Source organism: Kitasatospora sp. NPDC048662 (assembly GCF_055587065.1).
Genome location: NZ_JBVJHA010000003.1, coordinates 525510 through 634738 on the forward strand (window position 1 = coordinate 525510; position 109229 = coordinate 634738).

Consider the following 109229-nt stretch of genomic DNA (forward strand, 5'->3'; position numbering starts at 1 on the left):
CTTCGCCGGGTACAGCACCGTCACCGCGCGGGCGTCGTCGACCAGTTGGAACAGGTCGCGGTCGCCGGTGACGATCTCGACCGGGCCGGTGGCGCGGGTGGCCAGGGTGCCGATCACGTCGTCCGCCTCGTAACCGGGGACGCCGACCCGGGCCAGGCCGATGGCGTCCAGCACCTGCTCGATCACCGGGACCTGCGGGGCGAGGGTGTCCGGCACCTCCTCCTCGCCGTCGGTCGCGGCCTCCGCGACCCGGTGGGTCTTGTAGGTGGGGATCAGATCGACCCGCCACTGCGGGCGCCAGTCCGCGTCCATGCAGGCCACCAGGTGGTCCGGACCGTGGTCCTGCACCAGACGGGCGATGAAGTCCAGCAGCCCGCGCACCGCGTTCACCGGCTCGCCCTGCGGCGAACGCAGCGAATCCGGTACGCCGAAGTAGGCGCGGAAGTAGAGGCTGGCGGTGTCGAGCAGCATCAGGCGCGGTGCGGTGGGTGCGGTCACCCCCCGATCATGCCGCATGCCGGTGACAACCCGGCCCTCAGCGCGGGTGCGGCCCGGCTCTCACGTGCGGGTGCTCAGTGCGGGTGCGGTCCGGCTCTCACACGCGAGTGCTCAGCGCGGATGCGGCCCGGCCCTCAGCGCGGGTGCTCAGTGCGGGTGCGGTCCGGCACGGTGCACCGGTCCGTGCGCGTCCGCGCAGTGCTCGCGGGCCTCCTCCTCGGCAGCCGCGCTGCTGGACGAGATCTGCAGCAGCCCGTCCGTGCCGCTCTCGCCGACGTGGTCGACCTGGAGGGTGGCGTGGGTGATCCGGTACTCCTCGCGCAGCCGCCGCTGCAACTCGCGCTGCACCGCGTGGCAGTCGCCGCCCGGGGTGACCAGGATGTGCGCCGACAGCGCGGGCTGGTTGGAGGTGATCTCCCAGATGTGCAGGTCGTGGATCTCCTCCACCTGCTCGGTGGCCACCAGCCGGTCCGCCACCTGGTCCGGGTCGATCCCGGCGGGCGCCGCCTCCAGGAAGATCCGCGCCGAGTCCCGCACCAGTCCGATCCCGGCCCGTAGCATCAGCGCCACCACCACCAGCGAGGCGATCGCGTCCGCCCGGACGAAACCGGTGAGCAGCACCACCGCACCCGCCACCGCCGTCGCGATGAACGCGTACAGATCGGTCAGGACGTGCTGGAAAGCGCCTTCCACGTTCAGCGAGGACCGGTTCGCCTTCGACATGCACCAGGTCGCCGCGACGTTCACCACCACGCCCACCAGCGCCGTCACCAGCACCAGCGACCCCGTTACCGTCGGCGGCGCGATCAGCCGGGCGACCGCCTCGTAGCCCAGCCACGCCGACAGCACCAGCAGCGTCACCCCGTTCGCCTGCGCGGACAGGATCTCCGCACGCTTCAACCCGTACGTGTAGCCGCCGCGCGCCGGACGCGCCGCCAGCCGCATCGCCACCAACGCGAGCGCGATCGACGCCGCATCGGTCAGCATGTGCGCCGCGTCCGAGATCAGCGCCAGCGACTGCGCGGCGAAACCGACCACCACCTCGCCGGCCATGAACACCACCAGCAGGATCAGCGCGCTCCACAGCCAGCGGCGGTCCGCGTCCGCCGAAACGGCGTGGCTGTGGCCGGCGTGCCCACCGTGCCCGTGATCGCCCTGGTGATCGTGATCGTGCTCGCGGTCCTGCTCGTGCGCGTGCGCGTGGTTGGCCATCGAGGTCCCTCCGCATCCGGTCTCCGCACCGGAAGTGAACCCCAATCCGGAGGAAGATCCAAAGGCTGTACTGGTGACCGTTGTCGTTCTCTTGTAGGCCATTCGGGTCAGGTAAGGTGCGGCCCGCATCCGCCCAGGTCGCGCGGGTGTTCGGGCTGCTGAACAGAAGTGCCGCCGGACGGGAATGGGGAGCGATGACGGAGCAGGTGCCGCTGACGGTGATCGCCAAGGAGTGGGGCCGGATCGGCGTGCTCGGGTTCGGCGGGCCGCCCGCCCACATCCTGCTGCTGCGCCGGCTGTGCGTGGAGCAGCGCGGCTGGCTCGCGGCGAGCGAGTTCGAGGACGGCATCGCCGCCACCAACCTGCTGCCCGGCCCGGCCTCCACCCAGCTGGCGATCTTCACCGCCTGGCGGGTGCGCGGCACGGCCGGTGCGCTGGTCGGCGGCGCGGCTTTCATCCTGCCCGGGCTGGCGCTGATCCTGCTGCTGGCCGCCCTGTTCCTGGCCGGCAACCCGCCGCGCTGGGTGCTCGGTGCCGCCGCCGGGGCGGGTGCGGCGGTCGCCGCCGTCGCCGTACAGGCCGCGACCGCGCTGCTCCCGGCCAGCCTGCAGCGCTCCGGCGCCGGCCCGGCCCGGGTTCGCTGGGCCTGCTACCTGCTGCTCGGCGCCGCCGCGGCGATCCTCACCGGACCGTGGCTGGTGCTGGTCCTGCTGGCCACCGGCGCCGCCGAGATCGCCTTCCGGCGTGGCACCCGCCGAACCAGCCGAACGGGTGACACCCCCGACACCGCGGCGCGCCGACCGGAGGGTGAGCCCCCGCGCCCGGCGCTCCCGCTGCTGGTCCCCGGACTGGCCGCGACCGGCGGACTCGGCGCGCTCGCCTGGGTCGCCTTCAAGGTCGGCGCGCTCTCCTACGGCGGCGGATTCGTGATCATCCCGCTGATGCAGCAGGACGCCGTGCACCGCTACCACTGGATGACGGACGGCCAGTTCCTGAACGCCGTCGCCCTCGGCCAGATCACCCCCGGCCCGGTCGTCCAGACCGTCGCCGTGGTCGGCTACGCCGCTGCGGGCATCCTCGGCGGACTGCTCGCCGCGACGGTGGCCTTCGCCCCGTCCTTCCTTCTCGTGCTGCTCGGCGCCGCCCACTTCGACCGCCTGCGCGCCAACACCGCCGTCCAGGACTTCCTCACCGGCGCCGGCCCCGCCGTCATCGGCGCGATCGCCGGCTCCGCACTCCCGCTGGCACTGGCCCTGCACCGCCCCTGGCAGTACGCGATCCTGGCCCTCGCCGCGCTCTGGCTGCTCGCCCTCCGCCGGGGCGTCGTCCCCTGCCTGCTGGCCGCCGGCGCGCTCGGCACCGTCGCCGCGCTGGTCGGCCTCCCGCTCCCATAACGGGGGCGTGCGGACCGGCAGGGGGCGCGTCGGGCGGCGAACGAGCCGGGTCCGATGGCGTGGTGCCCGGGAATGGGTGCCGCAGGTGCGTACCGTGACCGCCGAACGACGGAACCTCGGAGAAGGAGCGCCACGGATGGCCGCCACGCCTCGCACACTCGCTGTCGCCGTGCTCGCCGCCCTGCCGCTGGCCGCCCTGGCCTGGACGGCGCCCGCCGTCGCCCGGCCCGCAAGCATGTGCGGCGACGCCGTCACGCAGACCCGGCAGGACCTGGCCAACGCCGGCGCCCCCACCGACGACACCGGCTGGCAGGACGTCCGCGACGACGCCCAGCAGTTCATCGACGACCACCCCCGGAACGGCGGGGCCACCGAGGCGCTCAAACGTGACATCAACGAACTGAACACCTACTGCGCGCCCTGAAGGAGCCCGACACTCCCTGCCGCGCACCGGCGGCATCGCGGCGGCCGGTGCGCCCGCCGCCGTGCCCGCCGTCAGGCGGTAGCTCTTGCAGGTGCTCGTCGGCAGGCCGATCAGCACCACGTGGGTGATGCGTGCTGCCGGAGCGGAACGAACACCGGCTGAACGCCGGCCCGGCGGGCGGCGGTTGCGGTCACCACGGAGCGCAGGGTGTCGAGCAGGCCCACCCCCTCGGCCACCGGCTCCCGGCGCGGCCACACCTTGCCGCCTTCGGAGAGGAGGTCGTTGTACGGGGCGGCGGGCAGGACGGCGGTGCGACGGGGGCGTACACCGCGGACATGGGCTCCTCGACTCCGTCTCCGCGCTCCGGGCCATGGTCGGAGCCATGCCGATGGCCCACCCGAAGGCCGCGTCAGACGGCCGGGACGGGGACGGGGGCGCGGTAGAGGCGGGTGGCGTGGATGAGGGCGCGGGCCACCCGGAGGTCCTCGCCCTGTTCGGGGTGCCACTGGACGCCGAGGGTGAAGCCGGAGCCCTCGACGGCCTCGATGGTGCCGTCGGAGGCGTGGGCACAGACGGTGAGGCCCTCGCCGAGTCGGGCGACGGCCTGGTGGTGGTAGGTGGGGACGACGACGGACGGCTCGGGGAGCAGGTCGGCGAGCAGGGTGCCGGCGACGGGGTGGATCGGGTGGCGGCCGTACTCGCTCGGGTCGCCGAGGTGGTTGATGCCGTCGCCGACCACGTCCGGCAGGTGCTGGATCAGTGAGCCGCCGCAGACCACGTTGAGCAGCTGCATGCCGCGGCAGATGCCCAGCAGCGGGGTGCCGGAGGCGAGCGCGGAGCGGATCAGGGCGGCTTCCCAGAGGTCGCGTTCGGGGGCGTTGGCGACGGTGAGCGGGTGGGCGGGTTCGCCGTACAGGGCGGGGGAGACGTCCTCGCCGCCCGCGATCACCAGGCCGTCCAGGCGGGCCACCGCGTCCGCCGCGTGCTCGGGTGCGTCGGGCGGCAGCATGACGGCGATCCCGCCGACCTCCCGGACGAGGGCCGGGTAGCGCTCGGGGAGCAGCACCGACCGCATGGCGTCCCACCGCCCCCATCCGGCGTTGGTGAGGAAAGTACTGATGCCGATCACGGGGCGAGAGGTCATGGCGCGGATTCTGTCGCGCGGGCGCGCCCCCGGTAGTGCGACGCACCACCGGCGTGCGCCTGTCAGGCGCGTGGAGCACAGAACACGCCCCGGCTGGCGCATCCGGACCACCCGAACGGCGGTTGCGCGCGATTCTCACCCGAATCTCATCGCCGAACCCCCGATTGTGGCCGCACGCTGATTTCCCGCTTATCCGCAGCCGCTTAGGGTCTTCGATGTGAGCGAGCAGCAGATTCCGGCCGGGTGGTACCCGGACCCCGTCGACACCGACAGCGACCCCCGCCCCGAGCGCTGGTGGGACGGCAAGGGCTGGACCGCCAGCACCCGCCCGGCCTCGGCCGCCCCGACCGGCACCCCTGCCGAGGCCCCCGCCGAGACCCCCGCCGACGGGGCCACCGGTGCGCCCGCCGGCCCGCCCGCCGAGGCCGCGCCGCCCGCCTCCGGCGCCAAGGACACCTCCGGCGCCGAGGACACCTCCGTCCTGGAGGGCACCGTGCTGGCCACCCCCGGGCAGTCCGTCCACTACCCGCCGCTGCCGCCGTACGCCGAGCAGCCACCGGCCAAGCCGCGCCGCCGCCCGTCCAAGCCGGTGCTGGTCGCGGCCTCGGTGGCCGCGCTGCTCGGCCTGGCGGTGGGCTCCGGTGTCACCTACCTGGTGATGGACGGGCACGAGGGCAGGTCCGCCTCCGCCGCGCCGTCGCAGGACGGCCGGTTCGGGCACAAGGGCCACGGCGACGGCGAGAGCGATGGCCAGGACGACGGCCAGAAGAGCCCGGGCGACATCCTGCCGGGCCTGCCCGGCCAGGGCGACGGCAAGGGCGGGAACGGCAAGGGCAAGGGCGGCGCGAACGCGAACCTCGCCGTGGACCTCGTCAACGGCATCTCGCTGCCGATCCCCACCGGCTGGACGGGCGGCACCACCAAGAGCGGATTCGCCAGTACGTACGTCGGCGAGTACACCTGCGTCGGCGGTTCGGACACCTGCACGCTGGGTGGCGTCAACACCAGCCGGATCACCGGCACCGACGCCAAGCAGGCCGCGCAGCAGGACATCGAGGCCGCCGCGAAGGACTCGTACGGCGACATCAAGGGCCACAAGGAGCTGAAGAGCGAGGCGGTCACGGTGGCCGGCCGCTCCGGCTACCTGGTGCGCTGGCAGGTGGACGCGGCCAAGGGCAACAACGGGTACGTGGAGACGGTGGTCTTCCCGACCGCAGACGGCAAGGCGCTGACCGCCGTCCACCTGGGCTTCGACATCGCCGACAAGGCGCCGGGCCTCGACCAGATGGACTCGATCGTCAAGGGCATCGCCGCCTTCCAGGGCGGCCTGCAGCTCCCCGGCACCACCACCTGAGCATCACCACCTGAGCAGCGCCGCCGCACCCGCGCCGCCGCGCGGCTCAACCCCCTTCGCGCAGAAGGGTGTTGAGCCGCGCGGCCTGCCGCACCAGGTGGTCCCGCTCGGCGACCGCCCCGGCCTTCGCCGCGGCCTCGGCGTACAGCCGGGCCGCCGTCCGCAGGTCGCCGGAGCGCTCGTGCAGATACGCGGACGCGGCGGTGTGCCGGGGCAGCGCGTCGTCCAGCTCGGCGAGCGCGGCCAGGCCCGCCCGCGGCCCGTCCGCCTCGCCGAGGGCGACGGCCCGGTTGAGGCGCACCACCGGGCTGCCCGTCAGGGCGGCCAACTCGTCGTACCACTCCACGATCTGCACCCAGTCCGTCTCCTCGGCCCTCGGCGCGTCCGCGTGCAGCGCCGCGATCGCCGCCTGTGCCTGGAACTCGCCCAGCCGGTCGCGGGACAGCGCCAGTTGCAGGATCGCCACCCCCTCGGCGATCAGCGCGGTGTCCCAGCGGGTGCGGTCCTGCTCGGCCAGCGGGACGAGGCTGCCGTCCGGCGCGGTGCGTCCGGCCCGGCGGGCGTGGTGCAGCAGCATCAACGCCAGCAGACCGGACACCTCCGGGTGGTCGATCCGGGCGGCCAACTGCCGGGTCAGCCGGATCGCCTCGGCCGCCAGGTCCACGTCTCCCGAATAGCCCTCGTTGAACACCAGGTACAGCACCCGCAGCACCGTCGCCAGATCGCCCGGCCGGTCCAGCCGCGCCCCACTCACCGTCCGCTTGGCGCGGCTGATCCGCTGCGCCATGGTCGCCTCCGGCACCAGGTACGCCTGCGCGATCTGACGCGTGGTCAGTCCGCCGACGGCGCGCAGCGTCAGAGCCACCGCCGAGGCCGGCGTCAACGACGGGTGAGCGCACAGGAAATACAGCTGGAGCGAGTCGTCCACGGCCGGCACCGGGCCGGGCTCCGGCTGCTCGTCCACCAGGTCCTCGCGGCGGCGGCGCGAGGCGTCCGAACGGGCCGCGTCCAGGAACCGCCGCCAGCCGACGGTGATCAGCCAGCCCTTCGGGTCCCGCGGCGGATCGTCCGGCCAGGTCCGCACCGCCTCCAGCAGCGCCTCCTGAACAGCGTCCTCCGCCGCCGCGAAGTCCGCGCCCCGGCGGACCAGCACGGCCAGCACCTCGGGCGTCAGGACGCGCAGCAGCGCCTCGTCCATCGCGCTCACCCGGCCGTCCCGGCCGTTCACTCGGTGACGGTGTTCGGCATCTCGGTCAGGAACGGGCGCAGCTCCAGCCACTCGTGGATCGGCTCCCCGTTCGCGCCGGGCGCCGCGGACAGCTCGGCGGCCAGCTCCAGCGCACGCTCGTAGGAGTCCACGTCGATCGCCATCCAGCCGGCGATCAGGTCCTTGGTCTCGGCGAACGGCCCGTCGGTGACCGGCGGGCGGCCCTCGCCGTCCGACCGCACCCAGACGCCCTGCGGGGCGAGCGCCTGCGCGTCGACGAATTCGCCGGTCCCCCGCAGCTTGTCGGCGAAGGCGTTCATGTAGTCGATGTGCGCGGTGACCTCCTCGGGCGTCCACTGGTCCATCGGCACGCAGTTCACCGCCAGCGGGTTGCCGCGGTAGTGCTTCAGCAGCAGGTACTTCGCCATCGTTCTCACTCCTCAGTGGTGACGCGACCCATTGTGGTCGCCTTCACCCCGGGGACGGAGCCGCGACGGGGTTCTCGACACGGCCGCCGAAACTTTCTTTCCGGCCCGCTACAGGAAGGTGTGGCCCTCGCCGCGGTAGGTCGGCACCGTCTCCACCACCGCGTCGCCCTCGACCAGATGCAGCTGCGCGAAACGCTCGCACAGCTCGCCGGCCTTCGCGTGCCGGAACCACACCCGGTCGCCGACCAGCAGGTCGTCCGCCGCCGAACCCAGCAACGGCGTCTGCACCTCGCCCGCGCCCTCCTGCGGGTCGTAGCGCAGACCGGCCGGCAGGTACGGGACGGGGGAACGGTCGGCCCCGGCCGGCCCCGACGCGGGGTAACCGCCGCCGAGCACCGTCACCACGCCCACCCCGGGGCGGCGCACCACCGGCTGCGCGAACAGCGCCGCCGGACGGCCCCGGAAGGAGCGGTAATTGTCGAACAGCCGGGGCGCGAACAGCCCCGACCCGGCCGCCACCTCCGTCACCGCGCGCTCCGCCACCGTGGACTCCACGCTGCCGGTCCCACCGCCGTTCACGAACTCCAGATCCGCGACCTGCCGCACCCGCCGCACCACCTCGGCCCGGCGCCGCGCCAACTCCGCCCGCGCCTTGGACTGCATCAGCCGGATCGCCGCCGAACGCACCGCACGGCCCGGTATCGCGTCCCCGACACCCGCCACATGGCCCTCGTACGCCATCAGCCCGACCACCTCGAAGCCGCGCCGCCCGTTCACCAACTCGGCGAAACGGCCCAGCTGTTCGGGCGTGCGCAGCGGCGAACGCCGCGCCCCGACCCGGACCCGGCCGCCCAGCAGGTGCAGCGAGGTGTCCAGTTCCAGGCAGACCCGCACCGTCGCCGAACCCTCCCGGGCCGCGTCGATCAGATCCAGCTGCGCCACGTCGTCCACCAGCACGGTCACCTGCCGGGCCAGCTCCGGATCCGCCGTCAGCCGCCCGAACCCGGCCCGGTCCGCCGACGGGTACGCCAGCAGCACGTCCGTGAACCCGCCGCGCACCAGCCACAGCGACTCCGCGAGCGTGAAACTCATGACCCCCGCGAAGCCCTCCCGCGCCAACACCCGTTCCAGCAGCGTCCGGCAGCGCACCGACTTCGACGCCACCCGGATCGGTTTCCCGCCCGCCCGCCGCACCAGATCCGCCGCATTGGCGTCGAACGCGGCCAGATCGACGATCGCCAGCGGCGCGTCCAGGTGCGCGGTCGCCCGGTCGTACCGGGCACGGTCGGAGACGGTGCCGCGAGTCGCGGTGGTGTCAGCGAGAGCCATGGCCGCAGACTGCCACATCGCCCTACCCGGCGGTAGGTCTCGGTTCCAGGTAGTTCATCGGACTGATTCCCGGAGCCGTCGGCGGTCGCCTGCCGGGCGGACACACGCAGACGGGTGAGCGCGAGGCCGCTGTGCGCACCGACCGATCGACGTTCCAGGGGCCCCCGTCCGATCGGCCGACACCGAGGGCTGGTTCGACCTGGTCGAGGCGTGGTCGGCCACGCGGCGCTGAGGCTGCCGGCCGGAACGGTCCTGGTCCTGTCGGTGCGCGGGTGCCCCGGCTGACCACCGCCCGCCCCCGCCCGGGAGGTGGGCACCGTCGTGCCCGGGGCACGGACTCGGCTCAGCCCGTGTGCAGCACCCGCCACCGCACCGGGTCGGCCGGGTCGCGGTCGGTGACCTGGACGGGCGCCCACGCCCACTGCCGCACGCCGATCCCCGGCACCCGCTCGAACCGGATCGGCCCCCGGCTGCCCGTCACCCGCACGCGTGACCAGTCCGCCGCACCCGACCCCACCACGGCCGTCAGCACGGCGACGGTGTCCCAGCCCTCGAACGCGACGAACGACGGCTCCCCGCCGAGGTGTTGGCGCAGCGCCTGCGCGACCCGCGCGCCCAGCGGGTCGAGCCGCTCCGGCAGGTAGCGCAGGAACGGCACTCCGGCGCCGTCCGCGCCCAGCAGTGACGCCCATTCGGTGAACTCGGGCTGTCCGGCCGGGGCGCCGATCAGGACGTCGGCGAGCCGCCGGTCCCGGCGGACGGCCCGGACGATCGGGACCGCCGGGTCCGGGAAGCCCGTCAGCAGCAGGACGGCGCTCACCCCGGACGCGGCCAGCGCGTCGGGTACGCCGACCGGGTCGAGTGCCAGGACGCTGCCGCCGTGTGCCGCGAAGTGCTCGCGCAGGATGCGGGTGCCGGACTCCCAGTACGCGCCGCCCTGGGTCACCACCGCGATCCGGCGGTGCCCGGCGCCGAGCAGGAAGTCCGCGTACACCCGCCAGCCGTGCGACTGGGCGGGTGCCAGCCGCGCCACCAGCTCCGTCGGGTGCTCGGTCAGGGCGTCCAGCACCGCCGAGGAACAGAGGAACGGCACCCCGAGCCGGTCCGCCCGCGCCGCGGCCGCCCGGGCCACCACGCTGTGGAACTCGCCTGCCAGCGCCGCCACTTCGAGCCCGGCCAGCTCGGTCACCGCCGCCTTTGCGCGCTGCGGATCCGCCGCCGTGTCCCGCACCAGCAGCTCCACCGGCCGCCCGGCCACGCCGCCCGCCGCGTTGACCTCCCGGACGGCCAACTCCATTCCGCCCAGCAGCTGTTGACCCGCCTCGACCCACCCCGGCCGACTCAACGGAACCAGCACACCGATTCGCACCGCGCCCATGCCCGCGCCACTCCCGCCCGACGACCCGCCCACTCCCACGGAGTCGATCATCGCGACGGCACGGAGCGGCAGGCAAGGACCGGCGGGAAATGGTCGGCGGGCAGGAGTCAGCGGACGGCGCGCGTGGTGGCCGCGGCCTTCCGGATCTGCTCGCCCAGCTTCGCGGCGGTCGCGGCCGCCTCGGCGACCAGCTTGGCCGCGTCCACCGCCTGCGGATCGCCGGTCAGGCCCGGCAGCGCCTCGGCCTGCTGCCGCAGCAGGTCCGCCAGGGCGGTGACCAGGGCGTCCATCCGCTCCAGCGAGTTGGTCGCGTCCGCCGGCCGGCCCCACGCGGCGCGCCCACCGGCCACGTCCCTCGCCGCCACGGCCACCGCCTCGGCCGCGCCGCGCACCGCGAACATCGGGTCGTACGTTCCCACGATCTCCCCTTCCACCGGCACCATCCAGCCCAGCGTGCCGCACCCGCGCCACGCACGCGGGGAAATCCGAGCCCTGACGGCGCGCGCCCACCGCCGACCGCCCCGAGGTAAACGTGGCATACGCTCAACGGGTGGAGCGCAAGAACATCCCCAACCCCGGGTTCGCCGAGGACGACGGCAGTGCCGACCCCGTCCTCGCCGCGGCCCTCGCCGCCTGGCAGCAGAACCCGTCCACCGAGGGCGAGTTGCTGACCGTGCTGACGCGAAGCCGCCTGATGGTGCCGATCGTGGCCGTACTCGGGGAGGTGGAGTACGACGAGAACGGGCACAAGCGCGAGAAGACCAGCGACATGGCGGTGCCGGTACTGGAGGCCGCCGACGGACGGCGCGCGCTGCCCGCGTTCACCTCGATGGAGACCATGGCCCGCTGGCGCGCCGACGCCCGCCCGGCACCGGTGGCCGCCCCGCAGGCCGCGATGGTCGCGTTCTCCGAGCGCGCCGACATCCTCCTCGTTGACCCGGCCGGCCCCGTGACGTACCAGCTGTCCGGCGCCCGCCTGCGCGCCGTCGCCGAGAACCGGCCCTACCTGCCGCCGCGCACCGACCCCGAGGTGCACCGGGCGCTGCGCGACCTGCTGGCCGCCGAACCCGAGATCGCCGCCGCGCACCTCGCCCCGGCCGCCGACGCCGACGCCACCCTGGCCCTCGTCCTCGCCGACCCCACCGCCGACCCCCGCCCGCTCGCCACCCGCCTCGCCCAGGCCCTGGCCGCCGACGACACGCTGCGCCTGCGCCTGGACAACGGACTCCAGCTGGCGTTCCTGCCCCAACAACTCGACCAGAAACCGTTCTTCACTCGCGCCTGAGAACCGCTCCTCACACGAATGGGTGAACTCATGCAAGGGCGGTTCGCGTTCGGAGTGTTGCGTCCGAACGGGGGACCGCCCTCGCTACGTTGAGGGCTCCCGGACCAGGCGGCAGCAGGCCGTCCGGCGGTCGGCTTCGCGCGAAGGGGAATCCCGTGTTCTCGAGGACCAAGAGGGTCGTCTGTTCGCTGGCCACGGCGTTCGCGGCGGCGGTCGCGTTCACCATCACCGTGCCGAGCGGTCACGCCTTCGCCATCGACCACGTCCAGTGCGTCGGCGGCGAGAACTTCCTGAAGATCTGGTCGCACCTGGACGGCCGGGACAGCGTGGACTGCTACGCCAACGGCGGCACCACCGACTTCGGCAGCTGGTGGGTGGACCGCATCTCCACCGGCAACAACGACCTGATCTACTACGACGTCAACGGCGACTCGGTGCGGATCGACCGCTGGACGGACATCACCTTCCCCAACCACCCGCCGCAGGTCCGGGCCATCCAGATCCTCTGAACTGCCTTACGGAGCCTGTCTGCTGATGTTCCGCCGGCAAACAGGCCCCGTCCGACAACAGGCTCAGCAGGTGATCGGACGGGTGTCCGGCCGGATCATTACTGGCGCCCGCCGTACGTTCAGCCCCTTATCGCACCACGGCTCCGACTTGCAGCAGATCGACAGGGGATCACTCGAACTGCTGATTGCAGTTGTACGGGGTGATCGCCACGGGAAAGGCTCGGCTCGGCACTGACCCACACGAAACGGAGCTCGACATGGCCGAGGACGACGACGAGGTGACCTACCAGGTCACGGTCAATCAGGAAGAGCAGTACTCGCTCTGGCCTGCGGACCGGGAGCTTCCGGCCGGCTGGAAGGCCGAGGGCAAGACCGGCACCAAGGACGAGTGCATGACCTACATCAGGAACGTGTGGACGGACATGCGCCCCCGTTCGCTGCGGGAGGCGATGGGCAACGCGTAGTTGCTCCTGGAACGCCCGGGCCACCAACCCGACACTCGCCCCGGTCAGGCCCGTTGGAGCCTAGCCGGGGCGAAGTGCCGCCCGGGCCGGAGGCGCCGTCAGCTCCCCGATGCCTCCCGCCGGGCGCGCTGCTCCAGCAGCCGGACGACGCCTGCGGAGACGTACTCACCGGTCGTGAACGGCGACTTCATGTCGTGGGCCCACAGTTCGCGGGCGACGGCGTGCGGGACTTCGGAATCCAAACCCGCCTCGTGGCGGACGATCACCGGGCAGCCGGCGTGAAGGCCGGCAGGCCCGGGCCACCGCCGGGCGACCTCGTTCCGGCGTGAAGATCACCACGTGCTGGATCTCCTCCGGCTTGCCCGGGCGGGCGGGGGCGGCCAGCGCCTGACGGACACTCGGCGGCGCCGCGGACAGCATCGCCCCGGCGGCAGCGCCGTCCAGCAGGCTGCGGCGCGACAGTTCGGGACTCATCGGGGCTCCTCGGGCATGGTGACGCGCTCCGCAAGCTGTACGGACATCTTGCCTGGAAGGAAACTCCGGGGACGGCTCGCATCCTCAGCAGGTAATATCCCTTTGCCTCGTGAGACCCTTACCGCAGGAGTGTGTGGCCATGCCCGACGACCCGACCGTCCCCGCCCTCGTCCGGGCCTGGATCAGCGGCTGGACGGTTTCCCGGGGCGCCGCCGACCCCCGGCCCGAGCCCTGGGGCTGGAGCATCGACGTCGGCCAGCCCCGCCACCCCTGGCGGCACGTCCTGCCCGCCCCCGCCGAGCCGGACGTCCGCAAACTCACCGAGGGCACCACCGTCCCGTGGACCTGGCTCAAGCTGTTCGACGTGGACGAACGCGCCCTGCCCTGGATCGGCGCCGGCTGGCACGTGGACGCTCCCGGCCACCTGATGACCTGTCGGCTGGGCCCGGAGAGCCCGACCGTCCCGGCCGGCTACCGGATCACCACCTGGAGCCGCGGCGGCGTGATCCGCGCCCTGGTGCGCACCACGGACGGCGAGTACGCCGCGGGTGGGCAGATCGGCATCGGGCCCGGCTCCGACGGCTCGCCGCTCGCCGTCGCCGACCAGATCGAGACCGCCCCCGAGCACCGCCGCCGCGGCCTCGGTTCCCTGCTGATGCGCACCCTGCAGAGCGAGGCGCACGCGGCAGGCGCGCGCACCGGTCTGCTGGTCGGCACCACCGAGGGGCGCGCCCTCTACTCCGCCCTCGGCTGGCGCTGGCATGCCCCGATGCTCAGCTTCTGGTACGACCCGTCCACGCCCACCGACCACCCGCTCGGCGGCTCCTGAGGCCGCGCCCAGGTGCCGCTCCGAGGGGCCGCGCGTAACGGCCCGGGAACGCCGACGCCCGCCGGGAGGGCGCACTCCGGGCGGGCGGTGATCGGTGCGGTGGAGCGGAACGGCGTTCAGGCGGCGATCAGCAAGGTTCGGCGCGGGGCGATCACGCGGCCGTCCGGCAGCAGCTCGCCGGTGTCGTCGAACAGCAGGACCCCGTTGCAGAGCAGGCTCCAGCCCTGCTCGGGGTGGCGGGCGACCGGTTCGGCCGCTTCACGGTCCGAGGACTCGGCGGACGGACAGTCGGTTCGGTGCTGGCACATCGTTGTACCTCGCTTCGCTCGGGATTCGCGCCGCCGCACGGCCACCCCCCGGGGCGCCCGCCCTGCCGACGGAAGTTTTCTCACCGCATCAGGTGTGAAACGGCGTCAGCCGGGTAGGACGAGTGGTCCTCCCCGACCGACACCAGTGTCCGACTCCGCGGGCCCTCGCGCAGGCATTTGGTGACATGCGCCACAGAAGATCCGGCGAGATCACCCTACCGGGCGGCGGGCGGTTCGATCCGCGCACGGACGGGCCATCCCGGAGCGATCCGATCGGACCAGTCCGGCATGGCCCACCCGGGTGGTGCAAGCGGAAGAAGGGCGTCAGCCGACTGCCGCGCCGGCCGGGCCGAACGGCGTCAGCCGATCAGTGCGGTCGGCCGGGCCGCCGGGGCGTTGGCCAGCCGGGCGAGCAGTTCCGCGGCGGGCAGCACCTGATGGGCCGCCACCCCGAGCGGGGCGGGCGCCAGCGGGATCAGCAGATCCTCCCCGGGCAGCGCGCTGTGCAGCCACAGCGCGGAGGCGTAGTGCTCGGGCAGCGACAGCAGCCGCGGCTCGTAGCGGGCGGGGGAGGGGTGCACCAGCTGCCAGGCCTGGCGCAGCGCCCGCACCGTGGAGTCCAGGTAGGGCCCGGCGGTCAGGTGCGAGAAGGCCGGCCCGTCCGCGCCGGCGGCCACCTCGGCGGCGGCCGTCACCTGCTCCAGCCCCTCCACGGTGAACTCGCCGACGGCCAGCGGCCGGTGCTCCGGCCCCGCGCCCGCCGCGCCGCCCGTGCCGCCCGCCGCGCCGCCCGCGCCGCCCGCCGCGCCGCCCGCCGTGTCGCTCGCTCCCGCCGCGCCGCCCGCGCCGTCGCAGTCCCCGTGCGGGCAGTGCGGGGCCGCCGCCGCGTCCGGACGGGCGGCGCGCAGCAGGAAGCGCCAGCCGATGCAGTCCGCCCCGGCCAGTTGCGGCGTGGGCCCGCGCAGGGCGTGCACGGGCAGCGCGAGCAGCGGCTCCGGGCGCCCCACGCTATGGCGGAGCACGGCGGCCGCCGACGGCGGCAGCGCCACCCCGGGCGCGAGGGCCGAACGGACGGCGTGCAGGGCGCCGGCCGGGGGCTGGGACAGGTGCAACGTCATGGTGAGTCGCCTCTCCGTTCGAGATCGGCGTGCTGCGGCATACCGGCATGGCATCGACATTGAGGGGTCTGGCCGTGTCCGGTTGGGCATGATCGCCGAGGGGGTGGGCGGGTCGTCGACGAGTCCCTCGACAGTGGGGGTTTCTCGGACGGCCCTGACCTGGCCTGAGCGGCGTGCGAATTCTACTCGAACAAGTGCGCAGGGTGACCTTCATATCACGGTCCGTGTCATTGCGCAAGTGGGTTTGAGCTGACCGGCCGTCAGAAACAGTGCTCCGTTCGGCTGTTCGTACCGTGGGCTATAAATCTTCGCCGTGGGCATGATGCACAGGCACTGTCGACCGAGGGGAGGGAAGGCACCCGTGGGCGAGAAGGTCGTGGCGACCCGGGCGGAGCTGGCCGACCGGCAGCTGTACCGCCGCAAGCTCCAGTCCTGTCTGGACGTACTGGGGCGAATGCTCAGGGAGGAACGGTTCGACCGCCCGAAAGCCATGATGGGCCTGGAGATCGAACTCAACCTGGCCGACGAGCAGGGGCTCCCCATGCTCGGCAACGAGGAGGTACTGGACGCGATCGCCTCGGCCGACTTCCAGACGGAGCTCGGCCGCTTCAACATCGAGCTCAACATCGCCCCCCGCCGCCTGGGCGGACACGTCTTCGAGGACCTGCGCGAGGAACTCGGCACCGCCCTGCGCTACGCCGACCGGCGGGCCGAGCAGGCCGGCGGGCGCCTCGTCATGGTCGGCATCCTGCCCACCCTCGACCTGGAGCACGCCGGGCTGGAGGCGATGAGCAGCAACGATCGCTACACCCTGCTCAGCGACCAGATCCTGGCCGCCCGCGGCGAGGACATCGCGCTCGACATCGACGGCGTGGAGCGGCTCACCATCGACTCGGTGTCGATGGTCGCCGAGGCCGCCGCCACCTCCCTGCAACTGCACCTGCAGGTCACCCCCGACCGGTTCGCCTCGGTGTGGAACGCCGCCCAGTCCATCTGTGGCGTCCAACTCGCCCTCGGCGCCAACTCGCCGTTCCTGTTCGGCCGCGAACTGTGGCGCGAGACCCGCCCGGTGCTGTTCCAGCAGGCCTGCGACACCCGCACGGCCGAACTCAAGGCCCAGGGCGTGCGCCCGATCACCTGGTTCGGGGAGCGCTGGGTCGACTCCGCCCACGACCTGTTCGAGGAGAACCTGCGGTACTTCCCCGCCCTGCTGCCGATCTGCGACGACGAGGACCCGGTCAAGGTGCTGGCCTCCGGCGGTGCCCCCCGGCTCGGCGAGATGCGGCTGCACAACGGCACCATCTACCGCTGGAACCGCCCCGTCTACGACGTCGCCGACGGCGTCGCGCACCTGCGGGTGGAGAACCGCTGTCTGCCCGCGGGCCCCACCGTCGCCGACGTCCTCGCCAACGCCGCCTTCTACTACGGCCTGGTCCGGGTGCTGGCCGAACAGCCCCGCCCGATCTGGACCAGGCTGCCGTACGAGAAGGCCGACCAGAACTTCCTGAACGGCGCCCGGTACGGCATCGACGCCGTCCAGTGGTGGCCCCGCTCCGGGCGCGGCGCCCGCGGCCTGGTCGAACTGCCCGCCACCGACCTGGTGCTGAACGAACTGCTGCCGCTCGCCCACCAGGGCCTCGACCGCTGGGGCATCGCCGCCCGCGACCGCGACCACTACCTCGGCATCATCGAACAGCGCTGCCTGCGCCGCACCAACGGCGCCGCCTGGCAGGCCGCCACCGTGCACCGCCTGCGCGAACGCCACAACCTCGACCCGCACGCCGCGATCGCCGCCATGACCCGGCGCTACATCGAGGGCATGCGCAGCGGCGAACCCGTGCACACCTGGCCGGTGGACTGACCACTGACACCCCAGCACAGGGTTCAGGAACGTCTCATCGTCCTGTGAAAGGATGATCGGCCCGGAGCCGCCGTGCGCTCCGGGCCGCATCCGCCCTCGGGGAGACCAGTGACAACCGCCTCGGCCGAGCCCGCCACCACCAAGACCCCCTCCCGCCGGCTGCTCGCCGCCGAACTGCTCATCGTCCTCGGGCTCTCCCTCGGCGCGAGCGGCGTCACCGCGCTGATCAGCTTCATCGGCTCGCTCACCGAATCGGCCGACCTCGGCCAACAGGTCGCCACCCTCAACGCCTCCCGCGCCCCCGGCCGCCCCTGGCTCGACCTCGCCTGGCAGCTGTACTACATCGCCCGCGGCCTGATGCCCGTCGTCCTGGTCGGCTACCTGCTGGTCCGCGAAGGCGCCTCGCTGCGCACCCTCGGCTTCGACCTGCGCCACAAGCTCTCCGACCTCGGCCGCGGCACACTGCTCGCCGCGGTCATCGGCGGCTCCGGACTGGCCCTCTACCTCGGCGCGCAGGCGGCCGGCTTCAACCTGACCGTCGCCCCCTCCGGCCTGCCCGACGTGTGGTGGCGCATCCCCGTGCTGGTCGCCGCCGCCTGGCAGAACGCCATCCTGGAGGAGGTCGTGGTGGTCGGCTACCTGGTGCGCCGACTGCACCAGATCGGCTGGTCCTGGCCCGCGATCATCACCGCCAGCGCCGTCCTGCGCGGCTCGTACCACCTGTACCAGGGCATCGGCGGGCTGGTGGGCAACATGGTGATGGGCGTGGTGTTCTGCCTGCTCTACCGCCGCTGGCGCCGGGTCGGCCCGCTGGTCGCCGCGCACGCCCTGATCGACACCGTCGCCTTCGTCGGCTACGCGCTGCTGGCCGGGCACGTCAGCTGGCTGCCCTCCTGAACGAATCCCGCCTGACGGGTGGTCGGCTGCGGGTAGGGTGACGCCCGGTGGGCGGCGCGCGGCGCGCCGTCGAGCAGGGGAGCAGGGGAGCGGGGGCGGCCATGGGCGGGCAGCAGGGGTGGCACGGCGACCGGGAGCGCACCCGCCGCATCACGGAGGCCCTGCACAAGCTGACCGGCCGCCGGCCGCTGGTGGAGCGCGGCCGCAAGAAGGGCACCACCAAGGTCAGCGTGAAGGTCGCCGAACGCCCGGACAGCACCCAGACCTTGGCGCTGCTGCGGGTGCTGCGCCACGGCGACCGCTTCGGGCACAACCGCACCGCCCGCTGGGAGCACGTCTGGGTCGAGGTCGCCGAACCACTCCCCACGCCCGAGGTCAGCCCGTCCGACGGCTGAACCAGGCCTGCGAGGGAGGACGGCGCAACAGCCGGTCCACGTGCGCGCGTTGCAGGCCCTGCGCAGGGTCGATCGGCATCAGCAGCCGGTCCGCGCGCAGCAGGCTGCGGCGCACCAGCCGCGCCGGGATGCAGTCGTCCACCCAGGCGAACGGGCGGCCCTGGGCGTAGCGCAGCAGCGGCGCCCACTTGAACGCCGAGAACAGCTCCATCAGCGGCACCTGCGGATCGCCCGGCTGCGGCACGTAGCCGGTGAACTTCACCACCGGGAGCTCGGGCAGGCCCAGCAGCGGCGCGATGTACTCATTGGCCTGGAACTCCCAGGTGGTCGCCCACACCAGCTCGTAGCGGTCGGCCAGTTCGCGCAGCCACTCGCCGTGGCGTGGTGACAGCAGCACCGAATAACCCAGCAGCGTATGGGAGTCGAAGTCGTCCTCGGGGTAGGGGAACACCGGGTTCAGCACCCCGTCGACGTCAAGGTACAGCAGCGGTTTGCCCATGCGGGTCCCTTCCCCGGGTCAAGGCCAGTTATCGGGACTGGACGAGATCCTGGCCCCGGGGGTTGCAGACCGGGCCCGGTGTCACCCGGACGTGGCTGGCTCCGGCTGCGGGGCCCGGCCGCGCGCCTCGGGCACCGTGCGCTCCAACTGCCGTACCTCCGGCACCAGCAGCACCGCCGCGGCCAGGCCCAGGCAGGTCAACGCGCAGGCCCACAGCGCACCGGACTGGCCCAGCAGGTTCGCCACCGGGCCGGCCAGCGCGGTGCCCGCCGGCATCAACGCGAAGGAACCGAAGGCGTCGTACGCGGAGATCCGCGACAGCAACTCCTCCGGGATCTCCTGACGGAGCGCCACCAGCCAGCCCACCACGAACACCGTGACGCCGGCACCCGACAGGAACATCGCCACCACGACGGGCACCAGCGGCAGACCGAGCGCCAACGCCAGCGCGGGCAGGCCGAACAGGAACACCCCGCCGTTGCCGACCAGCAGCACCCGGCGCGGCTGCCAGCGGGCCATCAGCACCGCGCTCGCCACCATGCCGACACTGAGCGCGGCCATCGCGGTGCCCCATGCACCGGCGCCGCCCATCCGCCGATCGGCGATCACCGGCCCGTACACCGTCTCCACGGCGAGCACGCAGGCGTTCATCAGGGAGAACTGCACGACGATCGCCCACAGCCAGCGGCGCGAAACGAACTCCCGCCAGCCGACCCGCAGTTCGTGCACCAGGCTGGGCCCCGTCCCGCGCTTCCCGCCGACCTGCTTCAGACCGGAGCGCATCAGCGCCGCCACCGCGAAACAGAGCGCGTCCGCCGCCAGCACCCAGCCAGGGCCGGCCACCGCGGCCAGCATGCCACCGAGCGCGGCGCCCGCGATCTGCGCGCCGTTGACGCCCATCTTGAACACCGAGATCGCCTTCGACGCGTGCTCGGCCGGCACCGCCTGAAGGATCACCCCCTCCGCCGCCGGGGTGTAGAACGCCTGCCCCGCGCCACCCGCCGCCGACAGCACCAGCAGCGCCCACAGCGGCGGATGCCCGATCAGCACCAGCGCCGCCAGCACCGCCTGCGAGAGCGCGTTGAACACATTGGCGCTCACCATCACCACGTGCCGCGGCCACCGGTCGGCCACCGCCCCGCCGAGCAGCATCAGCACCACCAGCGGCACCGTCCGCGCCGCCGTCACATACCCCACCTCGGTGGTGTGCCAGCCCGCGCCCAGCACGGCGAACGCGGTGGCGATCGGCGCGGCGGCATTGCCCAGCCCGCTCACCACCGTGGCGGCGGTCTGGATCCGATAGTTTCGGCCGGCCCACGCCGGAAAACTGATGCGCACGGCCAGACGATGGACCGCCAACCCCGGCCCTGTCCAACGAATTTCAGGGCGACCAGTGCGCCGCGAGCAGCCCCAGCAGCACCTCGTCGACGAACCGCCCCGAAACCCAGGCGGCCCCGCGCAGCGTCCCCTCGACGCGGAACCCGGCCCGCTCGGCGGCGCCGATCATCGCCGCGTTGTCCGCCAGTGTGTCCACCTGCAGGCGGTGCAGGCCGCGCACGCCGAAGCCGTACCGGCACAGCACCCGCACCACGTCCGTCCCCAGGCCGCGCCCGCGGGCCGGAACGGCGACGCCTCGACGGGCAGCGGCCGTCAGGACCATCCGTCCGGGCGCGCGTGCAGGACGGCGACATCGCCCTCGTGCCGGGCCCGCAGCAGGATCTTCTCCCCGATCAGCATCCCCCAGAGCTACCACCGGCCGCACCGTCCGGACCAGCGGTTTTCCGTCAGCCGAGGTGCGCCCGGAGGAAGGTGAGGGTGCGGCGCCAGGCGATGGCGGCCTGGAGGGGGTCGTAGCTGCTGGGGGTCTTCTCGTCGTTCATGAAGGCGTGGCCGGCCGGGTAGAAGTGGATCTCGGGGCGGCGGCCGGTGGCCTCGCCGATCCGGATGGCGGCCTCGTCGACCACCGCGACGGGCAGCGAGGCGTCCTGTTCGCCGAAGTGGCCGAGGACGTGGGCGGTCAGGCCGCGGTAGTCGTAGTCGAGGTCGCCGGGCAGGCCGTAGAACGGGACGACGGCGGCGACCCGGTCGCCCTCGTGGGCGGCCAGGCGCAGGGCGAGGCCGCCGCCCATGCAGAAGCCGACCACGCCGATCGCGTCGCCGACCGAGGACGGGTGGGCGAGCAGGTGGGAGACGGCCGCGGCGAGTTCCTCCGCGACCCGGGCGGGAGGCAGTTCGTGCTTCATCCGGGCGGCGGTCTCCCGGTCGTGGGTGACGGTGCCGCCGTACAGGTCGGGGGCGAGCGCGAGGAAGCCCTCGGCGGCCAGCCGGTCGGTGAGTTCGGCGATGTGCCGGGTCAGCCCCCACCATTCCTGGATCACCAGGACTCCGGGGCCGACCCCGGCGGGCGGCACCGCCAGGTAGCCGTGCACGGTCCGGCCGGAGCGGCCGGTGAAGCTGACGTTCTGGCGAGCAGCGCCCATGGCTCTCCGTCAAGGTGGCCGCGCGCGGCAGCTCGCGGCGGCGGGCAGGAAGTCTCGTCTGGCACTCTAGGCCCCAACTCGCTTCCCCCGGCGGCGCACTGAGGGTGTGTCAGAGAGAGTTCAGCCCATCTCTTCCAGCGCTTTGCCCTTGGTCTCCTTGATGCAGAAGGCCACGAACGGGATCGACAACAGGGCGAAGCAGGCGTAGATCACGTACGTCGCGGACAGGTTCCAGTCCGAGAGGTCGGGGAAGGTGACGGTGATCGCCCAGTTGGCGATCCACTGTGCGGACGCGGCGACCGACAGGGCCAGTGCCCGGATCGCGTTCGGGAACATCTCACCGAGCAGCACCCACACCACCACGCCCCAGGAGAACGCGAAGCAGAATACGAACACGTGCGCGGCGACCAGTGCGACCGTCGCGTACGTGTTCTCCAGGGTGGCCGTGCTGCCGGTGCCGTGCCGGTAGGAGAACGCCCAGGCGGCCAGTCCGAGCGAGAGCGCCATGCCGGTGGAGCCGGCCAGCGCCAGCGGCTTGCGGCCGATCCGGTCGACCAGCGCCATCGCGACCACCGTGCCGATGACGTTGACGATCGAGGTGGACAGCGAGATCAGCAGCGAGTTGGACTCGTTGATGCCGACCGACTGCCACAGGAACGACGAGTAGTAGAAGATCACGTTGATGCCGACGAACTGCTGGAACACCGAGGCGCCGATGCCGACCCAGACGATCGGCAGCAGCCCAAAGCGCCCGCCCAGCAGGTCCTTCAGCCGGGGCTTGCGGCGGGTTTCCAGCACCCGCCGGATCTCCGCCACCCGGGCGTCCAGGTCTACGCCCGCGCCCTCCACCTCCACCAGCACCTTGCGGGCCTGCTCCTCGCGCCGGTCGGCGATCAGATAGCGCGGCGACTCGGGGATGGCCAGCGCCATCAGCCCGTACACCAGGGCGGGCACCGCCTCCACGCCGAGCATCCACTGCCAGGCCTGGATGCCCGCCAGGTGGTTGGTGGACTCGCCTCCCGCGGCCTGGTTGAGCGCCCAGTTGGCGAGCTGCGAGACGGTGATGCCGAGCACGATCGCCATCTGCTGGAACGAGGCCAGCCGGCCCCGGTACGCGGTCGGCGCGACCTCCGCGATGTAGGTCGGGGCGATCACCGAGGCGATGCCGATCGCGATACCGCCGAGCACGCGCCACATCGCCAGCACCTGGATGCTGGGCGGGAACATCGACCCGATGCCGCTGATCGCGAACAGCGTGGCGGCCAGCAGCATGGTCCGCACCCGGCCCATGTGGTCGGCCAGCCACCCCGCGACCACCGCACCGGCCGCCGAGCCCAGCAGCGCGATCGCCACCACGAACGCGGTCTCGCCGTTGCCGACGCCGAAGTGCTTCTGAATACCGGTGACCGCGCCGTTGATCACCGCACTGTCGTAGCCGAACAGGAAGCCGCCCATCGCGGCGGCAGCGGAGATGAACACGACATGGCCGAGGTGCTCGTCCCGGACGGCGGAGGAGTGGGTAGCCAGTGCTCTTCTCCCTACGTGACGATCCGTCCGGTGAGGGGCGGACATATCCGGAGGTCATTCGACCAGCGGCCGCGCCGCCACGCGCTCCGACACGCCCGCAGTCGGCGAGCCGTCAGCCCGATGAACCGCCGAGCGCCGGGCGGCGGGTGCGCCGCCGCAGCAGCTGCGCCCGGGCTGCCGCGTCCTGCGGGTTGCCGGTCGCCGCGTACCGCTCGGCCAGCCGTTCGGTGATCTCCAGCTGGAGCTCCACCGGCTTCTTGTCGTCGTACTTGAACTTCGCCCGCACCCGGCGCACCGTCAGCCGCAGCCCGCGCACGCCGGTCAGCAGCGGCCCGTACGGCGCCGCCCCGACCGTCACCCGGTCCTCGGGCCACTCGGGCTGGAAGTGCGCCAGCTGCCGGTTGAGGATCTCCGCCTTGCCCGCCGGGTCGTCCACGATCTCGGCGGTGCAGGAGAACTGCACCGAGGCGTAGTAACTGGTCGGCGTGTACGGCGCGTCGCGCCAGCGCCCCGGAGCGAACGCGTAGTCGTCGGTGACCGCGAGCGTCACGTGCGGGTCGGCCCGCACCGCCGCCAGCAGCGGGTTGGGGGCGGCCAGGTGCAGCAGGATCTCGCCCGCCCCGACGTCCAGCAGGAAATGCGTGGGCACCATGACGGGGCCCTCGGGCCCGTTGGCGGCCAGCGTGCCGAAGTCCCGCCCGGCGGCCAGCCACTGCTGCCACTCCGGCTCGGTGCCCCGGTCCCAACCGCGGATCAGCATGCCGGGCCCGCCAGGTAGCCGGGCAGCTCGGCGGTCGAGTGCGGGGAGGCCTCCGGCGCGCCGTACACGGGGGCGACGGGCACCACGCCCGCCCAGTACGGCAGGTCGAGGTCCTCCTCCTCGTCGATCACGTCGCCGGTGCGGGTCTTCGCCGACACCTGGTCCAGCTCCAGCCGGATCACCGCCGTGGCCGCCAGCTCCTTCGGGTTGCCCGGCCGGCAGTCCGCGGCGCGGCCCGGCACGGCCTGCTCGACTATCGCGTCCAGCGCCACCCGCAGCTCCTCGGGGTCGGTGACCTGGTGCGCGGTGCCGTGGGCCACCACCGAGCGGTAGTTGACGGAGTGGTTGAACGCCGACTTCGCCAGCACCAGGCCGTCCAGGTGCGTCACCGTCACGCACACCGCGAGGCCCTGCTCGCCGCGCGCGCCGCGCAGCGGGCGGCTGCCGGTCGAGCCGTGGATGTACAGCCGCTCGCCGACCCGCGCGTACAGCGTGGGCAGCACCACCGGCGCGCCGTCCCGGACGAAGCCCAGGTGGCACAGGTATCCGGCGTCCAGGATCGCGTGCACCGCGTCCCGGTCCCAGTCGGCCTGCTCCCGGTCCCGGGTGGGGGTGGTGAGATCGTTGCGGGTGTACGTGTCCTTCGGCGCGTCCGACATGACAGTCCCTCTGTACTAGTGCATAATTCCGTTTGTGCTAGGAGAGTATCGGATCACGGGTCGGCGGGCCAGCGAGATCGCCGCCGATATCGAACGCGCCGTCGCCGACGGGCAGTTGGAGCCCGGAACCGCCCTGCCACCACTGCGCGACCTGGCCGCGGAGCTCGGCGTCAACCCCAACACGGTCGCCGCCGCCTACCGCCTGCTGCGCGAACGCGGCGTCATCGAGACCGCCGGCCGACGCGGCAGCCGGATCCGTCCCCGCCCCGCCACCACCCCCCGCGACGAGGCCCGGCTGCCCGTCCCGCCCGGCGCCCGCGACCTGTCGGCCGGCAACCCCGACCCCACGCTGCTGCCCCCGCTCGGTCCCGCCCTCGCCGCCGCCGCGGCCGGCCCCACCGTCCTGTACGGCCACCCCGTCGCCGAACCCGAACTCCTCGACGGCTTCCGCGCCGAGTTCCGCGCAGACGGCGCCCCCGAGGGCGAACTCGCCGTCTGCTCCGGCGCGTTGGACACCATCGGCCGCGTCCTGGCCGCCACCCTGCGCACCGGCGACACCGTCGCCGTCGAGGACCCGGGCTGGGGCAGCGTCCTCGACCTCCTCCCCGCCCTCGGCCTGCGCACCGCGCCCGTCCCGCTCGACGACGAAGGCCCGCTCCCGGAGGCCGTCGCCGCCGCCCTCGACGCCGGCGCCCGCGCCCTGATCGTCACCAGCCGCGCCCAGAACCCCACCGGTGCCGCCCTCACCCCCGCCCGCGCCGCCGCGCTGCGCACCGTCCTCGCCGCCCGCCCGCGCACCGTGCTGATCGAGGACGACCACGGCCACGGCATGGTCGACCAGCCCTTCCGGTCGCTCGCCGCCGACGGCCACGGCGGCACCACCGTCACCCACTGGGCGCTGGTGCGCTCCGCCGCCAAGGCCCTCGGCCCCGACCTGCGGGTCGCCGTCCTCACTGGCGACGCCGACACCGTCGCCCGGGTCCTCGGCCGCCAGCGCCTGGACAGCGGCTGGGTCAGTCACCTGCTGCAACGCGCCGTCGTCGAACTGCGCCGCACCGACGCCGCGCCCGCCGCCGCGATCGCCGCCGCCTACCGGGCCCGGCGCGAGGCGCTGCTCACCGCACTCGCCGCGCACGGCGTGCGGGCCCACGGCGAGAGCGGCGTCAACGTCTGGGTGCCCGTGCCCGACGAGACCGCCGTCGCCGCCGCCCTGCTGCACCGCGGCTGGGTGGTCGCCCCCGGCTCCCGCTTCCGCCTCGCCTCCCCGCCCGCGATCCGGATCGGCATCGGCACCCTCCACCCCACCGAGGCCCCCGTCCTGGCCGCCGCCGTCGCCGCCGCCCTGCACGGCCCCGCCCACGGCTCCCGGGTCACCTGAGACGCACCGGGGTGACCGTCCCCTGTGAGCACGCCGAGCTGTACCCGTACGTCCTGTGACGAGGCCCCCGCCCGGTGCGGGCGGGGGACGGGCGGGCGGGGCGTCAGCCCTTGGCCAGCAGGGACTGGGCGTGTTCGCGGACCTGGTCGCGGGAGAGGTAGGCGTCGGTGTACTCGAAGTCGCGCAGGCGGGCGGGCTGGCGGGCCAGGAAGCCGGTGCGGACGAAGTCGTCGCCGGCGGTGGCGTTCAGCAGCCAGTTCGCGCTGGTGCGGTACTTCGCGCTGTTGGTGCGCATGGCCATCACGTGGTAGCTGCGTGCCACCAACTGGGCGGGCAGGCCGTGCAGTTCGACGCCCAGCGGCTTGGACACCGCGTCCTTGCCGCCGAGGTCGACCACCAGGCCCAGGTCCTTGTGGAAGTACGGCTGCAGCGGCTGGTTGCGCAGCGCCGCCACCAGGTTGTCCGCGAGCTGCCGGCCCTGGCGCGCCGAGTGCTGGGCGGTCGGCGGGCACACCGCGCCGTCGCCCTTGGCGAGGTCCGGTACCGCGGCGGCGTCGCCGAGCGCGAACACGCCCTCGAACTGCGGCACCCGCATCTCCGCCGTCACCGCCAGGCGCCCGCGCACCGTCTCCGCGTCCAGGGTGCCGATCAGCGGCGACGCGGCCACGCCCGCCGTCCAGATCAGCGTCCGGCACGGCAGCGTGCGGCCGTCGGTGAACTTGACCGTCTCCGCGCCCACTTCCGCGACCGACACGCCCAGCGAGACGTCCACGCCGCGCTTGCTGAGGATCTCCATCGCGGTCCGGCCGAGCTTGTCGCCCAGCTCCGGCATCAACTTCGGTGCGATGTCGATCAGATGCCACTTGATCAGGTCCGGGTCCAGCCGCGGGTAGCGCTTGATGGCCGCCGTGGTCAGCCGCTGAAGGCAGGCCGCCGTCTCGGTGCCCGCGTACCCGCCGCCGACCACCACGAACTGCAGCCGCGAGGCCCGCTCCTTCTCGTCCATCGACGCGGAGGCCAGGTCGAGTTGGGCGATCACGTGGTCGCGGATGTAGGTCGCCTCGGCGAGCGTCTTCATGCCGCGCGCGTAGTCCGGCAGGCCCGGGATGTCGAAGGTGCGGGTGACGCTGCCCGGCGCCAGCACCAGGTAGTCGTACTTCTCCGCCACCACCTCGTCGGTGATCTTGCGGACCACCGCGACCCTGGAGCGCGGATCGATGCCGATCGCCCCGCCCGGCACTATGTGGGTGCGCCGCAGCGAGCGCCGCAGCGAGACCGCCACCGACTGCGGGGTCAGCACCCCGGCCGCGACATGCGGCAGCAGCGGCAGGTACAGCTGGTAACTGAACGGCGTGACCAGCGAGATCTCCGCCTCGGAAGGGGCGAGCTTGCGCTCCAGACGACGCGCGCACTCCAGCCCGGCGAAGCCGCCGCCGACGATCAGGATCCGAGGTCGTTCCATCGTTCATCCCCTACGTTTGCGGGTCCGTGACTGACTAAGGACGACTGTTGGCCACATTCGCACGGGCCCACGGCGGGTGCATCTCCAACCGGCCGCGGCCGCTGCCCGGCCCGAGCCGCCGGTGAGGGCCGCTAGGCTGTCGGGATGCTCTCCGAGGTGACGGCCGTCCGCTACGCGACGCCGCTGCGCGAAGGCGGTTCGATGCCCGGCCTGATCGAGGCCGACGACCGCCGGATGTACGTGCTGAAATGGGTCGGCGCGGCCCAGGGCCGCAAGGCGCTGGTCGCCGAGGTGCTGGCCGGTGAACTGGGCCGCGGGCTCGGCCTGCCGGTGCCCGAACTCGCCCTGATCGACCTCGACCCGGTGCTCGCCCGCAGCGAGCCCGAGGTGCAGATCCAGGACCAGATGCGGGCCAGCGGCGGCACCAACCTCGGCATGGCGTACGTGTCCGGGGCGCTCAACTTCGACCCGCTGTGCTTCGAGACCGACACCGACACCGCCGCCCGGGTGCTCTGGTTCGACGCCCTGATCGGCAACGTCGACCGGTCCTGGCGCAACCCCAACCTGCTGGTCGCCACCGGCGGCCTGCGGCTCATCGACCACGGCGCCAGCCTGATCTTCCACCACAGCTGGTCGCGCGCCGACGCCTGGCGCCGCAAGCCCTACGACGCCTCCGACCACGCCCTGCGGCACGCCGCCGGCCACCTGCCCCAGGTAGACGCCGAACTCGCCGCCCTCGCCGAGGCCGCGCTGCCCGCCGCCGTCGCCGCGATCCCCGACGTGTGGCTCACCGACGAGCCCGGCTTCGACACCCCCGAGGCCGTCCGCGCCGCCTACCGTGCGCAGCTCACCGCCCGCCTCGCCGGGCCCCGCGACTGGCTCCCGGAGGTGGACGCCTGATGGATCAGCACCCCAAGGACTACGAGTACGCGCTGATCCGCGCCGTCCCCCGGGTCGAGCGCGGCGAGTGCGTCAACATCGGCGTCCTGCTGTACTGCCGGGACTCCGGCTACCTCGGCGCCCGCACCCACCTCGACCAGGGCCGGCTGCTGGCCCTCGACGCCGTCGCCGACGTGGCCGGCGTGCGGCGCGCGCTGCGCGGCATCCAAGCGGTCTGCGAGGGCGGCGAAGCCGCCGGGCCGGCCGCCGCCGACAGCCCCGGACAGCGCTTCCGCTGGCTCACCGCCCCGCGCAGCGCCGTCGTCCAGCCCGGCCCCGTGCACACCGGCCTGACCGCCGATCCGGACGCGGAACTCCACCACCTGTTCGACCGTCTGGTGCTGTGAGACCCATCCACCACCGCGACCTGCCAACTGCTTGCCTCACTCAATACTTGAGGCACTGAAACGATGGGCGTACCCTGACCGCCATGGGCAGCACCACAGGCACCGGCACCGCCGCACCCACCACCACCGAACTCATGGAACAGGTCGCGGCCGTCGGCGCCGCCTACTTCCAGGACTTCGCCGCCGCCGCGGCCCGCCACGGCCTGAACTCCTCGCAGGCCAAAGCACTCAAAGCCGTCCTCGAACCCGTCCCCATGCGCGCCCTCGCCGGACGCCTCGGCTGCGACGCCTCCAACGTCACCGGCATCGTCGACCGCCTCGAAGCACTCGGCCTGGCCCGCCGCGAAGCCGCCGCCGCCGACCGCCGCGTCAAGATCGTCACCATCACCGAGGACGGCCGCGCCGTCCTCGACCGGATCCGCGACGACATGACCCGCGCCCGCCAGGCCTTCGACAGCCTCGACGACGGACAACGCACCGCCCTGTCCCGGCTCTGCCAACAGGTCCTGCCGCTGCTGCGCCCCTGACTGTCCGTCGCATGACCTACGCTCAGCCGATGCACCAGGCGAACGGATGGACCTCCACCGGGCTGCGCTGGCAGGACGGCGCACCCCGCCTCACCGCCACCGACGGCCGCACCAGCCACACCCGGCCGCTCACCGACGGCCTCCCCGTCGCCTGGCGGATCGCCGGCCCCCGCCGCTGCACCGGCGCCGCCACCGCCCGCGGCCACCGCCCCTGCCCGCGCCACGCGCACCTCGAACCCGACGGCACCACCACCCAGTGCCCCACCTGCCAGAACGCCGACCGCGGCCTGCAACTCGCCCGCGACCGCATCCTCGACGACGGCCGCACCTACCGCCTCTACCTCGCCTGGTTCGGCCCCGGGCTGCTCAAGGTCGGCCTCACCGCCGAAGAACGCGGCACCGTCCGCCTGCTCGAACAGGCCGCCCTCACCTGGACGTTCCTCGCCCACGGCCCGCTGCCCGCCGTCCGCCGCGCCGAACTCACCGTCGCCCACGCCAAACTGGCCCGCGAACGGATCCCCGCCGCCGCCAAGTACCCCGCCTGGTGGACGCTGCCCACCCCCGCCGACCGGCACGCCGAACTCACCGCCGGCCGCACCCGCGCCCACCAACTCCTCGCAGGACACCCGCTCACGCTGCTGCCCGACCACCCCGTCACCGACCAGGTCGAGCTCTACGGCCTCACCGCGGGCGCCCCCGAGCAGTACCAGCAGGTCAAAGCACTGAGCGACGGCGCCCGCCTGACCGGACGACTGCGCCGCCCGATCGGCGGCCACCTCTTCCTCGACCCGCCGGCCGGACCCCCGCTGCTCCTCGACACCCGCCTGCTCACCGGCTGGACCCTGCACGCCGAGGCCGCCGACACCTGCGACGGCCTCACCCTGCTGCCCCGGGCCCGCCCCGCCGCCGAGCAGGACACGCTGTTCTGACCGGTCGTCAGGCCTTCCTGCGGGCCTCCTGCTTGCCCCGGGCACCGACCGCCGCCAGCGACATGTCCTGCGCCTGCGACTTCAGGTTCTTGTAGCCGTACCCCCGGTCCGTCAGCCACAGCTCCGCCGCCGTCTCCGCGCGTACCGACGCCGCCACGATGTCCTCCTCCGCCTCCCCGTACTCCAGGAACCGGAAGGTGAAGAACGGGCGCGCCGACAGGTCGTACGTCAGATGCCCCTCGTCGGTGAACTTCGCCTGCAGCACGTCGTGTTCGGCCGCCGCGGCGGTCAGTTCGGCGTGCTGCTCGGGCGTGAGGGCGTCGAAGGAACCGCGCACCATGATCCGGAACGTACGAGTCGTCATGGCGGGACCCTAGCCCGTTCCGGCTGTCCCGATCACCCCATTTTCGGCGACCCTGTCCGTTCGGGCTCCGCCCGCTCGGGCCCCGTCCGCTCGATGGCCGCCCGCAGCGGCTCCGGCAGCGGGTCGTGGTGGGCGACGGTCAGCCGCCGGGTGGCCCGGGTCAGCGCCACGTACAGGTCGTGGCCGCCGCGCGGGGACTGCGCCAGGATCGCCGCCGGGTCGGCCACCACCACCGCGTCGAACTCAAGTCCCTTGCACTGTGCGGCAGTCAGCGCTCCCAGGTGCGCCAGCTCGGCCAGCCGCCGGTCCGGCACCACCAGGCCCGTGGTGCCCGGCCCGTCCTGGGCCAGCAGGGCCGGCAGCTGCGCCGGGTAGTCCGTGACGACGACCGCCCGCGGCGCTTCCCCCTCCGCCCGCACCGACTCCGGGGCCCGCGCCGCCGGATCGACCGCCGCCAGCACCGCCGCGGCCACCGCCATGATCGGCGCCGGCGTGCGGTAGTTGACGCTCAACCGTTCCTCCCGCCAGCGGGTGCCCAGGTAGCGGCCCAGCATCTCCTGCCAGTCCTGCGCGCCCGCCGCCGAAGAGGTCTGCGCCAGATCGCCGACCACCGTCAGCGAACGGGTCGGAATCCGCCGCATCACCATCCGCCAGGCCAGCGCCGACAACTCCTGCGCCTCGTCCACCACCACATGCCCGAACGTCCACTCCCGGTCCGCCGCGGCCCGCTCCGCCGTCGAGCGGTACGGCCCGGCGTCGGCGTGCCGGTCCGCCAGCGCGGCCGCGTCCAACTCGCCCTCCTGGTCGGTCACTTGGAGCACCCCTCGGGCGTACGCCTCGGCATTCGCCCGGGCCCGGCGCCCTTCGGCGGCGGCCCGGCGCTGCTCCGCGCCGTCGCTGCCGAGCAGTTCGGCGGCCTCGTCCAGCAACGGGACGTCCTCCACCGTCCACGGCGCACCGGGTGCGCGGTGCAGGGCGGCGCGTTCGGCGGGGGAGAGGGACGGGGCCAGGCGCTCCGGGTCGGCGAACAGCGACTCGACCAGCCGGTGCGGCGTCAGCAGCGGCCACAGTGCGTCCAGGGCGGCCCGGACCGCCGGCTCGGCCCACAGTTCGCCGGGCGCGTACCGGGCCTCCTCCTCGTCCCACGGGCGGCCGATCGCGTCCGCGCGGGCGCGGGCCAGGCCGCGCAGGGCGGTGCGCAGGAACTCGGCGCGGGCCGCGTTGTGCGGCAGCCGCAGGCCGCGGGCGCGCTCCCGGGCCACGGCCAGCAGCCGGTGGGGGAGCGGCAGGTCGAGTGCCTCGATCAGGCCGTCCCCGGCGGGCAGCCGCTGGTGCAGGCGCACCGCCTCCGCGAGGACGTCCGCCATCCTCGGCGAACCCTTCAGGAAAGCGGTTTCCGGTTGGTCCGCGTCAACCGCGCGCACGCCCGGGAACAGTTCGCCGAGGGTGCGCAGCAGCACCTCCGTCTCGCCCAGCGAGGGCAGCACCTCCTCGATGTAGTGCAGGAACGCCCGGTTCGGGCCGATCACCAGCACGCCGCGCCGCTCCAGCACCTCCCGGTGGGTGTACAGCAGGTACGCGGCCCGGTGCAGCGCGGCCACCGTCTTGCCGGTGCCGGGCCCGCCGTGCACCACCACCGTGCCGTGCAGCCCCGAGCGGATCACCCGGTCCTGTTCGGCCTGGATGGTCGCCACCACCTCGCGCATCCGCCCCGTTCGGGCCCGGCGCAGTTCGGCCAGCAGCGCCGCCTCGCCGACCAGGGTGCGCCGGCCGTCGGCGCCCAGCGCGTCCAGGTCGAACGCCTCGTCGTCCAGACCGACCACCTCCCGCCGGCGGGTGCGCAGGTGGCGGCGGCGCAGCAGGCCGGCCGGGTCGGCGGCGCTCGCCGTGTAGAACGGGCGGGCGGCCGGGGCCCGCCAGTCCAGCAGCAGTGGTTCGAACTCCTCGTCCAGCAGGCCGATCCGGCCGAGGTGGCGGACCGTGCCGTCGCGGCCGTCGATCCGGCCGAAGCACAGGCCGCGCTCGACGGCCGTCAGCCGGGCCAGCCGGCGGGTGCGTTCGGCGAGCACCACCTCCCGCTCCAGCCGGGCCTGCTGGGTGCCGCCCGGCCCGGTGTGCTCGGCGCCGGCCTGCTCCAGGTCGGTGCGGGCCTGCTCGCGCAGGGTGTCCAGGCGGGCGTACAGCTCCGTCAACCGGCGCTGCTCGGTACGGAGTTCGGCCGCGAGGACGGCGTCGCTTGCCATCTGTTCGGTCAACGTGATATCCTAGCCCTGAGGAAGTTGTGAAGTGGCATGTGAAACTGGATGCAACCGGCCATGCTACCCGTCCGCCTGCCCGCCCGCACGGTGGATGCGCTGCACGAGCTCCTGACCTCGACTGTTAGGCTTGCGAAGCGTGAGCGCGAAGCCCAAGATCCCCAATGTCCTGGCCTCCCGGTACGCCTCGGCGACCCTGGCCCAGCTGTGGTCCCCCGAGCACAAGGTGGTCCTCGAGCGCCACCTGTGGCTGGCCGTCCTGAAGGCCCAGCAGGACCTCGGCATCGAGGTGCCGCCCACCGCGATCGCCGACTACGAGCGCGTCGTCGACCAGGTCGACCTGGCGTCCATCGCCGCCCGCGAGAAGGTCACCCGGCACGACGTGAAGGCCCGCATCGAGGAGTTCTCCGAACTCGCCGGGCACGAGCAGATCCACAAGGGCATGACCTCGCGCGACCTCACCGAGAACGTCGAGCAGCTGCAGATCCGCCAGTCGCTGGAGCACGTCCGCGACCGCACGGTGGCCGTCCTGGTCCGCCTCGGCCGGCTCTCCGCCCAGTACGGCGAGCTCGTGATGGCCGGCCGCTCGCACAACGTCGCCGCCCAGGCCACCACCCTCGGCAAGCGCTTCGCCACCGCCGCCGACGAGGTCCTGGTCGCCTTCGCCCGCCTGGAAGAGCTGATCGCCCGCTACCCGCTGCGCGGCGTCAAGGGCCCCGTCGGCACCTCGCAGGACATGCTCGACCTGCTGGGCGGCGACGCCGAGAAGCTGGCCGAGCTGGAGCGCCGGGTGGCCGGCCACCTCGGCTTCGACAACGTCTTCACCTCGGTCGGCCAGGTCTACCCGCGCTCGCTCGACTACGACGTGGTCTCCACCCTGGTCCAGCTCTCCGCCGGCCCGTCCAGCATCGCCAAGACGATCCGCCTGATGGCCGGCCACGAGCTGGTCACCGAGGGCTTCAAGGCCGGCCAGGTCGGCTCCTCGGCGATGCCGCACAAGATGAACACCCGCTCCTGCGAGCGCGTCAACGGCCTCGCCGTCATCCTGCGCGGCTACGCCTCGATGACCGCCGAGCTCGGCGGCGACCAGTGGAACGAGGGCGACGTCTCCTGCTCCGTGGTCCGCCGGGTCGCGCTGCCGGACGCGTTCTTCGCCTTCGACGGCCTGCTGGAGACCTTCCTCACCGTCCTCGACGAGTTCGGCGCCTTCCCCGCCGTCATCGAGGCCGAACTCGACCGCTACTTGCCGTTCCTGGCCACCACCAAGGTCCTGATGGCGGCCGTCCGGGCCGGTGTCGGCCGGGAGACCGCGCACGAGGTCATCAAGGAGCACGCCGTCGCCGCCGCGCTGGCGATGCGCGAGGGCGCCCGCGAGAACACCCTCGTCCCGGCGCTCGCCGCCGACGCCCGGATCCCGCTCGACCGCGAGGCGATCGACGCCCTGCTGGCCGACCGCCTCTCCTTCACCGGCGCCGCCGCCGCCCAGGTCGGCGAACTCGTCCGCCGCATCGAGGCCGTCGCCGCCGCCCACCCCGAGGCCGCCACGTACGCGCCGGGCGACATTCTCTGACGCTCCGCCCCCTTCGCGAAGCCCCGGAAGGCCCTGCACCCGCAGGAGCTCTCCGGGGCTTCCGTGCATGCGACGACCGGGCGGCACGCCGCTGAACAGGCCCGCGCACGTCGAACGTGAGTCAGGCGTGAGCGGGGGCTGCGAGCGTAGGGTCTGCCGGCGCCGGTTGGCGCGGGCAGGCAGAGAAAGAGGAGTTCATGAGGGCACGAATGGCGAAGACCGGAGCGGCTGCGCTGCTGCTCGCCGGCGGCCTCACGCTGGTGACGGCCTCGCCCAGCGCGGCCTACACGGGACGGGCGACGTACTACCCCGTGGGTCTCGGCGCCTGCGGCGTGACGTCCGCACCGGGCGACCTGGTGGTGGCACTGAGCCCCACCGAGTACGGCAACGGATACTCGACGCCGCACTGCTTCCAGTCGGTCTGGATCCAGCACGGAGGGACGTCGATCGTCGCGACCGTCGTCGACCGCGGGCCCGCCGGCATGCCGCTGCACGACCTCGATCTGTCGCGCGGGGCTTTCCTGGCGCTCGGCGGTGACCCCAACGGCGGTCCCATCGACGTCAGCTGGGGGTACGTCGACAACTCACCGGGCCCGGGAGCGACGACGACGCCTCCGGCGCCGGGACCCAGCGGCACGAGCATGCCGGCCCCCAGCGGCACCACGAAGGCGCCCACGCCCACCGGGACACCGGTCACGCAGAAGCCCGCGCCCACCGGGGTACCGATCAAACCTCCCGCGCCGGTCTACCCCGCACCGACGACGACGGCGCCGCAGCAGCCGACCGGGGCGCCCACCCCCGGCCCGACGACGACGGCGCCGCAGCAGCCGACCGGGGCGCCCACCCCCGGCCCGACGGGGCCCCACACGATGCCGATTCCCACCGTGACCGCCGTCCTGAAGTAACGGCCTCGGGAGACGCGCCCTCAGGCCTCCTCGCTGTTCGGATGGATCGGCGGGGAGGTCGGGGCGCAGTACCAGTCGCAGTCCGGTTCGGCGATCGGGTGAGGCGGGGTGAGGGCGTCCGCGCGGATGGTGGCGAAGGCCAGCAGGGCACCGGCGGCGAGCAGGCCGGCGCAGATCAGCATCGCGGTACGGAAAGCGCTGTCCACCTCCGCCGGGATCCGGTACGCCTCGCCGCTCAGGCCCGCCAACGGCGGGATCGCGGCGACGGCGAACAGACCCGCGGCGCGCGCGGCCGCGTTGTTCACCCCCGACGCGATGCCCGCGCGACGCACATCCACCGCGGCGAGGACGGTCGCCGTCAGCGGCGCCACCAGCAGCGTCATACCCGCGCCCTGGACGGTCACCGCGGGCAGCACGTCCAGCCAGTAGTTCGCGTCCGGGCCGATCCGCAGCATCAGCAGCACCCCCGCCGCCACCAGCAACGGCCCCGCCGTCAGCGGCAACCGGGGCCCGACCGCGCGGCCGAACTGCCCCGCCCGCCCCGAGAACAGCAGCATCAGCACCGTGATCGGGACCAGTGCCACCCCCGACAGCAGCGGCGTGAACCCGGCGACGATCTGCAACTGCACCGTCAACAGCAGGAACACCCCGCTGAACGCCGCGTACACGCACAACGTGACCAGATTGACCGCCGTGAACAGCCGGGACCGGAACAGCGACAGCGGCAGCATCGGATTCGGCGAACGGTGCTCGACGAAGATGAACGCGGCGGTCAGCACGACACCCGCCAGCCCCGCGACGACCGCCCCCGGGGTCAGGCCGGAACCCGCCTCCGTCAGCGCATATGTGATCCCCGCCAGGGCGAGCGCCGCGAGCAGCGCACCCAGCACGTCGAACCGGCCCTCCTCGTCCGGGTCGCGGCTCTCCGGGACATGACGCGCCGTCACCGCCACCAGGACAGCCGCCAGCGGCACATTGAGCAGGAAGATCCACCGCCAGCCCGGGCCGTCCACCAGCCAGCCGCCGAGAAACGGCCCGACCGCCGCCGCGACGCCACCGAAACCCGACCACGCGCCCACCGCACCCGCCCGGTCGTCCTCGTGGAACACCGCCTGAAGGATCGCCAGCGAACCCGGCGTCAGCAACGCCCCGCCGATGCCCTGAAGCGCCCGGGCCAGGATCAGCACCTCGACGGTCGGCGCCGCGGCGCACCCCGCAGAGGCCAGCGCGAACCAGCACACCCCGATCAGGAACACCCGGCGGCGGCCGTAGCGGTCACCGAGCGAACCGCCCAGCAGGATCAGCGCGGCGAGAGTCAGCATGTAGGCGTTGATCGTCCACTGCAACGAGGCGAGACTCGCCCCCAAGTCCTCGCCGATCCGTGGCAACGCGACATTCACCACCGTGCCGTCCAGCAACGCCATCCCGGACCCGAGCGCCGTCGCCGCGACGACCCACCGCCCACGCCCCGTCCCCAGCCGAATCCCGCCGGCCACACCCGCCGCATCGCTCACGCAACGAATCCTCCGTCAGAACCCGCCCCCGACACCACCCCGCTACGCCCTCCGGGCGGCAGCGCGACGCGGGCGGCCGGGGAGGTTGAGGTTGCCCTGCGGGCGGCTGGGGGCGGAGGAGGAGAGAGTGCCCTGCGGTGCGATGGGGACGGTGGGCTCGGTAGGGGTGGCCGGGGGTGATGGTCCGTGGGTGGCTGGAGGGGAGGAGGGGAGTGCTTTGCGGGCGGCTGAGGAGGGAGGGGTGAGGTGGCCTCCGGGCCGCCGACGGGGAGGACGGGAGGGGCGGGCGGTGCTGCGGGGAGTTGCCCTGGGGCGGCTGGGGCGGCTGGGGCGGCTGGGGTGGTTCGGGCGGCTGGGGCGGGGTGTCCTTCGGGTCGTCGGTGCGGAGGACGGGAGGGGCGGGGGAGTTGCCCTGTGGGCGGCTCGCGCAGGGTGGCCTCCGGGGTGTCAGTGCGGAGCCTGGGAGGGCGGGTGGTGCTGTGGGGGAGTTGCCCTGGGGCGGCTGGGGCGGCTGGGGTGGCTGGGGCGGCTCTCGGGCAGGGTGGCCTCCGGGGTGTCGGTGCGGAGTCCGGGAGGGGCGGGCGGTGCTGCGGGGAGTTGCCCTGCGGGTGGCTCGGGTGGCTCGGGTGGCGGGGGCGGTTGGGCGAGCGGGAGTGTTGCGCAGGCGGTCGGGACCGGTATGTGGGGCGGATGCACGTTCGGGTGGCGGGGCCCGTGTGCGGGTGTCGGTCGGCGGGCGCGCGGAGAGCGGTGCCCCAGCAGTCGGCAGCGGCGTGCCGGGGGCGGCACGGGGCGAAGCGGACGGGACCGGCCTGTGGCTCGGTGGCGCGGAGCTCCCGGGAGACGGCCCCGGCCGCCCGCAGGCAGCGGGGCCCGCGGTGGGCCCAGGCTGCTTTTCCCGTGTTGCGGCCCGGCGTGCCGCCCGCAGGGCGACTGTTGGGCGGTGGGGTGCCGGGTGGGTGGGTGGGCGGGTGGGCGGGCAGGGCGAGGTCAGGAAAAGAGCGCGGCGCGGCGCCAGTGGCGGGTGGTGGCCGGGGTGATGATGCCGAGGTCGGTGAAGAAGTCGAGGGCCTTGCGCGACCAGTCGATGCGAGCCTGGCGCCAGTGCGGGTTGGTGGCGGCGGCGCGGCGGGCCTCGGTGGGGTCGAGGCCGGCGAGGGTGTAGACGCGGGGGTGGACGATCTCGGCGACGGACTGGCGGGCCAGGGTCGCGAGGGCGCGGCGGAAGAGGACGCGGCGGGCGGGGTGCATTCGGGCCCAGCGGCGTTCGAGTTCCGGCTTGGCGTAGCCGATGTGCCGGGCTTCCTCGACGACGTGTATCCGGGCGACCGAGCGGGCCAGCGGCTGCAGGCTCTCGTCGCGGATCATCTCCCGCTGCATCGCGTCCGTGAACTCCTCCACGAAGATCGCCCCGGCGAAGGTCATCGTGGTGTCGTTGAGCAGGAAGTGCAGCCGCCCGAGCCGGTCCGCGCGCTTGGTGGGGCGGGCGGACGGGTAGCCGGTGGCGGTGATGTAGCGGGCGAACATGGTGGAGTGCCGGCACTCGTCCGCGACCTCGGTCAGCGCGTACTGGGCGTGCCCGGTGGTGAGGTCGTTCGCGTAGACGTGTCGGATCAGGCCCTCCATCAGGACCAGTTCGAACCAGATGCCGGCCGCCGTGGTGGAGGCGAACTGATGGACGCTCAGCTGCGCCCGCTGCCGTTCGTCGAGGCGTTCCCAGAGCGGGGTGCCGTACAGGGCGACGCGGTGGGCGGGCAACGCGTACAGGTCGGGGTCGACGGGGGCGGTCCAGTCGATCTCGGTGAGCGGGTCGAAGGAGTGCTTGGCGGAGGCGCGCAGCAGGCGGGCGGCGTTGAGTTCGCGGTCGGCGTTGCGCTGCTGGGCGATCGTCCCGGTGGGGGCTGCGGTGTCGGGCATGGGCGGGCTCCGGAGGTGGCGGGGGCAGGGGCTCCAGGAGGAGTAAACCAATGAGACAGAGTGTCAACAAGGGTTTGGCGCAGATCACCGGCCCCGCAGTCGTTCGGCCCGCGCCCCACGGCCGTCCGGCTGCGGCCCGCATGCGACCCCCTGCGGCCCCGCGCAGACTGGCCGCATGGATCCGGTCACCGCCCTGGAACGCATCGCCTTCCTGCTGGAGCGTGAACTTGCCTCCCCGTACCGGGTCAAGGCGTTCCGCACCGCCGCCGAAGCCGCCACTCGGCTGCCCGCGGGGCCGGTCGACGTCGCCACCGCCGAACGCCTCCCGGGCGTCGGACCCGTCACCGCCCGGGTGATCGCCGACGCCACGGCGGGCCGCACCCCGCAGTACCTGCTGGAGGCCGAGGCCCGGGCCGCCGCCGGGACCGCGCCGTCCACCGCCGCGCTCCGGCTGCGCGAGAAGCTCCAGGGGGACTGTCACCTGCACTCGGACTGGTCCGACGGCGGCGCCCCGATCGAACTGATGGCGCGCACCGCCCGCGGCCTCGGGCACCGCTGGGCCGTGCTCACCGACCACTCGCCGCGCCTGACGGTCGCGGGCGGCCTGAGCGCGGAGCGGCTGCGCGAACAGCTCGACGTGATCGAGGATCTGAACGGCCGGCTCACCCCGTTCCGGCTGCTCACCGGCATCGAGTGCGACATCCTCGACGACGGCTCGCTCGACCAGGACGAGGAACTGCTCGGCCGGCTGGACGTGGTGGTCGCCTCGGTGCACTCCAAGCTGCGGATGGACCGCGCCGCGATGACCCGCCGTATGCTCTCCGCCGTCCGCAACCCGCTGGTCGACGTGCTCGGCCACTGCACCGGGCGGCGACTGGGCGGAAAGCCGCGCCCGCAGTCCGAGTTCGACGCGGAGGCGGTCTTCACCGCCTGCCGGGAGCACGACACCGCCGTCGAGATCAACTGCCGCCCCGACCGCCAGGATCCGCCCGACGACCTGCTCACCCTCGCCACCGACCTCGGCTGCCTGTTCTCCATCGACACCGACGCGCACGCCCCCGGCCAGCTCGACTGGCAGATCACCGGCTGCGAACGCGCCGCCGCGCTGGGCCTGGACGCCGAGCGGATCATCACCGCCTGGTCGGTCGATCACCTACTGGCCTGGACCGCAGCGGGGTGATCGCATTCACGGTGATCACAATCGCGGTGATCACATTGTCGGAGTGCGGCGCTACGCTGCTCGGATGAATGATCATCAGCTTCAGGCGGCGACCGACAGTAGGATCCGGCCGCTGGCCTTCCATGCCGCGCCCGGCACGGAGGACTGGCGGGTCCTGGGCGAGGGGGCGTGCACGTTCTTCCGCACCGCGTCCTTCGCCGACGGGACCCGGCTGGTGGCCGCCATCGCCACCGCAGTGGACGGCCTCGGCGCGCCGGACGTGGACCTGCGTCCCGAGGGCGTCACCGTCCGCCTGATCGCGGCAGGCGAGGACTACTACGGGCTGACGGAGCACCACATCGAGCTGGCCCGCCGGATCTCCGCCGCCGCCCGCGAACTCGGCGCCGCCGCCGAGCCGCACGCCGTGCAGACCGTGCAGGTCACCGTGGACGCCCTGGACATGCCCACCGTGGTCGCCTTCTGGCGGGCCGTGCTCGGCTACCGCGACCGGGCCGGGAGCCCCGAGGACCTGATCGACCCGGCCCGCCGCGGCGCGCCGTTCTACTTTCAGCAGATGGACGAGCCCCGGCCGCAGCGCAACCGGGTGCACGTGGACGTATGGGTGCCGTACGACGTCGCGGAGCAGCGGGTCGCCGCCGCGCTCGCCGCCGGCGGGCGCCTGGTGACGGACGAGCACGCCCCCGGCCTCTGGGTGCTGGCCGACCCCGAGGGCAACGAGGTCTGCGTCGGCGCGGCCGGCGCGGCGGGCTGACGCCGGCCCGGGTCAGGCTGTCCGGGTCAGGCTGTCCGGGTCAGGCTGTCCGGATCAGGCGGTTGCGGAGGCTCTCCAGGGTCTCGTCCTTGAGCCCGAGGCCGGCCCGGGCGTAGCTCTCCGGGTCGCCCCAGTGGTCGGTGAGGGTGTCCAGGGAGGCGGCCAGGTACTCGGCGCGGACCGAGAGGATCGCGTCGGCGATCTCCGGGTCGCCGCCCCCCGCGAGGAAACGTTCCAGCAAGGGCGCGTACCGGACGTGCACCGCCGGATCGACGGACAGGTACTCGGTGCGCACGGTCTCCTCGTCCGCGCCGAGCAGCAGCAGGATCAAGGTGGCGGCCCAGCCGGTGCGGTCCTTGCCCGCCGTGCAGTGGAACAGCACCGGGCCGCCGCCCTGGTGCGCGAGGGCGGTGAGCAGCTGCTTGTAGGCGTGCCGGGCGGCGGCGGAGGTGACGAAGGCGCGGTAGTCCTCGCGCAGGGCGAGCGCGGCGCGGCCGCCGCGGAGGGTGCGGTTGGCGGTGGCCGGGTCGGCGAGCGCGGCCGTCAGCGCGGTGGCCACGCCGTTGCCCGCCCGGTCGGCGAGCACGTCCGCGACCAGCAGGTGCGCCCCGCCGGGCACCCGGTCCGGGTAGGCGGCGCGTTCGGCGCCGCTGCGCAGATCGATCACGGTGCGCACGCCGAGCGCCTCGAACATCGGGTCACCGGTCGGGTCGAGCCGGTCCAACTGGCCGGAGCGCAAGGCCAGTCCGGAGCGCACCCGGGCGCCGCCGGGCAGGTCGATGCCGCCGAGATCGCGCAGGTTGGCGACGGTGGCGGAGTCAATGATGTGCGAGTGCTGCATGACGACCTCCCTGCCGGCGGACTTGCCAGCACGCTAGGCGCGCCCCGGGCGGGTCGCCCCCGGAGTACCCCCGGCCGGGCGGGATGCTGCACCGAGCGGCGGAGCGCACGCCGGGCGGCGCGCCGTGCTGCGCGCGCCCCATTGATTGACGGCGCGTCAGCGGGCAGGGTGGGCAGCGCGGGCCCCGCCGGGGTGGGCGGTGTGCCGAACGCGCGGAAGGAACGGGAGCCCCGAATGGCAGCGAAGATCCTGATCATCACCGGCGACGCCGCCGAGTCGCTGGAGGTGTTCTACCCCTACCAGCGGCTGCTGGAGGAGGGCTACGAGGTGCACATCGCCGCGCCCACCCGGAAGACCCTGCAGTTCGTGGTGCACGACTTCGTCGACGGCTTCGACACCTACACCGAGAAGGCCGGCTACACCTGGCCCGCCGACCTGGCGTTCGACGAGGTGGACCCGGCGCAGTACGTGGCGCTGGTGCTGCCCGGCGGCCGGGCGCCCGAGTACCTGCGCAACAACCCGGAGGTGCAGCGGATCGTCGCGCACTTCGTCGCCGACGACAAGCCGCTCGCGCAGATCTGCCACGGCCCGCTGATCACCCTGCGGACGGGTTCGATGGCCGGCCGCCGCACCGCCGCGTACCCGGCGCTGGAACCGGACGTGGCCGCCGGCGGGGCGAGCTTCGTGGACGGGGACGCGGTGGTGGACGGCACAGTGGTCTCCGCCCGCGCCTGGCCGGACCACCCGGGCTGGATGCGCGCGTTCGTGGAGCTGCTGCGCGAGAAGGCCCCGGTCAACGAGTAGTCCGTCCGGAGCGCGGGGTGTCGCCTTGCCCGGAAGTCGCGGGCGGGCAAGCGTGGGGCCCATGGCGACACACCTCGACGACCAGGCCCTGCTTGCGTTGCACGCCCAGGCCCTGGACCACTTCGGCCGGCTGGTCCGCGCCGTGCCCGACGACCGCTGGCAGGCTCCCACGCCGTGCACCGACTGGACGGTCCGCCAACTGGTCGGGCACCTGACCTACGAACAGCTGTGGGTGCCGGACCTGCTCAACGGCGCCACCATCGCCGAGGTCGGCGACCGCTACGACGGGGAGGTGCTCGGCGACGACCCGGTGGCGGCGTGGACGGCCGCCGCCGACGCCGCCCGGGCCGCGTTCGCCGTCCCCGGCGCGCTGCGGCGCACCGTGCACCTCTCCTACGGACGGCGGCGGGCGGCCGGGTACGCCCGGGAGATGACGGTGGACGCGATCGTGCACAGCTGGGACCTGGCCACCGGGATCGGCGCCGACGCCCGGATGGACCCGGCGGCCGCGAGCTTCGCCCTGGACGAACTCGCCCCGCAGGCAGGCATGTTGGCAGCCTCGGGCCTGTTCGCGGATGCGGTGCCGGTGCCGGACGACGCCGATCCGCAGACCCGGCTGCTGGGCCTGGTGGGACGCGACGCGGCGCACCCGTTCCGCGACAACTGAGGCAGCGCCGGGGAGAGGGGGCGTCAGGGCGAGGGGGCGCCAGGGAAGGGACGGGTCAGGCGCGGGGGCGGATGCCGTCCAGGGCGATGGCGAGGACGCGGGCGCGCTGCTTGTCGTCCGGGAAGGCGACCGAGGCGATGCCGGAGACCAGGCGGAGCAGGTCGTCCATGTCCATGTCGGTGCGGACGGTGCCGTCCTGCTGGGCACGCAGGAGGAGGGGGGTGCCGGCGTCGTACATGGACTGGCGGCAGGCGAAGAAGACGCCGGACTCCTCGCCCTGGAGGGCCTCGCGGATGGCGCGCTTGGTCATGGCGTAGTCGACGAAGCGGTGCAGCCAGGTGATCAGGGCGTCCCAGGAGGGTTGGCCGGCCAGGCCGGCGGCGACCCGGCCGAGGTCCTCGACCTCGTTGGCGTAGACGGCCTCGAAGAGGTGCCGGCGGGTGGGGAAGTTGCGGTACAGGGTGCCGATGCCGACGCCGGCCCGGCGGGCGATGTCCTCCAGGGAGGCTTCGGCACCGTGTTCGGCGAAGGCCTCGCGGGCGGCGGCGAGCAGCGCGTCGAAGTTGCGCGCGGCGTCGGCGCGGCGCGGGCGCTGGGCGGCGAGGAACTCGCCGACGGAGATCGGCTCGGACACGGTGACCTCGTTTCGACACATCCGGATTGAACCGGAGGCTCACCTCCGCTAATCTGGAGGCATGCCTCGACTTTAGCATCGGGGCCCGGGTTTCGGCCTGCCGTCCGGTCGGCGACGGGCTGTTCATGTCGGCTTGGGTCGGCGCATGTCGGCTTGGGTCGGCGCGCCGTGTCGGCATCGCTGTCGTCAACCGGGGTTGACCGAGCCTGCACCGCAGTCGTCAATCAGGGCTGACGGAACCTGCACCACTGTCGTCAATTCGCGTTGACCGTACGGGCATTGATCGTTCGCCCGATGGATCACTGCTCCTTCTCCGCACCACCGCCCGCTCGTCCGGGTGTCTGCCTGCCAGTTGTGCGCCGTGGCGTGCCGTTGTTCCCGTGCGCCGCGACCCGAGTCCCGAGAGGGTTCGATGAATCGCCAGTCCCACCGCCTCACCTTCGGCGTGCTCGCCGTCGGGGCGGGCGTGTTCGCGTTGCTCCAGTCGCTGATCACGCCGGCCCTGCCGATCGTCCAGGAGGCGATGCACACCTCGCAGTCCACCGTCACCTGGGTGATGACCGCCTACCTGCTGTCCGCGTCCGTGTTCACCCCGATCCTCGGCCGGGTCGGCGACCTGGTGGGCAAGAAGCGCACCCTGGTCGCGGCGCTGGTCGCGCTGCTGACCGGCTGCCTGGTGGCCGCGCTCGCCCCCAACATCGCGGTGCTGCTGATCGCGCGCGTTCTCCAGGGCATCGCGGGTGCGGTGTTCCCGCTGTCCTTCGGCATCATCCGTGACGAGTTCCCGGCCGGGCGGGTGCCCACCGGCATCAGCAACCTGTCCGCCGTGATCGCCGTCGGCAGTGGCCTCGGCATGGTGCTGGCCGGGCCGATCGTCGGCGCGCTGGACTACCGCTGGCTGTTCTGGATCCCCGTCATCGTGGTGGCCGCCACCGTGCTGCTCGCCTGGCGCTACGTCCCCGAGTCGCCGACCCGCGGTGAGGGCGGCGTCGACTGGATCTCCTCCGTACTGCTCTCCGGCTGGTTGGTCGCTCTGCTGCTGCCGGTCAGTCAGACCGCTCAGTGGGGCTGGGGATCGGCCCGGGTGCTGGGTCTGCTGGCCGCCGCCGTGGTGCTGTTCGCGCTCTGGGTGGTGAACGAGGCCCGCTCGCGCAACCCGCTGATCGACCTGCGGGTGATGCGGCTGCCCGCCGTGTGGACCACCAACACCGCGGCCCTGCTGTTCGGCGGCGGCATGTATGCCGTGTGGGCGTTCCTGCCCGGCTTCGTCCAGACCCCCGCCAGTGCGGGCTACGGCTTCGGCTCCACCGTCACCGGCGCCGGCCTGCTGATGCTGCCGATGGTCGGTGCGATGTTCGTCTCCGGCATCCTCGGCGGACGCCTGGCCGGCCGCTTCCCCGCCAAGGCGCAGCTGGTCACCGGTGCGTTGCTGTGCGCCGTGGCCTGCGCGCTGTTCGCCGCCCGGCACGACACGCCGGCGGACATCGCTGTCGCGGCCGGCGTGTTCGGGCTCGGCGTCGGCCTGGCGTTCGCCTCGATGAGCAACCTGATCGTGCAGAGTGTCTCGCCCGCGCAGACCGGCGCCGCCACCGGCATGAACGCCAACATCCGCACCATCGGCGGTTCGATGGGCGCCGCGCTGATGACCGGCCTGGTCACCGGCCACCTCCAGCCCTCCGGCCGCCCGATGGAGTCCGGCTACACCCACGGCTTCGCGCTGCTCGCGGCGTTCTGCCTGGCCGCGGCGCTCGCCGCGCTGCTGGTGCCGACCCGGGGCGCCCGGCCGGTACCCGCGCCCGTGGAGCCCGCCGCGGCCCAGCGGGACAACGAAGTCACCCTCGGATGAGCCGAGTTGGACGTGCGGGTGCCGCCGCCCCGGTGCAAGCGCAGGGCGGCGGCCTTGTGCCGTGATGGTCAGCAGTCCCGCAACTCCGGTGACTGGTTCAGCAGTTGGGCCCGCACGGAGGTGAACCCCCGGTAGGCGGCGGTGTTTTCGGCGTTCGGGTGGAAGACCGCCAGGCGGTGGCAGTTCTGGAAGGCCAGTTTCACCGAGAAGTGCCGCTCCAGCGCCCCGCGGATCGAGTCGCTGGCCAGCGCGCGCAGCAGCTGGGCGCGTTCGGTGTCGGTCGGGGCGACCGTGTTGTCCGCGAACTCGGCGTCGCTGGTGGCGAGTTCCGCCGTCAGGTCGTTGACCAGCCGGTACGCGTAGGGCAGTGAGGTGCGGACGGTGGCGAGGAAGTCGGCGTCGGCGACCTCGTCGCGTTCGGCCAGCGAGAGCAGGGAGGGGGAGACGTCCAGCGACATGGGGGTGGGCCCTTCGGAGGTGAATGGAAGTGGAAGTCGTTTTCAATAAGTGATCCTGGCAAGCCCTCCGACGCCCTGTCAATTACGCTCCCCCGTTCGGACCAAGGCGCCACGCCACGGCAGGGGAGCCATCCCCGATCCGCCCTGGTGGCGGCCCACATCGCGGCTTCCTAGAGTGAGGAACAGGCGGACCGTGAGGAGGCCCCCGATGGACGAGCAGGGCAAGGCCGGCGGCACCGACCGCCGCATCCTGGACCGGATCAGCGCCATGGTCGACGAGGAACGGAAACTGCGCGCCGCGCTCTCCGAAGGACGCATCGACCAGTCCACCGAACAGCGCGAACTCAAAGACCTGGAAGAACAACTCGACCAGTGCTGGGACCTGCTGCGCCAACGCCGCGCCCGCACCGACGCCGGCGAGGACCCGAACCAGGCCGGCGTGCGCAGCGTCGAGGAGGTCGAGCGCTACGAGTCCTAGGCCGGTCTTCAAACCGGCTGCCCTGCGACGCGGGCCTGGAGACCGGCCCCAGCCGCGCCGCAGACGTTCGTGGCCGGGCCGGGGTGGTGTCAGACCGACGCGAGGCGGGTGAGCGGACCGGACGGGTCGGGGCGGCCGCAGGCGGCGCGGACGGCGGCGTCGTGGGCGGCGGCGAGGGCGTCGAGGCGGGTCAGGCGGGTGCGGCCCTGGCGGGAGAGGTGGGCGGTGATCCGGCGGCGGTCCCGCTCGTCCTGGCGCCGGTAGACCAGCCCGGCATCCGCGAGGGCATCGACCAGGCGGCTCAGACTGGCCTGCGGAATCAGCAGCGCCTGCGCCAACTCGCCCATCGCCCGGCCCTCGCCGTCCGCGAGCGCCCGCAGCACCCGCCACTGGTCGACCGTGCAGTCCTCTTCGGCGAGCGCCGTCGCCAGGCCGGAGGTGAGACGGCGGTGGGCGAGCGCCACGAGCTCCACCAGCAGCGGCGGCGAACCCGCCGGACCCGGCGCGGCGATCGTGTGCGCGGCCGCCCCGCGCGCGGCCGCCCCGGGCACGCCCGCGGCGGCTGCGTTCGCGGCGGCGGCAGTTGCGTTCGCGGCGGCGCCCTGCGTGGCCATCCGGCCCTCCCGTTCCCAGGTCCCCCGAGCCTCGCGGGCTTTCCCGGGGCCGACATCCCGACCATACTCGCACTGGTGATGCTGGATGCCAGGCTGGTCGACCCGCTCGACGCGCTCCACCTCCCCAGACCGGACGGCGCGTTCCGGGTCGGCCTCGTCGTACCGCAGTCCGGCCCGCTCGGACTGACCGGCCCCTCCGCACTCGACGGCGCACTGCTCGCCGCGCACGAGATCAACGCCCGCGGCGGCATCCTCGGCCGCCCACTCGACCTGGTCCTGATCGACGGCGGCGGCGCACCCCGCCCCGTCGCCACCGAAGTCCGCCGACTGCTCGACGCCGGAGCCCTCGACGCCCTGGCCGGCTGCCACACCAGCGACGTCCACCGTGCCGTCGAGACCGTCGCCGCCGGACGCACCGCCTACATCTACACCCCGCCGCACGAGGGCGGCACCCGCCGCCCCGGCGTGCTGTGCACCGGCACCGACCCATCAGGACAACTCGCCGCTGGAATAAGCGTGCTGACGGAGCGTCACCAGCTGCGCCGCTGGGCGCTCATCGGCAACGACTACATCTGGCCGCGCTCCGTCCACCGCGCCGCCGCCACCCACGCCAGCCGTGCCGGAGCCCGGATCGTACTGGAGCGCCGCGTCCCGTTCGGGGCCGTCCAACCGGCCGTCGAACCGCTGCTCGAAGCGCTGCGCACGGCCCGCGCCGACGCCCTGCTGCTCAGCCTGATCGGCCGCGACCTGGTCCACTTCAACCGCGCGCTGCGCCGCAGCGGACTCGACCGCCGGCTCGTCAGGCTGTCCGGGGCGCTGGAGGAGAACGGTCTGCTCGCGCTCGGCGGCGACGACACCGGAACGCTGTACGCCGCCATGCCGTCCTTCGCCACCCTGGCCGAGGAGCCCCGGCAGCTGCTCGGTGAGCGGCATCGGGCGCTGTGCGGGCCGTGGGCGCCCGTTCTGGACGCGTACGCGGTCGGACTGTACGACGGACTGCAGCTGCTCGCGGCGCTCGCCCACCGTCACGCGCTGGAGCCGCACGGCCTGGCGCGGGCGGCCGGCCGACTGCTGGGCGGAGCGCGGCGCACCGTGCATCTGGCCCGGGCCGAGGGCGCCGGATTCGCCGTCCTGCCGCCGCTGGGTGCCTGCTGACCTGCGGGTACGGTCGCACGCTCACGTTCTCGGCCGGTGGAACGCCGTCCCAAAACTCTTCCATATGGAAATACTTCGCTCTACAGTCTCCCCACACACCCGCAGGGTCGTCACGGAGAGAGAGCACCATGGCCGACACACCCGCGCACCAGGGCATCGAGAACTACGGCTACCAACAGGAGTTGCGCCGGTCCCTGACCTTCACCGACCTGCTCGTCTACGGGCTGGTCTTCATGGTGCCGATCGCCCCCTTCGGCATCTTCGGCGGCGTCTTCCAGGGCTCCCGCGGCATGGTCGCCCTGGCCTACATCCTCGGCATGGTGGCGATGATGTTCACCGCCCTGTCGTACGCCCAGATGAGCCGGGCGTTCCCGATGGCCGGCTCGGTCTACACCTACGCCGGACGCGGCATCGGCGCACCGGTCGGCTTCCTGTCCGGCTGGATGATCCTGCTGGACTACGTGCTGGTGCCCGGCCTGCTCTACCTGATCGCCGGCGTCGCGATGAACTCGCTGGTGCCGTCCGTCCCGGTCTGGCTGTGGCTGATCGGCTTCGTGCTGCTCAACACCGTCGTCAACTACCTGGGCATCGAGACCACCGCGAAGGTCAACAAGGCCGTGCTGATCGGCGAACTCGTCGTGCTCGCCCTGTTCCTGGTGGTCGGCGTGATCGCGCTGGCGAACGGCAAGGGCCGGGGCTTCGACTTCACGCCGCTGTACGACTCGCACACCTTCTCGTGGAGCGTGGCGTTCGGCGCGGTCTCGATCGCCGTGCTCAGCTTCCTCGGCTTCGACGGCATCTCCACCCTCTCGGAGGAGAACCGCGACTCCACCAAAGCGATCGGCCGGTCGATGGTGGCCGCGCTGCTGCTCGCGGGCACGCTGTTCATCGTGCAGACCTGGGTGGCCTCGCTGCTGGTCGCCGACCCGGACGCGCTGATCGCCGACGGCGACCCGAACGGCACCGCCTTCTACGACGCCGCCCGCACCGCCGGCGGCGGCTGGCTGGCCACCCTGACCGCCGCGTCCACCGCCGTGGCCTGGGGCTTCGCCAACTCCCTGGTCGCCCAGGCCGCCACCTCGCGGCTGCTGTTCGCGATGGCCCGCGACCGCCAACTGCCGCGATTCCTCGCCAGGATCCACCCCACCCGCCGGGTGCCCGTCAACGCCACCCTGCTGACCGCCGGCATCTCGCTGGTGCTCGGCCTGTACATGGCCTCGCGCGCCGACGGCATCACCCTGCTCAGCACCCTGGTCAACTTCGGCGCGCTGACCACCTTCCTGGTGCTGCACGTCGCCGTCGTCGTCCACTACCTGATCCGTCGGCGCAGCAAGGACTACTGGCGCCACCTGATCGCGCCGCTGCTCGGCTTCGCGATCCTCGGCTACGTGGTCGTCAACGCCAACATCGCGGCCCAACGGCTCGGATTTGTCTGGCTGTTGATCGGCGGGATCGTGCTGGCCGGTCTGATGCTGACCGGCCGCAAGCCCCGACTGGCCGTCACCACCACTTCCGAGGAGACCGACAAGTGACCCTGCCCGAGATCGTCCAGCTGACCCCCGCGCCGGAGGACTGGGCCTACACCTTCGGTGGACGCGCCCCGCTGACCACCGTTCAGCCCGGCAGCATCGTCGAGTTGACCACCGAGGACTGCTTCGGCGGCAAGGTGCGCGGCGTCGGCGACCTGCCCAGCCAGGTCTGCGTCTTCCCGTACCTCAACCCCGTCACCGGCCCGATCGCCGTGGCCGGGGCCCAGCCCGGGGACGTCCTCGCGGTGCACTTCGTGGAGATCACCCCCGCCCGGGACCACGGCATCTCCAGCACCTTCCCGCACTTCGGCGCGCTGACCGCCACCCACCGGACCGCGATGCTGCACCCCGCGCTGGAGGAACGGGTCTGGGTCTACGACCTGGACGTCGCCGCCGGCCTGTGCCACTTCCGGGCCCGCAACGGCGACTTCACCGTCGCGCTGCCGCTGGACCCGATGCACGGCACCGTCGGCGTCGCCCCCGCCGCCGGCGAGGTGCTGGCCTCGATCACGCCCGGCGCGCACGGCGGCAACCTGGACACCCCCGAGATGCGGGCCGGCACCACCGCCTACTTCGGCGTCAACGTCGAGGGCGGCCTGCTGGCCATCGGCGACGGCCACGCCCGCCAGGGCGAGGGCGAGGTGTGCGGCACCGCCGTCGAGGCGGCGATGCGCACCACCGTGATCGTCGACCTGATCAAGGGCGGCGGACCGGCCTGGCCCCGGCTGGAGAGCGACGACCACCTGATCAGCACCGGCTCCGCCCGACCGCTGGAGGACGCGTTCCGGATCAGCCAGCACGACCTGGTCGGCTGGGCCGGCGAACTCCTCGGCCTGGACCAGCTCGACGCGTACCAGCTGGTCAGCCAGGCCGGACTGGCGCCGGCCGCGAACGTCTGCGACACCAGCTACACGATGGTCGCCAAGCTGCCGAAGTCCGTCCTCGGCCGGGTCCGCGCGTACGACGGTCTGCACGAGCGGTTGCGCGCGACGGCGGCGGCGTACTTGCGGCAGCGGTAGGCGCCGGTAGGTGCCGGTGGGCGCCGGTCGTTCATGCGGCAGCGGTAGGTGTGCCAGTGGGCGCCGGTCGTTCCTGCGGCAGCGGTAGGTGTGCCGGTAGGTGCCGGTCGTTCCTGCGGTGTGGCTCCGGCGCCCGGGTGGCGGGGATCCTCGACGCTCAGGCGCCGGCCGCGTCCAGGTTCGCGGTCAGCCGGGTGAGCAGTTCGCGCAGGGTGCGCAGGTCGGAGAGGGGCAGTCCGGCCGCGGCGCCGATGTGGCGCGGGACGGCGCGGGCGGGCTCGCGCAGGTCGCGGCCGGCCGGAGTGAGCGAGACGATCACCGACCGTTCGTCCTGCGGGCTGCGCTCGCGCACGATCAGTCCCGTCGCCTCCAGCCGCTTGAGCAACGGGGAGAGCGTGCCGGAGTCCAGCCGCAGGCGCTCGCCGAGCTGCTTGACGGGCAGTTCGTCGTGCTCCCAGAGCACCAGCATCACGAGGTACTGGGGGTACGTCAGGCCGAGATCCTTCAGCGCCGTCCGGTAGATGCTGCCGAACGCGCGGGAGGCGGCGCTCAGCGAGAAGCAGATCTGCTGGTCGAGCAGGAGCATGTCGGAGCCCGCGGCCGCGAGTTCGTCCAGCGTCGTGGGCGTCGTGGGCGTCGCGAGTGTTGTGGGCGTCGCGGTTGTCACGGGCGTCGCGGCCTCGGCGGCCTCGTGGGGTCCCGTCGGGGCTCGGTTCTCCTCGTGCCTGGTCATGGTTCAAGGGTAGCAAGTGGGCGATTTGGTTGTGCGCAATTGAATTGTGTGCTGTAGTTATGGGGCAGGGCAGGCCGGGGACGGCGCCGGCGGACACGCTTGCCGGACCTGGACACCGGTCTGGGATCACACAAGGACGACAGGAGAGCTCGGAATGGAACCGCTCTACACCGCAGTTGCCACCTCGAACGGCCGCGAGGGGCGCTCCGTCACCTCGGACGGCAAGCTCGACCTCAAGCTCTCCCCGCCGCCCGCGCTCGGTGGCAGCGGCGAGGGCACCAACCCCGAGCAGCTGTTCGCCGCCGGGTACGCGGCGTGCTTCTCGGGTGCGCTCGGCCTGGTCGCCCGTCAGTCGAAGATCGACATCTCGGAGGTCTCGGTGACCGCCGAGGTCACCATCGGCAAGGACGACAGCGGCTTCGGCCTCGCCGTCGTCATGCGGGTGGAACTGCCGGAGGAGCTGGCCGGCGAGACCGGTGAGCTGCTGGTCAAGCAGGCGCACCAGGTCTGCCCGTACTCCAAGGCGATCAGCGGGAACGTTCCGGTGGAGCTGGTCGTCGAGTAAGGCGAGGCAAGGGGTCTCACCTGGGGACTGCGGGCCGCTTTACCGCGTGGGGGCGGGGCGGCCCGCAGTGGTGCCCAGGGACTTTCGGCGCACGGCCGGGCCGAAGTCGGGCCTGGCGGGGCCGGGTTGGGCCGGGTTGGGTCTCGCGCGCGGCCCGGTTGGGTCTCGCGCTGGGCCGGTTGGGTCTCGCGCTGGGCCGGTTGGGTCTCGCGCTGGGCCGGGCTGGGCCTTGGGCGGGGCCGGGTTGGGGTCAGGTTTGACTGGGCCGGGTCAGAGCGGGAGCAGGTCCGGGCGCTTCGCCTCGATGTGGTCGCCGGACGACTCGCCGCGCAGGCGGCGGCCCACCCACGGCAGCAGGTAGGTGCGTGCCCACTGGAGGTTCTCGCGGCGCTGCTCGGCCGGGGTGGTGACCGGCACCGGCGGCCAGGCGGCCTCGGGGTCGTCGATCTCGGTCAGGCCGAGGGCGCGCGCCGCCAGCAGCGCCACCCGCTGGTGGCCCTCCGGCGACAGGTGCAGCCGGTCCTCCGACCAGGCCCGGCGGTCGTGCACCGCGCGCAGCGACCACAGGTCCGCGACGGCGAGACCGTTGCGGTCGGCGATCGCCCACAGGTGCGAGTTGTAGGTGGCGACCTTGCCGCGCAGGTGGCGCAGCACCGGCACGTTGCGGGTGTCGAAGCCGGTGCAGATCAGCACCGTCCCGGCGTTCTCGCGCAGCTCCAGGACAGCCGACTCGAAGTGCTCGGCGATCAGGTCCGGGTCGCTGCCCGGGCGCAGGATGTCGTTGCCGCCGGCGCACAAGGTCACCAGATCGGGCTGGAGTTGGCGGACCTTGGGGACCTGCTCCGTGACGATCTGGTCCAGCAGGCGGCCGCGCACGGCAAGGTTGGCGTAGCGGAGATCGGGATCCGGGCGCCGCTCGGCCAGCATTCCGGCCAGCCGGTCGGCCCACCCGGCGAACTTTCCGTCGGGGCCGGGGTCGTTCAAGCCCTCGGTGAAACTGTCACCGAGCGCGGCGTAGGAACTGATGTCGAGGGTCTCCTGGTAGTCGGCCATGGAAGAGATAGTTCACTGTGTGAAGTGACCTACGCCACCGTAGGTGGCCCTAAGTTCCCCGTGATCTCCGCCACGGGCCCGCGCGGCGCTACCCTGCATAGGTCAGAACGATGGACGGGACCGGACTACAGGAGGACCGCGTGGCCAGCGACGCTGTGCGCGAGGAGAAGGCGCGGCGCAAGCAGATGCTGATCCGCGCGCTGATCTACATCGTGGGCACCCACGTGTTTGCCGGATTCGTGCTCCTGCTGTTCGCCGTCGGGAAGCACTGACGGGCTGCGTTCCTTCTCGGTGCGGGGCTTCGGCGCGGGGCTTCGGCGCAGGGTTTCGGCGCAGGGTTTCGGCGCAGGGTTTCGGCGCGTGGCTTCAGCGCAGGGCAGTGTCGGTGTCGGCCTCCGGTGCGGGCAGCGCCCGGGCGGCGACCTTGGCCAGGTGCGCGTCGAAGGCGGCGGCCGGGTCCGGGTGCACCCGGACCAGCGCGACCATCGCGGTGATCACGACGTCGCACAGTTCGCCCGCCACGTCGTCCCAGGTGTGCGAGAAGCCCTTGCGCGGGTTCTGGCCGAGCGCGCCGATCACCGCCTCGGCCACCTCGCCCGCCTCCTCGCTGATCTTCAGGCACTGCAACACCCGCTGCATTTCCGGGGGTTGAGTACTGCCCTCGGCCAGCCACGCCGCCAGCCGCCGCACCGTCTCCCACTGCTGCGCGTCCACGTTCCCGCCCCTCCGCCGTCGTCCGTGCGCTCGGTGTGTGCGGGCAGCTGCGCTTGCCTGCTTGCCTGCCTGCCTGCCTCGCACCGCAACCGACCGTACCCGGCGCGGACGGTGGCGCGGGTACGGTCGGTTGCGGTGGGGCGGGGAGTCAGCGCAGGCGCTGCTGCCAGTCGAACGGGACGCGGCCGGCCGGGCCCGGGGTGGGCTGGGTGACCGGGTGCGCGGACGGGCCGGCCAACGGCGGGCCCTCGTAGAACTGTTCGGTCTCGGTGTTCCAGAACCAGTCCTCGCCCGGCTCGAAACTGGTCAGGAACGGGTGGCCGGCCGACCGGGCGTGTGCGGTGGCGTGCTGGGACGGTGAGGAGTCGCAGCATCCGATGTGTCCGCACGCCGCGCACCTGCGCAGGTGGAACCACCAGCCCTGGCCTTCGCCGGCCAGGCACTCCATGCAACCGTCGCCGCTGGGCGGTACCGTCGGGTCGATACCGGGGATCGTCGTGTCTTCACTCATCTCGGGCACCTCCGCGGAAAGGGTATGCCGGGGGTGGCGGGCGATGCCCGTTAGTCGGTCCCGGCGCGGCGCGGCGGGGGTGCCGGGGCTCGGGTCCGCGATTACCGATCCGATGATCGGGCGGGGCGGTGTGGTGTCGGCCGGTATGTCGCGTGCGGTGCGTCGGGTGTGGTGGCGTGCCGTCAGCTCCGGTGGCGGGTGGTGGCCTTTTGGGGTGTGGCCGGTGCGAAGGTGGATTCCGTCCTGTTCTACAGTGCTGTAGATTCAACTTCGGGGCCTGCGCCCGCGTCACGCGGCCGGGTGCCGGCCGCCGGGCCGAACTGCCGGGCCCGGTACGGGGATACCACAGGAGGGCAACATGGGAGTCTCGCTCGCCAAGGGCGGAAACGTCTCGCTGACGAAGGAGGCCCCGGGGCTCACCTCCGTCATCGTCGGCCTCGGTTGGGACGTCCGGGCCACCACGGGCGCGGACTTCGACCTCGACGCCAGCGCGCTGCTGTGCAGCGAGGCCGGGCGGGTCCTCAGCGACCAGCACTTCGTCTTCTACAACAACCTTCGCAGCCCTGAGGGTTCGGTCGAGCACAGTGGCGACAACCTGACCGGTGGCGGCGACGGCGACGACGAGCAGATCCAGGTTGATCTGGCGGCCGTTCCGCCGCAGGTCGCGAAGGTCGTTTTCCCGGTGTCGATCTACGATGCGGAGCAGCGCCGCCAGAGCTTCGGCCAGGTCCGCAACGCTTTCATCCGGGTCGTCAACCAGGCAGACGGCAGCGAGGTCGCGCGCTACGACCTGAGCGAGGACGCGTCCACCGAGACCGCGATGGTCTTCGGCGAGCTCTACCGTTACGGCGTCGAGTGGAAGTTCCGTGCCATCGGCCAGGGTTACGCCTCCGGCCTGCGGGGCATCGCGCTGGACTACGGCGTCAACGTCTGACACTTCTCACAGGTCACTCGTTCCGATGATCGGATGACCCGCTCGACTGAGGGCAAGGCCGGATTCCAGGATCCGGCCCTGTCAGCGTTTCCCTCTGCTGAAGCCCTCAACCGGTGCGGAGCGGGCCCAGGAGTCGGGAGCGGGGCCGTTCGGATCCTCGCCTTCGGTGGACAGGCCGACGTAGGCGCGCAGGGCGGTGGCGCGGGTGCCGGGAAGGCCGAGCGCGTTGAACGAATCGTGCAGGCCCGAGCCGAACGGCAGCTCCAGGTAGTCGTGGGTGGTCAGCAACTCGGCGCGAGTGCGCAGGAGTTCGTGGCGGCCGGGGGGAGAAGTTGGCGAACCGCGCGGTGGCGCCGCCGGGTTCGAACACGGTCTCCAAGAGCTGCCCGGCACAGACCGCGAGGGGGCGGGGTACGACTCCGGTGCACTCGAGACGGTGCAGGCTGCGGGCCATCTTGCCGAGGACTGCGTCCGGCTCCTCGGCGATGCCCATCAGGCATAGGGCCTGTCTTCGAACGCGCGCCGGGGCCCCCGCGGCGTCTGGTGTGTGCTCTCGGCGTGCCGGGTGGAAGGCCTCGTACTTGGTGTGTACTTGGCCTTTCGCCCGGTGCGTCGTGGGCCCCCTCCTGCCCGAAGGCTGGGGGCGCGTCGTGGGGCAGACGGCGGTTTGAAGGCAGGCCCTTGCAGGCTACGGGCGGTGTAGCTGTGCAGGTCGCCCCCCGTGGTGGGCGGTGATGGGTTCGGGCAGGGGCTGGGTGCGGAAATCGGCGAGCTCGGCGACGACGCGCTCCACGGGCGGGAGGCCGGGCGCCACGCCGGAGCGCACGATCAGCAGGCGGGCGAGCGCGGTGGCGGCCGTCCACCGCAACAGCGGGTTCTCGTCGTCGAGGCGGCCGAGGAGCCGGCCGGCCGGGTCGTGGTCGGCGAGGAACCCTACCGCGATGAGCAGGGTGGCGGCGGTGACCGGGTCCTGTTCGTCGTCGAGGCATTCCAGCAGCGCGGGCAGGGCGGTACCGGCCTCCTCGGGGGTACTAGCCGAGGCGGTAGGCGGTCGGGGTGCGGAACTTCGGGTCCGGTTCATCGAACAGGGTCAGCAGGCAGGGGAGTTGGGCGCGGACGGCGTCGTAGGAACGCAGCGCGCCTTCGCGGCTGTCGGTGGGGTGTCCCGGCCGCGCAGTACGCCCGGCCCGCGCGCAGGAGCCGCAGCCAGCTCTCGTCGGTCTCGGCGGCGATTTCCTCGTCGTACCAACGCAGGCTCTCCTCGGGGCTGATGGTCGCGGCGCGCCGGGCGGTGGTGTCGATGCCGAGCGGGAGGCCGTACGTGTCATGCCGGTCGATGGCCAGGCGGGTCAGCAGCATCAGCGTGGCGGCCCGGCGCCGGGTGGGCCGGCGACGGCGATCCGCGCGAGGAACGGCACCGCCTACGCGGAGCCCGAGTACCGGCTCCCGCGCTCTCTGGCTGCCTCGTCCGGCGCGCACACGGCCCGGAGATCGGCGGGCACGTCCTCGGCACTTCCGTAGGCGTGCCCCAGCGCGGACCAGTCGATGTCGTTCAGGCCTGCCCGCAGGTCATCGGGTTCTTGCATGATCGGCACGCTCGCATGCGCCGCTGATACCGGCCCCGGGTCCGCCGTGCGGTGGAGCTGCGGTGCGCAGGGTGTCGGGGGTTGGGTGGCGTCGGGCAGTGTGACAGGCTCGGCGCATGGAACAGCGTGTACTTGGCCGGACCGGGCGTCCGGTGTCAGTGGTGGGTCTGGGGACGTGGCAGCTGGGCGCCGACTGGGGCGTGGTGCTGGAGGACGACGCGCTGGCCGTGCTGGACGCCGCCGCCGACGCCGGGGTGACGTTCTTCGACACCGCCGATGTTTACGGGGACGGTCGCAGCGAGCAGTTGATCGGCCGCTTCCTGAAGTCCCGCCAGGGCGACGGCCTGATGGTCGCCACCAAGCTCGGCCGCCGGATGCCGCAGCTGCCGGAGAACTACACCCTCGCCAACTTCCGTGAGTGGACCGACCGTTCGCGCCGCAACCTGGGCGTGGACCGGCTCGACCTGGTGCAGCTGCACTGCCCGCCGACGGCGGTGTACTCCAGCGACGAGGTGTTCGACGCACTCGACACCCTGGTCGAGGAGGGCCGCACCGCCGCGTACGGCGTCAGCGTGGAGACCTGCGCGGAGGCGCTGACCGCGATCGCCCGACCCGGCGTCGCCAGCGTGCAGATCATCCTCAACCCGTTCCGGCTGAAGCCGCTGGACGAGGTGCTGCCCGCCGCCGAGAAGGCTGGCGTCGGCATCATCGCCCGCGTCCCGCTGGCGTCGGGCCTGCTGTCCGGCAAGTACACCAAGGACACCCTGTTCGGTAGGGACGACCACCGCACCTACAACCGGGACGGCTCCGCGTTCGACCAGGGCGAGACCTTCTCCGGCGTCGACTTCGCGACCGGCGTGGAGGCCGCCGACGAGTTCGCCCGCCTCGCCCCGCCCGGCGCCACCTCCGCGCAGACCGCGCTGCGCTGGATCGTCCAGCAGCCCGGCGTCACCACCGTCATCCCCGGCGCCCGCAACCCCGCGCAGGCCCGGGCGAACGCCGAGACGGCGGCTCTGCCGCCGCTGTCGCCGCAGACGCTGGACGCCGTCCAGGACCTGTACGACCGCCGTCTGCGGGCGCAGGTGCACTCGCGCTGGTGATCCGGCTTCCGATCGCGGCGGCGGTGCGGGGCTGTTGACCGGCGGAGGACGCCGGGAAGCGGCGGGAAGGGGCGGGAAGGGGCGGGAAGGGGCGCAGGACGTCGGAAGGCAACGGGAAAGCGTTTACCGGGTGTATTCGGTAAGCGCTTTCCCGTTGCAGATGGACGAGCCCGGGTTCAGGGCAACGGCTCGGCGTGCATCGGCGTTCGGGGAGCCTGATGGCCGCCGCTGGCCATCATCCGGACCTCGCCGGCGTCGCTGATCTCGGCCTGCACGATGCCGGACGGGTCCGCGTACACCGGGTGCCCGCCGGGCCCTCGGGTGCCGGTCGCCTCGACCACCACCACGTCCTGTTCGGCGTGGCCTCCGGTCTCGCCGGGGAAGGTGAGAGCGAATCGTCGAGCCATGGCCGGACCTCCTTCCCGTCGTTCCATCCATCCTAGGCAGGGCCCTCGCGCCGGTCGCTCCCGGACGGCGGGTGCGGCCCTTCGGCCAGCCCTCCGGCCTGCTGCGACGTCCCCCGGTGGCGCGGTCGGACGGCGCGAGGTGGCGGGTGGGCTCAGGCGAGCAGGTGGAGGCGCTGCGCGGCCGGGCCGATGCGGACGCTCTGGCCCCAGGTGAGGTGCAGGGCGTCGGACTCGATGCCGTCGCCGAAGGCCACCAGCCGCTCGGACTCGACGGTGAGGGTCAGCTGCTGCTCCGCGGTCAGCAGCCCCTCGACGCGGGAGGTGCCGGTGACCGGGGACGGCCACGCCTCCCGGACGAACCAGGACAGCTGCGCCACCGTCGGTGCGGGCAGCGCCAGCCGACTGGACCGCTCCAGCCACGCCGAGCGGCACCACCCGGTCGCGCCCGTGCCGGTGCCGACCAGCACGCCCGAGGACGCCTGTGACTCCGCGTCCCCACCGGGCGCGGCCAGCCGGTAGCGGGCGGTCTGGTGGCCGGGCTGTCCGAGATAGATCTCGTTCAGCGCCAGCAGGCGCTGGGTGTCGTCCGCCACCGCCTCCACCATGGTGCGCAGCTCCAACCTGCGCTCCACGCCCGGCCCGACGGCCGCCCGCAGCAGCGCCCCGGCCTGCCCCGGGCGGTGCCGTACCAGGACGCCCGGGTTGCGGCCCGGCTCCGCGTCGATGCCGATCACCGGCTGCCCCGACAGATACTTGGCGGTATTGGCGACCAGTCCGTCCTGGCCGACCACCACCACCAGGTCCTCGGGTCCGAACAGGAACCGGTCCAGGTCCGACCGCTCCACCCGGGTCTGCCGCCAGTCCAGCGGCACCGCCGCCGACACCTCGGCCAGCGCGCCCCGGGCCAGGTCGTGCCGCTGCTCCGCCTCGGCGAGCGAACGTCCACGGCCGGTGAGGAAGAACTCCGCCTGCCCGTGCGTCCCGTGGTGGGCGACCAACTCCTCGTACTCGGTGCGCCGGTGGACCAGCACCACGCGCGGGGCGAGACTCACCGGACCGGCCGATCCGTGCTGTCGGCCTCGGTGGCGGGGATGGCTGCCGGGGCGGAGAGCCGGGTGAGCAGGCCGGTCAGCACGTCCGGGGTGAGGGTGACGCTGTCGATCCGCGGCAGGTGTTCGGCCAGCCGGATCAGCGCCAGCGCCTGCAGGATCTCCGGCCCGACCTGCTGGTGCGCCGTCAGCCACGCCGCCTCTGCAGCGGCCTTCGCCTCGCCCAATGACCTTGCCGCCTCGGCCTGTTGAGCGGCCAGAATGCCGGCCGCCTCGGCCTCCGCCACCGCCAGGCGGGTGCGCCGGGCGGCCTCGGAGTCGGTGCGCACCGCGTCCGCGGCCGCCTTCTGCTCCGCCTCGCGACGCGCGTTCGCGCCCTGCTGCGCCACCAACTCCTCTTCGCGGCGGGCCAGTTCGATCTGGCTGGCGAGTTCGTTCTCGGCGATGGCGCGTTCCCGTTCGACCGCGACCGCGCGACGCTCGTAGGTCGCCCGGTCCGCCTCCTGCTGGACCTGCTCCCGGGCCGGGGTGCGCAGCGCCCGCTCCAGTTCGGCCTCGGGCCGGACGGCGGTGACCCGCACCGCGAGCACTGTCAGCCCGATCTCGCCCAGCCGGGGCTCGGCGCCCAGGCCCTCGGCGATCCGTTCGCGGACCGCGGTCACGCCGTCAACCAGCGTGTCCGCCAATGGAGTTCGGGCGATCAGCTGGAGGGCGTGCTGCTGGGCGGTCTCGGTGAGCAGGGTGGCGAGCTGGGCGAGCGGTTCGGCGCGCCACGCGCCGGTGTCGGGGTCGATGCCGAAGTCCAGGCGGGTGGCGGCGACCGTCGGATCGCTGATTCGGTAGGTGACGGTGGCCTGCACCGCGAGATCCTGGAAGTCGGCCGTGCGGGCGTGGAACATCATCGCCAACTCGCGGTCGTCCACCGGTACTTCGGATATGGCGGCGGTGAGCGGCCGGAACCAGAAGGCGAGGCCGGTGCCTTCGTGGGCGAGCTGCCCGCCCCGCAGGTGGCGGACGTGGCTGGTCGGCGCGGAGCGCAGGTGGCGGAAGCCGAAGCGGCGGGTGATGTCGGCCATGGGAGTCGCGGCGTCCTCTCTTTTCGTCCCTATGACGATAATCCGGGCTACCGGTTGTCGTCAATACGACGAAAAGAGGGACTGTGCACGTAACGGTGCGCTGCGGGCGGCCGTTGATCGATTCTGTCGACCCCGTGGGGCTTGCGGCTGGTGGCGTCAGAGCGCGGCCCGGGTGCGGGACGTGGTGGAGATCGCGGCGAGGTCGCGTTCGCCATGACCGTGGGCGATGGCCTGCAGCAGCGAGTCACGCAGCAGAGAGGCGAGGGGGAGGGGCACGTTGGCGCCGGCGGCGGTGTCCAGGGCGAGGTTGACGTCCTTAAGTCCGAGCGCGAGACGGAACCCGGCCGGATCGAAGGACTGCTCGGTGATCATCGCGCCATAACCGGCGTAAACGGGCCCCGGGAAAAGGGAGTTGGTGATGACGTCGAGCAGCGCGGACGGCGCGAGACCGTTCGCCTCGGCGAGTGCGGCAGCCTCCGAGAACGCCTCGATCGCCGACACCAGAAGGAAGTTGGCGCTGACCTTCGCCACATTCGCCGCCGCCGGGTCCTCGCCGAGATGCCAGGTGCGCCGACCCATCGCATCGAACAGCGGTGCCACCCAGTCGAGTTCGGCCGCGGGCCCCGACGCCAGGATGTTCAGGTTCCCGGCTGCCGCAGCCTCCGCCCGGCCCAGCACCGGTGCCGCGATGTAGCCAAGGCCGTGCTGCGCATGCAACTCAGCGGCCCGGCGCGCCAACCCCGGCGAGACGGTGGCCATGTTGACGTGCACGGAGGCCCGCGCGACGGACAGCAACTCGTCGTTCAGCACCAGGCGTTCAACCACCCGGTCGTCCGCCAGCATGGAGATCGCCACCTCCGCGCCGAACGCCTCCGCGAGCGTACCCGCCGCCGAGGCCCCGTCCGCGACCAACTCCGCCACCGGCTCAGGTGACCGGTTCCACACCCGCACCGAGTGCCCCGCGTCCAACAGCCGGCGAGCCATCGCCCGCCCCATCGCACCCAGACCGACGAAACCGACGTCCATGCTCACTGCCTCCAGCGGGATGCCAACGGGGCACGGTGCTCCGAGGGCGATGCTACGACGCGAGTCCGCGACTCGGCCGGTGCGGCGCGGCGGCGCGGTGGGCCTGGTGGCCTCGGTGCGAGGACGGCGCGGGTCAGGTCGCGATGGTCGGTGCGGGGTCGTCGCGGCGGTCGTTGCGGGGTCGTCGTGGCGGTCGTGCGGCGGTCGTCGCGGCGGTCGTCGCGGGGTCGTCGTGGCGGTCGTGCAGTGGTCGTTGCGACGGTGTTCGGGGGAGAGGCACGAGGCCTGTTCGGTGGGCCGTCGGGTGGTGATACTGGGTGGATGGGGTTCATCGTCTTCATGACGCTGCCGGGTCTGGTGCTGCTTCTCACCGCACTCGCGGTGGTCGATCAGGTACTGCTGCGGGCCGGGCGCGCCGGACTCCTGCCCTGGCGGCCCGGCAACCGGCAGGGGCAGATCTCGGCGACCGGCTTCGAGCAACTGCACGCCCAGTTCTCGGCGGGCAAGCAGAACGAGCTGAAGGAACGGCAGTCCGCGCTGATGCTCCGCGACGAGGACGAGGACGGTGCCCCGCCGAATCGGAGCCGGATCGACCTTTCCCGGGGCTCGGCGGTGATCCGGCTGCCGAAATCCTCCTGACGGCGGCTCGTCCGATTTCCGCAGGGAGAATGCTTCCGTCGCACGGCGAGAGGGAGCAGCGCATGAACGGGTACGGGGTCCGATGCGTGTTCCGGTGGACGGCTGCGGGCGGGCGGGTCCTACGAGGAGCGGATCACCACCTGACCGGGCGGCGAGCTACTGGTGGCAGGCCAGCCGGATTCGTCGATGTTGCGCCGCCGAGGCGGAGGATGGTGTGAGCCATCGGTAGGCCGCCCGGTCAGGGGTGATCGGCAGGGCGCGGGTCAGGCCGTCGGCGGGGGCTGGACGAGGGTGAACGCCGCGCCCTGGTCGTCGGTTGCCACGGCCATGCGGCCGTACGGTGTGTCGAGCAGGGGTTGGGTGATGCGACCGCCCAGGCCGGGGAGCTTGGCCATGGCCGATTCGATGTTCGGTACGGCGAAGAACAGCATCCAGTGCGCCTTGATTTCGGGTGGCAGGTTGGCCGGCAGTTCGCCGATGCCACCGACCGTGCCGTGCCGCAGGTTGAGGGTGGCGTACTTCATCGTGTCGTTGGGTACCTCGTCGTACCTGTAGCCGAACACCTCGCCGTAGAACTTGCGGTTGGCCTCGTAGTCGCGGCTCATGTTCTCGTTCCAGGTGACCGTGCTGTCCTCGTTGGCGACGCCGAAGCCGGTGTGGTCGCCGGACTGCCACAGGCCGAACACGGCGCCGGCCGGGTCCGTCGCGATCGCCATCCTGCCGAGGGTCATCACGTCCATCGCGGGCGACAGGATTGTCCCTCCCGCCGCGGTGATCTTCGCGACGGTGGCGTCGAGATCGTCGGTGGCCACGTACGTGGTCCAGGCCGTGGGCATGTCGGGCATCATCTTCGGACCGATGCCGGCGACGTGCGCGCCGTTCTTCAAAGCCAGGCTGTAGCCGCCCATCTCCGGGCCGCCGCGCTGAAACTCCCAGCCGAGGAGGCCGCCGTAGAACGCGACGGCCTTGTCGATGTCGTCAACGGACAGATCGACCCAACAGGGCGTTCCAGCAGACCATGGGGTGTTCCGGGTGACCATGCGTGCCTCCGAGCGGTGCGGGTTGCTGGATTGAGCACTGCACCGTAACCAGGACACGGACACTGTGCCGGGGCCGAATGACAGCACTTAACCCGTTCCAGGGAGGGGATTCGACTGTTTGCCGCCGTCGAACGTTCCTGGGTCGAGGCGGGGGCGAGACGTGCGCGGCCCGGAACGGGATCGGTGACCTCGGCTGCAGGTGTGGTGAGCTCGACGGCCTTGGGTGAACCGCGTGTCGTGCGGGGCGCGGGTCCATCGGCCCACAGGGCGGTGGAGCGTGCTGCCCGTCGGAGGTGCACGCCGAAGTCGAGTGGTGGCGCTTCGGCAAGTGCGTTGCGCTATCCGGTGGTTGAGGCCTTCGCCGTGGGCGGGGCCGACTGGGGGCCGGGGGCGGTGAGGCGGGCGATGATGGCGGCGGTGGACCGGTCCGCCGCGCGGTCGAGGTCGCGGGACGAGCCGCGTAGCAGGTGGCGGGCCTCGATTGCGGCGAGGGCGAGCAGGCCCGGGAGCAGGTCGGTGGAGCGGGCCGCCAGCCAACGGGTGCCCTGGGTGGCCATCCACCACAGGTCCGCGCCGGGGACGGGTGTGGGGGCGGGCAGTTCGGCGGGTGGCGGGCCCACCGGGTGGCCGCATTCGGCGAGCAGGGCGTGGAAGCCGTGTGCGATCAACTGGTGCCCGGCGGCGCTGGGGTGGAGCCGGTCCACACTCAGCAGGCTGCGCCGGTCCGTCCAGGGCAGGTCCGCGAGGTGCAGGTGCACCGCGTGGTGATGCGCGGACAGCACGTGGACCACCGCGTTGACGCCGCGCATCCGGCGCGCCAGCGGCCGGGCGAGCGGTGCGGGCAGCCGGAGCAGCCGACCGGGGTCGGGCAGGCAGGCGGTGAGAGGGACGGTACCGGAAGCCTTCAACGAGGAGAGAGCTGCGCTGAGTTGACGTGCCGTCAGGTCTAAGTTGAAGGAGGTGCGCAGGGTGTCGTTGCCGCCCACGACCACCGCCGCGTACTGCGGGCGCAGGGCAAGGGCGGCGGGTAGCTGGTAGACCAGCAGGTCGCGGCTGAGTGCGCCGCTGGTGGCGAGGTTGTGGAAGTCCACGGGGTCCGGCGAGAGGCTCGGCGCGAGCAGCGCCGCCCAGCCTCGCCAGCCGCCGGGGGCGGGGTCGCCGACGCCCTCGGTGAGGGAGTCGCCGAGAGCGGCGAACCGTACCGTCATCACGTCCCTCCGGTGGGGTTGGGTGCGTGTGGAATGCGGTGGGGGAGTGGGTGGTTGGGGTTTGCTCGCTGCGGGGTGGGGTGGTGGGCGGCGGGTGTGGAGGGGGAGGGGTGGGGTGGGTGCCGAATGCGGTGGGCGAGTGGGTTGAGGTCAGCTCGCTACGGCGCGAGGTGATGGAGGGCGGGTGCGGAGGGGTTGGGTGCGTGCCGAATGCGGTGGGCGAGTGGGTTGGGGTCAGCTCGCTACGGCGCGAGGTGGTGGAGGGCGGGTGCGGAGGGGGAGGGGTGGGGTGCGTGTGGAATGCGGTGGGAGAGGGGGTAGTTGGGGACCGCTCGCTACGGCGCGAGGTGGTGGACGACGGCTGCGGAGGGGGACGGGTGGGGTGCGTGATGGGCGGCGAGGAAGGCGGTGACGGCGGCTTCCCAGCTGAACCGTTCGGCCCGGGCGCGCGCGGCGGCCCGCCGTTCGGCCTCGGGGCGGTCCAGCAACTCCCGTACCGCGTCGGCGAATCCGCGGCCGCTGTCGGCGGCGGCTAGGCCCGCTCGGCCGACCACCCGGGGCAGCGCGGAGGAGCGGCTCACCGCGACCGGGGTGCCGCAGGCCAGCGTTTCGAGTGCGGCCAGGCCGAAGGTCTCCACCGGGCCCGGTGCGATCACGGCGTCCGCGGTCGCCAACAGGGCTGCCACGTCGGCGCGTTCGGCGAGGTGACCGAGGAACGTCACAGGCAGCCGCAGCTCGGTGGCCTGCCGCTCCAGGCGCCGGCGCAGCGGGCCAGTTCCGGCGACGGCCAGTACCGCCGGGACGCGGTGGTGGCGGCGCAGCTCCGCCAGTGCCTGAAGCGCCCGCTCCGGCCGCTTCTCGCCCGACAGCCGTGAGCACATCACCAGCAGCACTTGGTGCGGCTCGGCCAGCCGCGCCCGCAACGCCGGGTCGTGGCGGGCGGGGTGCATGGTCGTCAGATCGACACCCAGTGGCGCCTGGGCGACGTTGGTCGCGCCGATCCGCTCGAACTCCTCGGCCGCCCAGGCGGTCGTGCACAGCACGGTGTCATAGGACTGTGCGGTACGGGAGTTGAGTCGGTCGGCGAGGCTGCGGGCCGTGTGCCGGGGCAGGCCCCAGGTGCCGAGGACGCCCGTGGCGCTCTCGTGCGAGACCATCATCGACCGCACCCCGTGCGCCTTGGCCCAGGCGCCCGTCCAGCGCAGCGTGGTGCGGTCCGACACTTCAAGCCGGTCCGGAGCCAACTCCTCCAGAACGGATGCCACTTGACGTCGGTCCCGGAGTACCCGGTAGCCGCCGCTGCCCGGCACCCGAGGCCCGGGCAGCGTGATCACCCGGCCCTGCTCGGTCCACTCGTCACGGCGGCGCGGGCCCGGGACGACCAGCACCGGCTGGTGACCCGCTGCGAGGTAGCCCGCGCCGAGGTGGCGGAGCGCGGTCCGCAGGCCGCCGGACACCGGCGTGACGAAGTTCGCCACCCGGACGAGGTGCAGCCCTCCGCTCATGCCGGCTGCTCCTCGACCAGCCCGCCGGCCGGGCGTGCGGCGAGATCGCGGCCGGGGCCGGGGCCGGGGTCGCACTGCGGCTCGGCGGGAGCGGATGGGGGCGACTGGGGGTCGGGGTGGCGGGGCGTCGATGCCGGGGGGACGGTGGCCGGTGCGACGGCGACGGCGATGGCGTTGGTGTTGGCGGGGGTGTTGGTGATGGTGTCGGCGGGGGTGCAGGAAAGCGGTTTCCGGTTGGTGTGGGTCTCGTTCGGGATCGGCGGGGTGTGTGCGGTGGCGGGGCGGTGGGGCGTTGGTCCCGGTGGGGGAGCGGTCGGCAGGTTGGTCGGCCCGTCGCCCGGCGCGGTGGCTGGTGCGGGGCTCGGTGTGGCGGCGGGTCCGGCGGTGCGGGTAAGCGGTTTCCGGTTGGTGCCGGGAGGTGTGGCTGCCGGGCGGGTGCGGTGTTCGGTGAGGACGTCCTCGTAGTGCTGGATGAGCTGGTCGCCGACGGCCTCCCAGGTGCGGTCGGTGACGTCGGTGCGGCCGGCGGCGCCGTAGCGGGCGCGGGTGTCCGGTGCGGCGGCGAGGGTGGCGACGGCGCGGGCGACGGCTGCGGCGTCGTGTGGGGCGACCAGCAGGCCGGTGCGGTGGTGGCCGACCAGGTCGAGCGGGCCGCCGACGGCCGGCGCGACCACAGGGATACCGCTGGCCATCGCCTCCTGGATGGTCTGGCAGAAGGTCTCCAGCGGACCGGTGTGCACGAACACGTCCAGGGTGGCGAAGCAGCGGGCGAGTTCGGCGCCCGTGCGGCGGCCGAGGAAGACCGCGCCGGGCATCGCGGCCTTCAGCGCGGGGGCGCTCGGCCCGTCGCCGATCACCACGACCCGCACCCCGGGCAGCCGGGAGGCCTCGGCGAGCAGATCGACCCGCTTCTCCGGAGCGAGCCGCCCGACGTAGCCGACCAGCACCTCGCCGCCGGGGGCCAGCGAGCGGTGCAGGGCCTCGTCCCGGTGGTCGGGGTGAAAACGTACGGAGTCGACGCCGCGCGCCCAGATCCGAACGTTGCGCACGCCGTGCGCGGTCAGGTCCTGGGCAGCCGGGGTGGACGGGGCGAGGTTGCGCGCGGCGGAGCGGTGCACGGAGCGGATCCGCGCCCAGGCGAGCGCCGCGCCCAGAGCGCGACCCATCCGGTACGCCTGCGCGTACCCCGCCAGGTCGGTCTGGTAGACGGCCACTGTCGGCAGGCCGAGGCGCTCGGTGATCCGGGCGGCCCGCGCACCGAGCACGAACGGACTGGCGAGGTGCACCACGTCCGGCTGGTGAGCGGTCAGCGCGGTGGCCAGGCGGCGACTGGGCAGCGCGATGCGCACCTGCGGGTAGCGGGGCAGCGGAACGGACGGAATGCGCACCACCGGCAGCGGTTCCCGGTCCGGGCCGAAGGACTGCGGAGGGCAGTGCGCGCCGCGGGCCGGCGCGGGCGTGATCACCAGTGGCTGGTGACCTCGCCGGACGAGGTGCTCGGCGGCCCGCAGCACGCTGTGGGCCACGCCGTTGACCTCGGGCGGGAAGGACTCGGTGACGATGGCGACTCGCATGCCAACGTTGTGGCCAAGCAGGGCATGCGCCCGGACAAAGGGATCTTTCGTGCAGACGAACGTCTGCCGCCATTTCCGCACACCCGGGCGGCACCGACCGCACCCCCGAGGCTTCGGTGGTCGCCCTCGGCGCGGTTCGCGCAAACGGCCTGCGCAGTGTGCGCGAAGCTGCGCGGAACGCGGCTTGAACGAACGCTTGACGCCATGCCGGGTTGCTGCTCCGATGTGTACCGCTCAACTCGCCGGATCGGCCCCGCACCGCTCAACCACACGGCCCCGCAAGCGACTTGGCGCACCCCGACCCCACCCCCCTCATCCGGTCCGGCCCGGCGACGCACCGTTCACCGTCCCCCGCCCGCACAGGAGGAACCCCCATGCGCTCCGCCCCATGGACCTGGCCGCCAAGGCCGGGAAGGTCAAGGAGTCCAGGTAGTGCGCGAAGGCAGCTGCGCCCGGGCCGCCGGCACACTGCCACCACGCTCGTGCTGCTGATGCTGGCAACGTTGTTCGCCGTCGTCGGCCCGGCCACCGCCGCGCGCGCCACCACCGCCGGCAACGCCACCGGTGTCACCCGCTCCGGCGACACCTTCACCGTCACCACCTCCGGCGGGGCCGCCGCCCGGATCCAGCTGGCCCGAGCCGACATCTTCCGGATCTGGCTCTCACCGAACGGCGCGTTCACCAACGACCCGGCCGGCAGCGACCTCGCCGTCACCACCTCGTTCGGCAGCGTCGACGCCACCCTCGCCGACGCCGGAACCTACTGGCACATCGACACCGACGCGATCACCCTGCGGATCAACAAGTCCCCACTCACCTTCGCGCTCTACCGCGCCGACAACACCACGCTGCTCTGGGCCGAAGCCCAGCCCACCAGTTGGACCACCAGCCAGACCACCCAGTACCTGAACCGCGGTGCGGACGAGCAGTTCTACGGCACCGGCCTGCACCTGGGGGAGTGGGCGCTGCGCGACAAGACCGTGCCGGTCGCCGTCTCCAACCAGTGGACCGAGAACAGCAACGCCAGCCCCGCCCCGTTCTACATGTCCACCAACGGCTACGGCGTGCTGCGCAACACCTGGGCCCCCGGCAGCTACAACTTCGGCGCGCCCACCCAACTCACCCACAACGAAAGCCGGTTCGACGCCTGGTACTTCGCCGGGAACTCACTCAAGGACGTGCTGAACGCCTACACCGACGTCACCGGCAAACCCTTCCTCGCCCCCATCTGGGGACTCGAACTCGGCAACGCCGACTGCTTCAACGCCTCCAACCCCGCCTACACCGGCGACCACAACCGGCCGCGCCACCAGACCACGCCCGACGTGGTCGGCTACGCCACCGACGCCCGCGCCGCCGACATGCCCTCGGGCTGGTTCCTGCCCAACGACGGCTACGGCTGCGGCTACACCGACCTGCCCACAGCGGCCGCCGGGCTGAACGACCGCGGCTTCCACACCGGCCTGTGGACCTCCACCGGCCTCAGCAACATCAACTGGGAAGTGGGAACGGCCGGTTCGCGCGCCGTCAAGACCGACGTGGCATGGATCGGCGGCGGCTACAAGAGCGCGTTCACCGGCGTCAACCAGGCCGTGGCCGGCATCGAGAACAACTCCGACGGCCGCCGCTTCGTCTGGACCGTGGACGGCTGGGCCGGCACACAGCGCAACGCCGTGGTGTGGACCGGCGACACCCACGGCACCTGGGACGCCATGCGTTGGCACGTCCCGTCCATCGCGGGCGCGGGCCTGTCCGGCCTCAACTACGCCTCGGGGGACATCGACGGCATTTACGACGGCAGCCCGAAGACCTACGTCCGCGACCTCCAGTGGAAAGCCTTCACCCCCGCCTTCATGACCATGTCCGGTTGGGGTGCGAGCAACCCGTCCACCGGCTACAACGACAAGCAGCCCTGGCGGTTCACCGACCCGTACCTGTCGATCAACCGCAAGTACCTGCAGTTGAAGATGCGGCTGATGCCGTACATGTACACCATGAGCCGGATCGCCACCGACACCGGGGTGCCCGCGACCCGCGCCATGGTCCTCGAATATCCCGAAGACCCCATCACCCGAGGCAATCTGACGAGCGGTCAGTTCATGGCCGGTGACTCGTTCCTGGTGGCCCCCGTGGTCAGTGACACCTCCGTGCGCGACGGCATCTACCTGCCCGCGGGCAACTGGACCGACTACTGGACCGGGAGGACGTACAGCGGCCCGGGCTGGCTCAACGGCCACAGCGCGCCGCTCGACACCCTGCCGCTGTTCGTCAAGTCCGGTGCCATCGTGCCGATGTGGCCGCAGATGAACTACACCGGAGAAAAGCCCGTCTCCGTCCTCACCTACGACATCTACCCGCGTGGGAACTCCTCGTTCAGCCTCTACGAGGACGACGGCACCACCCGCGCCTACCGGAGCGGCGCGTACTCCCGTCAGCAGGTCAACGTCACGGCGCCGAACGGCGGTTCGGGGGATGTCACGCTGGCCGTCGCCGCCGCGAACGGCAGCTACGCCGGCCAACTCGCCGCCCGCGACTACGAGTTCACCGTGCACGCGGCCGCCGCGCCGAGCGCTGTCACGGTGGGGACGTCCGCGCTGGCCCGGCTGAGCGGCAAGGCCGCGTACGACGCGGCGAGCACCGGCTGGTACTTCGACGCCGCCGACCGCTCCGGCACGCTCTGGATCAAGGCCGGCAACCACGCCGTCACCAGTGCCTTCAGCGTCACCGCGACCGGCCTCACCCTGCCCACGGGCACCCCCGTCAGCGCCAGCGGCCCCATCCCGCAGGCGAGTTGGAAGGTCGTCTCCGTGGACAGCCAGGAGAGTGCCGCGGAGAACGGCGCCGCGACCAACGCCATCGACGGCAACAGCGGCACCATCTGGCACACCCAGTGGTCCACCACCGCCACCCCGCTGCCGCACGAGATCCAGCTCGACCTGGGCGCCCGCTACAGCGTCGACAGCCTGACCTACCTGCCCCGCCAGGACGGCGGCGTCAACGGCCGGATCGGCAGCTACGAGATCTACGTCTCCGACAGCACCAGTAGCTGGGGCACCCCCGTCGCCAGCGGGACGTTCGCCGACACCTCCGCCGCCAAACCCGTCAACTTCACGGCGAAGAACGGACGTTACGTGCGCCTGCGAGCCCTGGGCGAAGCCGGGAACCGGGGCCCGTGGACCAGCGCCGCCGAAATCACCGCCACCGGAACGCCCGTACCGTAGCCGTGGGTTCGTCCGCCTCGCGCCTGCCCCGACCCGCCGTACGGGAAGGGGCGGGCGCGAGGCCGTCACCGGCGGGCCCGGCAGCCGCCCGCTGTCGCGGACCTGCGTGAACAGGTGCTACCACGCGACAACCCGACCATTTCCCAAAGCTTGTGAGCACCATGGGCCCGATGATCGTAGGACGCCACCGCGCCCACACGCCATCCTTTTTGACGGCGCTCCGGGCGGTGGCGCTCCGGGCGACGGCGCTCAGGGCCTCGGGTGCGGCAGCGGGCGGGCCAGTCGGCGGACCTCGTCCAGCCGGGCGGGGTCGGGCTCCTGGCGGGTGAAGAGGTCGTGCCCGACCACCGTCGACTCCCACTCGTCCGGGGCCTCCGCGGAGCGGGTCAGCAGCCAGGCGGCCGAGATCCACTCCGCCCCGTTGCGCTGGTACTGGCCGCTCCACGCGGTCACCGAACCCGCGTCGCCGAGCTCGTTGTGCCAGGCCACCGTCCAGCCCACCGCCGTCCCGTGCCCGGCCTGCGCCGGTGCCACCAGGCGTCCCACCAGCGGATACGCGCCGCTCGCCAGGCCCGTCGCCGAGACGTACGTCCCGGTCAACGAACCGTCCGGACCCTCCACCAACCGCATGTGCGAACCCAGTTCGCTGTACCAGTCGCCGGTGATGCCCACGCTGCTCTCCCGTCGCCCTGCCGCCCGCCACCGCCTCCGGCCCGGACGCGCCAGCCACCACTGTGCCGCCCCCGGCCGCCCGGGCAACGGCGACGCGCGGACGCCCCACGACGGATGACCCGAGCTGCGGACGTCCCACGACGGACGTCCCGGGCTGCGGACGTCCCGAGCTGGCTGCGACGTCCCGGGCCGTGGACGCCTCGGGCCCGCGCGTGACCTGCCGTCCCCGGGGGCCAAGGCGCCCCCGGGGACGGGGCACGCGCGCGACCGGGGAGAATGGTGCCCGGAAGGAACGATCCGAGCCCGCCACCCCACGCTCCGCAGGAGACCCCGCACCGTGACCGACCAGCAACACCCCACCCAGACCGGCCGTCGCCTCGACCTGCTCGCCGACTGCTCCTCCTGCTTCGGGCTGTGCTGCGTCGCCCTGCCCTTCGCCAAGTCCGCCGACTTCACGGCCAACAAGAACGCCGGCACCCCCTGCCGCAACCTCGACGCCGACTACCGCTGCGGAATCCACACCAAGCTGCGCGACCGCGGCTACCAGGGCTGCACCGTCTTCGACTGCCTCGGTGCCGGCCAGAAGATCTCCCAGCACACCTTCGACGGCCGCAGCTGGCGCGAAGACCCGGACACCGCCCGACAGATGTTCGACGCCTTCCCCGTGATGCGCCAACTCCATGAACTGCTCTGGTACTTGACCGAGGCGCTGGAACTCCCCCGGGCCCGGCCGGTGCACGCCGAACTGCGCCGCGCGAGCGACGCGATCGACGAGCTGACCCGCCGGGACGCCGCCGCCCTGATCGCCGCCGACGTCCCCGCGATCCGAGCCGAGACCAGTGAACTCCTGCTGCGCGCCAGCGAGTTGACCCGCAATGCGCTGCCCGGCAAGAAGCGCAACCACCGCGGCGCGGACCTGATCGGAGCCCGCCTGAAGGGCGCCGACCTGCGCGGCGCGAACCTGCGGGGTGCCTACCTGATCGCCGCCGACCTGTCCGGCGCGGACCTGCGCAGCGCCGACCTGATCGGTGCCGATCTGCGCGACGCCGACCTGCGCGGCGCGGACCTGACCGGGGCGCTGTTCCTGACGCAGTCCCAACTGGCCGCCGCCAAGGGCGATTCCACCACACGCATCGGCTCCGGACTGGCCCGGCCCGCGCACTGGTGACGCCGGTCCGGCCGATGGGCAGGTGGGCGCGGTGGGTGGCAGGGGGCGCGAGGGGCGCGCGGGAACCCCGGAAACGGGATTAATGGACTGCGGCCTCTGCGATGCGCGCGTATGGTCATGAACTCCCCGACGCGAGAGGAGGATCATCCGCGATGGGACTGTTCAAAGACGCGCCGCCCAGCGCGCATCCGGAGTTCACCAACCTGCGGTTCATGGCCGCCGGTACACCCTCGTGGTGGAAACGCAACCGCCACAAGGTCGTTGGCATCGCCGGCCTGCTGATCGGATTCTGGCTGGCCGGACACCACGACACCGCGGCACCGGCAACACCCGCGGCACCTGCGGCGCCCACCGCACCTGCGGCACCCACCGCACCTGCCGGGTCCTGCACCCCGACCGGGCGCTGACCACTCGCGGGGCGCTGACCACTCTCAGGGAGCTGACTGCCGGGCAGCGCCGGTGAGTTGAGGTCCAGCGCCGACGACCGATGACACCCGTAGGCCCTCGGTGCCTGTCCCGTGGCGACAACGGGCGGCACCGAGGGCCGAGTTCACTCACCGCCGTCCGGCCGGGCGTTCGGATCGGATGCCGGGCGCTTCGACGGCCATGGTTCAGGCGTCACTTGCCGCCGTGCAGGGCGGCGAGCGTCGCCTGGAACGCGGCACCGGAGTTGCGCGGACGGTTGTACGGCAGCTTGCTCAGCATCGCGCCCATCGCGCAGGTGTTGGTGGCCGCCGAGAACAGCAGACCGAAACCGACCGCGGCCGACACCCAGCGCACGCCCGGCACGGCCAGGTCCACCACGACGCCGGCCAGGACCAGCGAGCCCGCCACCATGCGGACCTGGCGGTCCAGGCCCCAGCGGACCTTCTCGCCCGGCACCCTGTTCAGCGGGTGGCCGCCGGCCGCCCAGGCGGCGGTTCCGCCCGAGATCAGCAGCGCCGAGATGCCGGCGGCGGCCAGCTGCTCGCACGCGTTGCCGGCCCGGGCGCCCGAGGCGCAGGTGATCGCCAGCTCGCTGCGGGCAGCGGCGGCGCGCAGGGCGGGCAGCGCCTGCGACAGCTGGTCCAGCGGCACGTTGTGGGCGCCGGGAATGTGGCCGCCGGCGAACTCGCCGGGCGACCGCACGTCAATGACGGTCAGCTGCTGAAGCCGGGGCTGGAGCTGGTCGACAGTCAGGGGCGTGGTCATAGGGAGTGGGGCCTTTCGGGCAGGAGTGACCCGGCATGCGGTTGCCGCCGGGCGGGGGAGTGGACTGGAAGGCGCAGATGGGGCTGCGCGGTACGGGTGGCGCGGTGCGGGCGATCCGGTGTCTGGCGCGGAGCTGTGGACTCGACGGTCAGAGCACGGCGTCCACCAGCATCAGGGCGGCCACCGCGAGCAGGGCAGCGGCGAAGATCCGCTGCAGGGCGCGGCCGGACAGCTTCGACGCCAGCCGCTTGCCGTCCCACGCGCCGAGGATCGCCGCCGCCGCGAACGGGCCGACCACGGCCCACGGGATGTCGGCGGCACCGCCGAGGCGGGGCAGCAGCGCGGACAGCGAGTTGAGTGTGATCACCAGCAGGCTGGTGCCGATCGCCTCGGCCATCGGGAACGCCAGGAACGACACCAGGGCGGGGACGGCCAGGAACCCGCCGCCGACGCCCAGCACGCCGGTCGCCGCACCCAGACCCGCCCCCGCCAGCGCGGACCGCCGTGCGGACGCGGGAGCGGGCGAAGCGGGCGATGCGGGCGATTCGGAGGCGGCGCCGGAGCCTTCGGAGGCCAACGGGAAAGCGTTTTCCGTTTCCGTTTCCGTTCTCGTTCCCGTTCCCGTTCCCGTTTCCGGATCCGCGACGCGCAAGGCCCCGGATGCGCGGTCGGCCGTCGCCCGCTCCGTGCCCGTCGCCTGCTTCGCGCCCGTCCCGCCGACCAGCACCTGGGCCGGTTCCGGCTTCCTGGCCTGGGCGGGAATCGAGGTGTGCCCCGCGACCCGGCGGCTGCGGCGCGGCGCGCGTCCGCCGGACAGCATCCGCCAGGCGGCCAGTGCGGCGAGCAGGGCGAACGCGGCGGTCAGCGCCGAGCCGGGCAGATGACGGGAGAGGGCGCCGCCGAGAGCGGCGAACGGGAGTCCGGCGGCGCCGAACAGCAGGCCGCTGCGCCAGCGGACGCGGCCGGCCCGGGCGTGCGCGACCAGCCCGGTGAGGGAGGTCACGGCGACGATCAGCAGGCTGGCGGTGGTCGCGGTGCCGGGCGTCAGGCCGAGCAGGTAGATCAGCGCGGGGACGGCCAGCATGCTGCCGCCGCCACCGAGCCCACCGAGGGCCAGCCCGACCACCGCGCCGGCGATCAGAGCGAGGACGACGGCGGTCATATCGCCGTGCCGCAGGAACACGCGCCCTGGTGCGACGGAAGCCCCGCCTGCAGCCAGGCGCGCATCCCGCCCACCACGTTGACCGTCCGCACGCCGCGCGCGTTCAGCAGGTCCGTGGCCACCTGCGAACGGTTCCCGGAGCGGCACAGCGCCAGCACCAGCGGGCCGTCGGCGCCCGGCTCGCGGTGCGCGTCGAGGGCGCCGGGAGCGTCCAGGCCGCCGAGCGGGACGAGGACCGCACCGGGCGCGTGCACCTCGGCGTACTCCGCGGGCTCGCGGACGTCCAGCAGCAGCGCCTCGCCGGCGGCGGCCAGGCGGTGCGCTTCGGCGGGGTCGATCTGCGCGGGAACGGGCGGCTGGGGGAACAGGGCCACGAGGTCCTCCTGGGCGGTGATGGGGGTGGCGCATGCGACTCGCGTGCGGATCGCCTGCGGATATGTGCGGGTCCGACGGTACTTCGGGGCGGCGGACCGTCCGAGGAAGATACCGGCGGGGGTATATCGTTGGAGTCGAGCATATACCCCCACCCGTATCGACCGGGATCGACTAAGGTCGAGAACTGGCTGCAATAATACCCATGGGGGTATCCGGACGGCAGTGCGGGGCTCACCCGTGCCCGTGGCCGCTCGCAGCTTCACCCGCACCTGAACATTCCCTCCAGCCGAGACCGCCGGCCGATCCCTCGGGCCGATCCGTCCGGCGAAACCGCGGCACACCCCCGCGAACCCCCGGCGCGCCAGGCGGCGCGACCGGCCGACGCAGAGATGAGGACATCCGTGTTCTTCGCCCAGTACTACCTCGAGTGCCTCTCCCAGGCCTCGTACCTGATCGCGGACGAGACCACCGGCCGCGCCGTGGTGGTCGACCCGCGCCGGGACGTGGACGAGTACCTGGCCGAGGCCGAAGCGCGCGGCTTCACGGTCGAGGGCGTCATCAACACCCACTTCCACGCCGACTTCCTCTCCGGCCACCTCGAACTCGCCGCCCGCACCGGCGCCTGGATCGGCTACGGGCAGCGCGCCGAGACCGAGTACCCGATCCGCAAGCTCGCCGATGGCGAGCGGATCAGCCTCGGCACGGTGGAACTGGAGATCCTGGAGACGCCCGGCCACACCCCCGAGTCGATCAGCGTCCTGGTGCGCGAGAACGCCGACGACACCGTCCCGTACGGTGTGCTCACCGGCGACGCCCTGTTCATCGGCGACGTCGGCCGCCCCGACCTGCTGGCCTCCGCCGGTGTCACCGCCGACGAGCTCGGGCGGATGCTGTACGACAGCGTCCAGCACAAGCTGATGGCGCTGCCCGACGAGGTCCGGGTCTACCCCGCGCACGGTGCCGGCTCCGCCTGCGGAAAGAACCTGTCCACCGAACTGCAGTCCACCATCGGGCAGCAGCGCCTCACCAACTACGCGTGCGCGCCGATGACCGAGGACGAGTTCGTGGAGATCGTCACCGCCGGCCAGCCCGCCGCCCCCGGCTACTTCGGCTACGACGCCGACCTCAACCGGCGCGAGCGCGAACTGTTCGACGCCGCCACGCTCGCAAACCCGCTGGACGCCGAGACCTTCCTCGCCCGCCGCGCCGAGGGCGCCGTCGTGGTCGACGCCCGCGACCCGCTCGACTTCGCCGCCGGACACCTGGCCGGCGCCATCAACGTCCCCGCCGACGGGCGCTTCGCCGAACAGTCCGGCACCGTCCTCGACCCGGCGTGGCCGCTGCTGGTGGTCGCCCCCGAAGGCCGCGAGGAAGAGACCGTCACCCGGCTCGCCCGGATCGGCTTCGACCGCGTAGCCGGCCACCTCGCCGACCCCGAGGCCACGTTCCGCTCGGTGCCCGAGCAGATGCGCCAGGCCGCCCGCCGCACCGTCGCCGAGCTGCGCGCCGAACTCGCGGGCAGCGAGCCGCCGTTGGTCCTCGACGTGCGTGGCGGCGCGGAGCGCGACGGCGGGCTGATCCCCGGCTCCATGCACCTCCCGCTGGCCGAACTCCCCAAGCGCCTGGCCGAGATCCCCCAGGACCGCGCCGTCGTCGTGCACTGCGCCGGCGGCCACCGCTCGTCCATCGCCGCCAGCCTGCTGCGCCACCACGGCCACCCGCAGACCTCCGACCTGCTCGGCGGCTACGGCGCGTGGGAATCCGCAGTCTGACCGACCAGCCATCGCACCACCCCGACCGGCGGGCGGGAATACCCCGCCCGCCGCCCCGGTTGATACCGGCGGGGGTATTACCGGCCCCGCCCGGCACCCGCCGAGCAAGGCCCAGCACGAGGAGGAGACCCGATGCAGGTGGACGAGACGGCCGTCGGCGCCGTACTGAACCGGCTGCGCCGAGCCCAGGGCCAACTGGCCGGCGTCATCGCCATGATCGAAGCCGGCCGCGACTGCAAGGACGTCGTCACTCAGCTCGCCGCCGTCTCCCGCGCGCTTGACCGGGCCGGCTTCAAGATCGTCGCCAGCGGCATGCGCCAGTGCATGACCGAGGCCGAGGAAGGCGGCGCCCCGATGAGCGAGGCCGAGCTGGAGAAGCTCTTCCTCACGCTCGCCTGAGGCGGTTGGCCGGCGGCAACTGCCATTTGCGGCGGTGCCGCCGCTCATGAACGGACCCTGGGTGCGCAGTGGGCGCGCCCGGGGTCTTGTGATGTGTTGCGCCCGGGGTCTCGTGCGTGTGTCGTGCCCGGGGGGTTCGTGTGTCGTGCCCGGGGTCTCGTGCGTGTGGCGCGACGGGTCCGGGGGTCCGGCCCGGGCCGGGAAGCCGGGTCGGAGCCCGTTCGCCCCGCTACGCCAGGGTGAGGAAGAGCTTCTCCAGCTCGGCCTCAGTCATCGGGGGCGTGTTCTCGTCGGCGGAGGCGAGGCATTGACGCATGCCGCTGGCCAGGATCTTGAAGCCGGCCCGGTCGAGCGCGCGCGAGACGGCGGCGAGCTGGGTCACCACGTCCTTGCAGTCGCGGCCGGCCTCGATCATCGCGATCACGCCGGTCAGTTGGCCCTGGGCTCGGCGCAGCCGGTTCAGCACCGCGCCGACGGCCTCCTCGTCCACCTGCATCGAGCACTCCTCGCCTCTCTGAACTCGCCCGATCATACGGGAGCCGTACGGTCGTACCTGCCGCCGCCGTCGCGGGCGGGCCGCTCGGGTCGGTGCGCGGCGTTCGCGCGGGGACGCGGAACGTGTGGGCGGTCGGGCACGCGGACCGGCCGCTCGGACGGATGGGCGGCGCAGGTCGCGCGGTCCGGGGCGTCCGGGTGACGGCGGCGGTCGACCACCCGCTGGGCGGCGGCCGCCAGTTGGCGCCGGCCGGGAAACAACGCGGGCGGCAGCTGCGGCAGGAACTCGACCTCGGCGGCCAGTCCCCGGACCGAGACCACCCGCCACAGCGAAGGCAGCAGCCCGTCCTCACCGACGAAGGCCGGGGCGGTGCTCGGGCCGGCCGCCGTCCGGTAGCGCAGCGTCAGCGGTTGGACGGGGACGTCGGCCCGCACCGCCGCCTCGAACAGGGCGGGGCGGAACCGTCCGCCGCCGCGCCCGCACCAGGTACTGCCCTCCGGGAAGACCACCACCCGCTCACCGCGGCGCAGCGCCGTTGCGACCTCGCCGACGGTGCCCGGCAGCGCGCGCAGCCGGTCCCGGTCGATGAAGATGGTGCCGCCCCAGGAGGCCAGCGGGCCGAGCACCGGCCAGCGGCCGACCTCGGTCTTGGCCAGCATCCGGCCCGGGCGGGCGGCCGCGACCAGCAGAATGTCCAGCCACGAGATGTGGTTGGACACCACCAGCGATCCGCCAACCCGCTTGCCCGGTACGGCGATCAGCCGGATCCGCACCCCCAGCGTGGCCAGCAGCAGCCGCGCCCAGCAGCGCACCAGCCGCTCGGCCGGCAGTAGCCGGCGCAGCGCACGCACCGCGGGCGTCGCCAGGACACCCGCGAGCAGCACCACCACGCACCCGGCCAGCCGCAGCACCCGGCGCGCCAGCCCCGCTCGCGGCCCGGTGACCGTCACGCAATCACCGGGCGTGCACGGTGCGGTCGGCAGCCAGGCACTCATGCCGCTGTCGCCGTTCCGGCCGAAGTGTCCGTTGCGGTACGGGAGTTGTCGGCTCCCTCGGCTCCATCGGCTTTCCCGTCTCCCTCGGCTCCCTCGGCTCCCTCGGCGATCGTGGAGATCGGCAGGTCCGCCGCTGCGGCCAGGAAGTGCCGCAGGTAGCGCGGGTCGGTGCGCTCCAGCGACAGCAGCACGTACAGGTCCGCGACGTTGAAGTCCGGGTCGAACGCGGGCTCCCCGCACACCCACGCGCCGAGACGCAGGTAGCCGCGCAGCAGCGCCGGGATCGGCGTCCGCCCCTGCCGGGCCACCCCGTCCGCCGACCACGGGCGCAGCGGCGTGACCCGATACTCCTGCGGCGCAAGGTACTTGGCGGACACCGCGTCCCACACCCCGGCGGCGGTGGTGCCGCCGTCGGACAGCGGGACCGAGCAGCAGCCCGCCAGCCACGCGTTGCCGGTGGCCGTCATGTAGCGGGCGATGCCACCCCACATCAGGTTGATGACCGCGCCGTTGCCGCGGTGCGCCTCGGCGATGCAGGACCGGCCGACCTCCACCAGGCCGTCCCGCAGCCCGCCCAGCCGACTCAGGTCGAACTCGGTGCCCGAGTACAACCGGCCCGCGCGGCGCGCCTGTTCGGGCCGCAGCAGCCGGTACGTGCCGACCACCTCGCCGCTCGACTGCTCACGCACCAGCAGGTGGTCGCAGAACTCGTCGAACGGGTCCGCGTCCAGGCCCGGCAGCGGCGAGTCCAGCACCGCTCCCATCTCCTGTGCGAACACCTGGTACCGCAACCGCTGCGCGGCCCGCACGTCCTCCTCGGTCCGCGCGAACACCAACTGGTACGAAGGCTGTTGGTCCGCTGCGTGGTGCGTGCCGGCCGAGGGGGACTGGACGGGGTGGGCGGGGGCGGTGGCCGAGGGGGACTGGACGGGGCGGGCGGGGGCGGTGGTCATGGCGGACTCTCCGGGGTCTCGGGGCGCGATACGGTGGCGGCGAACAGCACGGGATGACACGCGACGACACGGCGCCCGTCCCCGGTCCGCCGGTCGGGCAGCCGGTCACGAGCGGCATGGGTATGTCTCCCCGACCCGACTGGCCCTCAGGTGGACGGCCGACGGAGGTCAGATGTGCACATGCTGAATGGCCGGTTCGGTAACCGGAGTTCAGCGATTCGGGGGGGGGTCGGTGCGGCGCCGGATGCGGCCCGGAGGGCGGATCGGGAGCGGGCCTGCGTGCGCCGTCGAACGGTCCGATCCGGTGCGGCGCTTGACCGGTCCTCTCCGGACGCCCTGTGGTCATCCGCCGGACGCGGGGCCGTTGTCCGGCCGCCACGCCGTTCTGCCAGCCTTCCCGGCATGCCGAACACGGGCGCGAACGCCTACCCGGGCCGGTACCGGTGGCTCGGACTCCTGGGTTCGCTCGCGCTGGCCGCCGGGGCCCTCACCGCAGGGGCTCGGCCTGCGGCCGACACCGGCCCTTCGCTGCGTTCCTCGGGTGGCGCGGGGACCGTTCTGGTCTTTGCCGGGCTGGTCGTCCTTACCGCCGCGTGGCTGCTGATCGGGCGCTCCGTCGAAGGCCAACCACCGCCCGGCGAACGGTGGTTGTACGTCACGCTGGCCTGGTGGGCCGCCCCGCTGCTGCTGGTGCCGCCGCTGTTCAGCCGCGACGTCTACAGCTACCTCGCCCAAGGTGCCATGCTCGCCCACGGGTTGGACGTCTACACGTACGGACCCGCCGACCTCGGTGGGCCAACTGCCGTACAGATACCGCAGGTGTGGCAGCACACCCCCGCCCCCTATGGGCCCGCCTTCCTGCTGGTGGCCCGGGCCGCCGCCCCGCTCGCCGACCGCCCGTGGGCCGGAACGCTGGCCCTGCGTCTGGCCGCCGCCTGCGCTGTTGCCGTGATGGCCGCCCTGGTGCCGGCTCTCGCCCGTACCCTCGGCGCCGATCCGGTCGGCGCGTTGCGGTTGGGTGTGCTCAACCCGCTGGTGCTGGTCCATCTGATCGCCGGTGCGCACAACGACGCGCTGGCGTTCGTGCTGCTACTCGGCGGTCTGCTCGCCGCGACTCGAGGGCGTGCGTTGCTTGCCGCAGTCCTGGTCACCCTGGCCGTACTCGTGAAGGCTCCCGCAGTGCTCGCCCTGCCCGTGGTGTGCCTGATCGCCATCGCGGATCGCGCCCGGCGGGCCCAACTACTCAAAGCTGTACGGGCATTGGCGACCGTCGGCGCCACGGTGCTCGCCGTCGGCGTCACCGTGCTTGCCGTCACCGCCGTCGCGGGCACCGGATACGGCTGGATCGGCGCCCTCACCACCCCCGCCACCAGCACCAGTTGGTCGCTCACCACCAGCCTCGGCCGGCTGGCCGCCGATCTCACCGGCACCGCTCCGGACGGCGCGGTCGCTGCCACGCGACTGCTCGGGCTTGCCTTCGTGGCTGTCGCAATCTGCGTGCTGGTGTGGAGAGTTGTTCGGCGGGGGAGCGAGCCGGTGGCGGCCCTGGCGCTCGCGTTCGCCGTCCTGGTCGTCCTCGGGCCGGCCTTCCGGCCGTGGTACGCGCTGTGGGCGGTGCTCCCCGCCGCGTTCGCCGTCCGTGCCCCGGGCGTCCGCCGGGTCGTCGAAATCACCTGCGCGGTACTGGTGTTCGTCGTGATGCCGGACGGGTTCGGTCCGGACGGTGCGGAACTCGTGCTCGCCGTCGGCGGATTGGTGATCGGGGCCGCGGTCGTGCTGGTGACGGAGCGCGGTGTGCCGTTCCGCGAACGGCAGTTGGCGTGCTGACCCGGGGAACGACCACCGCTCGGCTCACGGTCCTTGTCGTTGCCGTGGTGGTCACCGCCACCGTCCTGGCGGTCATTCCCGGGCATCGTGGCTGGTTCGACATCGGCGTGTACTACGGCACCGTGCGGCACTGGACCGAGACCGGACAGCTCTACGACTATGTTCGTCCCGGCACGGTCTACGGGTTCACCTACCCGCCGTTCGCCGCGGTCTGCATGCTGCCGATGCGTCTGTTCGGCTGGCATCCGGCGATCGCGGTCGGCGTCGTCCTGTCGGCTGTCGCCACCGCCCTCCTGCTGTACTGGCTGATCGATCCGATCGCCCGGCGGCGCGGCTGGTGCCGCTGGTACGCGTTCGGGCTGGCGGCCTGCCTGTGCGGCCTCACCAACCCGGTGCGCGACACCTTCAGCTTTGGGCAGGTCAATCTGCTGCTGGTCGCCCTGGTCTTCGGCGATCGGCAACTCGCCGACAGCCGTTGGAAGTTCCTCGCCGGCATCGGCACCGGACTGGCCGCCGCGATCAAGCTCACCCCCGCACTGTTCATCGTTCACCTGCTGATCACCCGCCAGTGGCGCGCCGCCGGGACCGCCACCGCCACCGCGCTGGGTGCCACCGGGCTCGGGTTCCTGATCGGTCCCGAGGTCTCCCGCCAGTTCTGGACCGCCACCCTCTGGGACACCGACCGGGTCGGCGGATTCGCCAACATGTCCAACCAGTCCCTGCAAGGACTCATCGCCCGCCTGGGGCCACAACTCCCGGGCCGCGCCCTGTGGGTGGCCGCCTCGCTCGCCGTCCTCGCCATCTGGGCGCATCGCCTGCAGCGCGCCACCCGGGCCCGCGACACCCTCGCCGCCTACAGCCTCACCGGCCTCGCATGCTGTCTGGTCAGCCCGATCACCTGGGTGCACCACCTGGTGTGGGTGCTGCCCGCGCTGGTGGTCCTCGGCGACACCGCTCTGCGCGAACGCCGCCGCGACCTGCACACCATCGGCTGGCTGCTCCAACTGGTCATCTCCAGCGGCATGGTGTGGCTCTGGCACCCCGACGGGCGCACCCCCGGCACGCTGTTCGGCGGCAGCGCCTACGTCCTGCTGACCTTCGCCCTGCTGGTGGCCATGCCGATCCGCGACCGGCCCGAGTCCGAGGGTCTTGTCGCCGAGACGGGTGCCGAGACGGATGTCGCTGAAACGGTCGCCATCCCGGGACCTCGCCCTGGGCGCCCCGCCGCCGTCGGATGAGCCGGTGATCGCATTTGGACGCCGAGCGGCACGGCCGCAGCAGGGCCGTCTTCGACGCCCAGTGGCGAGGACTCAGGACGGGCGGGAGGCGCGCAGCGAGTAGACCAGCGGGAGGCGGGGGCCGGGCGGCAGGAAGAAGTGCCCGTGCGCGTGTTCGTGCAGGAAATCCAGGTGCAGGCCGGCCGCCGCCAGGGCGCTGATCACGTCACCGATGCCGTGCCGCCACTGCACCGTGCGGGTTGCCGTCATCGTCGCGTCACGGTCGGCGTAGCTGCCGGGCGTGTCCAGGACAGCCGGTGCGCGGTCGAAGTAGTCCTCCACCACGGTGCGGCCGTCCTCGCCGACGAGTTCCGCGACCGGGTGGAACTCCGCCAGGTACACGAACCCGCCCGGGCGGACCAGGGAGGCCACCGTGCGTGCCCAACGTGCCAGGTCCGGCAGCCAGTTCAGGGCCCCCATGCCCGTGTAGACCACGTCGAAGGTCTCGCCGCCGAGGGCCTCCACCGCCCCGTACACATCAGAGGTGACGAAGTGCGCGGAGTCCACCCCGATCCGCTTCGCCAACTGCGCGGCCTCCACGAGCGCCGGCTCGGAGAAGTCCAGCCCCGTCACCAGCGCGCCGCGCCGTGCCCACGAAAGGGTGTCCAGGCCGATGTGGCACTGCAGGTGCAGCAAGCGCTTTCCCGCGACGTCCCCGACCTCCGCGAGCTCGAAGTCCCGCAGCACCTCCGCACCGGCGACGAACGCCGGAACGTCGTAGAACGCCCCGCCGACGTGGACCGGCACCCGCTCGTCCCAGTTCGCGCGGTTGGCCGTTTTCCAGTCCGTCCAGTCCGGGGCGGGTGCGGTGCCCGTGATCGGTGCGGCCGGGGCGGGCTGTGCGTCCGGTACGGCCGGGGCGGGCTGTGGGGTGTCGTGGAAAGTAGACATGGCGACTTAGCATTCCGGGCCGTTGGTGGCCGGTCAACGGAATATCGGGAAGGCAGGGGCAGGGTTCACCCGACCGGTTGGCGGGCGCGGCGGGTCGGACCGGTGCCCGGTGACGGGCGATCAGGCGTGCGACGCTGTCCAGCGGCCCGCGAGCGTCGCCCCGGCGCGGTGCAGCCAGCGGGCAGGTTCGGCCCGGGCAGCGGATGCGGAACCGGCAAGCGAGGCAAGAGTGAGCACCTCGGCGGCGGCCGACTCGCCGGCCACCACGTTGGACGGAACGCCCGCCGCCTCGGCCAGGCGCACCACCTCGCCGACGGCCTTGCCCTGGAGACTGGTCGCGTCGTATCGACCCTCGCCGGTGATCAGCAGGTCCGCCGAAGCCAACAGGCCTGGCAGTCCCAGGAGTTGAGCGACCGCCGGGGCGCCCGGCTCGACCACCGCGCCCCAGCCCGCCAGCAGTCCGTAGCCCGTACCGCCCGCCGCGCCCGCACCGGGATGGGACGGGTCGGCGCCCATCAATTCCGCCAGCCGCGTCAACCTGGCTTCCAACAGCGGAAGTTCGCGCTCACCGGCACCCTTCTGCGGCCCGTACACCGCCGCCGCGCCGCTTTCGCCCAGCAGCGGGTTGGTCACATCCGTGAGCAGCACCACCCCGCCGGGTGGGGCGAAGCGGATCCGTGAGCGGTCGAAGGTGGCCGCAACTTCAAGCGCGGCGTCAAGATATGACGATACGTCAGGGATTTCGTTGCCTTCGTCGTCCAGCAGACGGGCGCCGAGTGCGGACAGCAGTCCGAAGCCGCCGTCGGTGGACGCCGAGCCGCCGAGGCCGATGAGGAGCCGGGTCGCACCGGCGTCCAGTGCGGCCGCGATCGTCTCGCCGGTGCCCCGGGTGGTCGCGGTCAGCGGGCGCAACTCGCCGCCCAGCAGCGGGAGTCCACTGGCCACGGCCAGCTCGACCACCGCCGTGCCGTCCGGCAGCAGCGCGAACTGTCCGCGCACCGGCCGACCGTCCGGCCCGGTCACGTCGGGGACGTCCACCAGTCGCGCTCCGGGACTGGCGGAGACGATGGCCGCGAGCGTGCCCTCCCCGCCGTCGGCCATCGGCACACACCGCACCTCGTCCGCCGACCGGACCGACCGCCAGCCCGAGGCCAGCGCCTCGGCGGCATCCGCCGCGTCGATCGTCCCCTTGAACGAATCCGGCGCCACGACGATCCGCATCTGCCCACCTCCGCCTCTCTCGACCTCGACCTGGACCTGGACCTGGACCTGGATCGCGACCTCGACCCGGATCGCGACCTCGAACACGACCTTGACACACCGGCCCCGTACTCCCGCCCCGGCCCCGTACTCCGGCCCCGTACTCCGGCCCCGGCGCCGATGCGGGGCCACTCAACCGGACGGTGCCGCACATCCACCACTGCGACACGGCGCGGGCGGCGGGCCGTCCGGAGACCGGGCGATCCTCTGCCGCGCACCCGCACCTGCCTTCGTCAGCGGCGCACGATGTGCGTGCGGTGGCGTTCCTTCAGGGTGGTGAGGGTCTGCTCGCCCGGTGTATGCCACACCGCCTCGTTGAACAGCTCGACCTCGATCCAGCCGTCGTAGCCGGCGGCGGCCACCCGGTCGGTCAGCCAACCGAAATCGATGTGCCCGTCGCCGACGTGTCCCCGGCCCAGTAGCACGTCCGCCGGTAGCGGCAGCGTCCAGTCGCACACCTGGTAGGAGGCGATCCGGCCACCCGCCCCCGCGCGGGCGATCTGCTGCTCCAACTCCGGGTCCCACCAGATGTGGTAGCTGTCCACCACGACACCGACCTGCTCGGCCGGATGGGCCTCCGCCAGATCCAGCGCCTGGCCCAGCGTGGAGACCACCGCCCGGTCCGCGCAGAACATCGGGTGCAGCGGCTCGATCGCCAGCCGGACCCCGAAGTCCCCCGCGTGCGGCGCGAGTTCACCGATCAGGTCGGCGACCTGGCGGCGCGCCCCGATCAGGTCCCGGCTTCCGTTCGGCAGGCCACCCACCACCAACACCAGTGTGTCGGTGCCGAGTTCGGCCGCCTCCTCGATCGCGGCCAGGTTGTCCGCGAGCGCCGCCCGACGTGCCGACTCGTCACCGGCCGTCAGGAACCCGCCCCGGCACAGGCTGCTCACCGCGACACCCGCGTCCCGGCACAGCCTCGCCGCCCGGCCCAGGCCCGCCTCGGCGACCTTGTCGCGCCACAGGCCGATCGCCGGAATGCCGGCGTCCACGCAGCCGCGCACCGCCTCCTCCAGGCTCCAGCCCTTGGTGGTGATCTGGTTCAGCGACAACTGCTCGCACCCCTCGGCCACCTTCAGCAGCGCCGCGCTCATGCCCGCACCCCCGCCAGCGCCAGGAACTGCCGCATCCGGTCTGCTGCCAACTCCGGATCGCCCAGCACCCCGGCCGCGTCCGCCAGTCGGAACAACTCCACCAGGTGGCTCACCGAACGGCCGCTCTGCGCACCGGCCACCATGGTGAAGTGGTCCTGGTGGCCGCACAGCCACGCCAGGAACACGATGCCGGTCTTGTAGTGGAACGTCGGCGCCGCGAACAGGTGCCGGGCCAGCGGTACCGTCGGCTCGAACAGCGCGCCGTAGCGTGCCGGGTCACCGGCGTCGAGCGCCTGCAGGGCAGCCGCTGCGACCTCCGCGATCGGGTCGAACACGCCCAGCAGGGCATCGCTGTGCCCGACCTCGTCACCCCGCACCAGCTCGGGGTAGTTGAAGTCGTCGCCGGTGTACATCCGCACCCCGGACGGCAGTTCACGCCGCAGTGCGATCTCCCGGCCCGCGTCCAGCAGCGACACCTTGATGCCGTCGATCCGCCCCGGGTGGCTGCGAATCAGTTCGAGCACCGTCTGCGCGGCCGCATCCAGATCCGCGGAGCCCCAGTACCCGGCCAGCGCCGGATCGAACATCTCGCCCAACCAGTGCAGAATCACCGGCCGCTCGGCCTGCTCGACCAGCTTCCCGTACACCGACAGGTAGTCCTCCGGTCCACGCGCCGACGCCGCCAGCGCCCGGCTCGCCATCAGAATCGGCTGCGCACCCGCCGCCTCGACCACCGCCAGCTGTTCCTCGTACGCCGCCGACACCTGGGCCAACGAGACGTTGACGGACGCCAGTTGGTCGGTGCCCGCGCCGCATGCCAGCCGACCGCCGACGGACTTCGCCTCCGCACCCGAACGGGCGATCAGCTCCTGGGTGGCGGACCAGTCCAGGCCCATGCCGCGCTGCGCGGTGTCCATCGCATCGGCGACACCGAGGCCCAACTCCCAGAGCCGGTGCCGGAACTTGAGCGTTCCCTCCCAGTCCACGGCGGCCGGCGCACCGGGCGCGTTCCCGCCCAGCGGATCGGCCACCACGTGGGCGGCCGCGAACGCCACCCGGGACGAGGCCGGCCCCGACGGGGCGGCGAGCGCCGCGGGCTCGCGCAACTTGTACCGGCCGATGCCGGGCAGATCGAGATGAGTCATGGTGTCAGGCCTTGGAGTCGTGCGATCACGTGGATCGGCGGAGGGGGGAGGGGGAGCGGGAGATGGGGCGGGGGAGTTGGGGGCGGGAGGGGAGGTGCGGCCGATCGGGCGGAGGAGGTCATCTACGCGGAGATGATCCCTGCGTAGATCAACTCGGACGCGTGACAGGAAATGACAGAACGTGGCAGAAAGTGACACCCGTGGCGGGCGAGGGCTGGGCTTCTGCCGGGGAGCGCGGGGGAGCTGGGCGGGCATCGGGGCGGGGTGTGGTTCCCGCAGCCCGTTCCGCCGTCCCGCCCCCGCCACCTGGACCTGGCGCCCAGCGCCCGGCACGCCGCACCCGGCAGCCGTCACCCGCCGCCTGGACCGTGTGCCCGGCACGCCGCACCCGGCGCCCCGCACCCGACCCCTGCCGCCAGCCGCGTCAGAGGCTGAGCTCCGGCACCTCCAGCCGGCGGCCCTCGCGGGCCGATCGCAAACCCAGCTCGGCGAGCTGTACGCCCTTGGCGCCCTCCAGCAGGTCCCACTGGTACGGCGCGCCGGTCGCGACGTGCTTGAGGAACAGCTCCCACTGGACCTTGAAGCCGTTGTCGAACTCGGCGTTGTCCGGGACCTGCTGCCACTGCTCGCGGAACCGCTCGGTGGCCGGCAGGTCGGGGTTCCACACCGGCTTCGGGGTCGAACCGCGGTGCTGGATCCGGCAGTTGCGCAGACCGGCGACGGCGCTGCCCTCGGTGCCGTCCACCTGGAACTCCACCAGCTCGTCCCGGTCCACGCGGACCGCCCACGAGGAGTTGACCTGCGCGACGATCCCGCCCTCCAGCTCGAAGACGCCGTACGCCGCGTCGTCGGCCGTCGCCGGGTACGGGCGGCCCTGCTCGTCGACCCGCTGCGGGATGTGCGTCGCGGCATGCGCGTACACCGAGCGGACCGGGGCGATGATGCCGTCCAGCACGTAACGCCAGTGCGGGAACATGTCCAGGATCATGCCGCCGCCGTCCTCGGCCCGGTAGTTCCAGGACGGACGCTGCGCGTCCTGCCAGTCGCCCTCGAACACCCAGTAGCCGAACTCGCCACGCACCGACAGGATGCGGCCGAAGAAGCCGCCGTCCACCAGTCGCTTCAGCTTCAGCAGGCCCGGCAGGAAGAGCTTGTCCTGCACCGCGCCGTTGCAGACCCCTGCGGCCCGGGCCAGGCGTGCCAGTTCCAGTGCCGCGCCCAGTGACTCGGCAGTCGGCTTCTCGGTGTAGATGTGCTTTCCGGCCGCGATCGCCGCCTTGATCGCGGACTCCCGGGCCTGGGTGACCTGTGCGTCGAAGTAGATCTCCGCCAGCGGGTGCGCCAGTGCCTCGTCCAGCGAGGTGGTCCAGTGCGACAGGCCGTGTCGCTTCGCCAGCTCCTCCAGCTTGGCGGCGCTGCGCCCGACCAGGATCGGCTCCGGCCACAGCACCTGGCCGTCGTCCAGCGGCAGACCGCCCTGTTCGCGGATGGCCAGGATCGAGCGCACCAGGTGCTGGCGGTAACCCATCCGGCCGGTGACGCCGTTCATGACGATGCCGATGACCCTGCGGGACATGGGGGGTCCTTTCCGTGGGCGGAGGTGGAGGTCGCGGTGGAGGTGGTGGAGGCGGTGCAGGTGCTGACGAGGGGGCGAGCGGGGAGGCTGGAAAGCGCTTACCGCGATGGCCGCGAGGAGGCCCGGGGCGGTGCGGGCGGGTGCGGGAAAGCGCTTTCCCGCGCCCCGTGGCCGATCGGCCGGTCACCTGGTCGAGAGTGGGAATGGGCGGTGCGCAGGCCTTGCGAGAGCCGATGGAAAGCGCTTTCCAGGCGGCCGTCGAAGGCCCTGGAAAGCGCTTTCCATGCGCCGAGGCTAAGCGGCCCGCCCGCCCCGGTCAAGGCGTTGTGGTCGCCTCGGTCAACCGGGCGGGGCCGAGCGGTAACCTGTCCCTCGATCATCGGCGAGCAGGGCCAAGGGGAAAGCGGGGAGTATCGGGTGGCTGTCACTCTCGGGGATGTGGCGCGGCACGCTGGTGTCTCGCTGGCCACCGCCTCCCGGGCCCTGAACGGCTCGGCGCGGTCGGTGACGGAGGAGCTGTCGGCGAAGGTTCGGGCGAGCGCCGATGCGCTCGGCTACCTTCCCAACGCGCCGGCGCAGGCGCTGGCCCGGTCGTCCGGCGCGACGATCGGGGTGCTGCTGCACGACGTGGCCGACCCGTACTTCGGCGGGATCGCTCGCGGGGTCGGCGACGCCGCTGCCCGGGCGGGCCTGCTGTCGCTGGTGACCAGCACGGACGGCGACCCCCGGCGCGAGCTGGAGGCGATCCGGATGCTGCACGCGCACCGGGTCCGGGCGATCGTCCTGGCCGGGTCGGCGTACAACGACGTCGAGGTGATCCAGCAACTGGACGAGGCGTTGGCGGCGTATCAGGAGCAGGGCGGCCGAGTGGCGGCCATCACCGACCACGGTCCGCTGTACGACACCGTCGAGGTGGCGAACAAGGAGGGTGCCGCCGCGCTCACCCGCGCGCTGGCCCAACTCGGCCACCGCCGCTTCGCGGTGATCACCGGCCCCGAGCGGATGCGGGTCGCCGAGGACCGCCTCGACGGAGTCCTGGACGCGCTGCGCGAGCTCGGTCTGGAGCCGGGTGACGGGATGGTCCAGCGCACGGAATTCACCCGTGAGGGCGGTCGGGCCGCGATGGCGCGGATCCTGGACGTCGCCCAGGAGAGTGGAACCGCGCTGCCCACCGCCGTGATCGCCCTGTCCGACATCTGCGCCGCCGGCGTCCTCGCCGAACTGCGCGACCGCGGGATCTCCGTCCCCGACCACATCTCGGTGGCCGGCTTCGACGACATCCCGCTGGCGACCGACCTGGCCCCGGCCCTGAGCACCGTCCGCCTGCCGCTCGCCAGGATGGGCGAGTTCGCAGTCCGGCTGGCCCTCCGCGAGGGCAACGGAGGCAAGACCGACACCAACTCGGCCTCCGCCGCGGTGGTGCTGCGGGACAGCACGGCCGCGCCGCGAGTCGACTGACGGCCGGTCGGGCGTGCGGGCGGATGTCGCGTGTCGGCCGCGTCCGGAAGTTTGTTGAGCCGTCAGGCAGTTGATGTCAAGCCAGAGCGGTCTCGGGGAGGGGCGATTGGTTCCTGGCATGCCTTCACATCTCAGTCCGGGCACCTCCGGCGCCTTCCGGTGTTTCGCCGGACGGCTCGCCCGCGGTTCGGTGGGCCACCCGATGCTGGAGGGGGTGGACTACTGGGAGGAGCTCCGGGATTCGCCTTCCCAGGCGGAGATCTGCTTCGCCATCTTCGCCAACGTCCTTGAGCTGGACGAGCGGGGAGAGCCGGTCAACGAGAAGTACGCCGAGCGTCGGGCCGCGACGTGGCTCTACAAGTACTGCACCGGGGAGCTTCCTCAGGGTGAACCGGACCTCGAAGCGTGGGAGTGCGAGCTCCACTGACACGCCGAGCCGATGAGATGACTGTCAAGGGGCTGCCGCAGTAAGGGAGTTGACGCTACCTGCGGGTGGCGGGACAGTCGCTTGCACCCGGTGGGCGTGGCCTCCTGGAGCCGAGCGGGATGCAGGACCTGGCGGGGACCGAGGGAGCGGGGGCCGGTGCCGAGCGGGCGGAGGCCGGGGGCCGAGGCCCGGGGCGGTCAGGCGTCGGCCGGGGTGGTGAGGAGGTCGGACGCTGCCCGGTGGATCTTGGTGAGCGCGCTGAGCAGGTGTTCGCGCTCGGCCGGGGTGAGGTCGGCCAGGACCTGTTCCTCCATGGCGCGGCGTTCGGCCTCGATCGGCTCCTGGAGGGCGCGGCCCGCGTCCGTGAGCCGGAGGCGGACCAGACGGTTGTCGTGGTCGTCGCGGTGGCGGGTGAGGAGTCCGGCGGTGGCCATCCGGGTGGCCATCTTGACCACGGTGGGTGTGGTGACGTTGAGCGCGGCGGCGATCTCGCCGGGGGTGCGGCCGTCGCGTTCCCACAGGGCGGCGAGCAGGTGGTTCTGTCCGAGGTGGAGGCCGTGGCGGCGCATCGCCCCGTCGGCGAGGGCCCGGAGCGCCTTCGAGGTCTTGCCGTGCAGGTCCAGGAACTCGGGCATCGCGGCCTCCGGTGGGGTGCGGGTGAGCGGCTGGCAGGGCCGCCCGGCAGATTGATTGACGGCTAATCAGTTCCTGGCTAACGTTCTCGCCGGTGTCGGATCGCTAGACGGCTAACATCTCCAGGGGGATTGATGATACTGATCACCGGTGCGACCGGAAACGTCGGGCGGGAGCTGGTCCGGGCGCTCGACGTGGCCGGTGCCGAGCTGCGCCTGCTGGTGCGCGCCCCGGACCGGGCCGCCGCGCTGCCCGCCCGCGCCGAGCGTTTCGTCGGGGACCTGGGCGAACCGTCCACGCTGGCGGCCGCGTTGACGGGCGTCGAGAAGCTGTTTCTGCTCACGCCGGGCATCGGCACCGCGCACACGGCGCACGTGGTTGCCGCCGCCGAGGCCTCGGGGGTGCGTCACCTGGTGCACCTGTCGTCCGCCAACGTGCTGGGCGACCCGATGCCCGCGATGGGGCGTTGGCACCATGAGCGGGAGGAGATCGTACGTGGCAGCGGCATCCCGGCGACGATCCTGCGGCCCGGCGGGTTCATGACCAACGCCCTGGAGTGGGTGGGGACGATCCGCACGGAGGGGTACGTCCTGGACCCGATCGGCCCGGGTCGCTTCGCGCCGATCGATCCGGCCGACATCGCCGCCGTGGCGGCCCTGGTCCTGACCGAGGACGGTCACGAAGGTGCGGAGTACGTGCTGACCGGCGGCGAGTGCCTCACGGTCGCCGAGCAGGCCCGGATCCTCGCGGGGGCGACCGGTCGCCGTATCGAGGTGCGCGCGGCGCGGACGCCCGCCGAGGCGGTCCGGGCCCGCTTTCCCGGCGGGGTGCCGCATGCGCTGGCCGACGCCATCGTCGAGGGCTTCACGTTGATGCGCGCCGACACCGTCGGCTTCCGCACCGAGACGGTGGAGCGGATGCTCGGGCGCGGACCGGGGACGTTCGCGGACTGGTGCGCGCGCAACGTGGACGCGTTCCGCTGAGGGACTCCGGCCGGCCTCGAAGTGGTGGGCGGCCGACCGGAGTTGTCCGGCGAAGGGGTCAGGACTGCCCGCTGCCGAGGTAGTGCTCCAGGTGTTGCTGGTTGACGACCAGGCGCAGGCACAGGTGCCGGAACTGGGCCAGTTCCTCGGGGGTGAAGCCGCGGAAGACGGCGGACATGGCGCGTTGGGTGGGGAGGCGGAAGGCGTCGAGCCAGTCGCGGCCGGCGGGGGTGATGGTGACGCGGACGGAGCGCCGGTCCTGGGGGTGCTGGACGCGGCGGGCCAGGGTTTCGCGTTCCAGGGTGTCGACCGGGCCGGTGACGTTGCGGGAGCTGACGCCGGCCGCGCGGGCGAGTTCGCCGATGGTGAGACCCTCCGGTTCGGCGTTGCCGAGTCGGGTGAGCAGGTCGAGGGCCCCGGCGCTGAGGCTGCGGCCGCCGGCGCCGTGGGCGCGCAGGCGGTCGATGGACTGGGAGGCGGAGCGGACGGCGGTGGCGGCTTCCAGCGCGAGGGTGTCGTCGTCGAGGGCGAACGCGCGCATCGAGCTGCGGACGCCTGGATCGTAGAGGTGGCCGTCGGGGTCCGCCCGTTCGGCGTGCCCAGGATCCACCTGGCAGCGAAGCTCCAGCTGAAGTGCAACCTGTGCTATGGCCGCACCTCCTACGGCCTGGCGCCGATGTGCGCCACCGTGTGCCCGACCGGCGCCCTGTTCTACGGCACCGCCGAGGAGTTGCAGGCCGAGCGGCTTGGCGTGGAGGTCTCCACCGAGTTCGTGTTCGGCGCCACCACGGTCTCCACCGGCGTCGCCATGGTCGTCCCGCCGGAGCGCCGGGTACCCGTCCCCGGCGGAACACTGAACCTGATCGAGGTCAACGGGCGGCCCACGCCCGGGAACGGAGCGGTGGCGTGAGCAGCCCTGCCGACCCGTCCGGGCCGGGCGGCCCCGAGGACGCCCACCGGGCCGAGCAGGACGCGCTGCGCGGGCGGATCAGCGCCGACCCGCTCACCACCCGCCGCGACTACCTGCGGATCGTCGCCACCGTCTCCGGCGGCTGGTGGTCGGCTCCGCCGTCGTCTCCGCGGGCGTGCTGCATCGCCACGGCGACGGCATCGCGCCCCCGTTGAAGGTCGCCGACCGGCTGGAGCGCGGGTAGGCGGTGAGCTTCGACTACCCCCGCAGATTCGGCCGACCTCCGGCTACGCCGACGCCCGGGTCACCGCGACCGGCCCCGGACCCGGCGCGGGCACCGACCAGCAGCCGGAACGCTTGGCGATCCTGTCCGCCCGCCTCACCCTCGCCATCACGGTCGTCATCGGCCAACTGTGGGCACTCACCGTCGCCACCAACGCCTGGACGCGCGGCGAGATCGCCACCGCCTGGTGGTGCACCGGATTCAGCGCCGCCTCGTTCCTGGTGGTCCTGCTCGCCTGGCGAATCCCGTCGGCCGGCCGCTGAGCGCGCCACCGTCGCCCGGCGAATCCCGTCGGCCGGCCGCTGAGCGCGCCACCGTCGCCCGGCGAATCCCGTCGGCCGGCCGCTGAGCGCGCCACGACCGCGGAACGCTGACATGCGGCGCCCGGAATGTGGTGATACCTCTCGAAGGACCTGTGGAAGGGAGCTCACGATGGTCGATTACCCGTTGCTCAACCTGTTCTGGACGATGCTGTTCCTGTTCCTCTGGATCCTCTGGTTCTTCCTGCTGTTCAAGGTGATCACCGACATCTTCCGCAGCCACGACATGGGCGGCTGGGGCAAGGCCGGCTGGACCGTCTTCGTCATCCTGCTGCCCTACATCGGCGTGCTGGTCTACCTGATCGTCCGCGGCAAATCCATGGGAAACCGCGACCGGGCGCTCGCCGCACAGGCGGAGAGCAACTTCCAGGACTACATCCGCAAAGCCGCCGGCACCGAGGGCCAGCAGGCCGGGCCCCGGCACGTGGACGAACTCGCCCGCCTCGCCGACCTGAAGAACAGCGGAGCCATCTCCGAGGAAGAATTCCGCGCGGCGAAAGCCAAGCTGCTCGCCTGAGCGCCTGAGATCCCGCCGGCAGGCGGGCGGGAGGAGGCCGGTCGGGGTGCCGGACACACCACTGACACCCGAGGTGTTCGACCGCGCCATCGTGGCCATCGCGCTGACCGCCGGAAACGACCACCGACTGGTGTACGTCAACGAAGCGTTCCGCGACCTGTTCGGCGACCGACCGCTCGGCGACCCGGCCCGTGAGGTGTTCACGGAGCCGGGCGCCGAAGGTTTCGTCGCCACCCTCGACGCGGTACTCGCCGACGGCACCGCCCGGCAGGTCACCACCCCGCGCACCCTCGGCTGCCCGGACAGCGCAAGCCCCCACCGGCACTTCGTCTACTCCTGCTCACCCGCCGCCACCGCGCACGGCCCCGGCATCCTCACCGCCGCCATCGACACCACCACCGAACTGCACTCCGCCCTGGAGACCGAACGCCTCTCCGCCGAACGCCTCCAGGCGCTGCGGCGCTACGAGGCACTGATGGCCGCCACCTCCCAAATGGTGTGGCTGGTGCACCCCGACGGCACCACCGGCGAACTCGTCCCCGGCTGGGAGGCCCTCACCGGCCGGCCCTTCCCCGAGACGGCCCGCGCCAGCTGGCTCGACGTCGTCCACCCCCAGGACCGCGACCAACTCGCCACCCACTGGGCCGCCGCCCGCGACCTGCCCACCGCCTTCGAACACGTCTTCCGGGTACGCGGCGCGGACGGCGGCTACCGGCACGTGAGGGCCCGCGCCGTCCCCATCGTCCGAAACGGCGAACCCGCCGAATGGATCGGCACCACCAGCGACATCGAGGACCAGTGGCGCAACCGGCTGCGCGAAAGACTGCTCGCCCGGGCCGGCGCCGTCACCGAGGCCGAACGCGCCGACGACGCCTTCGCCGCCCTCGCCGCCACCCTCGTCCCCGAACTCACCGACGTGTGCGCCGTCTACCTGCTGCGCGAACCCGACGCCGCCGGCGGCGCCGTCGTCGCCACCCGGGTCGCCTCCGTCGCCCGCCCCGGACTGCCCCCGCTGCCACCGATCAACCGGCAGACCTACACCCTCGGCGCACGCGCCCGGAAAGCGGTTTCCGACCGCACTCCCATCGTGCTCGAATTCGCCGACGGCAACATCCCCGCCGGCAACATCCCCGAGATCTCCGCCCGCTGGCTGGAACGCGCCCGCGCGACCAGCCTCACCCTGCTGCCGATCGTCGTCGACGGCGCCGTCGTCGCCCTCGCCGCCACCGCGGACTGCGAAGGCGCACCCCCGCCAGGACCCGCCGACATCGAACTCCAGCACGAAGTCCTGCAACGCGCCCAAGCACCGTTGCGCCAAGCCCTCGCCCTGCAACGCGCCCGGCACACCGCCGTCGTCCTGCAACGCGCCATGCTCACCACCCCGCCCCGCGTCGGTGGCGCCGACCTCGCCGCCCGCTACCGCCCGGGCAGCCGCAACGCCGAAGTAGGCGGCGACTGGTACGACGCGTTCACCCTCCCCGACGGCGCACTCGCCATGACCATCGGTGACGTCGCCGGCCACGACCTCGCCGCCTCCACCACCATGGGCCAACTCCGCGCCATGCTGCGCTCCATCGCCTACATCCGCCCGCACGGCCACACCCCCGCCGACACCCTGCGCGAACTCGACACCGCCGCCGAAGGACTGGGCATCAGCACCTTCGCCACCGCCGTGCACGCCCGCCTCACCCGGCACGGCGCGGACGGCGCCTGGGAGGTCGAATGGAGCAACGCCGGCCACCCCCCGCCCGTCCTGGTCCCCGTCACCGGCCCGCCCCGACTGCTCGCCGCCGAGGACGCCGACCTCCCGCTGTGCGTCGACCCGCGCCGCCCCCGGGTCACCCACCGCGACCCGGTGGGCCCCGGCGAAACACTGCTGTTCTACACCGACGGCCTCGTCGAAGTCCCCGGCGAACACCTCGGCGACGGCATCGCCCGCCTCTGCCGGTCCGCCGCCGAAGCCCGCCACCGCCCGCTCGCCGAACTCTGCGAACACCTGGCAGGCCTGGTCGCCGACGTCCGGGACGACATCGCACTGATCGCCTTCCGGCCCACCCCGCTCGCGACCTCGCAGGACCGGCCGCGATGAGCACCCCCAACGGCGGGACCGGCCAGGGCGATCCGGACAGGAGGGACGGCATGGACGGGCCGCACGACGCCGAAGCGCTGCTCGACGCCCTGTTCACCCAGGCCCCCATCGGCCTCTACCTGCTCGACCAGGACCTGCGGCTGGTACGCCACAACCCCGCCGCCGAGCGCCCCGACACACTGAGCGTCGGCCTGCACGTCGGCGACCTCGCGCCCGGCTTCGACGACACCGAACTCGAAACCCTCGCCCGCCAGGCCCTCCAGGACGGCGACTGGATCCGCGAACACCTGGTCCGCGGCCGCACCCCCGACCAACCCGGCCGCGACATCGTCGGCGCGGTCTCGTTCTTCCCGATCCGCTCCCGCACCGGCCACCGCTACCTGGTCGCCGCCATCCAGGACGTCACCGAACGCCAAGCCACCCTCGACCGCCTCGACATCCTGCACACCGCACACCGCCAACTCGGCGCCTCCCTGGACGCCATCGGCTCCGCCGAGGAACTCGCCGACGTCGCCGTGCCCCGCCTCGCCGACATCGCCACCGTCGACCTGCTCGACGAACCCCTGCGCGGCCTGCCCACCCACACCGGACCCGCCGACCCCACCGCCCCGCTGCGCCGCGCCGCCTACCGGGCCGTGCACGACCCCGGCCGGCCCGCCGGGGGGCCGGGCCCGATCCCGCGCGGCGAACTGTCCACCTTCGGGGCGCCCACGCCCTACAGCCAAGCGATGGACGACGGACGGGCCCGGCTGGTACGCGGACTGAGCGGCGAGGAGGACTGGCTGGCCGCCGACCCCGCGCGCGGACGCCGCCTGACCGGGCTCGGCGTCCACTCGATGATCGTCGCGCCGCTGATGGCCCACGACACCGTCCTGGGCCTGCTCGCCCTGTACCGCAACCGGCGGCCGGACCCCTTCGAACAGGCCGACCTGGACCTCGCCGTCGAACTCGCCTCCCGCGGCGCCCTGTCCATCGACAAGGCCCGCAGCTACGCCCGCGAACGCACCATCGCCACCACCCTGCAACGCCAACTCCTGCCCAGGGAACCGGCCGAACTCAGCGCCGTGGAGACCGCGCAGGTCTACCTGCCGGGCGCGGTCGGCCCCGGCGGCGACTGGTACGACATCATCCCGCTGTCCGCCGCCCGGGTCGGTCTGGCGATCGGCCGGATCACCGGAACCGGCATCGAGGCCGCCGCCCTGATGGGCCAACTCCGCACCGCACTGCGCACCTTGGCCGTGCAGGACCTGGCGCCGGACGAGCTGCTGGTGCGCCTGGACGAGGCCGCGCGGGTGCTGACCGAGGAGCAGCGCGACAGCCTGCCACCCGGCGCGGACCGGCTCCCGGACGGCCTCGCGTCCTGCCTGTACCTGGTGTACGACCCGATCTCCCGGACCTGCACCGCCGCGTCCGCCGGGCACCCCGCGCCGGTGCTGGTCGGCCCGGACGGCGAGCCGCTGCCGTTCGATGTCGAGCCCGCGCGGCCGCTGGGCTGGGGCGACTGCTGCTACGAGACGACCACCACCGAGCTGGACGAGGGCTGCGTACTGGCGCTGTACACCGAGGGGTTGATGTCCGGCCGGGCCCGGCACACCGACGAGGACGGCACGCCCGACGGCCCGGGCGGGCGGCGGGCGGTGCTGGAACGGGTGCTCGCGCGGCCCGGCGAGGAACAACTGAGCGACCTGTGCGACCGGGTGGTGTACGCGCTGCTGCCCGAACGGCAGCGCGAGGATGCCGTGCTGCTGCTGGCCCGCACCCGGGCGCTGCCGGACGAGCGGGTCGCGGTGTGGACGCTGCCCGACGACCCGGCGGTGGTGCGCACGGCCCGGCGGCTGGCCGAACACCAGTTGGCGGCCTGGGAGTTGGGGGAGATGGAGTTCGCCACCGACCTGATCGTCAGCGAGCTGGTGACCAACGCGATCCGCTACGGGGAGCCGCCGATCCGGCTGCGGCTCATCCACGACCGGGACCTGATCTGCGAGGTGTCGGACAGCTCGGCCAGCACCCCGCACCTGCGGCGGGCGAAGAGCACCGACGAGGGCGGCCGCGGACTGTTCATCATCGGTCACCTGGCGCAGCGTTGGGGCACCCGGTTCGGCCGGGGCGGCAAGACCGTCTGGGCGCAGCAGGAGCTGTCGCTGTCGTCCACGGGCGTGCCGTACGAGGAAGGTGAGGAACCTGACGGCTCGGGCGAGGCCTGAGCCCGGCGGGGTGGGGGAGTTGACGGCCGGGCCGGCGCCGCGGATCGGTGGTGCGGCGCCGGCCCGGCCGTGGCGTCAGGGCCGTCGGGGCCGTCGGGGCCGTCAGGGCTGTCAGGGCTGTCAGGGCCTTCAGGGACGGGACTGGGGGGCGTTCTCGGCGGTCTTCGCGGGGTCGAACTGGGCGACGGGAGCGAGGATTTCGTCCATCCGGGCGAGCAGCTCCGGCTCCAGCTTCACGCCGGCGGCCTTGACGTTCTCGGTGACCTGCTCGGGCCGGGAGGCGCCGATGATCGCCGCGGACACGTTGGGGTTCTGCAGCACCCAGGCGACGGCCAGTTGGGCGAGCGACAGGCCCGCCTGGTCGGCGAGCGGGCGCAGCTGCTGGACGCGCTCCAGGACGTCGTCGCGCAGCCAGCGGGCGACGAAGTTCGCGCCGCCCTTCTCGTCGGTGGCGCGGGAGCCCGCCGGCGGCGCCGCGCCGGGCCGGTACTTGCCGGTGAGCACGCCCTGCGCGATCGGCGACCAGACCACCTGGCCGAGGCCCAACTCCTCTGACACCGGGACGACTTCGCCCTCGATGACCCGCCACAGCGCACTGTACTGGGGCTGGTTGGAGACGAACGGCACGCGCAGTTCGCGGGCGAGCGCATGCCCGGCCCGGATCTGGTCGGCGGTCCACTCGGAGACGCCGATGTAGTGGGCCTTGCCGGAGCGGACCACGTCGGCGAACGCCTCCATGGTCTCCTCCAGCGGCGTGGACGGGTCGAAGCGGTGCGCCTGGTACACGTCGACGTAGTCGGTCTGCAGGCGGCGCAGCGAGCCGTTGATCGACTCCATGATGTGCTTGCGGCTCAGCCCGCGGTCGTTGCGGCCGGGGCCGGTGGGCCAGAACACCTTGGTGAGGATCTCCAGCCCTTCGCGGCGCTCGCCCTTGAGGGCCCGGCCCAGGACCGCCTCGGCGCGGGTCTCCGCGTACACGTCGGCGGTGTCGAAGGTGGTGATGCCCGCGTCGAGGGCGGCGCGGATGCACGCGGCCGCGGTGTCCTCCTCGACCTGCGAGCCGTGGGTGAGCCAGTTGCCGTAGGCGATTTCACTGACGATCAGGCCGCTGCGGCCCAGGTGACGGAATTCCATGATCTGTACGGTACGTCAGCCGACGCTTCCGGTGGGTACCATCGCCGTGCTGCGGGAACCGGGAGCGGGCCGGTGTCCGGCGGGCGTGTCGGTGCCGGATGTGCGGTGCCGGGGCGGGTGTGACGACCTGGACGTGGACGACAGTTGAGTCTGTGACGGTGTTGCCGGCGGGGGCGGGCGGACTGTCCCGACCGGAGAAGAGGAAGCATGACCCACCCGCAAGCGATGCCCGTCGCGCGGAGACGGCCGGCGGGCCTGGTGCCCGAGCCGGCCCGGTGGAGCCGGCAGCGGTTGCGCAGCAACAACGAGTGGCTGCTGCTGGAGCTGCTGCGTACCGGAGGCCCGTCCTCGCGGGCCCAGCTCGCCCGGGACACCGGCCTGTCGAAGCCGACGGTGTCCGCCGCGCTGGGTTCGCTGGAGACGGCCGGGCTGGTCCGTGAGGCGGGCACGCTGGCCCCCGACCGGGGCCGCACCGCCGTCCTGTACCGGGCCGACGCCGGCGCCGGGTACGTGCTCGGGATGGACGTCGGCCGGGCCCGCGTGCGGGTCGCGGTCGCCGACCTGGCGGGCCGGGTGGTGGCCCGCCGGGACGTCCCCAACCGCGGCCGTTCCGGCCCCGCCGTCGCGGACGCACTGATCGCCACCGCCCGGGACACCCTCGCCGACGCCGGGCTGGCGGAGGGCGGCTCGGCGGGCTGCCCCGGGGCCGCCCCGGCGGACGGGGTGGTGCGGGCGGTGATCGGCAGCCCCGGGGTGTGGGACGAGCGCCTGCGGGCGGTGCGGCACGCCCCGCACCTGCCCGGCTGGGCCCGGCCCGGCCTGGTCGACCGGATATCGGACGGCCTCGGCATGCAGGTGCAGGTCGTCAACGACGCCAACCTCGCCGCCCTCGGCGAGTACACCTACGGTGCGGGGGCGGGCAGTTCGGTCTTCGCCTACCTGCTGGTCGGGACGGGCGTCGGGGTCGGCCTGGTGCGTGACGGCGAACTGTGGACCGGGGCGCACGGTGCGGCCGGGGAGATCGGAATGCTCCAACTGCCCTACCTGTCCGGCGAACTGACGGGACGTCAGGAAGTGCGCCTGGAGGAGGTGGTGGCGGCGGACGCTGTGGTCGGCGAGGCATGGCGGCTCGGGCTGACCAGCGCGACCACCGCCGAGGAGGTGTGCGAGGCGGCCCGCTCCGGCGATCCGGCCGCGCGGGCGGCGATCGACCGGCAGGCGCAGCAACTCGCTTTCACGGTCGCCGTGGTGGCCGCCGTCGCCGATCCGGAACTGGTCGTCCTGGGCGGCGGCCTCGGCCGCAGCGCGGACCTGCTGCTGCCGCCACTGGAGGAGGCGCTGCACCGCACCTGCGCGCTGCGTCCCCGGGTGGTGGCGAGCACGCTCGGCGAGGACGCGGTGCTGCTGGGCGCGGTGGCGACCGCTCTGGAGTCGGCCCGGCTGGAGGTGTTCGAGCGGCGCACCGCGTCGGCGTGAGCGTGTTTCGGGTGCCCCCGGGCGGGCGGGATCAGGCCCTGCCGGGTTCGGGTCCTGCCGGGTTCGGGTCCTGCCGGGTTCGGGCACTGCCGGGTCAAGCCCTGCTGGATCAAGAAGCGGGACGGAGGTCGTCCGGTGGGGGCCTTTGGGCCCTACCGGCAGGGCCGGGCCGAGGTGCACGCTCAAGCTACAGAGTCACGTGGAACGCGACGAGGAGTGATCCGCGATGGTCGAGTCGACGAGTGGTGCGAGGGGCGGCCCGGGGGCGGCGCTGAGCGTGCAGGAACTACGGGAGCTGGTGGCGGCGGCCGGAGCCGCGCCGTCGCTGCACAACTCCCAACCCTGGCAGTTCCGGCCCGCCGACGACGGCCACGGAGTCCTGGTGTTCGCCGATCCGGAGCGGGCCGTCCCGGTGGCGGACCCCGACGGTCGCGGCATGCTGCTGTCCGTCGGCGCGGCCCTGTTCAACCTGCGGGTCGCGGCCGCCCGGCAGGGCCTGCCCGTGGAGGAACTGGAGCTGATGCCCGGCCCCGTCGAGGCGGACGCCCCGGTCGCGGTGGTGCACTTCGGCCCGCGCGGAGTCCCCGACGAGACGGCCGAGTTGGCGGAGGCGATCACGGTGCGGCACTCCAGCCGCGAGCCGTTCAACAACCGCGACGTCCCCGAGGCGGTGATCGGTGAACTGATCGCCGCCGCCGCCGCCGAGGACACCGTCCTCGACGCGCTGGAGGAAGCCGAGGCGCGCCGGGTGCTGGCGCTCACCACCGAGGCCGAAGCCCGGATCGTCGCCGACGACGCCCGCCTTGCGGAGACCGGGAGCTGGCTGCGCGAGGCGCCCTCGACGGACGGCATCCCGGTGGCCGCGCTCGGCCCGCAGGACCACGAAGCCCACGTCCCCATGCGGGACTTCACCGGACGCCCCGACCGCTCGCAGCGCTTCGAGGCGCTCCCGCAGCTGGTCACCATCTCCACCCGCGGCGACACGCCGGCCGACTGGCTGCGGGCCGGCCAGGCCATGGAACGCGTCTGGCTGGTCGCCACCGCGCACGGCGTCCGGGTCTCCGTCCTCCACCAGGCCGTCGAACTCCCCGAGACCCGCTGGCGGTTGCGCAACCCCGAAGCCGGCATCGGCACCGTCCAGGTGCTCCTGCGCATCGGCTACGGCCCCCGCGGCGCGACGACCCCGCGGCGCGACGTCGACGAACTCCTGCGCGGAACAGTCCACACGTCCTGAGCGCCCTGCGGCCCGCGGGCTGTCGGCACTCGGAGGGATGATCGGCACGAGATTCCCCGAGCGGGCGGGCCCGAGTGGATGGAGCGGCCGGATGGCGATCGGTAACGAGCAGGTGGCGGGGCGCGAGTTCCTGGGCGATCTGGCCGGGGACCCGTACTACCCCGCCCACCTGGTCGAACGCGGCCGCGAGGTGCTGCGCAGGCTGTGCGAGCGGATCGAGTCCGAACGCCCGGACGAGCTACGGGAGTTGTACGCGCTGACGCACGCCGCGACGGAGGAGTTCAACTGCCTGGGCGAGGCGCTGGAGGACGCCGGCAGCGAGATCGAGACCGTGGCCCGCGACGCGATCGGCGCGGATTTCGCATTCGTCGCGGCGGCGTACGGCTTCGCCGACGCGGACGCGGAGGAGCTGATCGCGCCGCGCGAGTGGTGAGCGGTCGGGCCGCAGCGGCGGGTCCGCGCTCGGGCTCGGAGGGGGAGCGGCCTCGTCCGGACGACGATGGGGGCGGTCGGCTCGGTCTGACGTGGCGGCGGACGGCCTGACCCCTTCCTCGCCACCGGCGCCCTGCACCACACCACTTGCCGCACCCTCACCTGGGACCACCGCCCACCAGTCCGGCCTCGGAAGCCACTCCGCCCGCGCGGTCGCACGCGACGGGGACGACCGCACCCTGCTCCCGGGGCGCGGGAAGTCGTCGGCCGGGTCGGCTCGTGATCACCGGCGCATCACCTTGTCCTCGGCGGGGACGCGGGGTTGACCGGTCGGCAGTTCGGCAAGTGCGCCGCGAGCTCACCACCCCGGGCCTACTCTTCGATGGCCACCCTTGAGTCCAGGTTAGGGCAGGCTGGCCTAACTGAGGTTAGGCTAACCTGGTGATGAACTTGTTGCTGGCCGCGAACACGGCCGAATACACCACGCCCGCAATCTGGCGGATCCTCACCAAGACCGGCTACTTCCTCGGCCTGAGCGGCGCGATCGGCAGTGTTGTCACGTACATCGCCGCCGTGCGCCCGGCGCTCAGGGCCGCGAGCACTGCACCGGGGGACGCCGCCGTGCTGCGCAGGCGGTCGGCGGGCTATCTGGCCTGGGCGGGCGTCGTTCTGCTGGTCGCCGGGTACTTTCAGCTGGCGGCGCGCGTCGCCCGGGCCGGAAAGGGTATGCCGTTCGGTGATGCCATGGGCCCCGGCCGGATCGTGGACTTTCTTGACGGGCCTGCGGCCAAGGGGGTGTGGGTCGCGCAGGGCAGGCTCTACCTCTTGCAGAACATCGTGCTCGTCGCCACTGCCGTCGCGCTGATCGCGCTGTTCGTTCCGGCGGTGCGCCGCCATCTCGACCGCCTTGCCCTCGCTGCTGTGCCCGCCGCCCTCGCGGTCACCCTGATCGCCGGTATACCGGCCACCGCACCCACCGAACTCGACCGCTGGCTCGACCCGGTGTTCTCCCAGACCCACATCGTCTCCGGCGTCGTATGGGTCGGCGGTCTGGCGTTGCTGGTCGCGCTCGCGGCCACCCGCAGCCGCCTCGGCGAAGGCGCGGGCCTGCTGTGGGCCGACATCTGGCGCCGCTTCAGCCTGGTTGCCATGGTGTGCGTCGGCGCGGTCACCATCTCCGGCCTGTGGATCAGCTGGAAGCACGTCGGCGCCGTCTCCCAGCTGTGGACCACCGGCTACGGCATCGCCCTCCTGGTCAAGATCTTCCTGGTCCTCGGGCTGGTCACGGCCGGGGCCTTCAACCAGTTCTGGCTGATGCCGCGGATCGCGCAGGCCCGCCGGGCCGACGACTCCGCCTCCCTGTTCCAGCTCACGCTGCGTCACTTCCCGAAGGTGGTCTGGGGCGAGGTCGTCCTCGGTGTCGCGGTGCTGGTGGTCCTGCCGTTCATCGCCGGGTCCGCCCGCAGCGAGGCGGGCAGCGCGAAGGCGGTCTCCGACGGCAGCATCTTCGCTGCTGGTGTCGCGCTGGTGGTCGCGCTCGCGGTCTCGCTGTACGCCACCGCGAAGGTGTCCGACGCCCTGTCCCGCCGCCCCGCGACAGGCGAGCCCGCCACGACCTGATCCCCCGGGGGGTGTGACGGGGGCCCTCGGCATGTGACGGGGGCCTTCGTCCCGGCGTGCGGGTGCTCCACGGGCCCTGCTGAATCGGCCATTTGCGGGAGGTCGCGCGTGCTGGCCCAGCCTGCTGCGGAGCGGTGGGGCGGTGCTCGGGGGCGGGGTGGCGGATGGCGCGGAAGGATCCCTGCCCATTGACCGGAGCCGAGCGCTCCGGATATCACCGCGTAGCGGAAGCCCGGCGGAGTGCGTTCCACCGGCAGCGACCGGTGGGGCCGCCGCCGGGGCTCCGAACCCGGCAAGGAGCGCACCGTCCCGTCAAGCGTGCCCCGGCCGGGGCCGCCGGGGCGGGGCGCCGGATCCATGGGGAGGGATCACGTGTCTCACACATCAGTTGCGACGCGCAGCGGTCGATGGGGAGCGCTGCTGAGTGCGCTCGCACTGGCGGCCGCGGGCCTGAGCGTCGCGGCGGCGCCGCCCGCGCACGCGGCGAGCGGTCCGCTGGGCTACGTCGCGAATTTCGCGAGCAACACCGTCTCGGTCATCGACACCGGCACCAACACGGCCGTCGCGACCATCCCGGTCGACGCCGGCCCGGTGGGGGTGGCGATCGCCCCGAACGGCCACGCCGTCTACGTCGCCAACCAGGGCAACAGCGGCGGCGCCGGTCTCGCCGCCGGCGGCAACAGCGTCTCCGTGATCGACACCGCCACGAACACCGTCACCACCACCGTCCCCGTCGGCAACGCCCCGCTCGGCATCGCGGTCACCCCGTCCGGGGGCGCGGTGTACGTGACCAACAAGTCGTCCAACACGGTCTCGGTGATCGACACGGCCACCAATGCCGTCACCGCCACCATCCCGGTCGGCGCAGGTCCGGCCGATGTGGCGATCTCCCCGTCCGGGGCGACGGCGTACGTGACCAACCTGTTCGGCGACACCGTGTCGGTGATCAGCACGGCCGGCAACACCGTCATCGCCACCGTCCCGGTCGGCTCCCAGCCGGTCGGAGTCGCGATCAACCCCGCCGGTACCGCGGCCTACGTGGCCAACCACGGCCCCAACACCGTCTCGGTGATCGACACCGCCAGCAACACCGTCACCGCAAGTGTCGGCGTCGGCTCCAGCCCGCAGGACCTGGTCGTCACGCCGTCCGGGGACGCGGTCTACGTCGCCAACACCGGCGGCAACAGCGTCAGTGTGATCAGCGCCGCCACCAACACCGTCACCGCCACCATCGGCGGGCTCGGCGGTCCGGTCGGCATCGCGGTCAACCCCGCAGGCACCGCCGTCTACGCGGCCAACGAGAACCACAACACCGTGTCGGTGATCAGCACCGCCACCAACACCGCCACTGCCGGCATCGGCGTCGGCAGTGTGCCGATCGCGCTCGCCATCACCCCGCAGGCCGCCCCCGCTCCGCCGACCGTCGGCGGTGTCAGCCCGAACACCGGCCCCGTGGCCGGTGGCAGCGCCGTGACCGTCACCGGTACCGGCTTCACCGGGGCCACCGGCGTCGCCTTCGGCGCCACGGCGGCCGCCTCGTTCACGGTGAACAGCGACACCTCCATCACCGCGACCGCCCCCGCCGCCACCGCCTCCGGCGCCGTGGACGTCACCGTCACCACCGCCGCGGGCACCAGTGCCACTGCGCCGGCCGACCAGTACGCCTACACCAAGGACGCCACCAGCCTGACCGCGCAGCCGCTGCTGTTCTCGCTCAGTGGCGGACTGAACATCACGCTGCACCCGCAGGCCACGCTCACCGACACCACCACCGGCAAGCCCGTTCCCGGGCAGACCATCACCTTCACCGTCGGCACGCACACGGTGTGCACCGCCACCACCAACGCGCAGGGCGTGGCCTCCTGCGCCGGCCTGTGCCCGCTGACGGCGATCCTGCTGAGCGGTTCCTACACCGCCACCTTCGCGGGCACCCCTGCCCTGGCCCCCGCCACCGCCACCGCCGGACTCATCCAGCTCTGATCTACCCCGTCCGGTCGTCCGATGAGACGCCCGCCGCGTCCGCTCCCGTGTGGGAGCGGACGCGTGCGTGGGCCTCGTTCCAGCTACCGACAAATTTTTTTGTCTTGACAGGTTTCCTGTTCGGCGCGATGCTGGAATCACTCCGGGGGACGCCGGGGATGCCGGGGGGATTGGGGAACGGAGGGTGAAGAGATGCTGGACATTGCCGTGATCGAAGAACCCGGCGCAGCCGAGTCCTCGCTGGACCCGATACGGTCCCGGATCCTGGCCGCCCTTGCGGAGCCCGGGTCGGCGGCCATGTTGGCCGGGCGGTTGGGGTTGCCCCGGCAGAAGGTCAACTACCACCTGAAGGAGCTGGAGCGGCACGGGCTGGTCGAATTGGCCGAGGAGCGCCGCAAGGGCAATGTCACGGAGCGGGTGTACCGCGCCACGGCTGCCTCGTACGTGATCTCGCCCAGTGCGCTGGCGGCGGTCAGTCCGGATCCGGCCCGGTCGCCCGATCAGCTTTCGGCCCGGTGGCTGTTGGCGCTGGGGGCCCGGTTGGTGCAGGAGGTCGGCGCGCTGGTGACGGGCGCGGCCCGGGCCGGGCAGCGGGTGGCGAGCTTCGGGATCGATGCCGAGGTGCGGTTCGCCTCCGCCGCCGATCGGGCGGCGTTCGCCGAGGAGCTGGCGCAGAGCGTGGCCGGCCTGGTCAGCCGCTACCACGATGAATCGGCGCCGCAGGGGCGAAGGCACCGGGTGGTCGTCGGCCTGCACCAGATCCCCGACCCGCCGTCGTCCCGTGCGGACAGCCACCGATCCGACGCACCACAGGAGAACCCGCGATGACGCACCCCTTCGAGATCGAGCGGGAGATCCTCCTGCCGGCAGACCCGGAACGGGTCTGGGAGGCGATCGCCACCGGGCCCGGCATCGAGTCGTGGTTCATGGGCCGCAACGAGGTCGAGGCGCGCGAGGGCGGCACCGCCGTCATGGACGTGGGCGGCCACCGGGAGGAGGCCGTGGTCACCGCGTACGAGCCCGGCAAACGGTTCGCCACCCGGACGGCCACCGGCGCGGACGGCCGGTTCATGGCCTTCGAGTACCTCATCGAGGGCCGCGAGGGCGGCAGCACCGTCCTGCGCGTCGTCCACAGCGGCATGCTCGGCGACGACTGGCAGGACGAGTACGACGCGCTGCGCCGCGGCTGGCCGTTCCACCTGCACACGCTCCGCGAGTATCTGGCGCACTTCCCCGGGCGCGCCGGCCGTCCCGTTTTCGCCATGGCGCAGAGCGGCGAGCGGTCCGCGCGGCAGGTCCGGGCCGCGCTCGCCCGGGGCCTGTCGTTGTCGGCCGCTGTCGCCGTCGGCGCGCCGGTGCACGCCGAGCCGGCCGGGGTGCCGCCGCTGGCCGGGGAGGTGACCTGGTCCGACGAGGAGCGCTTCGAGGTCCGCACCGGCGACGGGCTCTACACCTTCCACCACAGCCCCGGTGTGGTGCTGCTGTTCCACCACCTCTTCGGCCCGGACGGCGAGGCCGCGGCTGCCGTCGAGGCCGGGTGGCAGCGGTGGTTGGCGGGCGTCCTCGCCGAGCGGCCTTGAGTGGCCGAGCAGTAGGCAGTGAGCACCACGTACTGAAGACAGTCACACCTGCACAGAGGAGAGCACCATCATGCGCACCCTGATCAGCACGGCCTTTGTCTCGCTCGACGGCGTCGTGGAGGGCCCGGGCGGCGAGCCCGGCTACCGGAACTCGGGCTGGACGTTCAAGGACATCGAGTTCGTTCCCGAGGCGTTCGAGATCAAGTCACGGGAGCAGGAGGAGTCCACCGCGATGCTGATGGGCCGGGTCAGCTACGAGGCGTTCAGCCCGGTCTGGCCGGACATGGCGGAGTTCGCCCGCTACCGGACGCTGCCGAAGTACGTCGTCTCGAACACCCTCACCGAGGACCGACTGGTCTCGAACTGGGGCGAGATCAGCATTCTGCGCTCGCTGGACGAGGTCGCCGCGCTGAAGCAGACCGAGGGCGGTCCGATCATCGTCCACGGCAGCGCCACCCTGAACCAGGCCCTGTCCGACGCGGGGCTGATCGACCGGTACCACCTGCTGGTCTTCCCGCTGCTGCTCGGCGCCGGCAAGCGACTGTTCAGCACCACCGACAAGGACGCCCAGAAGCTGGCGCTGGTCGAGCACGAGGTGTACCGCAACGGCGTGCAGAAGCAGGTCTTCGACGTCGTCCGCTGAGTGGGTTCCCGCGAATAGGTTCTTTGCGAGTGTGTCCGCCCGCCCGCCGTTGACGAGTCCGTCAGCGGCGGGCGGTGCGCGTGCGGCGCAGTTCGAGGGCGAGCGGGACGAGGGAGAGGGCGATGATCACCGCGATGGCGGGGAGCAGGTAGCGGTCGACGCTCGGGATGGTCGAGCCGAGCGCGTAGCCGCCGAGGACCAGGCCGACGGTCCAGATGAGGCCGCCGACGGTCTGCCAGAGGGCGAAGGTGCGGGTCGGGACACCGAGGGCGCCGGCCAGCGGGTTGAGGACGGTGCGGACCACGGGGACGAAGCGGGCCAGCGTGATCGCCTTGGCGTGGCCGTAGCGGGCGAGCAGTTCCTCGGCGCGCTGGGCGCCCTCGTGCAGGCGGCGGTTGCGGGAACGTTCCAGCAGGGCGCGGCCACCCTTGCGGCCGAGCAGGTGGCCGACCTGGGCACCGGCGAGGGCGCCGACGACGGCGGCCACCAGGACCTGCGGGAGGTTCAGGTGCGGGCCGGAGTGCAGGCCGGGGGTGCAGAGCAGGCCCGCCGTGAACAGCAGGGAGTCGCCGGGCAGGAAGAACCCGACCAGCAGT

General features: G+C 72.9%; 111 protein-coding genes and 3 pseudogenes (2 of these 114 cut by a window edge). 55 read left to right on the forward strand and 59 right to left on the reverse strand.

Going from position 1 to position 109229, the window contains the following annotated elements; genetic code table 11:
- Together ACZ6R9_RS12910 and ACZ6R9_RS12915 are read right to left on the reverse strand one after the other, a co-directional pair.
- Positions 1–471: the 5' portion of a 5'-3' exonuclease gene (locus tag ACZ6R9_RS12910; RefSeq protein WP_465538264.1), read on the reverse strand. 432 nt of this gene lie to the left of the window's left edge; 471 of the gene's 903 nt are visible here — the first part of the coding sequence; its start codon is at positions 469–471; its stop codon lies beyond the left edge, outside the window.
- A gap of 174 nt (positions 472–645) precedes the next feature.
- Positions 646–1710 (reverse strand): cation diffusion facilitator family transporter, encoded by a 1065-nt coding sequence (locus ACZ6R9_RS12915; RefSeq protein ID WP_465538193.1) that lies wholly within the window; start codon positions 1708–1710, stop codon positions 646–648.
- A 194-nt stretch (positions 1711–1904) separates the two neighbouring features.
- On the opposite strand from ACZ6R9_RS12915, the gene chrA reads away from it, so the two are divergent.
- A complete protein-coding gene (chrA, locus tag ACZ6R9_RS12920) occupies positions 1905–3104 on the forward strand; it encodes a chromate efflux transporter (protein WP_380485808.1) in 1200 nt (399 codons plus the stop codon).
- A gap of 136 nt (positions 3105–3240) precedes the next feature.
- Positions 3241–3528, forward strand: coding sequence for a hypothetical protein (locus tag ACZ6R9_RS12925; protein ID WP_380485806.1), 288 nt, complete (start codon positions 3241–3243; stop codon positions 3526–3528).
- Between the two features lie 409 nt (positions 3529–3937).
- Here the strand turns inward: ACZ6R9_RS12925 and ACZ6R9_RS12930 are convergent, their stop codons facing one another.
- Complete coding sequence (locus tag ACZ6R9_RS12930; RefSeq protein WP_380485804.1) at positions 3938–4672, reverse strand: gamma-glutamyl-gamma-aminobutyrate hydrolase family protein; 735 nt, start codon at positions 4670–4672, stop codon at positions 3938–3940.
- Between the two features lie 217 nt (positions 4673–4889).
- Here ACZ6R9_RS12930 and ACZ6R9_RS12935 point away from each other — a divergent pair, with 217 nt between their 5' ends.
- Entirely contained in the window at positions 4890–6026 is a 1137-nt protein-coding gene (locus ACZ6R9_RS12935) for a DUF2510 domain-containing protein (RefSeq protein WP_465538194.1), read from the forward strand.
- Positions 6027–6072: 46 nt separating this feature from the next.
- Here the strand turns inward: ACZ6R9_RS12935 and ACZ6R9_RS12940 are convergent, their stop codons facing one another.
- From ACZ6R9_RS12940 to ACZ6R9_RS12960, 5 genes are all read right to left on the reverse strand, one after another.
- The gene (locus ACZ6R9_RS12940) at positions 6073–7224 is read right to left on the reverse strand and encodes an RNA polymerase sigma factor (protein WP_465538265.1); all 1152 of its coding nucleotides are present in this window, start codon (positions 7222–7224) and stop codon (positions 6073–6075) included.
- A 26-nt stretch (positions 7225–7250) separates the two neighbouring features.
- Positions 7251–7661, reverse strand: coding sequence for a YciI family protein (locus ACZ6R9_RS12945; protein WP_380485800.1), 411 nt, complete (start codon positions 7659–7661; stop codon positions 7251–7253).
- A gap of 108 nt (positions 7662–7769) precedes the next feature.
- Entirely contained in the window at positions 7770–8990 is a 1221-nt protein-coding gene (locus ACZ6R9_RS12950) for an alanine racemase (protein ID WP_465538195.1), read from the reverse strand.
- Positions 8991–9333: 343 nt separating this feature from the next.
- Complete coding sequence (locus tag ACZ6R9_RS12955; protein ID WP_465538196.1) at positions 9334–10368, reverse strand: ABC transporter substrate-binding protein; 1035 nt, start codon at positions 10366–10368, stop codon at positions 9334–9336.
- 107 nt (positions 10369–10475) lie between these two features.
- Positions 10476–10811, reverse strand: a complete 336-nt coding sequence (locus tag ACZ6R9_RS12960) for a hypothetical protein (RefSeq protein ID WP_465538197.1) — start codon at positions 10809–10811, stop codon at positions 10476–10478.
- A 107-nt stretch (positions 10812–10918) separates the two neighbouring features.
- Here ACZ6R9_RS12960 and ACZ6R9_RS12965 point away from each other — a divergent pair, with 107 nt between their 5' ends.
- From ACZ6R9_RS12965 to ACZ6R9_RS12975, 3 genes are all read left to right on the forward strand, one after another.
- Positions 10919–11653, forward strand: a complete 735-nt coding sequence (locus ACZ6R9_RS12965) for an SseB family protein (protein ID WP_380485792.1) — start codon at positions 10919–10921, stop codon at positions 11651–11653.
- 155 nt (positions 11654–11808) lie between these two features.
- A complete protein-coding gene (locus ACZ6R9_RS12970; RefSeq protein ID WP_380485791.1) occupies positions 11809–12162 on the forward strand; it encodes a beta/gamma crystallin domain-containing protein in 354 nt (117 codons plus the stop codon).
- A 257-nt stretch (positions 12163–12419) separates the two neighbouring features.
- Entirely contained in the window at positions 12420–12626 is a 207-nt protein-coding gene (locus tag ACZ6R9_RS12975; RefSeq protein ID WP_380485789.1) for an MbtH family protein, read from the forward strand.
- A 98-nt stretch (positions 12627–12724) separates the two neighbouring features.
- Here the strand turns inward: ACZ6R9_RS12975 and ACZ6R9_RS12980 are convergent, their stop codons facing one another.
- The gene (locus ACZ6R9_RS12980; RefSeq protein WP_465538198.1) at positions 12725–12868 is read right to left on the reverse strand and encodes a hypothetical protein; all 144 of its coding nucleotides are present in this window, start codon (positions 12866–12868) and stop codon (positions 12725–12727) included.
- Between the two features lie 371 nt (positions 12869–13239).
- On the opposite strand from ACZ6R9_RS12980, the gene ACZ6R9_RS12985 reads away from it, so the two are divergent.
- Positions 13240–13929, forward strand: coding sequence for a GNAT family N-acetyltransferase (locus ACZ6R9_RS12985; RefSeq protein WP_380485785.1), 690 nt, complete (start codon positions 13240–13242; stop codon positions 13927–13929).
- A gap of 116 nt (positions 13930–14045) precedes the next feature.
- On the opposite strand, the gene ACZ6R9_RS12990 is transcribed toward ACZ6R9_RS12985, so the two are convergent.
- Together ACZ6R9_RS12990 and ACZ6R9_RS12995 are read right to left on the reverse strand one after the other, a co-directional pair.
- Positions 14046–14237 (reverse strand): DUF5999 family protein, encoded by a 192-nt coding sequence (locus ACZ6R9_RS12990; protein ID WP_043911656.1) that lies wholly within the window; start codon positions 14235–14237, stop codon positions 14046–14048.
- Positions 14238–14596: 359 nt separating this feature from the next.
- The gene (locus tag ACZ6R9_RS12995) at positions 14597–15355 is read right to left on the reverse strand and encodes a hypothetical protein (RefSeq protein ID WP_465538199.1); all 759 of its coding nucleotides are present in this window, start codon (positions 15353–15355) and stop codon (positions 14597–14599) included.
- Between the two features lie 361 nt (positions 15356–15716).
- On the opposite strand from ACZ6R9_RS12995, the gene ACZ6R9_RS13000 reads away from it, so the two are divergent.
- The 3 genes from ACZ6R9_RS13000 to ACZ6R9_RS13010 all read left to right on the forward strand — a co-directional run bounded on the left by ACZ6R9_RS13000 (position 15717) and on the right by ACZ6R9_RS13010 (position 18508).
- Complete coding sequence (locus ACZ6R9_RS13000) at positions 15717–17216, forward strand: glutamate-cysteine ligase family protein (RefSeq protein WP_380485781.1); 1500 nt, start codon at positions 15717–15719, stop codon at positions 17214–17216.
- Between the two features lie 108 nt (positions 17217–17324).
- A complete protein-coding gene (locus ACZ6R9_RS13005) occupies positions 17325–18113 on the forward strand; it encodes a CPBP family intramembrane glutamic endopeptidase (protein WP_380485779.1) in 789 nt (262 codons plus the stop codon).
- 101 nt (positions 18114–18214) lie between these two features.
- Entirely contained in the window at positions 18215–18508 is a 294-nt protein-coding gene (locus ACZ6R9_RS13010) for a hypothetical protein (protein WP_380485777.1), read from the forward strand.
- On the opposite strand, the gene ACZ6R9_RS13015 is transcribed toward ACZ6R9_RS13010, so the two are convergent.
- The 7 genes and pseudogenes from ACZ6R9_RS13015 to ACZ6R9_RS13045 all read right to left on the reverse strand — a co-directional run bounded on the left by ACZ6R9_RS13015 (position 18489) and on the right by ACZ6R9_RS13045 (position 24433).
- Positions 18489–19007 carry an HAD domain-containing protein gene (locus ACZ6R9_RS13015; RefSeq protein ID WP_380485776.1) on the reverse strand — a complete coding sequence of 173 codons (519 nt, stop codon included), beginning with the start codon at positions 19005–19007 and terminating at the stop codon, positions 18489–18491. The genes ACZ6R9_RS13010 and ACZ6R9_RS13015 overlap by 20 nt on opposite strands.
- An 81-nt stretch (positions 19008–19088) precedes the next feature.
- Positions 19089–20345: an MFS transporter gene (locus tag ACZ6R9_RS13020; protein WP_380485775.1), complete on the reverse strand. Its 1257-nt coding sequence runs from the start codon at positions 20343–20345 to the stop codon at positions 19089–19091.
- Between the two features lie 43 nt (positions 20346–20388).
- Positions 20389–20625: pseudogene (locus ACZ6R9_RS13025) on the reverse strand (GNAT family N-acetyltransferase); the annotation flags it as partial.
- Positions 20626–20791: 166 nt separating this feature from the next.
- Positions 20792–21487: a dienelactone hydrolase family protein gene (locus ACZ6R9_RS13030; protein ID WP_380485771.1), complete on the reverse strand. Its 696-nt coding sequence runs from the start codon at positions 21485–21487 to the stop codon at positions 20792–20794.
- Between the two features lie 120 nt (positions 21488–21607).
- On the reverse strand, positions 21608–23059 hold the full coding sequence (locus tag ACZ6R9_RS13035; protein WP_380485769.1) for a sugar porter family MFS transporter: 1452 nt from the start codon (positions 23057–23059) through the stop codon (positions 21608–21610).
- Between the two features lie 67 nt (positions 23060–23126).
- Complete coding sequence (locus ACZ6R9_RS13040; RefSeq protein WP_465538200.1) at positions 23127–23774, reverse strand: FMN-binding negative transcriptional regulator; 648 nt, start codon at positions 23772–23774, stop codon at positions 23127–23129.
- Positions 23768–24433, reverse strand: coding sequence for a pyridoxamine 5'-phosphate oxidase family protein (locus ACZ6R9_RS13045; RefSeq protein ID WP_380485765.1), 666 nt, complete (start codon positions 24431–24433; stop codon positions 23768–23770). The genes ACZ6R9_RS13040 and ACZ6R9_RS13045 overlap by 7 nt, the downstream gene beginning before the upstream one ends.
- A 34-nt stretch (positions 24434–24467) precedes the next feature.
- Here ACZ6R9_RS13045 and ACZ6R9_RS13050 point away from each other — a divergent pair, with 34 nt between their 5' ends.
- A complete protein-coding gene (locus ACZ6R9_RS13050; RefSeq protein ID WP_380485763.1) occupies positions 24468–25811 on the forward strand; it encodes an aminotransferase class I/II-fold pyridoxal phosphate-dependent enzyme in 1344 nt (447 codons plus the stop codon).
- A gap of 103 nt (positions 25812–25914) precedes the next feature.
- Here the strand turns inward: ACZ6R9_RS13050 and ACZ6R9_RS13055 are convergent, their stop codons facing one another.
- Positions 25915–27273 carry an NAD(P)/FAD-dependent oxidoreductase gene (locus ACZ6R9_RS13055; protein WP_380485762.1) on the reverse strand — a complete coding sequence of 453 codons (1359 nt, stop codon included), beginning with the start codon at positions 27271–27273 and terminating at the stop codon, positions 25915–25917.
- Between the two features lie 144 nt (positions 27274–27417).
- On the opposite strand from ACZ6R9_RS13055, the gene ACZ6R9_RS13060 reads away from it, so the two are divergent.
- The 4 genes from ACZ6R9_RS13060 (at position 27418) to ACZ6R9_RS13075 (ending at position 30015) form a co-directional block, all read left to right on the forward strand.
- Entirely contained in the window at positions 27418–28173 is a 756-nt protein-coding gene (locus ACZ6R9_RS13060; protein ID WP_380485760.1) for a HipA family kinase, read from the forward strand.
- Complete coding sequence (locus tag ACZ6R9_RS13065; protein ID WP_380485758.1) at positions 28173–28559, forward strand: DUF3037 domain-containing protein; 387 nt, start codon at positions 28173–28175, stop codon at positions 28557–28559. Before ACZ6R9_RS13060 ends, ACZ6R9_RS13065 begins: the two co-directional genes overlap by 1 nt.
- 83 nt (positions 28560–28642) lie before the next feature.
- Positions 28643–29086, forward strand: a complete 444-nt coding sequence (locus ACZ6R9_RS13070; protein ID WP_380485756.1) for a MarR family winged helix-turn-helix transcriptional regulator — start codon at positions 28643–28645, stop codon at positions 29084–29086.
- Between the two features lie 11 nt (positions 29087–29097).
- A complete protein-coding gene (locus ACZ6R9_RS13075) occupies positions 29098–30015 on the forward strand; it encodes a DUF2797 domain-containing protein (protein ID WP_465538201.1) in 918 nt (305 codons plus the stop codon).
- 7 nt (positions 30016–30022) lie between these two features.
- Here ACZ6R9_RS13075 and ACZ6R9_RS13080 read toward each other — a convergent pair whose 3' ends face one another.
- Together ACZ6R9_RS13080 and ACZ6R9_RS13085 are read right to left on the reverse strand one after the other, a co-directional pair.
- Positions 30023–30379 (reverse strand): DUF6204 family protein, encoded by a 357-nt coding sequence (locus ACZ6R9_RS13080; protein ID WP_380485752.1) that lies wholly within the window; start codon positions 30377–30379, stop codon positions 30023–30025.
- Between the two features lie 32 nt (positions 30380–30411).
- Positions 30412–32634 carry a HelD family protein gene (locus ACZ6R9_RS13085; protein WP_465538202.1) on the reverse strand — a complete coding sequence of 741 codons (2223 nt, stop codon included), beginning with the start codon at positions 32632–32634 and terminating at the stop codon, positions 30412–30414.
- Positions 32635–32764: 130 nt separating this feature from the next.
- Between ACZ6R9_RS13085 and purB the strand changes: the two genes are divergently transcribed.
- A complete protein-coding gene (purB, locus tag ACZ6R9_RS13090; protein ID WP_380485748.1) occupies positions 32765–34204 on the forward strand; it encodes an adenylosuccinate lyase in 1440 nt (479 codons plus the stop codon).
- A gap of 197 nt (positions 34205–34401) precedes the next feature.
- Positions 34402–35109, forward strand: a complete 708-nt coding sequence (locus ACZ6R9_RS13095; RefSeq protein ID WP_465538203.1) for an RlpA-like double-psi beta-barrel domain-containing protein — start codon at positions 34402–34404, stop codon at positions 35107–35109.
- A 20-nt stretch (positions 35110–35129) separates the two neighbouring features.
- Here ACZ6R9_RS13095 and ACZ6R9_RS13100 read toward each other — a convergent pair whose 3' ends face one another.
- Entirely contained in the window at positions 35130–36623 is a 1494-nt protein-coding gene (locus ACZ6R9_RS13100; protein ID WP_380485744.1) for an MFS transporter, read from the reverse strand.
- Between the two features lie 990 nt (positions 36624–37613).
- Positions 37614–38540: an AurF N-oxygenase family protein gene (locus ACZ6R9_RS13105; protein WP_465538204.1), complete on the reverse strand. Its 927-nt coding sequence runs from the start codon at positions 38538–38540 to the stop codon at positions 37614–37616.
- A gap of 175 nt (positions 38541–38715) precedes the next feature.
- Between ACZ6R9_RS13105 and ACZ6R9_RS13110 the strand changes: the two genes are divergently transcribed.
- A complete protein-coding gene (locus tag ACZ6R9_RS13110; RefSeq protein WP_380485740.1) occupies positions 38716–39720 on the forward strand; it encodes a PHP domain-containing protein in 1005 nt (334 codons plus the stop codon).
- Between the two features lie 64 nt (positions 39721–39784).
- Positions 39785–40471 (forward strand): VOC family protein, encoded by a 687-nt coding sequence (locus ACZ6R9_RS13115; RefSeq protein ID WP_465538205.1) that lies wholly within the window; start codon positions 39785–39787, stop codon positions 40469–40471.
- Positions 40472–40511: 40 nt separating this feature from the next.
- Here ACZ6R9_RS13115 and ACZ6R9_RS13120 read toward each other — a convergent pair whose 3' ends face one another.
- On the reverse strand, positions 40512–41312 hold the full coding sequence (locus ACZ6R9_RS13120; protein ID WP_465538206.1) for a tyrosine-protein phosphatase: 801 nt from the start codon (positions 41310–41312) through the stop codon (positions 40512–40514).
- Between the two features lie 234 nt (positions 41313–41546).
- Between ACZ6R9_RS13120 and ACZ6R9_RS13125 the strand changes: the two genes are divergently transcribed.
- On the forward strand, positions 41547–42116 hold the full coding sequence (locus ACZ6R9_RS13125) for a DJ-1/PfpI family protein (RefSeq protein WP_380485734.1): 570 nt from the start codon (positions 41547–41549) through the stop codon (positions 42114–42116).
- Positions 42117–42177: 61 nt separating this feature from the next.
- Entirely contained in the window at positions 42178–42783 is a 606-nt protein-coding gene (locus ACZ6R9_RS13130; RefSeq protein WP_465538207.1) for a TIGR03086 family metal-binding protein, read from the forward strand.
- A 55-nt stretch (positions 42784–42838) separates the two neighbouring features.
- Here the strand turns inward: ACZ6R9_RS13130 and ACZ6R9_RS13135 are convergent, their stop codons facing one another.
- The gene (locus ACZ6R9_RS13135) at positions 42839–43438 is read right to left on the reverse strand and encodes a TetR/AcrR family transcriptional regulator (protein ID WP_465538208.1); all 600 of its coding nucleotides are present in this window, start codon (positions 43436–43438) and stop codon (positions 42839–42841) included.
- Positions 43439–43829: 391 nt separating this feature from the next.
- Here ACZ6R9_RS13135 and ACZ6R9_RS13140 point away from each other — a divergent pair, with 391 nt between their 5' ends.
- On the forward strand, positions 43830–45263 hold the full coding sequence (locus tag ACZ6R9_RS13140) for an MFS transporter (protein ID WP_465538209.1): 1434 nt from the start codon (positions 43830–43832) through the stop codon (positions 45261–45263).
- Positions 45264–45331: 68 nt separating this feature from the next.
- On the opposite strand, the gene ACZ6R9_RS13145 is transcribed toward ACZ6R9_RS13140, so the two are convergent.
- The gene (locus ACZ6R9_RS13145; RefSeq protein ID WP_465538210.1) at positions 45332–45721 is read right to left on the reverse strand and encodes an SCO5389 family protein; all 390 of its coding nucleotides are present in this window, start codon (positions 45719–45721) and stop codon (positions 45332–45334) included.
- Positions 45722–45929: 208 nt separating this feature from the next.
- Between ACZ6R9_RS13145 and ACZ6R9_RS13150 the strand changes: the two genes are divergently transcribed.
- Positions 45930–46199, forward strand: coding sequence for a DUF2630 family protein (locus ACZ6R9_RS13150; RefSeq protein ID WP_465538211.1), 270 nt, complete (start codon positions 45930–45932; stop codon positions 46197–46199).
- Positions 46200–46288: 89 nt separating this feature from the next.
- Here the strand turns inward: ACZ6R9_RS13150 and ACZ6R9_RS13155 are convergent, their stop codons facing one another.
- Positions 46289–46813 (reverse strand): MarR family winged helix-turn-helix transcriptional regulator, encoded by a 525-nt coding sequence (locus tag ACZ6R9_RS13155; RefSeq protein WP_465538212.1) that lies wholly within the window; start codon positions 46811–46813, stop codon positions 46289–46291.
- A 78-nt stretch (positions 46814–46891) separates the two neighbouring features.
- Here ACZ6R9_RS13155 and ACZ6R9_RS13160 point away from each other — a divergent pair, with 78 nt between their 5' ends.
- From ACZ6R9_RS13160 to ACZ6R9_RS13170, 3 genes are all read left to right on the forward strand, one after another.
- Positions 46892–47968, forward strand: coding sequence for a substrate-binding domain-containing protein (locus ACZ6R9_RS13160; protein WP_465538213.1), 1077 nt, complete (start codon positions 46892–46894; stop codon positions 47966–47968).
- Positions 47969–48096: 128 nt separating this feature from the next.
- Positions 48097–49500 (forward strand): APC family permease, encoded by a 1404-nt coding sequence (locus ACZ6R9_RS13165; protein WP_380485718.1) that lies wholly within the window; start codon positions 48097–48099, stop codon positions 49498–49500.
- The gene (locus ACZ6R9_RS13170) at positions 49497–50516 is read left to right on the forward strand and encodes an acetamidase/formamidase family protein (protein WP_465538214.1); all 1020 of its coding nucleotides are present in this window, start codon (positions 49497–49499) and stop codon (positions 50514–50516) included. The genes ACZ6R9_RS13165 and ACZ6R9_RS13170 overlap by 4 nt, the downstream gene beginning before the upstream one ends.
- Before the next feature lie 157 nt (positions 50517–50673).
- On the opposite strand, the gene ACZ6R9_RS13175 is transcribed toward ACZ6R9_RS13170, so the two are convergent.
- The gene (locus ACZ6R9_RS13175; protein WP_465538266.1) at positions 50674–51102 is read right to left on the reverse strand and encodes a MarR family winged helix-turn-helix transcriptional regulator; all 429 of its coding nucleotides are present in this window, start codon (positions 51100–51102) and stop codon (positions 50674–50676) included.
- A gap of 301 nt (positions 51103–51403) precedes the next feature.
- Here ACZ6R9_RS13175 and ACZ6R9_RS13180 point away from each other — a divergent pair, with 301 nt between their 5' ends.
- Positions 51404–51814, forward strand: coding sequence for an organic hydroperoxide resistance protein (locus ACZ6R9_RS13180; protein ID WP_380485715.1), 411 nt, complete (start codon positions 51404–51406; stop codon positions 51812–51814).
- Between the two features lie 270 nt (positions 51815–52084).
- On the opposite strand, the gene ACZ6R9_RS13185 is transcribed toward ACZ6R9_RS13180, so the two are convergent.
- Complete coding sequence (locus ACZ6R9_RS13185; protein WP_380485713.1) at positions 52085–52867, reverse strand: SGNH/GDSL hydrolase family protein; 783 nt, start codon at positions 52865–52867, stop codon at positions 52085–52087.
- Positions 52868–53007: 140 nt separating this feature from the next.
- Between ACZ6R9_RS13185 and ACZ6R9_RS13190 the strand changes: the two genes are divergently transcribed.
- A complete protein-coding gene (locus ACZ6R9_RS13190; protein WP_380485712.1) occupies positions 53008–53139 on the forward strand; it encodes a DUF6126 family protein in 132 nt (43 codons plus the stop codon).
- A 94-nt stretch (positions 53140–53233) separates the two neighbouring features.
- Here the strand turns inward: ACZ6R9_RS13190 and ACZ6R9_RS13195 are convergent, their stop codons facing one another.
- Positions 53234–53581, reverse strand: a complete 348-nt coding sequence (locus tag ACZ6R9_RS13195; protein ID WP_380485710.1) for a MazG-like family protein — start codon at positions 53579–53581, stop codon at positions 53234–53236.
- 148 nt (positions 53582–53729) lie between these two features.
- Positions 53730–54092 carry a UBP-type zinc finger domain-containing protein gene (locus ACZ6R9_RS13200; RefSeq protein WP_380485708.1) on the reverse strand — a complete coding sequence of 121 codons (363 nt, stop codon included), beginning with the start codon at positions 54090–54092 and terminating at the stop codon, positions 53730–53732.
- Between the two features lie 358 nt (positions 54093–54450).
- On the opposite strand from ACZ6R9_RS13200, the gene ACZ6R9_RS13205 reads away from it, so the two are divergent.
- Positions 54451–55026 (forward strand): TerD family protein, encoded by a 576-nt coding sequence (locus ACZ6R9_RS13205; RefSeq protein WP_380485707.1) that lies wholly within the window; start codon positions 54451–54453, stop codon positions 55024–55026.
- Positions 55027–55107: 81 nt separating this feature from the next.
- Here the strand turns inward: ACZ6R9_RS13205 and ACZ6R9_RS13210 are convergent, their stop codons facing one another.
- The 4 genes from ACZ6R9_RS13210 to ACZ6R9_RS13225 form a co-directional block, all read right to left on the reverse strand.
- Complete coding sequence (locus ACZ6R9_RS13210) at positions 55108–55314, reverse strand: hypothetical protein (RefSeq protein WP_465538215.1); 207 nt, start codon at positions 55312–55314, stop codon at positions 55108–55110.
- 400 nt (positions 55315–55714) lie between these two features.
- Positions 55715–56107, reverse strand: coding sequence for a HEAT repeat domain-containing protein (locus ACZ6R9_RS13215; RefSeq protein WP_465538216.1), 393 nt, complete (start codon positions 56105–56107; stop codon positions 55715–55717).
- Positions 56104–56385 carry a hypothetical protein gene (locus tag ACZ6R9_RS13220; protein ID WP_465538217.1) on the reverse strand — a complete coding sequence of 94 codons (282 nt, stop codon included), beginning with the start codon at positions 56383–56385 and terminating at the stop codon, positions 56104–56106. The genes ACZ6R9_RS13215 and ACZ6R9_RS13220 overlap by 4 nt, the downstream gene beginning before the upstream one ends.
- Before the next feature lie 62 nt (positions 56386–56447).
- Positions 56448–56612, reverse strand: a complete 165-nt coding sequence (locus ACZ6R9_RS13225; protein ID WP_465538218.1) for a hypothetical protein — start codon at positions 56610–56612, stop codon at positions 56448–56450.
- A 116-nt stretch (positions 56613–56728) separates the two neighbouring features.
- Here ACZ6R9_RS13225 and ACZ6R9_RS13230 point away from each other — a divergent pair, with 116 nt between their 5' ends.
- A complete protein-coding gene (locus ACZ6R9_RS13230; protein ID WP_465538219.1) occupies positions 56729–57712 on the forward strand; it encodes an aldo/keto reductase in 984 nt (327 codons plus the stop codon).
- Positions 57713–57888: 176 nt separating this feature from the next.
- On the opposite strand, the gene ACZ6R9_RS13235 is transcribed toward ACZ6R9_RS13230, so the two are convergent.
- The 4 genes from ACZ6R9_RS13235 to ACZ6R9_RS13250 form a co-directional block, all read right to left on the reverse strand.
- Positions 57889–58119 carry a DUF6296 family protein gene (locus tag ACZ6R9_RS13235; RefSeq protein ID WP_380485702.1) on the reverse strand — a complete coding sequence of 77 codons (231 nt, stop codon included), beginning with the start codon at positions 58117–58119 and terminating at the stop codon, positions 57889–57891.
- 152 nt (positions 58120–58271) lie between these two features.
- Positions 58272–59171: an NAD(+)/NADH kinase gene (locus ACZ6R9_RS13240; RefSeq protein ID WP_380485700.1), complete on the reverse strand. Its 900-nt coding sequence runs from the start codon at positions 59169–59171 to the stop codon at positions 58272–58274.
- Entirely contained in the window at positions 59168–60244 is a 1077-nt protein-coding gene (locus ACZ6R9_RS13245) for an SPFH domain-containing protein (protein WP_465538220.1), read from the reverse strand. The genes ACZ6R9_RS13240 and ACZ6R9_RS13245 overlap by 4 nt, the downstream gene beginning before the upstream one ends.
- A gap of 156 nt (positions 60245–60400) precedes the next feature.
- Positions 60401–61270: an NAD(P)-dependent oxidoreductase gene (locus ACZ6R9_RS13250; RefSeq protein WP_465538221.1), complete on the reverse strand. Its 870-nt coding sequence runs from the start codon at positions 61268–61270 to the stop codon at positions 60401–60403.
- 321 nt (positions 61271–61591) lie between these two features.
- On the opposite strand from ACZ6R9_RS13250, the gene ACZ6R9_RS13255 reads away from it, so the two are divergent.
- Positions 61592–61909 (forward strand): DUF6191 domain-containing protein, encoded by a 318-nt coding sequence (locus tag ACZ6R9_RS13255; protein ID WP_465538222.1) that lies wholly within the window; start codon positions 61592–61594, stop codon positions 61907–61909.
- Between the two features lie 263 nt (positions 61910–62172).
- Here ACZ6R9_RS13255 and ACZ6R9_RS13260 read toward each other — a convergent pair whose 3' ends face one another.
- The 4 genes and pseudogenes from ACZ6R9_RS13260 to ACZ6R9_RS13275 all read right to left on the reverse strand — a co-directional run.
- On the reverse strand, positions 62173–62949 hold the full coding sequence (locus ACZ6R9_RS13260) for a VOC family protein (RefSeq protein WP_465538223.1): 777 nt from the start codon (positions 62947–62949) through the stop codon (positions 62173–62175).
- 338 nt (positions 62950–63287) lie between these two features.
- Entirely contained in the window at positions 63288–64157 is an 870-nt protein-coding gene (locus ACZ6R9_RS13265) for an SGNH/GDSL hydrolase family protein (protein ID WP_465538224.1), read from the reverse strand.
- Between the two features lie 335 nt (positions 64158–64492).
- Entirely contained in the window at positions 64493–65662 is a 1170-nt protein-coding gene (locus ACZ6R9_RS13270) for a glycosyltransferase (RefSeq protein ID WP_465538225.1), read from the reverse strand.
- A 422-nt stretch (positions 65663–66084) separates the two neighbouring features.
- A pseudogene (locus tag ACZ6R9_RS13275) lies at positions 66085–67236 on the reverse strand (glycosyltransferase family 4 protein); the annotation flags it as partial.
- A 491-nt stretch (positions 67237–67727) separates the two neighbouring features.
- Here ACZ6R9_RS13275 and ACZ6R9_RS13280 point away from each other — a divergent pair.
- A complete protein-coding gene (locus tag ACZ6R9_RS13280; protein ID WP_465538226.1) occupies positions 67728–70457 on the forward strand; it encodes a TIM-barrel domain-containing protein in 2730 nt (909 codons plus the stop codon).
- A gap of 249 nt (positions 70458–70706) precedes the next feature.
- Here the strand turns inward: ACZ6R9_RS13280 and ACZ6R9_RS13285 are convergent, their stop codons facing one another.
- Positions 70707–71129, reverse strand: coding sequence for an avidin/streptavidin family protein (locus tag ACZ6R9_RS13285; RefSeq protein ID WP_380485689.1), 423 nt, complete (start codon positions 71127–71129; stop codon positions 70707–70709).
- Between the two features lie 337 nt (positions 71130–71466).
- Between ACZ6R9_RS13285 and ACZ6R9_RS13290 the strand changes: the two genes are divergently transcribed.
- Together ACZ6R9_RS13290 and ACZ6R9_RS13295 are read left to right on the forward strand one after the other, a co-directional pair.
- Positions 71467–72297, forward strand: a complete 831-nt coding sequence (locus ACZ6R9_RS13290; RefSeq protein ID WP_465538227.1) for a pentapeptide repeat-containing protein — start codon at positions 71467–71469, stop codon at positions 72295–72297.
- A gap of 152 nt (positions 72298–72449) precedes the next feature.
- The gene (locus ACZ6R9_RS13295) at positions 72450–72704 is read left to right on the forward strand and encodes a hypothetical protein (protein ID WP_465538228.1); all 255 of its coding nucleotides are present in this window, start codon (positions 72450–72452) and stop codon (positions 72702–72704) included.
- A 211-nt stretch (positions 72705–72915) separates the two neighbouring features.
- Here the strand turns inward: ACZ6R9_RS13295 and ACZ6R9_RS13300 are convergent, their stop codons facing one another.
- From ACZ6R9_RS13300 to ACZ6R9_RS13310, 3 genes are all read right to left on the reverse strand, one after another.
- Entirely contained in the window at positions 72916–73488 is a 573-nt protein-coding gene (locus ACZ6R9_RS13300; protein ID WP_465538229.1) for a rhodanese-like domain-containing protein, read from the reverse strand.
- A 148-nt stretch (positions 73489–73636) separates the two neighbouring features.
- Positions 73637–74650: a sulfite exporter TauE/SafE family protein gene (locus ACZ6R9_RS13305; protein ID WP_465538230.1), complete on the reverse strand. Its 1014-nt coding sequence runs from the start codon at positions 74648–74650 to the stop codon at positions 73637–73639.
- A complete protein-coding gene (locus ACZ6R9_RS13310; RefSeq protein ID WP_465538231.1) occupies positions 74647–75024 on the reverse strand; it encodes a rhodanese-like domain-containing protein in 378 nt (125 codons plus the stop codon). The genes ACZ6R9_RS13305 and ACZ6R9_RS13310 overlap by 4 nt, the downstream gene beginning before the upstream one ends.
- Before the next feature lie 402 nt (positions 75025–75426).
- Between ACZ6R9_RS13310 and ACZ6R9_RS13315 the strand changes: the two genes are divergently transcribed.
- The gene (locus ACZ6R9_RS13315) at positions 75427–76797 is read left to right on the forward strand and encodes a rhodanese-like domain-containing protein (RefSeq protein ID WP_380485679.1); all 1371 of its coding nucleotides are present in this window, start codon (positions 75427–75429) and stop codon (positions 76795–76797) included.
- A gap of 132 nt (positions 76798–76929) precedes the next feature.
- Entirely contained in the window at positions 76930–77196 is a 267-nt protein-coding gene (locus ACZ6R9_RS13320) for a metal-sensitive transcriptional regulator (RefSeq protein WP_380485677.1), read from the forward strand.
- Positions 77197–77425: 229 nt separating this feature from the next.
- On the opposite strand, the gene ACZ6R9_RS13325 is transcribed toward ACZ6R9_RS13320, so the two are convergent.
- Genes ACZ6R9_RS13325 through ACZ6R9_RS13335 form a run of 3 tightly spaced genes read right to left on the reverse strand, consistent with a single transcriptional unit; the run spans position 77426 to position 79640 of the window.
- Complete coding sequence (locus ACZ6R9_RS13325; protein WP_043911730.1) at positions 77426–77692, reverse strand: metal-sensitive transcriptional regulator; 267 nt, start codon at positions 77690–77692, stop codon at positions 77426–77428.
- A 32-nt stretch (positions 77693–77724) separates the two neighbouring features.
- Positions 77725–78687, reverse strand: coding sequence for a lysophospholipid acyltransferase family protein (locus tag ACZ6R9_RS13330; RefSeq protein ID WP_465538232.1), 963 nt, complete (start codon positions 78685–78687; stop codon positions 77725–77727).
- On the reverse strand, positions 78684–79640 hold the full coding sequence (locus tag ACZ6R9_RS13335; protein WP_465538233.1) for a GNAT family N-acetyltransferase: 957 nt from the start codon (positions 79638–79640) through the stop codon (positions 78684–78686). The genes ACZ6R9_RS13330 and ACZ6R9_RS13335 overlap by 4 nt, the downstream gene beginning before the upstream one ends.
- A 402-nt stretch (positions 79641–80042) precedes the next feature.
- On the opposite strand from ACZ6R9_RS13335, the gene mptB reads away from it, so the two are divergent.
- Positions 80043–81467: a polyprenol phosphomannose-dependent alpha 1,6 mannosyltransferase MptB gene (mptB, locus tag ACZ6R9_RS13340; protein WP_465538234.1), complete on the forward strand. Its 1425-nt coding sequence runs from the start codon at positions 80043–80045 to the stop codon at positions 81465–81467.
- A gap of 47 nt (positions 81468–81514) precedes the next feature.
- On the forward strand, positions 81515–82705 hold the full coding sequence (locus tag ACZ6R9_RS13345) for a glycosyltransferase 87 family protein (RefSeq protein WP_465538235.1): 1191 nt from the start codon (positions 81515–81517) through the stop codon (positions 82703–82705).
- 72 nt (positions 82706–82777) lie between these two features.
- Here the strand turns inward: ACZ6R9_RS13345 and ACZ6R9_RS13350 are convergent, their stop codons facing one another.
- The 5 genes from ACZ6R9_RS13350 to ACZ6R9_RS13370 all read right to left on the reverse strand — a co-directional run bounded on the left by ACZ6R9_RS13350 (position 82778) and on the right by ACZ6R9_RS13370 (position 88710).
- Positions 82778–83635, reverse strand: a complete 858-nt coding sequence (locus tag ACZ6R9_RS13350) for a class I SAM-dependent methyltransferase (RefSeq protein ID WP_465538236.1) — start codon at positions 83633–83635, stop codon at positions 82778–82780.
- Positions 83636–83755: 120 nt separating this feature from the next.
- Positions 83756–84943, reverse strand: coding sequence for a glycerate kinase (locus ACZ6R9_RS13355; protein ID WP_465538237.1), 1188 nt, complete (start codon positions 84941–84943; stop codon positions 83756–83758).
- Positions 84944–85128: 185 nt separating this feature from the next.
- Positions 85129–85989 (reverse strand): sugar phosphate isomerase/epimerase family protein, encoded by an 861-nt coding sequence (locus tag ACZ6R9_RS13360; protein WP_465538238.1) that lies wholly within the window; start codon positions 85987–85989, stop codon positions 85129–85131.
- Positions 85986–87134, reverse strand: coding sequence for a dihydrodipicolinate synthase family protein (locus ACZ6R9_RS13365; protein ID WP_465538239.1), 1149 nt, complete (start codon positions 87132–87134; stop codon positions 85986–85988). The genes ACZ6R9_RS13360 and ACZ6R9_RS13365 overlap by 4 nt, the downstream gene beginning before the upstream one ends.
- A 424-nt stretch (positions 87135–87558) precedes the next feature.
- Positions 87559–88710: a Gfo/Idh/MocA family protein gene (locus tag ACZ6R9_RS13370; RefSeq protein ID WP_465538240.1), complete on the reverse strand. Its 1152-nt coding sequence runs from the start codon at positions 88708–88710 to the stop codon at positions 87559–87561.
- Between the two features lie 417 nt (positions 88711–89127).
- Here ACZ6R9_RS13370 and ACZ6R9_RS13375 point away from each other — a divergent pair, with 417 nt between their 5' ends.
- Entirely contained in the window at positions 89128–90168 is a 1041-nt protein-coding gene (locus ACZ6R9_RS13375; RefSeq protein WP_465538241.1) for a LacI family DNA-binding transcriptional regulator, read from the forward strand.
- Positions 90169–90286: 118 nt separating this feature from the next.
- Positions 90287–90595: a DUF7677 family protein gene (locus ACZ6R9_RS13380; RefSeq protein WP_465538242.1), complete on the forward strand. Its 309-nt coding sequence runs from the start codon at positions 90287–90289 to the stop codon at positions 90593–90595.
- Positions 90596–90792: 197 nt separating this feature from the next.
- On the opposite strand, the gene ACZ6R9_RS13385 is transcribed toward ACZ6R9_RS13380, so the two are convergent.
- Positions 90793–91230 (reverse strand): MarR family winged helix-turn-helix transcriptional regulator, encoded by a 438-nt coding sequence (locus ACZ6R9_RS13385; RefSeq protein WP_465538243.1) that lies wholly within the window; start codon positions 91228–91230, stop codon positions 90793–90795.
- Between the two features lie 132 nt (positions 91231–91362).
- On the opposite strand from ACZ6R9_RS13385, the gene ACZ6R9_RS13390 reads away from it, so the two are divergent.
- Entirely contained in the window at positions 91363–92211 is an 849-nt protein-coding gene (locus ACZ6R9_RS13390) for an NAD(P)H-binding protein (protein ID WP_465538244.1), read from the forward strand.
- 58 nt (positions 92212–92269) lie between these two features.
- Here the strand turns inward: ACZ6R9_RS13390 and ACZ6R9_RS13395 are convergent, their stop codons facing one another.
- Entirely contained in the window at positions 92270–92752 is a 483-nt protein-coding gene (locus ACZ6R9_RS13395; RefSeq protein ID WP_465538245.1) for a MarR family winged helix-turn-helix transcriptional regulator, read from the reverse strand.
- Between the two features lie 18 nt (positions 92753–92770).
- On the opposite strand from ACZ6R9_RS13395, the gene ACZ6R9_RS13400 reads away from it, so the two are divergent.
- The 6 genes and pseudogenes from ACZ6R9_RS13400 (at position 92771) to ACZ6R9_RS13425 (ending at position 98534) form a co-directional block, all read left to right on the forward strand.
- Complete coding sequence (locus tag ACZ6R9_RS13400) at positions 92771–93121, forward strand: 4Fe-4S dicluster domain-containing protein (RefSeq protein ID WP_465538267.1); 351 nt, start codon at positions 92771–92773, stop codon at positions 93119–93121.
- Positions 93118–93336: a hypothetical protein gene (locus ACZ6R9_RS13405; RefSeq protein ID WP_380485648.1), complete on the forward strand. Its 219-nt coding sequence runs from the start codon at positions 93118–93120 to the stop codon at positions 93334–93336. The genes ACZ6R9_RS13400 and ACZ6R9_RS13405 overlap by 4 nt, the downstream gene beginning before the upstream one ends.
- A gap of 49 nt (positions 93337–93385) precedes the next feature.
- A pseudogene (locus ACZ6R9_RS13410) lies at positions 93386–93667 on the forward strand (hypothetical protein); the annotation flags it as partial.
- A 169-nt stretch (positions 93668–93836) separates the two neighbouring features.
- On the forward strand, positions 93837–94241 hold the full coding sequence (locus tag ACZ6R9_RS13415) for an SHOCT domain-containing protein (RefSeq protein WP_380485646.1): 405 nt from the start codon (positions 93837–93839) through the stop codon (positions 94239–94241).
- A gap of 46 nt (positions 94242–94287) precedes the next feature.
- Complete coding sequence (locus tag ACZ6R9_RS13420; RefSeq protein ID WP_380485644.1) at positions 94288–96330, forward strand: SpoIIE family protein phosphatase; 2043 nt, start codon at positions 94288–94290, stop codon at positions 96328–96330.
- Complete coding sequence (locus ACZ6R9_RS13425) at positions 96327–98534, forward strand: ATP-binding SpoIIE family protein phosphatase (protein ID WP_465538246.1); 2208 nt, start codon at positions 96327–96329, stop codon at positions 98532–98534. Before ACZ6R9_RS13420 ends, ACZ6R9_RS13425 begins: the two co-directional genes overlap by 4 nt.
- A gap of 129 nt (positions 98535–98663) precedes the next feature.
- Here ACZ6R9_RS13425 and ACZ6R9_RS13430 read toward each other — a convergent pair whose 3' ends face one another.
- Positions 98664–99668, reverse strand: a complete 1005-nt coding sequence (locus ACZ6R9_RS13430) for an aldo/keto reductase family protein (protein ID WP_380479224.1) — start codon at positions 99666–99668, stop codon at positions 98664–98666.
- 207 nt (positions 99669–99875) lie between these two features.
- Between ACZ6R9_RS13430 and ACZ6R9_RS13435 the strand changes: the two genes are divergently transcribed.
- The 8 genes from ACZ6R9_RS13435 to ACZ6R9_RS13470 all read left to right on the forward strand — a co-directional run bounded on the left by ACZ6R9_RS13435 (position 99876) and on the right by ACZ6R9_RS13470 (position 108633).
- Positions 99876–101144, forward strand: a complete 1269-nt coding sequence (locus ACZ6R9_RS13435; protein ID WP_465538247.1) for an ROK family transcriptional regulator — start codon at positions 99876–99878, stop codon at positions 101142–101144.
- 226 nt (positions 101145–101370) lie between these two features.
- Positions 101371–102378: an Acg family FMN-binding oxidoreductase gene (locus tag ACZ6R9_RS13440; RefSeq protein ID WP_380479218.1), complete on the forward strand. Its 1008-nt coding sequence runs from the start codon at positions 101371–101373 to the stop codon at positions 102376–102378.
- Between the two features lie 91 nt (positions 102379–102469).
- Positions 102470–102811 (forward strand): DUF5713 family protein, encoded by a 342-nt coding sequence (locus tag ACZ6R9_RS13445; protein WP_465538248.1) that lies wholly within the window; start codon positions 102470–102472, stop codon positions 102809–102811.
- Positions 102812–103254: 443 nt separating this feature from the next.
- On the forward strand, positions 103255–104430 hold the full coding sequence (locus tag ACZ6R9_RS13450; RefSeq protein ID WP_465538268.1) for a CopD family protein: 1176 nt from the start codon (positions 103255–103257) through the stop codon (positions 104428–104430).
- A 372-nt stretch (positions 104431–104802) separates the two neighbouring features.
- Positions 104803–106410, forward strand: a complete 1608-nt coding sequence (locus ACZ6R9_RS13455; protein WP_465538249.1) for a beta-propeller fold lactonase family protein — start codon at positions 104803–104805, stop codon at positions 106408–106410.
- Between the two features lie 192 nt (positions 106411–106602).
- On the forward strand, positions 106603–107238 hold the full coding sequence (locus ACZ6R9_RS13460; RefSeq protein WP_380479206.1) for an ArsR/SmtB family transcription factor: 636 nt from the start codon (positions 106603–106605) through the stop codon (positions 107236–107238).
- Positions 107235–107990 carry an SRPBCC family protein gene (locus tag ACZ6R9_RS13465; protein WP_465538250.1) on the forward strand — a complete coding sequence of 252 codons (756 nt, stop codon included), beginning with the start codon at positions 107235–107237 and terminating at the stop codon, positions 107988–107990. The genes ACZ6R9_RS13460 and ACZ6R9_RS13465 overlap by 4 nt, the downstream gene beginning before the upstream one ends.
- Positions 107991–108060: 70 nt before the next feature.
- Positions 108061–108633, forward strand: a complete 573-nt coding sequence (locus ACZ6R9_RS13470; protein ID WP_380479201.1) for a dihydrofolate reductase family protein — start codon at positions 108061–108063, stop codon at positions 108631–108633.
- Positions 108634–108694: 61 nt separating this feature from the next.
- On the opposite strand, the gene ACZ6R9_RS13475 is transcribed toward ACZ6R9_RS13470, so the two are convergent.
- Positions 108695–109229 carry the 3' portion of a DedA family protein gene (locus tag ACZ6R9_RS13475; protein ID WP_465538251.1) on the reverse strand. 107 nt of this gene lie beyond the right edge of the window, so 535 of the gene's 642 nt are visible here — the last part of the coding sequence; the start codon falls outside the window, past its right edge — the gene reads right to left on this strand; it ends in the stop codon at positions 108695–108697.

Bases quoted from the DNA above. Each gene is read 5' to 3' on its own strand.
- ACZ6R9_RS13115 (WP_465538205.1), top strand. From the start codon at position 39,785: ATGAATGATCATCAGCTTCAGGCGGCGACCGACAGTAGGATCCGGCCG.
- ACZ6R9_RS13440 (WP_380479218.1), top strand. From the start codon at position 101,371: ATGGTCGAGTCGACGAGTGGTGCGAGGGGCGGCCCGGGGGCGGCGCTG.
- ACZ6R9_RS13015 (WP_380485776.1), bottom strand. From the start codon at position 19,007: ATGGGCAAACCGCTGCTGTACCTTGACGTCGACGGGGTGCTGAACCCG.
- ACZ6R9_RS13145 (WP_465538210.1), bottom strand. From the start codon at position 45,721: ATGTCGCTGGACGTCTCCCCCTCCCTGCTCTCGCTGGCCGAACGCGAC.
- ACZ6R9_RS13445 (WP_465538248.1), top strand. From the start codon at position 102,470: ATGGCGATCGGTAACGAGCAGGTGGCGGGGCGCGAGTTCCTGGGCGAT.
- ACZ6R9_RS13255 (WP_465538222.1), top strand. From the start codon at position 61,592: ATGGGGTTCATCGTCTTCATGACGCTGCCGGGTCTGGTGCTGCTTCTC.
- ACZ6R9_RS13330 (WP_465538232.1), bottom strand. From the start codon at position 78,687: ATGAGTGCCTGGCTGCCGACCGCACCGTGCACGCCCGGTGATTGCGTG.
- ACZ6R9_RS13335 (WP_465538233.1), bottom strand. From the start codon at position 79,640: ATGACCACCGCCCCCGCCCGCCCCGTCCAGTCCCCCTCGGCCACCGCC.
- ACZ6R9_RS13035 (WP_380485769.1), bottom strand. From the start codon at position 23,059: ATGTCCGCCCCTCACCGGACGGATCGTCACGTAGGGAGAAGAGCACTG.
- ACZ6R9_RS13105 (WP_465538204.1), bottom strand. From the start codon at position 38,540: ATGCCCGACACCGCAGCCCCCACCGGGACGATCGCCCAGCAGCGCAAC.
- ACZ6R9_RS13365 (WP_465538239.1), bottom strand. From the start codon at position 87,134: ATGACTCATCTCGATCTGCCCGGCATCGGCCGGTACAAGTTGCGCGAG.
- ACZ6R9_RS13235 (WP_380485702.1), bottom strand. From the start codon at position 58,119: ATGGCTCGACGATTCGCTCTCACCTTCCCCGGCGAGACCGGAGGCCAC.
- ACZ6R9_RS13265 (WP_465538224.1), bottom strand. From the start codon at position 64,157: ATGACGGTACGGTTCGCCGCTCTCGGCGACTCCCTCACCGAGGGCGTC.
- ACZ6R9_RS13320 (WP_380485677.1), top strand. From the start codon at position 76,930: ATGCAGGTGGACGAGACGGCCGTCGGCGCCGTACTGAACCGGCTGCGC.
- ACZ6R9_RS12985 (WP_380485785.1), top strand. From the start codon at position 13,240: ATGCCCGACGACCCGACCGTCCCCGCCCTCGTCCGGGCCTGGATCAGC.
- ACZ6R9_RS12940 (WP_465538265.1), bottom strand. From the start codon at position 7,224: ATGGACGAGGCGCTGCTGCGCGTCCTGACGCCCGAGGTGCTGGCCGTG.
- mptB (WP_465538234.1), top strand. From the start codon at position 80,043: ATGCCGAACACGGGCGCGAACGCCTACCCGGGCCGGTACCGGTGGCTC.
- ACZ6R9_RS13125 (WP_380485734.1), top strand. From the start codon at position 41,547: ATGGCAGCGAAGATCCTGATCATCACCGGCGACGCCGCCGAGTCGCTG.
- ACZ6R9_RS13360 (WP_465538238.1), bottom strand. From the start codon at position 85,989: ATGAGCGCGGCGCTGCTGAAGGTGGCCGAGGGGTGCGAGCAGTTGTCG.
- ACZ6R9_RS13295 (WP_465538228.1), top strand. From the start codon at position 72,450: ATGGGACTGTTCAAAGACGCGCCGCCCAGCGCGCATCCGGAGTTCACC.
- ACZ6R9_RS13230 (WP_465538219.1), top strand. From the start codon at position 56,729: ATGGAACAGCGTGTACTTGGCCGGACCGGGCGTCCGGTGTCAGTGGTG.
- ACZ6R9_RS13200 (WP_380485708.1), bottom strand. From the start codon at position 54,092: ATGAGTGAAGACACGACGATCCCCGGTATCGACCCGACGGTACCGCCC.
- ACZ6R9_RS13215 (WP_465538216.1), bottom strand. From the start codon at position 56,107: ATGAACCGGACCCGAAGTTCCGCACCCCGACCGCCTACCGCCTCGGCT.
- ACZ6R9_RS12955 (WP_465538196.1), bottom strand. From the start codon at position 10,368: ATGGGCGCGGTGCGAATCGGTGTGCTGGTTCCGTTGAGTCGGCCGGGG.
- ACZ6R9_RS12975 (WP_380485789.1), top strand. From the start codon at position 12,420: ATGGCCGAGGACGACGACGAGGTGACCTACCAGGTCACGGTCAATCAG.
- ACZ6R9_RS13165 (WP_380485718.1), top strand. From the start codon at position 48,097: ATGGCCGACACACCCGCGCACCAGGGCATCGAGAACTACGGCTACCAA.
- ACZ6R9_RS13305 (WP_465538230.1), bottom strand. From the start codon at position 74,650: ATGACCGCCGTCGTCCTCGCTCTGATCGCCGGCGCGGTGGTCGGGCTG.
- ACZ6R9_RS13300 (WP_465538229.1), bottom strand. From the start codon at position 73,488: ATGACCACGCCCCTGACTGTCGACCAGCTCCAGCCCCGGCTTCAGCAG.
- ACZ6R9_RS13380 (WP_465538242.1), top strand. From the start codon at position 90,287: ATGCCTTCACATCTCAGTCCGGGCACCTCCGGCGCCTTCCGGTGTTTC.
- ACZ6R9_RS13205 (WP_380485707.1), top strand. From the start codon at position 54,451: ATGGGAGTCTCGCTCGCCAAGGGCGGAAACGTCTCGCTGACGAAGGAG.
- ACZ6R9_RS13430 (WP_380479224.1), bottom strand. From the start codon at position 99,668: ATGGAATTCCGTCACCTGGGCCGCAGCGGCCTGATCGTCAGTGAAATC.
- ACZ6R9_RS13155 (WP_465538212.1), bottom strand. From the start codon at position 46,813: ATGGCCACGCAGGGCGCCGCCGCGAACGCAACTGCCGCCGCCGCGAAC.
- ACZ6R9_RS13350 (WP_465538236.1), bottom strand. From the start codon at position 83,635: ATGTCTACTTTCCACGACACCCCACAGCCCGCCCCGGCCGTACCGGAC.
- ACZ6R9_RS12960 (WP_465538197.1), bottom strand. From the start codon at position 10,811: ATGGTGCCGGTGGAAGGGGAGATCGTGGGAACGTACGACCCGATGTTC.
- chrA (WP_380485808.1), top strand. From the start codon at position 1,905: ATGACGGAGCAGGTGCCGCTGACGGTGATCGCCAAGGAGTGGGGCCGG.
- ACZ6R9_RS12990 (WP_043911656.1), bottom strand. From the start codon at position 14,237: ATGTGCCAGCACCGAACCGACTGTCCGTCCGCCGAGTCCTCGGACCGT.
- ACZ6R9_RS13030 (WP_380485771.1), bottom strand. From the start codon at position 21,487: ATGGGCGCTGCTCGCCAGAACGTCAGCTTCACCGGCCGCTCCGGCCGG.
- ACZ6R9_RS13180 (WP_380485715.1), top strand. From the start codon at position 51,404: ATGGAACCGCTCTACACCGCAGTTGCCACCTCGAACGGCCGCGAGGGG.
- ACZ6R9_RS13450 (WP_465538268.1), top strand. From the start codon at position 103,255: ATGAACTTGTTGCTGGCCGCGAACACGGCCGAATACACCACGCCCGCA.
- ACZ6R9_RS13425 (WP_465538246.1), top strand. From the start codon at position 96,327: ATGAGCACCCCCAACGGCGGGACCGGCCAGGGCGATCCGGACAGGAGG.
- ACZ6R9_RS13110 (WP_380485740.1), top strand. From the start codon at position 38,716: ATGGATCCGGTCACCGCCCTGGAACGCATCGCCTTCCTGCTGGAGCGT.
- ACZ6R9_RS13460 (WP_380479206.1), top strand. From the start codon at position 106,603: ATGCTGGACATTGCCGTGATCGAAGAACCCGGCGCAGCCGAGTCCTCG.
- ACZ6R9_RS12925 (WP_380485806.1), top strand. From the start codon at position 3,241: ATGGCCGCCACGCCTCGCACACTCGCTGTCGCCGTGCTCGCCGCCCTG.
- ACZ6R9_RS13080 (WP_380485752.1), bottom strand. From the start codon at position 30,379: ATGACGACTCGTACGTTCCGGATCATGGTGCGCGGTTCCTTCGACGCC.
- ACZ6R9_RS13270 (WP_465538225.1), bottom strand. From the start codon at position 65,662: ATGAGCGGAGGGCTGCACCTCGTCCGGGTGGCGAACTTCGTCACGCCG.
- ACZ6R9_RS13055 (WP_380485762.1), bottom strand. From the start codon at position 27,273: ATGGAACGACCTCGGATCCTGATCGTCGGCGGCGGCTTCGCCGGGCTG.
- ACZ6R9_RS13130 (WP_465538207.1), top strand. From the start codon at position 42,178: ATGGCGACACACCTCGACGACCAGGCCCTGCTTGCGTTGCACGCCCAG.
- ACZ6R9_RS13220 (WP_465538217.1), bottom strand. From the start codon at position 56,385: ATGCTGCTGACCCGCCTGGCCATCGACCGGCATGACACGTACGGCCTC.
- ACZ6R9_RS13470 (WP_380479201.1), top strand. From the start codon at position 108,061: ATGCGCACCCTGATCAGCACGGCCTTTGTCTCGCTCGACGGCGTCGTG.
- ACZ6R9_RS13250 (WP_465538221.1), bottom strand. From the start codon at position 61,270: ATGGACGTCGGTTTCGTCGGTCTGGGTGCGATGGGGCGGGCGATGGCT.
- ACZ6R9_RS13140 (WP_465538209.1), top strand. From the start codon at position 43,830: ATGAATCGCCAGTCCCACCGCCTCACCTTCGGCGTGCTCGCCGTCGGG.
- ACZ6R9_RS13185 (WP_380485713.1), bottom strand. From the start codon at position 52,867: ATGGCCGACTACCAGGAGACCCTCGACATCAGTTCCTACGCCGCGCTC.
- ACZ6R9_RS13160 (WP_465538213.1), top strand. From the start codon at position 46,892: ATGCTGGATGCCAGGCTGGTCGACCCGCTCGACGCGCTCCACCTCCCC.
- ACZ6R9_RS13395 (WP_465538245.1), bottom strand. From the start codon at position 92,752: ATGCGCGCGTTCGCCCTCGACGACGACACCCTCGCGCTGGAAGCCGCC.
- ACZ6R9_RS13175 (WP_465538266.1), bottom strand. From the start codon at position 51,102: ATGCTCCTGCTCGACCAGCAGATCTGCTTCTCGCTGAGCGCCGCCTCC.
- ACZ6R9_RS12930 (WP_380485804.1), bottom strand. From the start codon at position 4,672: ATGACCTCTCGCCCCGTGATCGGCATCAGTACTTTCCTCACCAACGCC.
- ACZ6R9_RS13065 (WP_380485758.1), top strand. From the start codon at position 28,173: ATGGATCAGCACCCCAAGGACTACGAGTACGCGCTGATCCGCGCCGTC.
- ACZ6R9_RS12950 (WP_465538195.1), bottom strand. From the start codon at position 8,990: ATGGCTCTCGCTGACACCACCGCGACTCGCGGCACCGTCTCCGACCGT.
- ACZ6R9_RS13045 (WP_380485765.1), bottom strand. From the start codon at position 24,433: ATGTCGGACGCGCCGAAGGACACGTACACCCGCAACGATCTCACCACC.
- ACZ6R9_RS13225 (WP_465538218.1), bottom strand. From the start codon at position 56,612: ATGCAAGAACCCGATGACCTGCGGGCAGGCCTGAACGACATCGACTGG.
- ACZ6R9_RS13435 (WP_465538247.1), top strand. From the start codon at position 99,876: ATGACCCACCCGCAAGCGATGCCCGTCGCGCGGAGACGGCCGGCGGGC.
- ACZ6R9_RS13010 (WP_380485777.1), top strand. From the start codon at position 18,215: ATGGGCGGGCAGCAGGGGTGGCACGGCGACCGGGAGCGCACCCGCCGC.
- ACZ6R9_RS13075 (WP_465538201.1), top strand. From the start codon at position 29,098: ATGACCTACGCTCAGCCGATGCACCAGGCGAACGGATGGACCTCCACC.
- ACZ6R9_RS12995 (WP_465538199.1), bottom strand. From the start codon at position 15,355: ATGACGTTGCACCTGTCCCAGCCCCCGGCCGGCGCCCTGCACGCCGTC.
- ACZ6R9_RS13465 (WP_465538250.1), top strand. From the start codon at position 107,235: ATGACGCACCCCTTCGAGATCGAGCGGGAGATCCTCCTGCCGGCAGAC.
- ACZ6R9_RS12915 (WP_465538193.1), bottom strand. From the start codon at position 1,710: ATGGCCAACCACGCGCACGCGCACGAGCAGGACCGCGAGCACGATCAC.
- ACZ6R9_RS12945 (WP_380485800.1), bottom strand. From the start codon at position 7,661: ATGGCGAAGTACCTGCTGCTGAAGCACTACCGCGGCAACCCGCTGGCG.
- ACZ6R9_RS13415 (WP_380485646.1), top strand. From the start codon at position 93,837: ATGGTCGATTACCCGTTGCTCAACCTGTTCTGGACGATGCTGTTCCTG.
- ACZ6R9_RS13040 (WP_465538200.1), bottom strand. From the start codon at position 23,774: ATGCTGATCCGCGGTTGGGACCGGGGCACCGAGCCGGAGTGGCAGCAG.
- ACZ6R9_RS13370 (WP_465538240.1), bottom strand. From the start codon at position 88,710: ATGTCCCGCAGGGTCATCGGCATCGTCATGAACGGCGTCACCGGCCGG.
- ACZ6R9_RS13095 (WP_465538203.1), top strand. From the start codon at position 34,402: ATGAGGGCACGAATGGCGAAGACCGGAGCGGCTGCGCTGCTGCTCGCC.
- ACZ6R9_RS13390 (WP_465538244.1), top strand. From the start codon at position 91,363: ATGATACTGATCACCGGTGCGACCGGAAACGTCGGGCGGGAGCTGGTC.
- ACZ6R9_RS13135 (WP_465538208.1), bottom strand. From the start codon at position 43,438: ATGTGTCGAAACGAGGTCACCGTGTCCGAGCCGATCTCCGTCGGCGAG.
- ACZ6R9_RS13120 (WP_465538206.1), bottom strand. From the start codon at position 41,312: ATGCAGCACTCGCACATCATTGACTCCGCCACCGTCGCCAACCTGCGC.
- ACZ6R9_RS13280 (WP_465538226.1), top strand. From the start codon at position 67,728: ATGCTGGCAACGTTGTTCGCCGTCGTCGGCCCGGCCACCGCCGCGCGC.
- ACZ6R9_RS13260 (WP_465538223.1), bottom strand. From the start codon at position 62,949: ATGGTCACCCGGAACACCCCATGGTCTGCTGGAACGCCCTGTTGGGTC.
- ACZ6R9_RS13070 (WP_380485756.1), top strand. From the start codon at position 28,643: ATGGGCAGCACCACAGGCACCGGCACCGCCGCACCCACCACCACCGAA.
- ACZ6R9_RS13385 (WP_465538243.1), bottom strand. From the start codon at position 91,230: ATGCCCGAGTTCCTGGACCTGCACGGCAAGACCTCGAAGGCGCTCCGG.
- ACZ6R9_RS13060 (WP_380485760.1), top strand. From the start codon at position 27,418: ATGCTCTCCGAGGTGACGGCCGTCCGCTACGCGACGCCGCTGCGCGAA.
- ACZ6R9_RS13325 (WP_043911730.1), bottom strand. From the start codon at position 77,692: ATGCAGGTGGACGAGGAGGCCGTCGGCGCGGTGCTGAACCGGCTGCGC.
- ACZ6R9_RS13245 (WP_465538220.1), bottom strand. From the start codon at position 60,244: ATGGCCGACATCACCCGCCGCTTCGGCTTCCGCCACCTGCGCTCCGCG.
- ACZ6R9_RS13150 (WP_465538211.1), top strand. From the start codon at position 45,930: ATGGACGAGCAGGGCAAGGCCGGCGGCACCGACCGCCGCATCCTGGAC.